Raw genomic sequence first — 115,343 nt, forward strand, 5'->3', positions numbered from 1 at the left:
TAGATTTCCATGCATTCTATTTCTTATTAACGAGTTTCAATCGTCACATCTCCCGCAGCCGTTTTACCGCTAATCTTTTTACTACCATTTCCAATTGTTACATTTTTATTTTCTTCATTAAAAATTGTTACATCTCCAGCAGCACTTTGCCCAGTAATTACCGCATCTTGTGGTTTTTCCGATAAAGTAATATCTATATCTCCCGCAGTTGAACTTGCTTCTAGATTATACTTAGAATCATGATCTTGAATATTTATTTCCCCACTTGTTGTTTTTGCGATCACTTTCCCTAATACCTTCTTAAAGTTCACCTCACCAGCTTTTGTCGATCCCTCCACATTCTTAGCCGTTACTTGTTTCAACTCTACTTCTCCAGCAAGTGTCCTAACACTTACGCTATCACTTTTCACATCACTCATTTCGATTTGTCCAGCAGATGAATTTACTTTTACATCTTGGTAAGAGCGTTCGGGCACAAGGAGAGTCAATTTAGACGTTTGAAACCTAAAATCGTAAAAAGAAAAATCAAATGAAGCACCTTTTTCTCTTTCCCCAATAATTTTTAATGTGTCACCATCTTCTGCGATACGAATCTCTTGTTTACGTACATCTCCCGATTGCTTTACATAAAAAGAAGAGTCAGGAGATTTTTGGACAATAATATCCCCGGCATCTAACTTAACTTCTATATTTTTTAATGTTTCGTTTTTAATTACATTTTCTTTATCGCCTTTTTCAGCAGTTTGTACTGCTTTTTCATATGTTTGGGAAATTCCTATTACTCCAATAATGATACAAGCGATAGCGATTAAAAATAGTTTTTTCATCATTTACTCTCCTTTTATCATTTTGAAGTTCCATATTACATATCGTACACACAATCTCTTAAACCACTTTGTACTATAAAAAGCGATAATACATAAAAATAAACCTACCCCAACAAACGTTATACTAACGAAAAGATCCAACCATATAAAAGTACCCATAAATACTTTTCCAATAACGAAAAATGGTGTTACTACACTAGCAATACCACCGATCCAAAAAGAAAATATAAAAGCAATAATTGCGACTAACGGGCCTAACACAATAATAAAATTAAACAAACTAAGTCCAATCGCTGCCATAACAGCTCTTGTCACATTTGAAGTCGATGGATTTTTTTTCATTTCATCGAAGCGATACATCGCAAGTAATTCTTTCGCGATTACTTTCGGAGAACCAAGGCCCTGTATTATTTCCGATTCAGTTTTCCCCTCTTCTAGTCCAAACTGAAAGTGCTCTTCATAATCCAATAAAATATCTTGCCTCTCTTCCTCTGGTAACTTTCTAAGATAACTTGATAATTCTTTAAGAAACCCTTCTTTACTCATCCCATTCCACCCCTTCAACAATTTCTTGTACCCCTTTCGCAAAATCACGCCATTCTGTTACTAACAAATGAAATTGCGTCTCCCCTTGCTCTGTTAATTGATAATATTTACGAGGTGGCCCTTCCGTAGATTCCTTTAAATACGTTTGAAAATACCCTTCTTTCGTCAAACGACGTAATAAAGGGTATACTGACCCTTCCGATATTAAAAATTTATTAGAAATTTGCTGAACAAGTTCATAACCGTAACTATCTTTACGTTTTACAAGTGCTAATACACAAAGTTCAAGCACACCTTTTTTAAACTGAACGTTCAAGTGCCATCCTCCTTTCCTATCTTAGTACTGTTCAATACACGGTACCTGTTTTATCCATAATATACCACTTAGTATTGTTTATTGCAAGGTACTAAACTATATTTATTCCCTAAATTTAGAAAATGAACTAACGAAATCCTGAATAAGACTGTGTTATAACTAAGCATCATTACGTTAATATCATTGAGTGATAATCTGATTCACAAGCCACAAACTTATAGCCTTGCAGATGAGGACATAAAAATCATCGCTCGCGTTGTACAGGCAGTAAAGAATTATTAAGTTATAGCACAAGTGATTTAAAAAAGATAAAATCAATTCTTTTGAAAAGATTTTCTTAGTAACATGATTCAAAATAACCAAAAACAATCCATTATCTAGTAGTTAATATATCCAATAACTTCACTAAAAAAGCCCTGATACCGTAGTATCAAGGCTTTTTTAGTTCATAAATTATATAAAACTTACGTTTATCTGATAATGTTTTTCTATGATATCACTACTTGTTATTAATTATTGGCTTTTATGTGGTTGTTTTTCATTTTGCAACCACATAAAATTGTAATAATAGGGAATTAAAAAAACCTTGATACTAGTTGTATCAAGGGTTCAAGCCTCTTAGTATAGAGACATATATTGATCGCGTTCCCATTGGTGAACTTGTGTTCTAAAGATATCCCACTCAATCTCTTTCGCTTCGATGAAGTGCTCAAGTAAGTGTTCTCCTAGTGCACCGCATACTACTTCATTAGATTGTAATGTAACTAATGCTTGCGCTAATGTTGCTGGTAAGTCAACGATACCTGCTTCTTCGCGCTCTTCTTTTGTCATTACATAGATGTTACGATCTACTGCTGCTGGTGGAGTTAATTTGTTTTTAATTCCATCAAGACCTGCAGCTAATAATGTAGCCATTACTAAATATGGGTTTGCAGCTGGGTCAACACTACGCACTTCTACGCGTGTACTAATACCACGAGATGCAGGGATACGTACTAACGGACTACGGTTTTGTGCAGACCATGCTACGTAACAAGGCGCTTCATATCCAGGTACTAGACGTTTATATGAGTTTACAGTTGGGTTTGCTATCGCTGTAAATGCTGGTGCATGTTTTAAAATACCTGCGATGAAGTGACGAGCATCATCACTTAATTGTAAGTCACCGTTTGCATCAAAGAATACGTTCTCACCATTTTTAAATAATGATAAGTTACAGTGCATACCTGAACCGTTCACACCATATAGTGGTTTTGGCATAAACGTTGCGTGTAAACCATGTTTACGAGCAATTGTTTTTACAACAAGTTTGAATGTTTGAATGTCATCACATGAGCGAATTGCATTTGCATATTTAAAGTCAATTTCGTGCTGTCCTGGAGCAACCTCATGGTGAGATGCTTCAATTTCAAATCCCATTTCTTCAAGTTCAAGAACGATATCACGACGACAGTTTTCCCCTAGATCCATCGGCGCAAGGTCGAAGTATCCACCGTTATCGTTTAGTTCTAATGTTGGATTTCCTTTTTCATCAACCTTAAATAGGAAGAATTCTGGCTCTGGTCCAAGATTGAAGTCTGAAAATCCTAAAGCTTCCATTTCTTTTAACACACGTTTTAAGTTGTTACGTGGGTCTCCATCAAATGGAGTGCCATCTGCATTGTAAATATCACAGATTAGTCGAGCTACTTTACCTTTTTCAGCTGTCCAAGGGAAAATTACCCAAGTGTCTAAATCAGGATATAAATACATATCAGACTCTTCAATACGTACGAAACCTTCAATCGAAGATCCATCAAACATCATTTTGTTATCAAGAGCTTTCGTTAATTGTCTCACTGGAATCTCTACGTTTTTAATTACCCCTAAAAGGTCCGTAAATTGTAAACGGATATACTTTACATTCTCTTCTTTCGCCAAACGGAAAATATCTTCTTTTGTGTATCTAGACATTATAAATTCCTCCTTAGTCCCTCTAATCGCCTTCAGAATCAGTTATCTTTAGTGAAAAAATCTTGAAATGTCACCTTGTCGCAATGAAGTTCGATTGAATCTACCTGTATGTTGTAGTTCATCTCGAAGTATTTTGCGAAGCTCAGTTTTTGAAATTTCTTTCGTTTCTTCTTTTACTTTCACTGCTTCTGTTTGATTTTCTTTCATTAGTAACACTTGTTTAATACCAGCCATATTCAGGCCTTGATCTAACAAATCTTTAATTTCTAACAACTTATCTACATCGTTAAATGAAAATAATCTACGATTCCCCTTTGTACGGGTTGGAGAAACAAGATTATGCTCTTCATAGTAGCGAATTTGACGTGCAGACAATTGTGTTAAATCCATAACAATACCAATAGGAAACAGCGGGGCAGAACGTCTATCTTCTTTCATTTTTCAGTTCCTCCTTCGCCTTAACTGCTTCTCATTTTATACCATGTTATGTTTAGTGTCAATAGATGTTAGCTTTTCTTACATGATTTTTTATAATTTTTTTTACGAATTTTTTCATTCTTTTTTCTAATCGCATAAATCATTACTTTTATACGAAAAAAGCTGCCAAAATCGACAGCTTCCCATTAAGAAATTATTAATAAATTCTTTTCAATCAATTCGTCAATCGCAGAACAAATCGCAATTTTAACATGCGAATACGTTAAGCCACCTTGCACATACGCAACATACGGTGGTCTAATTGGACCATCAGCAGACAATTCAATACTTGCACCTTGAATAAACGTTCCCGCCGCCATGATTACATCATCTTCATAACCTGGCATATAGTTTGCATACGGAGTAAAATGCGAATTAATTGGAGATGCATATTGAATCGCTTGGCAGAAGGCAATCATACGGTCTTTATCATCAAATTGAACCGATTGAATTAAGTCTGTTCTTGGCGCATTCCACGCTGGTGACGTGTTCATTCCTAACTTTTCTAAAAACGCAGCTGTAAAAATTGCACCTTTCAGCGCTTGTCCTGCAACATGTGGCGCTAAGAAGAACCCTTGATACATTTCTTGCAGACTGTATAAAGACGCTCCAGCTTCCGCACCAATTCCCGGAGATGTTAAACGATATGCACACGCTTCAACATACTGTTCTTTCCCGACAATATAACCGCCAGTTTTAACAATTCCGCCGCCCGGGTTTTTAATAAGTGAACCCGCCATTAAATCTGCACCAACATGACATGGCTCTTGCTCTTCAATAAACTCGCCATAACAGTTATCTACAAACACAACAACATCAGGTTTAATTTCTTTAACAAACGCGATCATCTCTTTAATTTGAGAAATAGTAAACGATGGACGAGTAGCATAACCTTTCGAACGCTGAATACCGATCATTTTCGTATTATTATGAATCGCCGCTGCAACAGCCTCAAAATCAACAAGCCCAGCACTAGTTAGCGGAACTGCATTGTAACCGATATTATATTCTTTAAATGAACCTACACCTTTCCCACGCACACCAACAATTTCCTCTAACGTATCATACGGTTTCCCAGTGATATATAATAACTCATCTCCCGGGCGTAAAATACCAAATAACGCTGTAGAGATAGCGTGAGTACCTGAAATAATTTGCGGACGAACAAGTCCAGCTTCCGCCCCAAATACATCAGCATACACTTTTTCTAACGTATCACGGCCAATATCATCATAACCATAACCTGTTGTCGGGATAAAATGCGAGTCACTAATTTTATGTTTCCGAAAACTTTCTAATACACGAAACTGATTGCTTTCAATCACTTCATCCGCACGTTTATGTACTTCTGTAATCTGACTCTCTACTTCTTTTACAATTGGAGCAATTTTTTCTCCATTTTTCAAACGATCAAACATTTTTATTTTCTCCTTCTTCCACTAAAAATCTCTTTAATTGCACATTAAGCGATGAATGAGTAAAAATATACCCTGCACAATCATATACAAATTTATCTTCTAGAAACTCCATCTTTGCTAATAGAGTTTCCGTCTTTAAAAGCGTTAACAACTTACCTTCACTCGGAGGGATTTCCACTCGATAACAATCCATTTCTTTCTTCATCTTCGTTTCTATCGCTTCTTTTATACGCAATAAATCACTTTCTTCAAAAGCACTAGTCATTAAGAAATCACTTTTCGGAAACGGAATAAAGTTTTGATGTAATTCATCTTTTTTATTATATAACGTAATAATAGGAATATGGTTAATTTCAAGTTCTGATAATAATCGTTTTACTGTTTTTTCATGCCCTATGTAGTTAGAATCCGCGGAATCAACTACATGTAAAATGACATCTGCTTCCCCCGCTTCTTCCAGTGTCGAACGAAAAGCAGCGATTAATGAAGTGGGTAAATCTTGTATAAAACCAACAGTATCAGTTAGTAATACTGTATAACCAGAAGGTAACGGCATCTTCCTCGTCGTTGGGTCTAATGTTGCAAACAGAAGGTTTTCTTCAAACGTATCAGCTTCCGTTAATCTATTAAACAGTGTCGATTTCCCTGCATTTGTATACCCTATTAACGAAACTTGAAATACTTTATTATCTTTTCTTCTCTCACGATATCTTTTTCGATGTTCCACAACAACTGCAAGTTGTTTCTTTATTTCATCAATACGGGATCGAATATGACGACGATCCGTCTCTAATTTCGTCTCACCCGGTCCTCTCGTTCCAATACCACCACCAAGACGCGATAAGGACAATCCCTGCCCCATAAGACGCGGCATTGTATATTGCAACTGAGCTAATTCTACTTGAAGCTTACCTTCCCTCGACTTCGCACGTTGCGCAAAAATATCCAGTATTAGTTGCGTTCGATCAATTACTCTCGCATTTAATACTGAGGATAAATTCCGAATTTGACTCGGCGTTAATTCATTATTAAATACAATAACATCCGGCTCTAATTCTTCAGTTAACATTGTAAGCTCTTCTAATTTCCCTTTACCTATGTAAGTTGCCGGATGAAACTTTGGTCGTTTTTGCGTTGTTGACACTAACAATTCTGCTCGTGCAGTCTTCGCTAGTGATGCAAGCTCTTTCATGGAATGCATAAATTTTTCATCATCATCTTGTGGCAATTGACAGCCTACTAATATGACTTTTTCTTTTTCTTCCATCAAATATGTTCACTCATCCTTTTCGAAATTTAAACCTTCTAATATAATAGCAGAGGAAGCACATTTCATCTAGTTAGCGGGGGAGAAAATTCATGGCATGGGAGATTTTTAGCATCATAGGCACAATCGCTTTCGCACTAAGCGGAGCCATTGTTGCAATGGAAGAGGATTATGATATTTTCGGGGTGTATATTTTAGGAATGGCAACCGCATTTGGGGGAGGTGCCCTTCGTAATTTATTAATCGGTTATCCGATTGTCGCATTTTGGCAACAAGACATGTTATTCCAAATCGCACTTTTATCAATGACTATTATTTTTCTTTTTCCAAATAAGTTAATTAGACATTGGAAAAAGTGGGAAAATATCACTGACGCTATCGGCTTATCAGCATTTGCTGTACAAGGAGCATTATATGCCCAAAAATTAAATTTACCAATTAGCGCCACAATTGTAGCAGCTGTTTTAACTGGTATCGGCGGCGGTATCATTCGCGATCTTTTAGCCCGCAGAAAACCTCTCGTTCTTCGAGCTGAAGTATATGCCTTTTGGACAATTTTAGCAGGTTTCTTAATTGGCGCTCAAATTATTGTTAGCGATTGGGCTCTTTACATTTTATTCATTTTAATTGTTTGCTTCCGCATGGTTTCTATTCATTACAAATGGCATTTACCGCACAGACGTATCGAAACGAAAGAACGTTCAATGCATAAATAGCAATCTAACCTCTTTGCATATCGTAAAGAGGTTTTTCTTTTCTAACGATTTTTTCTTTATATAATGTTTATACTAATTTTTAAAGTGAGGTGAATACAAATGACAAACCACGTTAATAAAGGAGCTCAAAAAAGCTCAGTAAATCAATTCGGGCACGATCCTAATTCAGCACACGAAAAGAGCGCTAAAATGGAACACTTCCATAAAGCACACCAAGAAAAAGCAAAAAAAGAGTAAACGAACTTATACACAAAAATCGACGCACAGTTTATGTACTGTGCGTCTCCTCTTCGAGCATCAAATCCATGCTCGATATTCCAATTAAATCATTTTTATCATAGGCATCTTCTTGCAACAACCGCATCGCCTGTGTACGAATTGATTTTTCAACAATATTCCGTACATACCGCCCATTACTAAACGATGTAATTTGCGACGAATACTTTACAGCATGTAAATGATCCCTAAATTTCCATTCAGCCTCTTTCGATAACTGATATTCACGCTCTTCATACATTCTTTTCCCAATTTCCAACAACTGATTTACCGAGTAATCCGCAAATTCAATAATAAATGGAAAACGAGATTGCAGCCCTGGATTTAATGAAAGAAAGTGATTCATCTCTCTTGAATATCCAGCTAAAATCAATACAAAACCATGTTGTTTATCTTCCATATGTTTTACAAGCGTATCAATTGCTTCTTTTCCAAAGTCCTTCTCTCCTCCTCGAGCTAAAGAATACGCCTCATCAATAAACAAAATACCTCCCATTGCTTTTTTTATTAAGTCTCTTGTTTTTTGGGCTGTATGGCCGATGTACTCTCCTACAAGATCAGCACGTTCAGCTTCAACCAAGTGGCCTTTCGATAGAATATTCATCTCAAACAGCAATTTTCCTATCATTCTAGCAACTGTTGTCTTCCCTGTACCTGGATTCCCTTTAAACAGCATATGAAGTACTTGCTTCTCTGACTTCAATCCCTTCTCTTGTCTTTTTTTATTCACATAAATCCAAGCATATATTTCTTTTATTATCTTTTTTATATCATCCATCCCAACAAGCTTCCCCATCTCTTCTTCAATTCTCTGCAGCATTTCATGTTTAATTGTAGTTTCATTTGAAATTACCGTTTTATTTTCTGCGGCTGGCAAAGAAATTTTCTTTCGATGGTTTAACACAATATTAATTTGATTATTGTTTTTCTTTCGCATCGATTGTTCCATACAATCACCTCATTTTATCCACTCACCAAATATTATTATTCCTGTCCCCCTTGTAAATGCCTATTTTCAGAAAAGTTTGCTATAATATAAGAAATAATTAAGGTGGTGGGACTATGGAGACAACGGAATTCCATGATACAATACAAGCCTTTTCTATTTTTTTATTGAATAAAGGCCGAAAACCCTCAACTATTAAACGTTATGTTTATGACGTTGAAGACTTCGGACATTGGTTAGAAAAAAACAAAAAGCTCCCTTCCAGTAATATATGGGCTACACTTTGTACAAAAGACTACGAAGATTACTTTTCCGATTTAAAAACGAATCGACATTACTCAGAAAAAACGATGCATCGTGTATTTATTGTACTAAATAGAATGCATCATTTTCTAAACATTCCTAATCCATTGAAAAATATGGAGATATCTATTCAACCAGACCGTACACTTCGTAACGAAGATTTCATTTCACCTGATGAAGAAAAAAGGTTAAAGTATATAGTCACTTCATTAGAAGGACTTTCAGAAAAACAACTTCCTGTGCGCCCCTTATTAATGGATCGCAATATTGCTATTTTAAATCTATTGATTGACTACGGTTTATCCTTACAAGAACTTACAGCATTAACAATGCATCACGTTCACTTTGAAACTAACACATTATCAATCCCAGCAACCGCAGGTGTAGAAAGAACAATTACATTAGCAAAAGAAGACAAAAAACAACTATATAATTATTACAAAAGCATCCCGGAACCAGTTCGTCCTAAATACCATAGTGATGATCCATTATTTGTCGCATTCGATTTTAACCGTGGAACATACAGGTGGGTATATGAAAATGATGCACCAAAGGCATTAACGGAAATTGCTATACAAAAAATGATTCGCCTCGAAGTGGCTAGAGCCAATTTACGTAAAGGAATTTCAGGACAACATTTTCGTAACACCTATATTTTAAACTTAATAAAAAAAGAAACTCCTGAATCAGAAATTATAAAACTCGCTGGATTCAAATCAAAAATTTCATTAAAGCGATATTATCAATACGCAGAAAATAGAAAAAACGCCTTATTGTAAGGCGTTTTTTCTATTTTTTCTTTAAACAAACGATTTTATTATGACCATTTAACTAATTTCTGCATCTACTATGATGAGTTTCGTTCACATTTTCGTGAGAAAGGAGAGATTTAATGTCTCGTTATAACGACAATCAAAACAAATTCTCCAAACCATGCTTTCCAAGTAGCGCCGGACGAATTCCAAATACTCCATCAATCCCAATTACTAAAGCTCAACTTAGAACATTTCGTGCGATTATTATTGATTTAACAAAAATAATCCCAAAACTTTTCGCAAATCCATCTCCCCAAAATATTGAAGATCTAATCGATACATTGAACCTACTGAGTAAATTTATTTGTTCACTAGACGCTACTTCCTCCCTGAAAGCACAAGGGTTAGCTATTATTAAAAACTTAATAACTATATTAAGAAATCCAACCTTTGTAGCAAGCGCTGTATTTATTGAGCTTCAAAATCTCATTAACTATTTACTATACATTACAAAATTATTCCGAATTGACCCTTGCACACTTCAAGAGCTCCTTAAATTAATAGCAGCATTACAAACTGCTCTAGTTAATTCTGCTTCGTTCATTCAAGGACCTACCGGACCTACTGGACCAGCAGGCGCTACTGGTGCCACTGGGCCTCGAGGTAACACGGGCGCTACTGGCGCTACCGGTGCCACTGGGCCTCGAGGTAACACGGGCGCTACTGGTGCCACTGGACCTCAAGGTAACACGGGCGCTACTGGACCTACCGGTGCCACTGGGCCCCGAGGTAACACAGGCGCTACTGGACCTCGAGGTAACACGGGCGCTACTGGCGCCACTGGACCTCAAGGTAACACAGGTGCTACTGGTGCCACTGGGCCTCGAGGTAACACGGGTGCTACTGGCGCTACTGGACCTCAAGGTAACACAGGTGCTACTGGTGCCACTGGACCTCGAGGTAACACGGGCGCTACTGGCGCTACTGGACCTCAAGGTAACACAGGTGCTACTGGTGCCACTGGACCTCGAGGTAACACGGGCGCTACTGGCGCTACTGGACCTCAAGGTAACACAGGTGCTACTGGTGCCACTGGACCTCGAGGTAACACGGGCGCTACTGGCGCTACTGGACCTCAAGGTAACACAGGTGCTACTGGTGCCACTGGACCTCGAGGTAACACGGGCGCTACTGGCGCTACTGGACCTCAAGGTAACACAGGTGCTACTGGTGCCACTGGACCTCAGGGTGTTCAAGGTAACACGGGCGCTACTGGCGCTACTGGACCTCAAGGTAACACAGGTGCTACTGGTGCCACTGGACCTCAGGGTGTTCAAGGTAACACAGGTGCTACCGGCGCTACTGGTGCTACTGGACCTCAAGGTAACACAGGTGCCACTGGCGCTACTGGTATAGGAGTTACCGGACCTACTGGACCTTCTGGCGGGCCTCCTGGACCTACTGGACCTCAGGGTGTTCAAGGTAACACAGGTGCTACCGGTGCTACTGGACCTCAAGGTGTTCAAGGTAACACAGGTGCTACCGGTGCTACTGGACCTCAAGGTGTTCAAGGTAACACAGGTGCTACCGGCGCTACTGGTGCTACTGGACCTCAAGGTGTTCAAGGTAACACAGGTGCTACCGGCGCTACTGGTGCTACTGGACCTCAAGGTGTTCAAGGTAACACAGGTGCTACCGGCGCTACTGGTGCTACTGGACCTCAAGGTGTTCAAGGTAACACAGGTGCTACCGGCGCTACTGGTGCTACTGGACCTCAAGGTGTTCAAGGTAACACAGGTGCTACTGGTGCTACTGGTGCCACTGGACCTCAGGGTGTTCAAGGTAACACAGGTGCTACCGGCGCTACTGGACCTCAGGGTGTTCAAGGTAACACGGGTGCTACCGGCGCTACTGGCGCTACTGGACCTCAAGGTGTTCAAGGTAACACAGGTGCTACCGGTGCTACTGGACCTCAAGGTGTTCAAGGTAACACAGGTGCTACCGGTGCTACTGGACCTCAAGGTGTTCAAGGTAACACAGGTGCTACTGGTGCTACTGGTGCTACTGGTGCCACTGGACCTCAGGGTGTTCAAGGTAACACAGGTGCTACCGGCGCTACTGGACCTCAGGGTGTTCAAGGTAACACGGGTGCTACCGGTGCTACTGGCGCTACTGGCGCTACTGGACCTCAAGGTGTTCAAGGTAACACAGGTGCTACCGGTGCTACTGGACCTCAGGGTGTTCAAGGTAACACAGGTGCTACCGGCGCTACTGGACCTCAGGGTGTTCAAGGTAACACGGGTGCTACCGGCGCTACTGGCGCTACTGGACCTCAAGGTGTTCAAGGTAACACAGGTGCTACCGGTGCTACTGGACCTCAGGGTGTTCAAGGTAACACAGGTGCTACCGGCGCTACTGGCGCTACTGGACCTCAAGGTGTTCAAGGTAACACAGGTGCTACCGGTGCTACTGGACCTCAGGGTGTTCAAGGTAACACAGGTGCTACCGGCGCTACTGGTGCTACTGGACCTCAGGGTGTTCAAGGTAACACAGGTGCTACCGGCGCTACTGGACCTCAAGGTAACACGGGTGCCACTGGCGCTACTGGACCTCAAGGTAACACGGGTGCCACTGGCGCTACTGGACCTCAAGGTAACACGGGTGCCACTGGCGCTACTGGACCTCAAGGTAACACGGGTGCCACTGGCGCTACTGGACCTCAAGGTAACACGGGTGCCACTGGCGCTACTGGACCTCAAGGTAACACGGGTGCCACTGGCGCTACTGGACCTCAAGGTAACACGGGTGCCACTGGCGCTACTGGACCTCAAGGTAACACGGGTGCCACTGGCGCTACTGGTATAGGAGTTACCGGACCTACTGGACCTTCTGGCGGGCCTCCTGGACCTACTGGACCTCAAGGTAACACAGGTGCTACTGGTGCTACTGGACCTCAAGGTGTTCAAGGTAACACAGGTGCTACTGGTGCCACTGGACCTCAGGGTGTTCAAGGTAACACAGGTGCTACCGGCGCTACTGGACCTCAGGGTGTTCAAGGTAACACAGGTGCTACCGGCGTTACCGGTGCCACTGGACCTCAAGGTGTTCAAGGTAACACAGGCGCTACTGGACCTCAGGGTGTTCAAGGTAACACGGGTGCTACCGGCGCTACTGGCATAGGAGTTACTGGACCTACTGGGCCAACTGGACCTAGCTTCCCTATAGCAACAATTGTTGTAACAAACAATATTCAGCAAACAGTACTGCAATTTAATAACTTTATTTTTAGTACTGCAATTAACGTAAACAATATTATCTTCAACGGCACAGATACAGTTACTATTATTAACGGTGGTATTTATGTAATTAGCGTATCCATTTCTACAACTGCGCCAGGATGCGCTCCACTCGGAGTAGGAATTTCAATTAATGGAGCAGTCGCAACTGATAATTTCTCTTCAAATTTAATAGGCGACTCACTTTCATTTACTACAATAGAAACATTAGCAGCTGGTGCAAGAATCTCTGTCCAATCTACTCTTAATGAGATTACGATCCCTGCGACAGGAAATACTAACATCCGCCTTACTGTATTTAGAATCGCTTAAATTTCACTATATATTGTTTATGACAAATAAAAAAAGAGCGAGGAAACTCGCTCTTTTTTGTTATGTACAATAATTCATTACTATTCTAATTCAATTGAAACATTTTTTTGTGGTACAAATGTAGAAATTGCATGTTTATAAATAAGCTGTTGCTTACCTTCTGTTTCCAGCAGGACTGTAAAATTATCAAATCCTTTAATTAGTCCACGAAGCTGGAAACCATTTAATAAGTACAGCGTAACAAACGTATTTTCTTTACGGAGTTGATTTAAAAACTGATCTTGAATATTGATTGATTGCTTCATGTCGAATCCTCCTCTTTTTCTCTACTTACTATTATTCGACTTTACTTGTAACTTTCCTTCTATGTATCGTAAAATTTCTGACGTTTTTTCACCGTTTGTAACATCAAACCACGTGACATCCATTTTATTACGGAACCACGTTAATTGACGCTTTGCATAACGACGCGAATTCGTCTTTAATTGTGATACCGCATCTTCTAAAGAGACTCGATTCTCAAAATAATCATAGATTTCTTTATATCCAATCGCTTGAATAGATTGACAATCTCGTATCCCTCTATTATACAGCCCTTCTACTTCCTCTAATAGGCCTTGTTCCATCATCAAATCCACTCGTAAGTTAATGCGATCGTATAGCATTTCTCGATCCATTGTCAAGCCAATTAATGAAACATCATAGAGTAACTCTTTTTCTTGTTTCTCAATTTGTTCACTCATTTTTTCACCCGACGTGTGGAAAATTTCTAACGCCCGAATGACACGTCGTACATTATTTGCATGAATACGCTCCGCACTTTCTGGATCTACTTCTTGCAATTTTTTATGTACATATTCCACACCGCGTTCTAAAGCTAACTTTTCCATTTGCTCTCGGTATATCACATCACCAGCATCATCTGTAAACTGATAATCGAATAAAACAGATTGTATATAAAGACCGGTCCCACCAACTATAATTGGTAATTTACCACGTTCTGTAATTTCTCGAATATGCTTGCGAACACGTTCTTGAAATTCCGCGACAGAAAATGAATCTTCCGGATTTTTTATATCGATCATATAATGTGGAATTCCGTCCATCTCTGCTTTTGTTACCTTTGCAGTTCCAATATCCATCGTTCGATAGATCTGCATGGAATCACCACTAATAATTTCACCGTTCAACGCTTTGGCAAGATCGATACTTAACTTCGTCTTTCCAACAGCAGTTGGTCCAATGATGACAGCAACTTTTTCACGTTGCACTTCTCCCATATCATTCAACTCTCTTTATGTAATATACTCCATCTATTGATTATACCCAATCTTACCAATTTTAACGGCATGATTGCAAGTTCTTTCATTTCGGTACATGAAATTATACAGAAAAAAGAACATAGTTTGTCCAATTCTGCATATACATGATAAAAATAGTTTCGAGAGGATGAGTTAACTATGAAACAATCCACCATCAATTTTTCATCTTTGACAAAAGACCTCATTTTAGCCACTTCTACAAAAGAACAAAATTGTTCACAAGAGGAATTATACTTCGCCCTAAATTGTTTACTACGAGCTTTTCATTCTACTCTCCATGAAACAACATTACATCCAGAAAATAAAAATACAGAATATATACAAACGCAATTTTGCAGTGCATATAAAATTATTACAGGTAAAACTATTTATCCATTTCAATAATCCATAAAAAGCGGCTGCTTACATAGTTTCAAGCAACCGCTTTTTATATTAATATCGATAACCTATTGTATAACTTTCACTTTTACAGATTTGCGCCCCCAGCTATTAGCACTACCATCTGAACCGACTAATACATCAATACGATTTCCTTTAATCGCACCACCGGTGTCTCCAGCAATCGCTTCTCCATATCCTTCTACCCATACTTTTGATCCAAGCGGAATTACTTTCGGATCAACAGCAATTACTTTCATATTTGGATTTGCTGTTAAATCATGCCCCATTGCAGTTAATACACGACCACCATACGAACCATTCTCACTCGGATCTGCTGTATATGCCGTCGCTTCTACTGTAATTTCACGACCACCAGTAGGCGCACTTGTTTCAGTAGATTTTGCAACTGGTTTTGCAGCCGGTTTTTCTTTTACCACAGGTTTACTTGATTCTACATTCTTAATAGAATCGTTACTCTTAACAGACTCTTTATTCTTAACTACTGTATTATTTTTAACTGGCGTATTTGTTCTAGCTGGCGCTTCTTCTTGAGCTACAACCTCTTTCTTTTCGATTACAGGTGCTGTTCCTGTTAAAAATGGCACGTGAACATATCCAACTTTTCCATTGTAGTCGAATTGTAACCATTCATTTTGAACTTGATTCGTCGTTTCAATCACATCATTTTTATTAAGTTTACCTAAAATTTCAGAATCAGTATTCGCTCCAGCACGAACATTTAATACGCCCGCCGTTACATAATATGTGCTCTTTGTAAAATCGGCACTTACAAACGCTTCCTTACCGTTCAACTTAATTTTTGTCCATCCATTTTCTGTATTTATAACATCTAGTGTATTCCCACTGAACACTTTACCTACAAGCTTTGACTCTACATTTGGGTTTTCTCTAACATTTAATATGTCTGTTGTTACAATTGTTTCCGCTTTAGCAGAACCCGCAAAAATCCCAAGACCAAAAACTGCTGCTGTTGCTATACCTAATAATTTTTTCATGAATAGCCTCCATTTGCTTTGTTTTCGTATTTTCATTATAGCAACAGTTTTTTAGAATTTTTAGAAATCACACAATTACAAAGCATTCGTAATATACGATTAACGAGTTGTAACATAAATTTCCATATTAATAAAATGTATTTCTCATACAATCTCCAGTGGTTTTCATATATTTTTCATATAAGAGCACAAGAACTTTTTTCCAGAAAAAATTACAGTGTTACTTTTTTGTTACAAAAAATTCACAATTCGTTACATCTTTTACCAAAAAACATCAATATTCAATTGTTAACCTATTTTTTTGTAATAAAAAGAGAGCAGCTACTAAAAACTGCTCTCTTTTTATTTGTTATTGAACTTTCTTTTTCCAAACACCTAGCATAACAGCCGAGACAATTGTTCCAATTAATATAGAGAAAATATATAGTAACGGTTTATTTACTAACGCTATTACAAATAATCCACCATGCGGTGCCGGTAATGTAATTTGGAATAACATAGATAACGCACCTGCAATACTTGAACCAACAACACAACTTACGATTACTCGAACCGGATCTGCAGCTGCAAACGGAATCGCACCTTCTGTAATGAACGACGCTCCCATAATATAATTTGTTAAACCAGATTTACGTTCCGCTTCTGTAAACTTTGATTTAAAGAATGTAGTTGCGAATGCAATCGCAAGTGGTGGTACCATCCCACCAGCCATAACTGCTGAGTGCACTCCAAAATTCTGCGCTTCTATTGCAGCAATACCAAACGTAAATGCCGCTTTATTAATTGGCCCCCCCATATCAATTGCCATCATACCACCTAAAATAAGACCTAGTAATATAGCATTCGTACCGTTTAAACCATTTAACCACCCTGTCAACATTTCATTTAATGCTACTACAGGCGGAATTACTACTTTTTGCATTACAACTCCTGTAATCAATAATCCAAAGACTGGATATAACAATACAGGTTTAATTCCTTCTAATTGTACTGGTAGTCCTGAAAATAATCTTTTCAACCCTAAAACAACATATCCAGCTAAGAAACCAGCAATTAATCCACCTAAAAATCCAGCATTCGCATTCGCCGCTAAAAATCCACCTACAACACCAGGCATAAAACCAGGACGATCAGCAATAGAACTTGCAATAAATCCAGCTAAAATTGGTACAAGGAATAAAAACGCACCTGTTTTTCCTCCACCAATTGACATGAACAATTCAGCTAAAGGACCTTCCGCCTTTATACCACCAAACGAAAACGCTAGCGCTATTAAAATCCCGCCACCAACAACGAATGGAAGCATATTACTTACACCGCTCATTAAATGCTTATAAATTCCTAATCCTTTTTCTCCCTCAATACTTTCTGATTTCCCGTCCTCTTTTACACCTTTAAAGATTGGTGCATCTTGTTTGACAGCTCGCTTAAGCAGATTTTCCGTTTTTCGAATCCCATCAGCAACTGGCACTTGAATGACATGTTTACCAGCAAAACGATTCATTTCTACTTGTTTATCCGCCGCAACAATAATAGCTGTTGCACGTCCAATATCCTCTTTCGTTAAACCGTTTTTAATACCTGTTGATCCGTTTGTTTCAACTTTAATCGCTATTCCTAACTCTGTCGCTTTTGCTTTTAAGCTATCCGCTGCCATATATGTGTGAGCGATTCCAGTTGGACAAGCTGTAACAGCAAGTACGTACGGTTCATTTCCTTCTGGTTTTGCGACTTCAATCTCTTCTTCTTTTTCATTCTCTTTTTCATCAAATAGTTGAAGAAGCTCACTTTCATCCTTTGCTTCTAATAGTTGCTTGCGAAATCCTTCATCCATTAATAATGTCGATAAACGAGACAACGTTTCTAAATGAGTATTATTCGCTCCTTCACTTGCAGCAATCATAAAGAATAAGTGTGCTGGCTGTCCGTCAAGCGACTCATAATTGATACCGCTTACACTTCTACCAAAACAAATCGATGGTTGTTTAACAGCCTTTGTCTTCGCATGAGGTATTGCAATACCTTCCCCTATTCCAGTCGTACTTTGGGCCTCCCGCTTTAAAATAGCTTCTTTAAATTCCGTTTTACTATTTAAACGATTTGCCCCGTTTAATTTCTCAACTAATTCATCTATGACAGCTTCTTTATTTGAAGCTGTCAAATCCATAATGACTGTATCCCTTTTTAATAGTTCTGTAATTTTCATATGTTGCTTCCCCCTATCGCTTAGCTACAATTACTTGCGACAATAATTCTTCTACTTTTTCCTTCTTACATAAATCAGCTGAAAATGCTGTTGCACTCCCTGTTGCAACGCCGTATTGAAATGCCTTTTCAATATCTTTTGTCTGTTCATATTTGCCTACAAACCCTGCAACAAGAGAATCCCCGGCCCCAACTGAATTAATTACAACACCTTTTGGAACAGTCGCTTCATATATACCTTCTGCCGTAAATAATAAAGCTCCCTCTCCAGCCATCGATACGATAACGTGTTTTACACCTTGTTCAATTAATTTTCTTCCATAAGGTAAAACGTCCTCTACTGTTGAAAGCTCCACTCCAAACAACTCACCAAGTTCATGGTGGTTTGGCTTAATTAAAAATGGCTTATTTTTAATTACATGTTGCAGTGCACTTCCACTTGCATCTACTACTACACGAATACCTTTTTCAGCTCCAAACGCAGCAATTGATTCGTAAAAGGTACTTGGAATAGAAACTGGTACACTCCCAGCAAGTACAACACAATCTCCAGGTTGCATACTCTCAATTTTTTTCATTAACTGTTCGAACTGCTCTTTTGTTACAATAGGACCTTGGCCATTTAATTCTGTTTCTTCTTCCCCTTTTATTTTCACATTAATGCGAGTATCTTCATCTACTTGGACGAAGTTTGTTGTTACACCTTCCGTCTGTAATACCTCTTTAATAAATTGACCAGTAAATCCACCAGTAAATCCAAGTGCTATATTTTTAACACCTAAACGCTGAAGAACACGAGAAACATTAATTCCTTTTCCTCCAGGAAACTTCATATCTTTTTCCGCTCGATTTATTGTTCCTAAATCAAAGGAAGAAACTTGCACTACATAATCAATAGATGGGTTTAAAGTAACTGTATAGATCATTGTTTATCAGCCTCAATTACATTGGTTTGTTGTTTATATTTTTCTAAATCAATTTCTAAATGGTTTGTAATAATATTTGCATCTTCAACATTTGCAATTTTCGCAAACGCAACTTCTGAAAACTTACTTTCATCAATTAAGAAATATCCTTCGTTTGCTAATGTTAATGCCATTTGTTTTAAGAGCGCTTCTTCTGGATCTGGCGTTGTAAAGCCAAGCTGTTCATGTACACCATTTGCACCTAAAAAACATTTATCAAAACGATACTTCTGCATACTTTCCTGTGCCATAGCACCGATTAAAGCTTTCGTCCTACTCTTCATCATTCCGCCTAGTAAATACGCACGAATATTATTTTCAACTAAAGCTTCAATATGCATAAGTCCATTCGTAACGACAGTAACATCTTTATTTATTAAAAATGGAATCATTTCAAATGTTGTACTTCCTGCATCTAAATAAATACAATCACCTTGTTCAATAACGCTAGCCGCATACTTAGCAATTTGTTGTTTTATTTGAATGTTTTTGGATGATTTTTCGACCATCGTTGGTTCTTGCCCTTTTCCTGTTAAAACAGCGGCACCACCATGAACTCTTTTTAATAACCTTTGCTTTTCCAATTGTGCTAAATCACGGCGAATTGTCGACTCAGAGCTTTCTGTTCTTTCAACTAATTGCTGTAATTTTACAACTTTCTGTTCTTTTACAAGTTGCAATATCATTTGATGACGTTCAGGAGTTAACATTTTATTCACCTCTTCTTTGATTACAGTATAATGAAAACGGTCACAAAAATCAACCATAAACAATCAAAAATAATCAAAAACATCCACAAACATTTATAAACAGCAAAAAAAGAAACCTATTCGATCAAACAATCAAATAGATTTCTTTTCTAAATTCACTTATAAAGAAGCTTTATATATACTTAAAACATCATCTTTATTTAATTTTTTAAAGTTACCAAATTCACCATACGCCATCGCTTTATCCGCCATTAAATCAATTTCATTTTCTCCAATAGCGTAATCAGATAATGTTACTGGCGCCTCAATTGAAGTCCAAAATTGACGTAACGCCTGAATTCCTTCTAACGCAATTTCTCGATCAGTCTTTCCATCTGTTTCTACATTGAATACTCGAATAGCAAACTGTTTAAAACGACTTACATTTCCCTCTACAACATGCTTCATCCAGTTCGGGAATAAAATCGCAAGGCCACCCCCGTGTGGTATATCATGAACAGCAGAAACTGCATGCTCAATATTATGAGTCGCCCAATCTCCTTTTACTCCCATTGCTAAAATGCCGTTTAACGCCATAGTACCACAATATAAAATAGTTTCTCTATGCTCATAATTTTCTAAATCACTTAAAAGCTTAGGAGCTGTCTCAATTACTGTTTTTAAAACAGCTTCACAATAACGATCTTGTAGTTCTGTATTCGTTCCATGATGGAAATATTGTTCTAATACGTGCGACATAATATCTACCATACCGTAAATTGTTTGATCTTTCGGTACAGAAGTAGTATGAACTGGATCTAAAATCGAAAACTGCGGGAAAGTAACCGGGCTACCCCATCCATACTTTTCATTCGTTTCCCAGTTTGTAATTACCGAGCCTGCATTCATTTCAGATCCTGTTGCTGCAAGAGTAAGTACAGTACCAAATGGTAATGCCTCATTAGCAAATGTTTTTTTCGTTACAATATCCCATACATCTCCATCGTACTTACTACCAGCTGCAATTGCCTTCGTACAGTCGATTACACTTCCTCCACCAACTGCTAAAATAAATTCAACACCATTCTCTTTACAAATTTGAATCCCTTTCTTTACAGTTGATACACGTGGATTCGGTTCAACACCTGTTAATTCAAATACTTCTGCATTAATATCCTTTAAAATAGAAATTACATTATCATAAATACCGTTTCTTTTAATGCTGCCTCCCCCGTATACGAGAAGAACTTTTTTACCGAACTGTGGAATTTCAGTTTTTAACTGTTCTAATTGACCTTTACCGAAAATAAGTTTCGTTGGATTACGAAATACAAAATTTTGCATATTTCTTTACCATCCCTTCTATATGAAAAGCAACTATACTTTTGTATACCATATTTTTTTCATTTCACAAAAATATTTGCTTAATAAAAAAATCCCAGCCTACAGGCTGAGATTTTTTTATTGGTAATAAGGTGAGATCATTAAGTAAACAATAACACCAGATAAACTTACATATAACCAAATCGGCATCGTCCAACGTACAATTTTACGGTGACGTGTTAATTGATTTGTAAAACCAAATACAAGCGCAAACAATGCAAGTGGTACGATAATTGCTGCTAGGATAATATGTGTAATTAAAATGATGAAATACACATATTTAATGAATCCTTCTCCGCCAAAATGTGTTGCCGGTGCTAAGTAATGATACGATAAATACGACACACAAAATAGTAAAGTTGTCGTAAATGCTGCAAGGATAAAACCACGATGCATTTTCACATTCTTTTTAATGATAGAGAATAACGCTGCTAATAAAAATACGAACGTAAAGCTATTAAAAATCGCGTTTAACATTGGTAAAATCGTTACATCAAAATGTACTTCTCCTTCATAGCCAACAGGTCCAAAGAACAAAAATAAAATAATCGCATTTACAATTACAGAAAGCGTTATCACAATAGGAGCATAGCTTTTCTGATTTGTTGATTGATCCACCAAAATGGTCACTCCCTCTTCCTTCAAGTATGTATACATAACCTCACTATTTTAACATATTATTCACAGTGTAAATGTGACAATAGTTTGACACAGCAAGACCAGACAAAGAAAAAAATCCTTCTTAATAAAACTTCTTAAGAAGGATTTTATCGCTTTATTATTCAAATAGCAATGCGATTAGTTTTTGTTAAAAAATGTATCGCTATATGCTTGAAAAATTTCAGACACTTGATATCCCATTAATGAAATTGCTGTTAATGAAAAGAAACCAATCATAAGAAATCGAAACCACATATAAATCTCCTCCTTGTATTTAGCTTAAAAAACGTTAGCTACCTTACAAGTTGCGTGGCACTCTTCATCATCACTTTCCTTTTTCCTTACAATTGCTGTAATAAATCGAATCATAAAGAAAACTACAAAAGGAAATTGTTCGTAATTCACATTGGCATAGTTTAGCAACGGCTCGCGCTGCACATCGAACGGAGATGAGAAGGAATAGAACATACCTTGCTCTTCCATATATACAATTACAATTTTCATGCAAAATACGATTCCTAGAAACGAAACAATATCTTGCCATTCTGTCGTATATAACAGGTTATACAGCTCTAATACGTACTCTTCCATCATCATCCCCCCTTCCTTTTTTACCATTTTGCTCGCCTTCGTATAAAAAGTCAAGAAAAAAGTTTATATTCACTATGACAATAGTAATTACTTGTTTCTATGATTATATATGATTCTTTTATAGCAATGATTGGGTGTAACTCTCTTCGAAAATAAGAAAATTAGAATCGAACAGATTCCTCATTCTTACTTTTAGGATGCAAAACTGTGCTATTTTTATTTCTATTAAAAATAAAATAAGAAAGTATGATAAGAACAGTAACAAACATTGTTAAAAATGCTTGTGAACGTAAAGTATCAATTGCGAACATCGCAACTAAAACTGCTATAATAGCAGCAATTGTAACATACGTTACATACGGAAAAAGCCACATTTTCACTTTCAAATTTTGTTGTTCTACTTTCCCCATTTTTTTACGCATCTTTAAATGCGAAACTGCAATAACGAGATAAACTAGTAACGCAATCCCGCCAGATGCATTCACTAAAAACAAAAAGACTTTATCTGGAGAAATGTAACTAAACACAACTCCAATATAAGCGAAGAAAGTTCCAAATAAAACCGCTCGAACGGGAACACCACTACTGTTCAATTTTAAAAATGACTTTGGAGCATCTCCTCTTTCTGCCATTGAAAAAAGCATTCTTGAATTTGTATATAAGCCTGAATTTAAGCAAGAAAGTACAGCTGTTAAAACGATAAAATTCATAATTTGTGCTGCCGCTGGTATTCCTATATGTTCAAGTACAGCTACAAATGGACTTTTTAATATGTTTGCTGAATTCCATGGCAGTAGCGTAACAACTACTGCTATAGACCCAATAAAAAATACAAGAATACGCCAAATCACACTGTTTGTTGCTGTTTTTACTGCTTTTACAGGTTCTGCAGATTCACCTGCGGCTACTGCTACAATCTCTGATCCCATAAATGAAAATATAACAACAGTAATTCCAAGCAGGACCGAACTTATACCGTTTGGCATAAATCCACCTTGTCCAATTAAATTCGAAGTGCCGGGTGCTTCTGTTCCTGGAACAAATCCTAAAATAACAGCAAGACCTAGACAAAGGAACAAAACAATACTTATTACTTTAATAAAAGAAAACCAATATTCAAACTCTCCAAATGATTTCACCGAAAAAACGTTCGTCAGCGTTAATAAAATTGTTAATATTAAACTTAATAACCAAAGCGGTATTTGTGGAATCCAATATTGGATAATACCAGCACCTGCTGTGGCTTCTATTGCAATAACAATTACCCAAAAAAACCAGTATAACCAGCCTATTGTATAACCCGCCCAAGGACCAATCGCTTCTCTTGCATACGTTGCAAATGAACCACTTGTCGGATTAACAGCTGCCATTTCTCCTAGCATTCTCATGACGAAAATGACTAGAAGTCCTGCTAATGCATATGAAACGATAGAACCTGGTCCTGCCGAATGTACAACTGCACCACTTCCAACAAACAAACCAGCCCCTATTACGCCGCCAATTGAAATCATTGTAATGTGGCGTATTTTGAGGTCTTTCTTTAGATTTTTATCCAAATCTTGTACATCCCCTTCCAAACTAAATTTTGAAACTTATGTAAGAGTACTGTGCGAAAGATTTTGTTCTATACGTTAAAATATATCAAAATATTCTGAATTTAACAATTACAATTCAACCTTCTTCAAAAATTATTACATTAGGTTTAATACTTTCCCATACACAATTGTTGAGAAAATTATAGTCCCCTTACAAAAGAAAGAATTTTCAGATATTATTAAATAAACAAGATTATACATCTAGACAACTTTTTGTATAGGAGTGTTGATATGTTAAACAAGTTCAAATTTTTTTGTTGCATTTTAGTAATGTTCTTACTTCTACCGCTATCCCCTTTCCAAGCACAAGCAGCAAACAATTTAGGTTCAAAATTACTCGTTGGATATTGGCATAACTTTGATAACGGTACTGGCATTATTAAATTAAAAGACGTTTCACCAAAATGGGATGTAATCAATGTATCTTTTGGTGAAACTGGTGGTGATCGTTCCACTGTTGAATTTTCTCCTGTGTATGGTACAGATGCAGACTTCAAATCAGATATTTCTTATTTAAAAAGTAAAGGAAAGAAAGTAGTTCTTTCAATAGGTGGACAAAATGGAGTCGTTTTACTTCCTGACAATGCCGCTAAGGATCGTTTTATTAATTCCATACAGTCTCTAATCGATAAATACGGTTTTGATGGAATAGATATTGACCTTGAATCAGGTATTTACTTAAACGGAAATGATACTAATTTCAAAAATCCAACTACTCCCCAAATCGTAAATCTTATATCAGCTATTCGAACAATCTCAGATCATTATGGTCCAGATTTTCTATTAAGCATGGCTCCTGAAACAGCTTATGTTCAAGGCGGTTATAGCGCATATGGAAACATATGGGGTGCATATTTACCAATTATTTACGGAGTGAAAGATAAACTAACATACATTCATGTTCAACACTACAACGCTGGTAGCGGGATTGGAATGGACGGTAATAACTACAATCAAGGTACTGCAGACTACGAGGTCGCTATGGCAGATATGCTCTTACATGGTTTTCCTGTAGGTGGTAATGCAAATAACATTTTCCCAGCTCTTCGTTCAGATCAAGTCATGATTGGGCTTCCAGCAGCACCAGCGGCAGCTCCAAGTGGTGGATACATTTCGCCAACTGAAATGAAAAAAGCTTTAAATTATATCATTAAAGGAGTTCCGTTCGGAGGAAAGTATAAACTTTCTAACCAGAGTGGCTATCCTGCATTCCGCGGCCTAATGTCTTGGTCTATTAATTGGGATGCAAAAAACAACTTCGAATTCTCAAATAACTATAGAACATATTTTGATGGTCTTTCCTTGCAAAAATAACAAAGTAAAACTATAATTAGCCCCCATCAATCGGACATTTATGGGCAATCAATGCAGGATAAAAACAGCAATAGGACCCTTTATAGGTCCTATTGTTGTTTTTTATTTATGAAAATTACTTTGTCACATCTAAAGTTTTAAGAAACTGTTTTCCATCGCCCAACATCGCACGTTCCTCCGAATCATATTGTTAAATATTCTAGTCACTCTTTTGCTTCAACACAAAAACTGAAAGTTCAGGTACACTACAAAATCTAACAGGCATCCTAGTAGTCCCAATACCACGATTTACATATAAATATAACTGCTTACTCTTCCCCTCCACTTCATACATACCTTCAACATAACTCTCAGCTAGTTTGGTAGTAATTAACGGACCTACAAAAGGGATTTGGACTTGTCCTCCGTGACTATGTCCTGACAGTTGAAGATCAACTGGGTAACGATTGATTTTGGTTACAACATCCGGCTCATGTACTAATAACATGTTGAAATCATTTTGTTTCAAGTTTTTTAAAGTTGAATCTATTTTCGGCTTCCCTAATAGAAAATCATCCAAACCTGATATTGTAATATATTTGCCGTTTTCCACTTTAATTTTCTGCACTTCATTTACTAATACAGAAAAACCAGCTTCCTCCATATATTTTTTGTAAAATAAACTACCGCCCCCGCCCCTATCATGATTCCCAAACACAGCATATTTCCCTAAGGGAGCATAAATTTTCTGCAAAATAGCCTTCGCTCCCTCTCTTTCTGCACTATAAGAACCAAATTTATCTATTAAATCTCCGGTAAAAACTACTATATCTGGATGTAATTCATTCATCTTCTCCACCAAATGTTCAAGTTGCTTCAATGTAAACTCTGGCCCTAAATGTACATCTGAAAACTGTAATATTTTTTTATTATTAAATTCTTTAGGAATTGCAGAAGCTTCTATTTCATTCCATGTAACTGTTACTAGTTTTCGTTCTATTTCTGTCGCATAATAATACAAACTTACTAGTATCATTAATATACTTATAAAACTAATAATAAATATCTTTACGATTGATTTTTTTCGTTCTTTTTTTACATGATTCGTATTCATGTTTTCACCTCTAGAAACACTTTAAATCCTTATTGTTACATTAATGTGACAACATGAACAATGTTATTAATATGTAATTTCCTCCCTATTCACTTTGACAATTTTATACAGAAGTCATACCATATTTTTATAATACATATATTTTCGAATCTTTTTCTATTCATTCCATCATTTTATTACGGAGGGGTTATTCATGTCTGTATTTACACCAGAAGAAATTACGGAACTTGCTGCGGATTCCGGAAGGAAAAAAGCTCATTTATCATTACTCCCTATGCTAATTCTCGGTTTTTTTGGCGGTGCTTTTATCGCATTAGGGTATTTACTCGATATTCATGTTATTGGAACAATGCCAAAATATTGGGGATCATTTACTAGTTTTCTAGGCGCTGCTGTATTCCCTATCGGTCTTATTCTCGTTATTCTTGCAGGCGGTGAACTAGTAACTGGTAACATGATGACAGTTTCTATGGCTTGGCTTCAAAAGAAAATTACTTTATTTCATTTCATACGAAATTTAGTTATTGTTACGTTTAGCAATTTCATAGGGGCTGTATTTGTAGCCTACTTTTTTGGCCATATCGTTGGCTTAACTGAAGGAGCTTTTTTAGCGAAAACTATTTCTATCGCTCAAGCGAAACTACAAGATACACCATTGCAAGCATTTATTTCTGCAATCGGATGTAATTGGCTCGTTTGTTTAGCTGTTTGGCTCAGTATGGGAAGTAAAGAATTTATCGGAAAGATTATCGGTATTTGGTTCCCAGTTATGACTTTTGTTACGATTGGATTTCAACACGTTGTAGCAAATATGTTTGTCATCCCAGCCGCAATTTTTGCCGGTCATTTCACTTGGGCTGAATATTTTCCAAACTTTATTTTTGTTTTCTTTGGAAATTTAGTAGGAGGTATGTTATTTGTAGCACTACCTTACTTCATATCTTATAATAAGAAACTATCTTCTTATCAAGAGAAGACTGAAATGAAGAACAAATCTCTGTCGGCTTAAATAGAATGTCTATAAAGAACCCTAAAAATATTACAAATTTCATTTTTTTTGCGAATATATGTACGTACACTTGTTCTCGAATGTTTTATACGTTATAATAACAACTTAAATAGCATTATTTACATATGAGGTGAAAAACATGAACAAAACAGAATTAATTAAAAACGTAGCACAAAATGCTGAGATTTCTCAAAAAGAAGCTACTGTAGTTGTACAAACTGTAGTAGAATCAATCACTAACACTTTAGCTGCTGGTGAAAAAGTACAACTTATCGGATTCGGTACATTCGAAGTTCGCGAAAGAGCTGCTCGTACAGGCCGTAACCCACAAACTGGTGAAGAAATGCAAATCGCAGCTTCTAAAGTACCTGCTTTCAAAGCTGGTAAAGAACTAAAAGAAGCTGTAAAATAATGAAAAATATCCTTCTCATTTATGAGAAGGATATTTTTTCATAACATAATTAATAAAAATCTGACCATTATGCTGTTTCTTTTGTTCTTTTATGCAAATAAAATCTTTACTTTCAAAAAAAGGTTTTGCGGTAATGCTCGCCTCTGTATATATCTCCCTATGTCCCAAGTTCACTGCTTCTTTTTCTAACTTCTGTAGTATGTATGAAGCGACTCTTTTCCCTTGATAATCTTTATGCGTAAATAAACGATCTACGTAACGATCATCGTTATAATCCCCAAACCCCACAATCATACCTTTATGATCCGCTACATAGCTAATATTCTTTTCTAAAGACTGTAACCAATTTTCTCTATCTAGTCGCTCCGGTGCCCACGCCTGTAGCTGTAACTCATTATAATCTTTTGCATTAACCGTATGAACTGTTTCATAGAACAATTGTAATACTTGATCTAAATCTTTTTTCTGGAATGTTCTAATTATAATATCTTTTAACATATATAAGTCTCCTTACCAAACTACCTCTTAACTTTTCTACTACATACGATTCTATATTTCTGCTTTATTATATCGTTTTAATTTCTATACGAACAAAAAAACAATACTTATTCAAGTATTGTTTTTTAATTCTATTCAATTACTTAATGTAGCTTTTTAAGGTTTTAATTTAACTCTTTGTAATCGTAATGCATTTAATACAACAGATACAGAACTAAATGCCATCGCTGCTCCAGCAACCCAAGGGGCTAAGAAACCTAATGCCGCAATTGGAATTCCTAACGCGTTATAAGCTAATGCCCAGAATAAATTTTGTTTAATATTTCTTATCGTCATTTTACTCATAAATATCGCATCAGCAATACTATTTAAGTCACCGCGGATTAACGTTATATCCGCTGCTTCCATCGCTACATCCGTTCCCGTTCCAATTGCCATACCAATGTTCGCTGTAGCAAGAGCAGGAGCATCATTTATCCCGTCTCCAACCATCGCTACTTTCTTACCATTTGCTTGCAGTTTTTTCACTTCTTCTGCTTTTCCTTCTGGCAATACTTCTGCAATTACGTGATCAATACCAACTTGCTTTGCAATTGCCTGAGCAGTTTGTGTATTATCTCCTGTAATCATCACAACGTCTAGCCCCATTTTTTTCAGTCTTGCGATAGCTGCTTTTGAAGTATCTTTCACAGTATCTGCAACGGCAACTATACCAGCATATTCTTTATCGATTGCAATAAGCATTGCTGTTTTTCCTTCTCGTTCTAGCGCTTCCATTGATTTAGAAACTTCTTCAATATCAATATTGAATTTCTTCATTAATCGACGTGTACCAATTAATAAGTGTTTTCCTTCTACAACTGATTCGATACCAAATCCCGGAATCGCTTCAAACGTTTCTGAACTCGGGATATCAATTTTCTTTTCTTTAATTCCTTCTACAATCGCTTCTGCAAGCGGATGTTCAGAATTTCTTTCTGCTGCCCCTACTAATCTAAGCAGTTCATTTTCATTGAATCCATCTGCTACAATTACATCTGTTAATACCGGCTTCCCATTTGTCACTGTACCCGTTTTATCTAGAATAACCGTATCTAATCGGTGCGTTGCTTCTAAATGCTCTCCACCTTTAAATAAAATACCATACTCAGCCGATCTTCCTGATCCTGCCATAATAGATGTAGGCGTTGCAAGACCTAATGCACATGGACAAGCAATAACAAGCACTGCTATCATTTTCTCAAGTGCTCCGCCAAAATCACCAGGTGTAACAAATATCATCCATACTGCAAATGTGATAATCGCAATCACAACTACAACCGGTACGAAAATACCTGAAATTTGATCTGCTACCCTTTGAATAGGAGCTTTTGAACCTTGTGCCTCTTCTACTACTTTAATAATTTGAGCTAATGCAGTATCTCTTCCTACCTTAGTTGCTTTCACTTTTAAAAATCCATTTTTATTTATTGTCGAACCTATTACTACATCCCCAATTGACTTATCAACAGGAATACTTTCACCCGTTAACATCGATTCATCAATTGCTGACTTTCCTTCTACAATCTCACCATCTACTGGTATTTTTTCACCAGGCTTTACATAGACGATATCACCAGCTACTACTTCTTCAATCAAAATTTTTATTTCTGTTCCATCTCGCACAACTGTAGCTGTCTTCGCTTGTAAACCCATCAATTTTTTAATTGCTTCTGATGAGCGCCCTTTTGCTTTCGCTTCAAATAATTTACCTAAAATAATTAATGTAATAAGTACCGCACTCGTTTCAAAATATAAATCTGTCATATGTTCCGAAGAACCAATAGATTGAATACTTAAATATACACTATAGAAGTACGCGGCCGACGTTCCAAGCGCCACGAGAACATCCATATTAGCACTTTTATTGCGTAACGCTTTATAAGCCCCAACATAAAACTGTCCACCAATGATAAATTGAACAGGAGTTGCAAGTGCTAGTTGCACCCAAGGGTTCATTAACATATCCGGTAAATAAATAAATGACGTAAATGAGAAATGACTAACCATTGCCCACAATAATGGGAAAGATAAAATAAACGAAATAATAAACTTCTTCTTTTGTCTTTCAATTTCTTGTAATCGATGATCAGTTGATGCATCTTGATCATCTGGTTTCACTTCTAATTTATATCCTAGCTTCGTAATCGCGCTCTTCATTTCATTTACATTAACTTCATCAGGGTTAAAGTCTACTGTGGCTGATTCTAAAGCAAAATTTACTGTCGCCTTGTTCACACCATCTAACTTATTTAAACGCTTTTCAACTCTATTTGCACATGCTGCACATGTCATTCCTGAAATAGTAAATTCAGCTTTATCACTTACAATTCCATATCCTAATGATTCAACTTTTTCTTTAAATTGTTGCGGATTTGTTTTAGTTGGATCGTACATTATTTTTGTTTTTTCAAGCGCAAAATTTACATTTGCCTCATGAACACCTTCTACTTTTTTTAGACCTTTTTCAATTCTATTTGCACATGCCGCACATGTCATTCCTGATATTTGAAGATTGGCCTCTTTTTTTTCATTCATGTCTCTCACCTCTATATACCCTTATGAGGTATAATGATTAGCAAAATAAATCGTACTTCATTTAAAGTACGATTTATTTCCATATCTAAAAATAATTATTGAACATCGTATCCTTGATCTTCGATTACAGCAACGATATCTTTTAATGTTACAGCAGACGAGTCGATAGTAACTTCAACAGTTCCTTCTGCTAATTGAACCTTCACTTGTTCAACACCGTTTAGCTCTTTCACACTGCTCTCGATAGCATTTACACAATGTCCACAAGACATACCTTCAACCTGTAATGTTAACTGTTCCATTTAAAATCCTCCTCTTGTTTATTCATTGTTTGTTAATCACAATTACATCTTACCATACCCCCCTAAGGTAATCAATGGTTTTGTATCATGATTTTTCAATTATTTTCTAAAAGTTTATTTTACACACACTTTTTCACTACAATACACCCAAATCCAATATGAGGGTAAACAAAAAAACAAGCCAGTTAAATACTAGCTTGTTTTTACGCTTTTGAAAAACGTTCAAATACTGTCATTAATTCTTCAATTGCTTCGTCACCATTTCCATTTTTAATAGCTCCTGAAACACAATGACTCGTATGATTTTTGAGAACGCCCATTCCTACTTTTTTCATCGCTGCATTAATCGCTGAAATTTGCACTAAAATATCTACGCAATAACGATCATTTTCAATCATGTTTTGAATACCGCGGACCTGTCCTTCAATTCTCTTTAATCTATTTATAATCTGTTCTTTTTCTTTTTCTGATCTATGTGTTACTGCTTCATGCTCTTTATGATCCATATTATCACCTTCTTAAAGTTTCTCTTCATCCAATAAAACAATTGTTTTTTATGAGTATATCAATTATAGCATTAAATATCTACGCATGATACCCCATAAGAGTATATTTACACTTTATGATTATTCTTAACAACGCATTAGCTTCTTAATCTCAATTTTCAGTATACCCTTTCCTTTTTGTCAAAAAATCATTATATCTCTCATCAAAATTCAATAAAGTGAAACAAGAATAAGCGGGGATTACCCGCCCCCGCTTATTCTTCATCTATAATGTTTTAATTTAAATTTTCAGATATTTAACCTGAGAATTTTTTCTTTCCATATATAATTATTGCTGATCACATACTTTTGTATCATTCACTACTGAAGTTCCTTCAACGGTTACCGTATGAAAACAGTCATTTACTCGAACTATCACAACATTATCTTGCCGATCAATGATATGATATTCATTAAAATTTTTATTTAGAGCACTGCGAATTTGTTCTCCTTCATAAATTGGAATGCCATGTGATAGAACCCAAATAAGTCCAGCGATAGCAAGAATAGTTTTCATACGATCTACCTCCTTGGGAATATAGTGAACTTTTCATCCATACTTTTTCAGCTCTACAAATCATGATCGGAATAAACCAAGCCTTTTTGGAAATAAGTTCATTTCGTCTATTTTATGTTTATGCTAATTGTGACCGTTTTGTGACAACTTTTTGTCTCTTTAGACGAAAAGTTGAAACAAAACTTTCGAAAAGGACAATTCTACACATTAAAAAAGGTTATGGAATGTTTCATCCATAACCTTTTTTCCTATACGTAACTAATAAACCTCAATCCTTTACTTAAAGACGTCGGCACAACAGATGCATGATTCTCCCCTTCAGCTTCATAAAACTTAAATTTAAGTTTATCGTGGTTTACTTGGAGAAGGCGCTCTGATAATTCATTTGCACCTACAACCATATGCTCTCGTTCAAGTGATCCAACTGTAAGGAACACTCCTGTTTCAAACTTAGCATTGTTTAATTCATGTATAAGGTTCTCTTCTTTTTCAAGAACGGATTTATTATTCCACCATATAGATGGACTACTAATAAAATAATTTTGAAAAGCGTTTAAGTTTGTAAATAGTATATGCAAAGCAAATAGTCCACCTAAAGAATGTCCAAATAACGTTTGCTTACTTTTATCAATCTCAAAATTCTTTTCAATTTGTGGTTTCAGTTCTTCTTCAATAAAAGTAAAGAAATTATGTGCTCCTCCTGTTTTAGGCCACGGTTTACCGTCTGGTTTTAAAGGGGCATCTTTTGAAATTACGCTAGGCGTAAAATCATAGCACCTTTCTTCCCCTGAAAATGCGCCTTCAATCGGATAACCCACTCCAACTATAACAGCTGGTGAAACACCAGTTTTTTCCGCTCTTACTGATTGTATTTTAACTGCTTCATGAAATGTTTGAAAAAAGGCATTGCCATCTAATACGTAAATAACGGGATATCCTGAATCCGGTGCTGGTTGCCTCGGCTTTGAAATATGAATTTGATATTCCTTACCTTCTAATTTTGAATACATTTTCCACTGCTCTGTATTAGATGTTATAATCTGCTGTTTTTCAATTGTAGTATTCACCCTATCCCCCCCTTTTAACTTGTTACATATATTTCGATTTTTTCTTCTTGAGATACAACGCTATCATAACCGAAACAAACAGGAGCCCCATTATGCGGATCAATCATGACACGCGCATCAATATGAAATACTTCTTTTAACACTTCATTTGTAATGATTTCTTCTGGGCTACCAGTTGTAACAATTTCGCCTTCCTTCATTGCAATAATTTCATCTGAAAACCTTGATGCATGGTTAATATCATGTAATACCATAACAACCGTACAATTATGTTCTTTATTTAACTTCTCCACAATTTGTAATACATCTAATTGATGAGACATATCAAGGTATGTAGTTGGCTCATCTAATAGCAACACTTCTGTCTCTTGTGCTAATGCCATCGCTAGCCATACCTTTTGTCTTTGACCACCTGATAAATTTGCAATTTGTCTCGTTCGAAATTCAGAAGTTTTCGTTATATCTAATGCCCAATCAATCATTTCTTTATCTTTTGTCGTTAACTTATTTACGTTATTTCGATGTGGATAGCGTCCATAAGAAATTAATTCTTCCACTTTAAGCTCACCTGGTGCAATTGGAGTTTGCGGGAGTAAAGCTAACTGCTTCGCAATTTCTTTCGTTGGAATTGTATGTAAATCCTGTCCTTGCAAATATACTTTACCGCTTTTTTGTTTTAAAATTCTTCCCATTGTTTTTAACAATGTCGATTTACCGCAACCGTTTGGACCTATAATTGTCGTTACTTTTCCTTCTTGTATTTCCACATTTAAATCGCGAAACACTGTAAGCTTTTCATAACTTGTTTCTAAATTTTTTGCACTTAAAATACTCACTTTTATTCCTCCTCTTACGCTTTCGCCTTATAAAGTAAATATAAGAAATACGGTACACCGACAATAGAAATAACGATTCCAACTGGTAGCTCTACAGGTGTAAAAACTGTTTTCGCAATAAAGTCTGAAGCAATTACAAGAAACATTCCGATTACGCCGCACGTAGGAATTATATACTTATGTTGAATACCGACAAGCCTTTTCGCTATATGCGGTGCCATTAAGCCAATAAAACCGATACTCCCTGAAACAGCAACACATGCGCTCACAAGCCCGATACTACTTAATAGTAAAATCGATTTCTCTCTTTCTACTGAAACACCTAAACTTGTAATACTCGTTTCTTCCAATTGAAATAAATCTAATAAATAAGCTTTCTTTTGTATAAGCGGAATTAAGATAATAAGCCATGGTAACATAGCCACAATATACTTCCAGTTTGCACTATATATGCTTCCAGACACCCACACTGCGGCCATTTCAAAATCAGTTGACTTCATTTTGAGTGATAAGTACATAGAAAAGGCTCCAAATCCTGATCCAATTGCAATCCCTGTTAATAAAAGTCGCTGCGAATCTAATTTACCGTTTTTCCAAGAAAACAGATAAATGATGATAGCTGCACCTAATCCGCCTACTAAACCAAACATTGGCATCATCATAATAGAAACCCAGTCTGTGCTTTTTAATTGCCCTTGAAAGAAAAACATAAAAATGACAATCGCTGTTCCTGCTCCGGCATTTACGCCTAAAATACCTGGGTCCGCCAACCCATTTCTCGTAATCCCTTGAATAACAGCACCCGCAACACCAAGGCCTAATCCTACTAATCCAGCAATTACGATGCGCGGAAGGCGAAACTCAAAAATAACTAAATCATGTTCTGGTACTGGATCAATTCTAAACAGTGTTTTAAATATATCTGTAATCGTAATGTCGAACGTACCATTTGTTAAACTAATATAAATAGCACATAGTATTAAAAATATAATAATCCCCATCGTCATTCCGAAACGTTGACTTGAACTTTTAAGCATGTCTCTCTCCTCCTCTAGTACGGATTAAATAAAGGAAGAAAGGAATTCCAATTAAAGAGGTAACGACTCCAATAGGTGTTTCAAATGGATAGTTTACAAATCTACTCAAAACGTCACATAACGCTAAGAAAACGCCACCAATAACACCTGCACATGGCAAAATCCACTTATAATCTACCCCAATTATAAAGCGCGTAATGTGCGGAATAATTAAACCTACAAAACCAACTTTCCCCACTAAAGCAACTGCTGTTCCTGTTAAGAAAATTACCGATAAAATTGCCATCGCTTTAACTAGTTTTGTACGTTGCCCTAAATTAATAGAAACCTCTTCGCCTAATGAAAGAATGGTAATAGATTTTGATATTAACAATGCTAAAATTATTCCAATTATCCCAAACGGTATCGTGATTTTAATGATATTAAGATCTACTTGATCTAACTTTGCATTAAACCAAAAACTAACATTTTGAGAAATTTGGAAATACGAAGCCATTGCAGCCGATACACTACTTAAAAATGTTCCAATAACTGTTCCTATAATCGCTAACCTAACTGGTGATAAGCCATTTTGAAGGAGCGAACCAAAACCAAACACGATACCGGCTCCTAGTGCAGAACCAATCATTGAACATACAACCATACCAATTGATGACATTCCCGGAAGAAAAATCATGCTAAGTGTAATAACAAAGGCAGCGCCATCCGTCACACCCATAATAGAAGGGGATGCAAGATAGTTTCTTGTCATCCCCTGCATAAGTGCTCCTGATATGGCTAGAAATGCTCCGACTAAAAGAGCTGCAACTACCCTTGGTAAACGTGAAGTAATAATAATATTATGATTTACATCGCTTGAATCAAAATGAAATAATGCGTTCCACACTGTTTCAGCGTCAATACTTTTTGCCCCATACAAAATCGAAAGTATAATTGTAAATAAGATGAGTATGGGTGCTATACATAATATAGTTACTGGTACTGCATTTGTTTTCTGCATATCATTCAACGCACCTTACTTATTGTATTATTTAGATAAATTTTTCACGGCTTCTTTTAAGAATGCTGTTTTACTCCAAGCTGTACCACCTTGTGCCATTGGATCTACAACATTTACAAATACTTTCTTTTCCTTCGCAGCATTCATACTTTGCCAAATTGGATTACTTTCAATTTCTTCTAACACTTTCGGGTTTTTATTTTCACTTGCCTCATATTGTAAGAAAATATAATCTGGGTTAAGTTCAGCAAGTTTTTCAAATGAAATTTTCTCTTGTGCTTTTACAGTTTTCAATTGTTCTGGAGCAGTTAGTCCAAGATCTTTATAAATTACAGGATTGAAGTATACTCCTTCTGGATATAGGAATAATTCGTTTGCTCTTAGTCTTATGACAAGTACTTTTTTATCTTTTAACTTATCTCCTAGTTTTGCTTTTGCTTTTTCAGCGTCCGAATTGTAATCCTTAATAATTTTTTCGGCTTTATCTTTTTTACCAGTTAATTCTCCCATTAACTTTAAGTTATCTTCCCAATTTGTTGAAACGTGTGATACCGGGAATGTAGGAGCTACTTTCGTAAACTTTTCAGCTGTTTCTGCTGGGAATTTCGTACTCGATGTAATAACATCTGGTTTTAATTGTAGTAATGTTTCGAAATTGGGTTGCATTTTCTCACCAACAGATTTAGCACCTTCTAACTCTTTTTCAAGATATTTTGGTAATTTACCACCTACAGTAATGGCACCAACTGGTTTAATTCCAAGTACTGCCGCATCTTCCATTGACTCTAAACTAGCTGTCGCAATTTTATCTACTTTTGCTGGCACTGTATACTCTTTACCTAAATATGTGATTTTTCGTTTTTCATCTTTTTTCGTTTCCGTAGCTTTTGTCTGTTGTTTTTGCTCGCCTGAAGTTTTATCCGCACTATTACATGCCGCTAAACCTACACTTAAAACTGTAACCATCCCTAAAGTAAATAATTTCTTGTTCATCTTTATATGTCTCCTCTCGAATTTTCAAACTATATTCTCAATAAAATTTAACTATATGAACCTTGTCCCATATATATATTTCATTAGATTAATAATTTTATCCAGAACTCATTCCCGTTCACTTCCCCTAGACTATAATTCTTTTACGCCTTCATCACTTGATAATCATTTTCACTGATAATGATTATCGTTACTAAGTATATATTTAATATGAAATTATTTCAAGAATGATTTGAAAAATTTTAACAAACTGAATTAAAAAAAGAAGTATCTCCCTAATATTAGGGAGATACTTCTTTTTTTTAGAAATTTATATGTAATTCAACTGGACAATGGTCTGACCCCATTACTTCACTATTAATTTTCGCTTCTGTTATTTGGTCTTTCATTCTTTCCGAAACAACAAAATAATCTAAACGCCATCCGATATTTTTCGCTCTCGCGCCCATACGATACGACCACCACGAGTATGCACCTTCTTGATTAGGATAAAGGTAACGATATGTATCAATAAATCCTTCTTCTAAAATACATGAAAATTTCTCTCGTTCCTCATCAGAGAATCCAGGATTTTCACGATTACTTTTCGGATTTTTCAAATCGATTTCTTTATGAGCAACATTTAAGTCTCCACAAAAAATAACTGGTTTCTTCTCATCTAATCGTTTGATATAGGACCTGAAATCATCTTCCCATTTCATTCTGTAATCTAATCGTTCTAATCCACGTTTTGAATTTGGTGTATATAACGTTATCATGTAAAAATCTTCGAATTCTAAAGTAATAAGTCGCCCTTCTTGATCATGCTCTTCAATGCCTAAACCATATGTAACTGAAAGCGGTTCTTTTTTCGAAAAAATAGCAGTTCCTGAATATCCTTTTTTCACAGCATAATTCCAGTATGTATAATATCCCTCTAAATTTAAATCAATTTGCCCTTCTTGTAATTTAATCTCTTGTAGACAAAATATGTCAGCACTTGATTCCTCAAGATATTCCAAAAATCCACCTTTTGCGATAACAGCTCGCAAACCATTTACATTCCATGAAATTAACTTCATTTATAGTCCTCCTCTTGATGTTTATTTCCAAATTTCATGCTATCACAAAATAGAAAACAATCATATTTTCACCTTTGTAATCTTGCTCTTACATTTATGAATACATACATACGCACTTTATTCAGGTTATACTAATTTCAGAGGTGATGTTCTATGCACAATGAAGGAGTTACATTAACAAATGAGTATTGGCAAGCAATTATTCATAATGATTCTTCCTATGATAGCAAATTCTTTTATGCTGTGAAATCAACTGGAATCTTTTGCAGACCATCATGCAAATCAAGAATACCGAATAGAAACAATGTACGAATTTTTCATCATGCAGAGCAAGCATTAAGTGAGAACTTTCGCCCGTGCAAACGTTGTAAGCCAAATGGGATCACTTTACCTAATGAAGAGTGGGTAGAACAAATTAAAGACTATATCGAAAAGCATTATGACGAATCCTTAACTCTCGACATGCTTGCGGAAATGTGTCACGGTAGCCCTTTTCATTTACAACGTACTTTCAAAAGAATAATAGGGTTAACTCCTATAGAATATATACAACAATTCAGGGTTCTTAAAGCAACCGAATACCTTTTACACACAAATCAATCTATTAAAGAAATTAGTACTGCTGTCGGGATAGAAAACCCAGAGTATTTCGCAACTTTATTTAAAAAGAAAACCGGATTTACTCCTACTGAATATCGAAAAAAGAACGAAATGAAAGAGGGATACGATAATGAATTCCTACAAAAATAATTATATATATTGGACGCTACTTACACATAAAAATTGGCGATTTCATATTGCTGCAACTGAAAACGGACTATGTTTCATTGGATCACAAGACGAAAACTTTGAAGAATTAAATATATGGGCTAGAAAAAAACTGCCCCAACATATATTGACCCATAGTCCAGATTACTTGCAAATATATACGCAAGAAGTTATCGAGTATTTAGAAAACAAGCGAGAAACTTTTACATTTCCTATCGATGCTTATGGAACTAATTTTCAATTATCTGTTTGGAATACGGTACGTGAAATTCCTTATGGAAAGACATATTCTTATACAGAAATTGCTGAAAGAATTCAAAAACCTAAAGCTGTGCGCGCCGTTGCTTCTGCTATTGCTGCTAACCCTCTTCTTATCACCATTCCTTGTCACCGCGTTATTGGGAAGAATGGGAAACTAACCGGATTTAGGGGTGGATTAGAAATGAAGAAAAAATTGCTTACATTAGAAAAGTTGCAGGTGGAATTCATATGACAGCAGAATATAATAGCGTATTATCTATAGCAGTTCCAAAAGAATTTTGTTTCCAAGAAAATTTACGTTATCTATCACGCTCTAACAATGAATGTATGTTCCATATTGAAGATAACAAAATTTATAAAGTTATCCCTGTTCAAGATGTAAATCCTTTAGTTGAAATTAGTGTGAATACAGATGGGAATATTCAAATACGTTGTTTAGAAGAACCATATACATCTGAAAAATCGATACGTGAAGCTGTAGTTAACTATGTAAAAGAATGGTTTGATTTAACTACTGATTTAGCCCCATTTTATACATTAGCTAAACATGATTTACTCCTTCAAGGACCAATTGAACAATATTATGGCCTTCGTACTTTAGGCATTCCAGACTTATTTGAGGCACTTTCCTGGGGAATTATCGGTCAACAAATTAACCTAACATATGCTTATACACTAAAAAGGAGATTAGTTGAGCAATTTGGAAGTTATGTAGAATGGGACGGTAGAAAACATTGGATATTCCCATCACCTGAAACAATTGCAAATCTACATGTAGAAAATCTTCAACAATTAAAAATGACGACTAGAAAATGTGAATATTTAATCGGTATTGCGAAGCTTATTACAGAGAGAAAATTATCAAAAGAGGATTTACTGCAAACACAAGATGTAAAGGTTGCTGAGAAACAATTAACTGCTATCCATGGTATAGGACCATGGACTGCCAACTATGTTTTAATGCGTTGTTTAAGATTTCCTTCGGCTTTTCCAATTGATGATGTTGGTCTGCATAATGCAATTAAATTTATAACAGGTTCCGAAAATAAACCGACAAAAAATGAAATAAAAGATTTCGCGGCAAACTGGGCTAATTGGGAGTCTTATGCGACTTTTTATTTGTGGCGAGTACTATATTAAAAGAACCAAGTAGCACATTCGTACTACTTGGTTCTTTTTTAAGCTTGCTCCTCAAAACGTCTTGCAATTTCCACAATAACTTGAACGGCTTTTTCCATAGTATCTACCGAAACATACTCAAATTTACCGTGATAGTTTTCACCACCAGTGAAAATATTCGGCGTCGGTAATCCCATATATGATAATTGTGATCCATCTGTGCCTCCGCGAATCGGATGAATATTTGGTTCAATGTCTAAACTTTTCATTGCTTCATATGCAATATCAACAATTTCTCTTACCGGTTCAATTTTTTCAAGCATGTTATAGTATTGATCATTCATTTCTAAAACGACTGCATCTTCGCCATATTTTTCTTGCATAGTCTTCACAATATTTTTAACGTTATTTTTACGTGCCTCAAAATTTTCACGATCAAAGTCTCGAATAATATAATATGCTTTACTTTGCTCAACATCACCATTTAAAGAAAGTAAATGATAGAATCCTTCATAGCCTTCTGTATATTCTGGCGCATCTTCTACTGGTAAATACCCATTAAACTCCATAGCAAGTTTAGTAGCATTGCGCATTTTATTTTTTGCTGTTCCAGGATGTGTATTCGTTCCGTTAAACGTTAACTTAGCACCTGCAGCATTAAAACTTTCATACTCTAAACCACCTAATGGACCTCCATCCATCGTATAAGCGAATGATGCACCAAACGCTTCTACATCAAAATGCGCTGGCCCACGACCAATTTCTTCATCCGGTGTAAATGCTACTCTTATTTTCCCGTGCTTAATTTGTGGATTATGTATTAAATGGTTCATTGCAACCATAATTTCTGTAAGACCAGCTTTATCATCTGCTCCTAGAAGTGTTGTACCATCAGTTGTAATAATGGTATGTCCTTTATATGATGGTAATTCCGGGAACTGCTCTGGTGTTAACACAATATTTAGCTCTTCATTTAACGTAATTGCATTACCATCAAAATTTTCATGAATTTGTGGTTTGACGTTTTTCCCTGTAAAGTCTGTTGCCGTATCTAAATGGGCTAAAAATCCGATTACAGGAACATCCTTGTCCGTATTAGCTGGAAGTGTTGCCATTACATAGCCATTATCATCCATCGTTACTTCTGTTAAACCAATTTCTTTTAGCTCTTCCACTAATAACTTACCAAACTCAATTTGTCCTGGTGTTGTTGGTACTGTATGACTTTCTTCATTTGATTGCGTATCAATTTTTACATATCTCGTAAATCTTTCAATAAGTTCTTGTTTCAAGTTCATTCACTCCCTTTTATGTTCCTCCCTCCATTATAATCCTTAAAACGAAATATTTTAACTTTTTTGACTGTGAAGATGTATATTTCATTTACATTGTTAACACTTTTACATAACAAAAAGAAAATTAGTGAACATATTTAAAGTACAGCTTAATACAAATAAATTCACCCTATTTACGACTCTCATCGCAAATAGGGTGTTTCTGTTTTTATCTCGCAATTTAAGAATATATACTACTCATTTACAATAAAAGTATATACATCATCATAAATACAGCCATTTACTTTAATCACATACTTCCCAGGTTTATTAAAACTAATTGTGTATTTATTTAACTGAATTGCTTCTTTATCTCCAGAAAGAATATCAATGCTTCTGCCACTTAATACATACAATTCATTTAGATTCATCGTTACATCAATTGTATTGAAATTTTCTACTTTCACTTGCTGTGCTTCCGCAACGCTTACACTTGGTTCTAAAAACAGTAATCCACTTAATCCAATCGTCCCCGCTAAAGCAACTCCCGCAAACTTTTTAATCTGTTTCATTACAATGACCTCCTTATAGATTTTACGTAAAGGCAATGTCCTCCCTTACACCACAAAGCCTATATGTAATGAAATGAAAAGTAAACGGGGACTGTAAGACAAAATTCTACATCTTTTTCTCCTATTGAATATAAATCCAACGTTTGGAATTTTGACACATTTAAAATTGTTTCCCTAAACCAATTTCTCCATAATTTATTCAAAGACTGAATAATTACTTATTTATTTAACATTCTAACAATAGTTGATAAAGATGCTTTCTATTCAAAAAAAGACTTTGCTATAAAAGTAACTTTTACAACAAAATCCATGCAACTAATTTTATTCAGCTTTCCATAATCTCTCTACATTCATTAATTGTTCTTCTTTAAATTCCATCTTATATATATCCGGTTTTGACGTATTCATTAAAAATTCAAAACCATATTGTTTATCAAAATAGTTCATCATTAATGTCATGACAAGCCCATGTGTACCAATTACAATTTTGCATCCTCGAAAATCCATTAAGATTTCTTTTAATACTTTCACTACTCTTCTCTGGCAATCTGCATATGACTCTCCTTCCGTTCGTGCAAAGTCCGGATTAGAGAACATCTTCTGTACAAGTGGATACACCTCTTTGTCTGATATAACCTGATCCTCACTTGAAAACATACACTCTTTAAGATTTTCATATACTACTATTTCTTTTTCATGGAAATTAGCTGACTCCTCTATCGTTAGCATAGCCCGATTATAAGGACTGGAAATAAAAGTATCAATCCTCTCCGCTTTTAATATGTCAGTTACTCTACGGGCATCCATATGTCCCCTCTCAGTTAATCCACGCATTCTTTCATTTCCTTCTAGTTTTGGTGATTCACCATGTCTAACCATATAAATATATGTGCTCATAATTTCTCCTTAAAATTTTTTATAAAGTGAAACTTTAATCAGCCCTCACTAATCGGGCTGCCCGGCAAATAGCGAGATAAGTTAATAAATCACGTTCATTTATCCCATTTCAACACTTAGGGGTAATACTAAAATACTTTATAAACTGTGCTGATTTGTTCGTCTAATCCATTCTCCTACTAAACTCTCAAATAATTCAGGCTGCTCAATTTGCAAATTATGCCCTGCCATATCTAACACTGCTAATGTTGCCCTTGGATATTCTTCAATAATTTCTATAATATTTTGATAACCTACTGATATATCTTGTCTTCCAGTCAGTAAAAGAACGGGATTTTCATATCTTTCATGCTGAAAATCCATAGTAAGAGAGTAATTCTTTTGCAACCTTTCAATAAATTCATAATTAGCAACATCTAACCCAGGCTTAATTTCTTCTTTAAATCGCTTATATGTATATTCATTTGCTATTACAGCTAACTCACAAAACTCCTCTCTTTCTGTGGAAGTGAGCGTATTTAAAAATTCCTCATCTTGTACAATTACCTGTTTATCTGGAAGAATCCTTTTTTCTGGCTCCGCTACAACAACAGGACATACTAATAGTAATCCGCTAACTCTCTCAAACATCTTTGCAAGTATACCTTTGGCTAAATAGCCTCCATATGATTCTCCTACCAATAAAAATTTTTCAGTAGAAATGATTTCCTCAATAAATGTGATAAGCACTTCTACTATACGATCTGAACTATTTATCCAATTTGGAGCATTCGATTTTCCCATTCCAGGTAAATCAATATATATTCGCTTATAACCTTCATATTTCTGAAATACTGATTCCATACATTTCATCATTAACCTATGGTCAGGGGCGCAGCCATGTATGATAATGACCGGTTTACCCTCTCCCACAATTTCATAGTATATTTCTGCATCTTTAATTCGATATATCATAAAAAAGCCTCCCTATTTAGTGGCAATACTATTCCACTCTGTAAGAATACACGTTCTTATTTTATATCTTTTCTCAACATTTTCACAAATATTAATCTTCAGATTAAAAATAAAAAGCTCACCAAAAAAAGATACTCATCATTTTATATGCAATTTTGCATCTCCACTTACAAATCACTAAAAAAACTTTACAATTCAAAGGATGACTAAATATACAATTTCTATTTAAAGTCTTGATACAGTCTATACTATCAACCGCAATATTTTTTCAACCTTAAGAATACTTACACTCTTTAACACTTTCCTTATAAACATGATTTTTATAAGGAAATCTGATACAATTCTTAAATAATATTATTATGTATAGATATAACGAACATAGTGCATAATTAAAGAAGGTGATTTCATTGAAATTAAATAAAAATTTACAATTATGTATATTAATCGGAACATTAATATGCTATTCAATCTATTTTATGTTTTTCTATCTGTTCCCTACTCATTTTTCAAATTCAGATGTACGCTTCGCTTCACTTGTCGTTGAAGCCATTACATTTGTATCACTGATTTACTCTATATATTCTAAAAAAGTCAGTTCAAATCCGTTTTGGATATGTATTACAATAGCAATTGGTAGTTTTTTATTAGGGAAAATAGTATATACATATCAAGATAGCTTCTTCGAAATTCCAATACATCGTTTTACGGTTTCTGATGTATTTTACATGTTTTTTCTATTTTTCTGTCTTATCGCTTTCTGCTATAAAATCTTAAAGGAATGCAATAAATGGGAAAAAGCGTTCTTTATTTGTGATATATGCATAGTGCTTACTTCCATATTTACATTAGAATGGTATTTATTTAATCAACCAAATTTAAATATATTCGCTCTTTCACTAGGAGATGTTTTCCTTTCATTTTTATACCCAATTGCAGATTTATTATTTCTACTGCTAGGTGTTAGTCTCTTTTTCCGTCCAACAATTTTTAATTCCAAACGGAAAATTTATATCTTTATTTTTGTATTAATAAGTTCTGCAACTTTTAACTATATTTATTTTTACTTAAATAACCACTTATCAACTGAAACGATAATATTATTACGTCTTTTATATAGAATACCTATATTACTTATTGCAATAGCTGGCTCTATTTCAGAAGATCATAATAGCCATAGAAATTATTTCCTTGTAAACCCTATAATAGGAAAAAAAGCTTTAGTTGTATTTCCCTATCTTGCTGTTGCAATACTAATCGGGTTTACATTAAAAGAACAAACATCATCTTCAACTCTCATTACAGGAAATTGTATTACTTTTATTTTCGTACTCATTCGTCATTCTATCGTACGTATGCAAAACAATTCCTTAACAAAACGTTTGCAGGCATTTAATGCCCAACTAGAAGAAAAAGTTACTTTACGGACTTCTGATTTAGTTCATAAATCAGAGGCTCTTTCTCAAAAACAGCAAAAGTTTAAATCATTATATGAATATCATCCTGACCCTATTTTCACCATTGATTTAAATGGAATATTCTTAAATGTAAATAAGGCTGGGAGTGTACTACTTGGAGCACCAACAGATGAGTTACTCGGTGAAACTTGTTTTTCGATTATTTTAGATGAAGATAAGCATAAGCTAGCATTGGCGTTAGAGAAAGTGAAACAACAAGAATCGGCATCCTTACAACTTAGTTCTCAATATAAAGATGGCTTTACTTATTTTTTATACGTTACAATCATTCCTATTATAATAGACGGACAAATTTCAGGAAGCTATATTATGGTGAAAGATATTACTGCACTAAAAAAACAGCAAGAAGAAATAAAATATTTAGCATTCCATGACACTGTAACGAAAATTGGTAACCGTGCCTTTTTCCATAAGAAATTAAAGAGAGTTATAAAAAATGCTGAAATAACAGAAAGCGAGTTTGCATTATTATATTTAGATTTAGATCGCTTTAAAGCAATTAACGATACACTTGGACATTCATCAGGAGACTACATATTAGAAGAAGTAGCAAAGCGCTTCCAATCATGTCTTCCATCACATACTCATCTTTCAAGAATCGGTGGCGATGAATTTACAATCATAATTGAAAACTATACTGACGAAGATTACTTATTCCAATTATGTAACCAATTATTTAAATGCATGAAAAAGTCATTTATCATACATGAGCATAAATTAACTTTATCACTGAGTATCGGCATCGCTATTTATCCACATTCCGGAATCGATACCGCTACACTTCTGAAAAACGCTAATGTTGCAATGTATGATGCAAAAGCAAAAGAACTTAACTCTGTATCTATTTATGACGATGTAATCGCTAAAAAAATTGAAAGACGATTGCGATTAGAAAAAGATTTACCAAACGCACTACAAAATGAAGAATTGTTCCTTTTGTATCAACCTCAAGTTGATAGTGAATCTAATAAAATTATCGGTGCAGAAGCTTTAATTAGGTGGAATCATCCTGAATTAGGTATTATTTCTCCATACGAGTTTATTCCGATTGCAGAAGAAACACTACAAATTATTTCAATAGGTAAATGGACATTAGAGCAGGCTTGTAAACAAATGAAACGTTGGCACGCACTCGGATATTCACATTTAAAAATAGGTGTAAATTTATCTGCTAAGGAATTTGAACAAGAGGATTTTGTAAAATCTATTTCTTCTACTCTAACAAATACAGGTTTACCAGCAAGCTCTCTTGATCTTGAATTAACAGAGCGAATTGCAATGATGGATGAGCGAGAAACATTGATAAAACTGCGTACACTAAAAAGTTTAGGGATTCACATTTCTATCGACGATTTTGGTACAGGTTATTCTTCGCTAGCCTACTTACCTTTGTATCCAATTGATACGTTAAAAATCCCGAGAGAATTTATTACAATGTCTGAAACATGTGATGATGGAATGGAAATTATTAAAACGATCATCACATTAGCAAATACATTAGGAATGTCTGTCATTGCTGAAGGTGTAGAAACGAAAGAGCACGTAAATTTCCTTCAAAAAAATAAATGTCAGTTTATTCAAGGTTATTATTACAGTAAACCTATTCATATTCATGCATTTACTGAGCTATTAGAAAACGGCATTCACCCATAGTACATAACTAATTAGAACAAATATAGCAAAAAGGAAAGAAGATACCTTCTTTCCTTTTGTTTTTCTATTTACATTTCTATTACTTCACCACTTCATTTATTATATCTATTATTTGATGAATTCCCTCATCATTTGTTTTCTTATATCCATTCATGTTTTGAATATATTTCTCCTTATTTGTATACAACTTATTTACTGCATGTATAAATGTATTCGTACTTACTCTGTCTTGGAGTATAACTTCAGCATATCCTTGCCGTGAAAAATATTCAGCATTTAAAACTTGATCTCCCCTACTGGAACTGTTAGTTAACGGGATAAGCAACATCGGTTTCTTCAAAAATAACAATTCAGAAATAGCAGTAGAACCCGCTCTGGAAACTACAACACTTGCCATATTTAGTATATGCGGCAACTCGTCGCCTATATATTCAAATTGCATATACCCCTCCATGCCAATAGATGGGTCTACCTTTCCTTTACCACATATATGAATAATATTAAAGTTTAATAGTATTGTATCTAAACATTCCCTTACCATATCATTTATCCACTTAGCACCTTGACTCCCACCCATAATTAATAATACTGGTTTATCTTGCTGAAATTCACAATATCTTCTTCCTCGTAATACGTTACCCTTCTCAATTTCTTCCCTTACAATTGGTCCTACATAAACCTTCTTCTCATTACTTACATTTTCTCCTGTCTGAGGAAATGTTGTGCATAGCTTTGTAGCAAAAGGTAATGCTATTTTATTGGCAAGCCCTAATGTGCTATCTGGTTCACGTATAATTATAGGCACACGATTTAACCATGCTCCTATAGCTACAGGAACTGAAACAAATCCTCCTGCTGAAAAGATAACGTCAGGCTTTGTTTTCTTAATTAAATTATAACTTTGTAAACAACCGCGTATAATTTTAAAAGGATCTTTAAAATTCTCCCAATCCCAATATCTCCTAAGCTTTCCCGTTGAAACACTATTGTATTTAACATTTTGCACTAATGATTTTTCAATTCCATTTTTGGATCCAATATACTCGACTCTCCAGCCTTTCTCTATAAATTTAGGAATTAATACAATATTAATCATAACGTGTCCGGCTGTACCGCCCCCAGTAAAAAGAATCGTTTTGCTCATAACTTATACCCACCTTTATTATTAAAAATCTAGCTTTCTCTTTACCTTTTAAATGTAAATAAACTTATTATTTTTTATATAAATCTTTAACTCCACCTCTATATCTTGTAAAAGATCGTTAATGAGTTCATAAAAATCATTTCCATACTCACTACACTCGTATTGAGCAAAGATTTGAATCACATATCTAGTCTCCGTCTCTAATGCTGACTTTATTCGATTAACCCTTTTTTCTTCTACATACGCTTGATATTTATGTATTGCCTCATAAATAAGCAATACATGCGCTTCTTCATCTCTCCAGTCCAGCGTATCAACAATTGAAAGAAATAGCGTATTTTGATTATCTATTACTTCATAACCATTCATATATTTCTTACACCCTTTTTTGTTTTTCATTGCACGCAGATGTCACTACACTTCGCATACTCAAGTACATCTTTTAATGATTGATGAAATTCAATTTCTGGGATCCAACCTAAATTTTTTATTTCCTCTGTTGCTAAACTCTCATTTGAGTCGCTCCCACTTTTCTCTGTTTCCTCTATAAAAAAATTTAGCTGTGTTAATTCTTTATATTGTTCTAGTACATCTAATAAAGATCGTTTTACTCCTGATCCGATATTATATTGTTTTCCATTTATTCCATCTCGTAATAACACATGATACGCTTTGACCGCATCACGTACATCTAGAAAATCTCTACTATCTTTCAAACTGTTTACTTCGATAATAGCCTTACTTCTACCTGATTCTATATCTATTATTTTCTTTGCGAGAATCGAACAAATACCATTCGATACCCCTGGACCAATTAAGTTTGAGGGCTTTGCAATGATAATATTTGAATCCATTAATCCTCCCCAAGCCTCTGCAATAATGACTTGCATCGTTTTACTTAAACTATATGGATTTGAAATTTTCATTTCGTTCATACTATCTGCTTGCAAAGCAGATCCTATAACTAATGTTCTACAATGCGAGGCTTCTTGCTTAATTGCTTCTAATAAATATAACGTTCCTATTACATTAATCTCTATATACTCAAGAGCAGCTGTCCAAGATTCTATAACCGAATTCCTTCCCGCTAAATGCAATACGTAGTCTGGCTTTATTTGTTTCATTACCTTCATTACTTCGCTCTTATTAGTTAAATTACACGTAATACCATTTCTAATTTTTTCTCTATGTGCACGATTTTGAAACATAGGAATTACATGAAAGCCCTGCTCTAAAAAATAGTGGCAAGCATGGCGGCCTGTGAAACCATTTGCACCAGTTATTAAAAGGCTCGCATTTTTTTTCATCGCAAAAACCCTCCTTTTAATAGCATTTGTTTCACCTCATGTTTTGCAAGTAAATCTTGTTGAGAACTAAAACTCTTCACATCCACTAGCGGATAGCTAGAATAATATTCTTGAAGTCCTTCGATAGGAATCGTCGGTAGTACCACAAAATAATTTTGATCAAAACTTATACTTGTTTTACTCTCTACCTCAGATAGAAGCATTTCACTTAATTTTTCACCCGGTCTTATCCCTACCTCTTTCACCTTAATATTTTCTTTTTTTGAATCTTCAATTAATATTTCCGCTAAATCTGTTATTTTACATGCCGGCATTTTCATAACAAAGATTTCCCCGCCTCTACCTTGAGATACGGCTTTAAATAACAATCCAACAGCATCTTCAACTGTTAAGAAAAATCTAGTCATATTCGCATCGGTAATCCCTACTTCTGAAGATCTTTTAATTTGTTGTTTAAAAAGCGGTACTACACTTCCACTCGTTCCTAAAACATTTCCACCACGAACACAAATGAATTTTGTTTTCTTCGTTTGTATATTCGCATGAACCATTAATTTTTCACCAATTGCTTTTGTCATCCCATACGTATTTGATGGATCAGCTGCTTTATCCGTTGAAACATATATAACTTTTTCAACTTGCATCTGTGTAGAGGCTTCAATTACATTTTGCGTACCATGTATGTTAGTTTTTATAGCTTCATAAGGATAATACTCACATACTGGAACGTGTTTTAAAGCTGCAAGATGGAATACATAATGTACACCTTGGCATGCATAGACTAGTTGATCTTTATCACGAATATCTCCAATAATAAATTTTAGCCTATGATCATTTATAAACTGTTGCTGCATTTCAAACTGAACCGTTTCATTTCTTGAAAAAACTCTAATTTCTTTCGGTGATTTTTCTAATAGTTGTTTTATAAGTTCATGCCCCCACGAACCTGTACCACCAGTAATTAAAATTATTTTATTTAACATTCCTTTTCCTCCTACGAAACATCTCAATTTAAATAATATTTATTGAATTATTTTCAATTGATTCAAATCATAATCGTCGTTTGTTACATTTAATTGACAAAATAAAAAAACAGAAACTATTAAACTTAGTTTCTGTTTTTCATTTCACCTCACAACAGTAAGATTTTCCATACTGTTTGCATGATAAATAAATTCCTTGTAAAAAAACACCGCTCATTTATTTCTTATACTCGTAATAAAATAAATAGAATGATTCATAGCCAATAATCATGTTTAAATTTATGAAAAAGGGAGGTAACGGAATGGACCGAAGCAATTCAAATCATACATATAACGGACCTTCCAAAGCACTGCCTCTCTCCCTATTCGACGTAAAAAATGAATTAAAACAAAAAAGCAAGCTTATTCCTTCTGACACCATGTATAAATTAACGAAAGAAGAACAACTCATCATCAACAAAATTAAAATACAAACAGAACAACTAAATAAAAATAATGTTACAAGAACACGCGCATACTACCAATTTTACATTCAATATCCAGAAATACATTGGGCACTGCTTGGACATATGGTATCACGTAACGGCGGTTGGAATATGACTGATTTAAAGGGGGATTTATATACGAGAATTTTATCAGAGAAAGATCAATTCATATTTTTTTCTTTTTTAGAAAAAGGGAATTGGCTTATTTTCCAAGATGTATACCCTCAATTTTTACTTTACGAACAAAGTGTAAAGAGATCACAAAAGTTATTTCACCTTCTCCCTCACCTAAATGTTTCTACATTTATGGAAACGATGTGGCACCATTTTTGGAAAACAGGTAACAAAAAAACTTTAGCGATTGCCACTATTATTAATGAACAAAACTACTTAGAAAAAAGAGTGATTCAAAATGTACAATTTAAAAAGACTGTACTAAATAGTATTGGATTTAAACTCTTTGATTTCTTTCAGTTTAATCATATTCTTTTCCCATTCTACGAAAATGATAAGAAACAAAAAGTATTACTATTTGGTGATACAATGAAACATTTCACTTCCTTACATGAACGGATATTAATTGGAAAAAGATTGTACTCATTATTATTTCGAGATACACATGTTTTATCTCAAATAATAAGCTGGGCTCAACACCATCCACATACAGGATCAAGGAAAGATTACTGGCCCCATTTATTTTCAAGTGTAAATGAATCTTTTTCCCGTGAGTTTTATAAGCGCCGAATAAAGAAATGCCAGTTACGAAATGGCGCTTATCGCATATACAGCCCTGCACTCATCTATGCATGGCGAGATATGAAGCATGAAGAAGTTGACAGTGAAGATTGGTTTACCGATTGGCAAGTTGTAAATTACTTAGTTGATAAGGAGGAAAATATAAATGGACAAATTACAGAAGACTACTGCAAAACACTCGAAAAAATTGAACTCGCCATTCTCGCAAAGAAAAATGTCCTCCTCCGAGAAGAAGAATGAGTTTCTAGCATTAGTAGTTACAATCTTTCTCTCTTCTATTATTGGAACTTGCTTAGATGCCTTTTTTGTTCATAAACAAATATATTCCTTTCCGGCTAGGCCCTTCTCATCCACATTTTCGGTTAATATAGCTTTTACATTGTTCGTACTGCCGATTTTAACAGTTATCTTTATACACATTTCAAAAAAATTATCTAAAGTTTCTAGAATTTTATTTATTATTTCAATCGGTATTTGTGCTAGCCTTTTTGAACAGATTGCTGAAAGTTTAGGTTTATTTGTACATAGCGCGAATTGGAACCATACATATTCTTTATTTGGTTATATGATTTTTCATTCTTTTATTTGGAACGTATATAATTGGATAAAAAAATAAAGAGACCATTATAGGTCCCTTCTTAAGCATACTCTTCCGTTATTGCTAATGGTGCCAATGTTTGAAGGCTTTTAGAGCGTAAACGATAGGCAACGACTTTCTTCTTATATTGCTTAATGACATCAACATGTTCTTCATAGCTATATAGCGAAAATCTAATCTCTTTATTCCCTTTCTTCGTATCAATGACTATGGGTGTCCCTTCTCCGTGCGGCGGGAAATAATGTTTATCTAAAAACAAAGCCTCATTAAATTCATGAATAACTTGTAGTTTCATTTCTCCCTCTATATTTTTTCCATCTATCGATATAGAAGTATTTTCCGCCTCAAGCTTTTGATGCAATTCAAATTTACTAATAATTGATTCCACAACAGAAGTGGGCATGCTAGAAACTAATACTTTAATAGCTCCAAAAACAAATAATGTAACTATAAACCATGTTGTCATTGTTATCATCTCCATTACATTTAAAAAATAAATTTCGTTCCATACGGTATTAGTATACTAATGAGTATTCCAGTTACAATCATCGTTACCGAACCGATTGTCGCCTCTTTCTCGCCTTCCTTCACGAGACGGCTCACACCGATAATATGTGATGCACAGCCCATTCCAACTCCTTTTCCAATCGTACTTGTTATACTGAAAAACTTAAGTACTGTTGGTCCGATAATAGCGCCTGTTATTCCTGCAACAACTACAAAACTAGAAGTCATAGATGGAATACCACCAATTTGATCCGCTAATGATAGGGCAATAGGCATCGTTGCTAACTGTGGTAAAGTAGTTAATATAAGTTCCTTATCTATATTTAAAATTCCGCCAATCACTACATTCATACTCGTTACAGCCACTATACCTATCACTACTCCAATAAGTATCGATAAAAAATTTTTCATAAGTATCTTTCGCTCTTTAAATAGAGGTATGGCTAATGCTACAATTGCAGGGCTCAATAAGCTTGAAAGAATGTCTCCTCCATTTTCCCTATACTCATGATGAGAAATACCAAAAATGAAAAATAAACAAATCATAATTGCCGTAACTGTTAACACCGGTAACGTAAATGCAAACGTAAATTTTTTATATAGCTTTGTCGCCAAGAAATAAATTGCTACAGTAATAATAATTAAGACCATTTGAATCGTGCACCTTGTCGATTTTATTTTTTTGTTGTTATTAATAATTGACTTATATACCCTGAAACAATCAAAGTTACTACAGTACTTGCAACTACTAAAAGGAATATAATACTCTCCTTACTGAAAAGAAAAGACCCGTATTCCATGAGCCCTGTTGTCGAAGGGATTAAAAATAACGGTAAAAATACGATTAACTTTTCCGCACCTAACTCAAACCATTTTAACGGTAAAACGCGAGTGGAAAGGAGCAGGAACAGTATTAACATCCCTATTAAACTTCCTGGCATTGATAGATGGAATACTCCTTGAATCCACGTACCCACTAGGCTAAATACATATAGCACGCCTACTTGAAGTAAAAGCGTCACGTACTTCATTTCTTTCCCTCATTTCACTATCACACATCCATATTATGAAATCTCATTTAGCGTGTCGGCAAACCGTTTAATTCCAAGTTGAATTTGTTCTATATTCGCTCTACCAAACGTAAATCGTATATATTCATTTTTCGAACCTAAAACACTGCCCGGAACAAATGCGACACCATTCTGTATAGATTCACCTAATAAGTGATATTCATCAAACTTTCCTTTCACTTTACACCATACATGTATTCCACCCTCTGGCACGAAACATTCAACTCGGTCTCCCAATGTTCCTTCAAGCTCTGCAATTAATACATCTCTTCTTTGCTTCAATTGTCCACGAAGTATCGTAATATGTTTATGGAAATCCTTTGATTCTAAAAATTGATTTGCTACCCACTGCGTAAATACACTATGGCCAAAATCAACTTGTTGCTTTGCATCTGCTAAACGCTCAATTACACGTGTAGGACCAATTATCCATCCAATACGTAATCCTGATGCAACAATTTTTGATAATGAACTTATATAAAGAACATTTCCATTTTGGTCCATTGATTTTAATGTCGGGTTCACTTCTCCATTAAAAGAGATTAAACTATACGGATCATCTTCTACAATTGGTATACCGAACTCAGAAGACAGTTCTAAAATTTTTTTACGTCTCGCTAATGAAAGCACAGTCCCCGTCGGATTCTGATAATCTGGATTCAAAAACACCATACGAATGCGATGCTTTTTGTGCAAATCGATTAAGTCATCTGGATTCATTCCATGCTCATCAACAGGTAAATGAAATATGTTCAAACCGGCCGATTTAAACATTGGAAGCGAAAAACAATACGAAGGATCTTCAATCGCGATCGCATCACCAGGTTTTAATAAACATTGAACGATAAGATTAAGCGCCTGTTGTGCTCCTGACGTAATAAGAATAGAGCTTGAATCTGCTTCAATTTGTTTATATTGCTGAACATGTGCTGCAATTGTTTTTCTCAACATCTCATTTCCAAGTGGATGATCATAACCGAGGTTTTCCATAAATGTTTTCTCCGACAAAATTGTTCGAAATCTATCACTTGGAATTAATTCTGGTGACAGTTCACCGCTTGCTAAATTAATTAAATCATCTTTTTGTGTTTCCGTTCGAATTTGTTGAACGAGTGGTACGTTAGGTAAGAACGATCCATCCTCCACGTACCTACCCCAGTTCGGTATTCGTTTATGTGAGACACCCCATATGTCTGTATTGACCCGTGTTCCGCTTCCCTTTTGCCGTTCTACTACTCCAAGTGATTTTAATTCTTCATACGCAGCTACTATTGTACTCCGGTTCACCTGTAATTCCTTTGCTAACATACGCTCAGAAGGTAACTTACTATCAGAAGGAAATTCACCTGAAGAAATGCCTCTTTCAATATAATCCGCAATTTGTTTATATACAGGTGTCTTATCTGCACGATTTGGTTTCCATTCCATCTAGTTTCCTCCTTTCAAAACGAACTATCCTCATTTTTTACTAACAGTATTCACCGTAAAAATAGTATTAATTAGTCACATTTTCTTATCCGTAAATGGATATATCCAAAATGGTTCTCTTTCTGATTACTCAATAGCTTCTGAAATTCCAACTTCATACTCTCATTTCAGTTCTTTTACAAACTATTAAATCATTACCGCGTACCATGTTACCCCGGCCAGTAGAACAAAAAGAAGAAGAATATAGATTGCAGATAAGTTTTTCACATTTCTTTTTGTAGACTTACCGTAATTCTCCTCCACGTTTCTTGCAACTAGTACAGTCCCAAATAGCGATACAATTACAATAATAACGACTAGTGAAATTGCAAAATTCATTGTCTTTTCACCTCTCTAAGACCCATCTATTTTAATTAAAGAACTTACATAAAAACCTTCCTCTTTAAAACGTTGATAACATACTACCTTTCTTCTCTTATCATAATAGATGTTTGCAAAAAGCGGACCAACCACTTTCATGTTTTTTTGCTCATCCACTTAAAAAATAAAAAGCAACTGATCACTTAGGACCAGTTGCTTTTTTCAAACGATAATTTTTCATTTAAAATTAATTCGATTTAAAAGTTTCGCCTTTTCATAATGAAACATCGACTGAGATAACTCAAAAATTGTTCCATTTACAAGATACACTGTATTTTCAATAAGAAGCGCCGGATCACCTTCATTTAATTCTAAAAGCTGTGCATTTTCTTTATTTACTTTTTCACAACTAATAACTTTATCAGCAAAACCAATATTTAATCGTAAATCTTCAATGAAATAACTGTATACAGAGCTTAATGCTATTTCTTCGTTCAAATATGGAATAATATCCTTTTTGAAATAACTTACTTCAATAGAGAATGGTTTAGCATCTACAATTCTTAAGCGCTTCAAAAAATACAACCTAGTTCCAGCTTCGCATTGCATCCGCTTTGCTATCTCTTCGTCCGCATCTATTACTTCCAGCTCTAACACTTTCGTTTCAATATTTTGTGAAACAAGATTTTTCGTTAATCCACGTAAACTTCCTAAATTAATGTAATCTGTTACAGAAGTTTCGCGTAAAAACATGCCACTACCTTGCACTTGAAAAATATAACCTCTATTCACAAGCTGACTAATTACTTTACGTATCGTATTACGGCTTACTTCAAATCGATTCATCAACGCTTCTTCTGTAGGTAGTTTTTTCGTTTCATTAAAAAGCCCATCTCGAATGTTTTGCTCTAACACATCTGCAATTTGTTTATACTTTGCACTCATACACTTTCTCCTAAAATACGCTTTTATCTGTTATAACTCTTCCCCTCTCGTTTCGATCACACGTTTATACCAATGAAACGAAAGTTTCTTCTTACGTTTTAAGTTATCATTATGATCGACAAAAATAAAGCCATATTGCTTTTTATATCCATTTAACCAACTTAAAAGATCAATCACTGACCATGCATAATAACCTTTTAAGTTAATTCCCTCTTCAATTGCACGCTTCATTACTTTTAAATGCGCTTCAATAAATTTAATTCTCGGAACATCTACAATTTCTCCGTCAATGATTGGATCTTCATCACCAAGTCCATTTTCCGTTACATACATCTTTATGTCACCGTAACGCGCTTTCAACATATGCAATCCCTCTAAGAAACCTTCGGGAGATATTTCCCATCCCCATTTTGTATATGTTTTATCATCCATTTTAACTGTTCGATAAAAACCATCAAAAGAAGGGTTACCTGGAGCAAGCGTTGAGTTTTCTCGAGAATGTTCCTCACTCTTTATATCCATATCGTATCTTTCTACTCGTATTGGTTGATAATAATTCAAGCCAATAAAATCATTTTCTTCTGCATTTTGTTTAATGATTTCTAATTCTTCAACCGTCCAATTAGGAGTCCATCCTTTTTCCTTTAATTGTTGTACAACATAAGACGGATACTCGCCTTTTAAAATTGGATCATAATACCAATACGTTTCATATTCATTCGCATGATTTGCTGCTTGTATATTTTCTTTTTGATCATCCACACTATAAGCTGGTAAGAAAACATGTGTAATCCCAATCTCACCATATTGTTTCAGCTGCTTGTACACCGCAACTGTTTTCGCGTGTGCATAAAATACATAATGAGTCGCTTGAAAATACTTTGGAACATCATTTTGTATTCCTGGTGGATGTGCACCTTTTAAATAACCTAATCCACAAAACATTACGGTCTCATTAAAAGTAATCCAATGCTTAACTCTGTCACCAAATGCCTTAAAACAAGTTTCTGCATATTTTACGAAAGCCTCTGCTGTTCTTTTATTCGTCCATCCACCATCTTTTTCTAACGGTAATGGTAAATCCCAATGATATAAAGTGACAAACGGCACAATCCCGTATTTTAAACATTCATCAATTAAGTTGTTATAAAATTCAATCCCTTTTTCATTTACCTTTCCATCTCCAGTCGGCAATATTCTCGCCCAAGAAATAGAAAAACGATACGATTCTAATCCCATCTCAGCCATTAAGCGAACATCTTCCTTATATCGATGATAATGATCAACAGCTACATCACCATTTGTTCCATTGTATGTTTTGCCAGGAATTTTTGAAAACTCGTCCCAATTCGTAACACCTTTTCCATCTTCATTCCATGCACCTTCTACTTGATAAGAAGCTGAAGCAGCTCCGAATAAAAAATCATGTGGAAACTTCATAGTATATACCTCCATTTCATTACAACAAATCAAATTCAATCATACATATAAAATTTATAGGTACAAATTTTATATGTATGATTATATCTTATGTTTTTATTTTTTTCTATTATAAAAGTACAATTTATATTGTTGGTTATTGGAAAAGAAATAAGAAGCGATATATTTTATCGCTTCTCACTCTCATCATCTTTATTCTTTTATTAATGACTTATTCGCTCTTATAACTTCTTGATACAATAATGGTGACCACTTTTCATTTATGTAGTCTTGAATTACCCAGCCTACTCTCGCAGGATTCTTTTGTTTTATATGGTTTGCAATTTCAGGATTTATATAAGAGGCATAGTAATATGGACTATTCCATGCTGTACCACCAGAAGACAAGCTTGTAAAATTTATATATAGATGATTTAAATCCTCGCTATTGTTCATCGTTTCATTCATTGTATCTTTAATAGATTTTACTTTCTCATCATAACTCACTTTATATTTATCTTGTACTGTTACATTTACATTTTGATTTACAGTTGTGGTAAACGTCTCATTATCTGGCCAATAAAAATTATTATATCCTCCAGATTCATTACTACCACTATATCTTTTTAGTAGTACAATTTTCCCACGAGCATCTCCAAGTTTTATATTTCCTTCTGTTTTTAAAAAGATAGGATCAACAAAATAATTTTTTTCAAACGTACTACTAAATGAATCTTCTGCCCCTTTCATATCCTCATACTCTTTTTTTAAAGACATAATAATCGTTTCACTCGGGTTATCTCTTAAAAATTGTTTCGCTTCGTTTATGAATTCATGCAGTGTTACATAAAGATATAATGGCCCATGATGAAGAACTATCGTATTATCATCTGTTAAACGTCCTCTTATATCAAAAATGCGAGCTCCATGGTCCATTTGATAGCGAAAATCATATTCTTGCGTCATTCCCCATACTTGCTTAATCGGATTTTGCAACTTGAACGTCCCACTATCGTGTGTTCCTGGAATTGAAATTCGTGCTAACGGGATATTATCAGGTATAGGTTGCATCCATTTCGACCAATTTTCAAGCTCATTAACAGAGCTAGCTGCAACTACTTGCTTATCATGTAAAGCAAATACAAATGTGATAAATATTGTACTACATATGAATAATTTCAAAATTAACTTCTTATTGCTCATTATTATCCCTCTCTTTTTCTGTTTTTATATCAAACTTATTGAATATAATATAAGCTAGTTCAGAAAAAATAAATAACATTTCATCAATATGAAATATTGCATAGAAGTAAAGTTAAAAAATCATTCACATATACTAAATTAGAAAAATTTAAAGGAACTTCATCTGAAGTTCCTTTTACTTATTTTATGTTCAATACGTATGAACCATCTGTATTCTCATATTTATAGACGTATAAATAATATTTACCTGGCTTTGCATTATAAGTTCCTTTAACTACATTGCCTTCATTTTCACCATATGCTACATAGTTATTTAAATCTGATTCATGATGAAGTACCCATGTCATTCCGATATTTTGTTCATTTAGTAGAGAAATATTAATATTTTCCGGCGAGTCAATTTGGAAAGTAAATACATCTACTCTATCACTATTATGTAGCATTCCTTTCACCGGTGTATGAAAGTTAACTTTATTTGCCTGTCTAGGCTCATTATTTGGTTCATTTTCTGTTACTTGTAATTCATTCCCACCGTTTGGTTTTCTTTGTTCATAGCCTAAGTTTAATAGTATAGACTTCAAATCTGGTAAAACACCAATTTTATCTGCATATGGATCTTTAGATTTTGTTCCTGTGCTCTGGTTGCTTAATATTGCTCTTAGTTCACTAGGTCTATATGGTTGTCCTAAATTTTCTTTAGCAATGCTTTGTACTAAAGTCGCTGCCCCAGCAATAATTGGCGAGGCACTAGATGTTCCGCTAAAGCTTGAAGTATATAGATTTACAGCACTTCTACTTTGTTCAGCTGTAGTTGTATCTACATTTTCTCCCCATCCGTACACATCAATACGGCTTCCATAATTCGAAAACCACATACGTTCATGAGGGAAAGATGAAGAGCCAGCGCCTACCATAATTGCACCCGAATCTTTAAAATCTTTACTATTACGCTTTAAGACTTGCTTACCTTTTCTATCTTTGAACTGGTCTAAATCATTCCACCCATTTGCTCCAGCCTCTATAATTACAATCCCTTTATCTGTACCAGCACGAATTGCATCAAAAATATCTGGTTGTACTTCAACAGGTAAATATTTATCACCATATCCATCAAAGGATGCTTGCGCCTCTAATAATAAAACATCCCCAGCTTCTAACTGATTTACAGCGCTTAATATTGCATCAGCCGTATTATACTGTCCGTTATCTCTTATTTGAGAGATAACCTTTGCTTTCGCTTTTGGCGCAATCCCAATATTCCCGACTTCATTGTCCTCAGAGGATACAATTCCTAGTACAGACGTCCCATGACCGACATGCTGATCTATATTTCTTCCAGACATTAATTCAATATTTTGATGTAATAAATCCTCATGATTTAATAGCCATCCGTATTCCATATCAACAAAAGTAATACCATTTCCATTACCGCCTTGAATTCCCCAGGCGAAAGGCGCATTAATACCGTATGGGGCTGCTTCAAGATAACCTTGTTTTTTAAATCTAGGATTGTTATTAGGATTAAGAGCTACACTTGATGATTGCACTTCAGGTGGCATTATTTTCTCTTGTTTCTTCATATACGCATCTTCTATTAAAGAAGATGCCTTTAACTTATCTACTATTTCTTCTTCATACCCACTATTTTGATTTTGAAGAATATAGTAGTTTAATAGACTTGTAGATACATGATTAGGTGCTTTCACTTCAAGGTTTTGTATTTGTTCCGGGCTTACAGATGTGAATAAACGAGTAAATGTTACATCTGGATATTCTGTCAAAAGATCTTTTATTATTTTATCATTCGTTTGAGATTGTATTTGTTTTTCAATACCATCTTCATATGGCAAATCCAAATCCGCTTTAAATTTTACAATGATTTGCTTATCTGTTTCTTGTTCTATCCCTAATTTACTCTGCTGTTCTATAGAATCAGCATATACACTATTGATAGTGCCTCCTGTTCCTAAAAGTGTTGTAATGATTACAGTTGACGCACACATTTTTTGAAATATTTTCATTACATCAATCCTCCTATTAATAATTATTAATCATTATATTAATCTATAATGATTAATTCTATAACGTATTCCCTTTCTACTAAATAGATTATAGTAATCAGAAATATGAACTTCAATGTATTTTCATATGCAATATTTCATATTCTGACTCTACACTAAACGAATATGAAACTTATAGTGATTATTTATTTTATATGTGCTAATATACTTACATTAATATATTACGCATATACACATTTAAAACTACATTACTTAATCGTTTCACCTTAATTTTTTCTTAGGAGGATTTACAATGAAATTACTAAAAATAAAACATATAATTCCTTTATCTGCGGCCGCAATTACATTCGTATGTAGTCAAAGTACAGCTGAAGCTTCTACCATTCATACAGTAAAAAAGAACGATACACTTTGGGGCATTAGTAAACAATACGGAGTTTCAATACAATCCATTAAACAGGCTAATAATAAAGGAAACGATAAAACCTTTATTGGCGAACAGTTACATATTCCAGGGTCCGTGAAATCAAATGAAATCACTGTTCCTCAAAATGCCAAGCCTGCGAACATTTCTGAACAAATTATTTATCAAGTACAACCGGGAGATTCATTAGAAACGATAGCAAAGCGTTACAATGTCACTGTCCAATCTATAAAACAAATGAACAATACAGTCGGAAACAAGCTTTATACAGGACAACATTTAAAAATCAACTCAAGTATTTCACAAAAAGAAAAAGACTTAATGGCACGCTTAGTTACCGCTGAAGCAGGTGGCGAATCCTATAAAGGAAAAGTAGCAGTAGCCAAAGTTATACTAAATCGTGTAAATGCAAAAGGTTTTCCAAATACAATAACAGGCGTTATTTATGAACCTATTAAATACGGATATGCATTTACTCCTGTTACAGATGGAAGAATTAATCAACCTGCAAGTGCAGAAGCAAAAATGGCTGTAGAAGAGGCTATCTCCACAAATGGAGTAGATTCAGACTGGATTTATTTCTACAATCCAAAAACATCAACGGACAAGTGGATTACGACACGTCAAACAGTAGCAGTAATTGGTAATCATGTGTTTGCTAAATAAGATTTAAAATCATTAACAGACCTCTTCACTTAAAAGGTCTGTTTTTTTCTATGTAAGATGTTATTAATCATATGACATAGTTATTTTTTAAACTGTTTCTTCTTTCAAATAAAAATTTTTGTATTTACTCCACCACTCGTAGAAATTAATAAAGCATCAAGTTCAAAAACTCCCACTTTATTAATAAAAGCTATTTCTTAACTTCATAAAATTGTTATACACTAGAAAAATAAAAAACAAACTATTCGTTAGCAGGTGGAAGAATATGTATGATGTTACGATTATCGGCGCTGGAGTAAGTAGCATTTTTATGGCTTATTCACTAGCTAAAAGTAACAAAAAAGTTTTAATTCTTGATAAAGGTAAAGCGCTAGAAGATCGCCATTGTCCTTTAGACGAAGGAAAAGTGTGTAATTGTACTACATGTGATAAATATTTCGGGTTTGGTGGTTTAGGCAAATCTGAAGGGAAATTTAATTATACAAACGGATTTGGCGGAGAACTTGAGAAAAAAGTCGGTAAAGAGGTTTTTTTACAACTCATGGCTGAAGTAGATGAAATTCTATGTCAGTTTGGTGGAAGTTCGGTTTCAAAATATTCTACTGAAAATTCAAGTCTCACTAAGAGAGCTGAAGCGTGTGGTTTACAAATGCTAACAACAGAAGTAAGACATCTTGGTACTACACTTTCCAGTAACATTTTTCAGCAGCTCTATGAATTTTTACTGACGAAAATAAAGATCCAATTTCATATAGATGTACAACATATTCTGAAACAGGAAGATCATTTTACAATAGATACAAATCAAGGAACAGTTCAAACTAAGCAACTAGTATTTGCAACTGGGCGCTCTGGGGCCGATTGGTTAAAAGAAATGTGCAGTTCCCTAAATATTTCTCAGGAGCAAACACGTGTAGATTTAGGAATTAGAGTAGAAATGAAAGAACATCAATTACGTTCTATATTAAAAGATACTTTTGAAACAAAACTTTCTTATCAAGGTGAGCATTTCACAGCAACTACTTACTGTATGAATCCAAAAGGACGCATCATTCGAAAGTACGAAGAAGGTTTAGTTATGCCTGACGGTCAAAATTTTCGAGAGCAAGGAACTGGCACTTCTAATTTAAATTTCACTTTATTTATTCCTAGCTATTTTCCAACTCTCAAAGAAGCAAATGTATACGCAGGTTCAATTATTAAAGGCATTAACCAAGGACGAGATCGGATTGTTATACAGCGCTTAGAGGACTTACTAAAGAAACAACCTACGGCGGAAAACAGCATGGAACATAGCCGTATACAGCCTACACTACAGGGGGATTATGGAGATTTGAATCAAGAAATTCCTCAATTATATATTGAAGGGCTCAAAGAATTTTTATTACGTTTAGAACAATTTATACAAGAACCTATTGATCAACATACTTTACTATATGGAATTGATGGAAAGTTCTATGCTCCTACGATAAAAATTAATAATCATTTTGAAACTAGTATACATGGGCTATTTTTAATTGGAGATTGTTCAGGCGTTACGCATTCATTATCTCAAGCAGCTGCAAGTGGTCTGTATGTTGGAAAGTACTTATCTGACATTTAATTTCTATCATTAAAATGTCAGTCAAATATTTTCAATTTCAAAACACTTTACTTACATATAGTAAAATTATATTAATAAACCCCCTATCCTTCCCTGCTAATAATTAACCGACAAAAAATCGGGATTTTACAAAATACATATGTAATATAACTGTATATTTAAAACGATTGACATTCAATTCTAATAAATTGAATGTCAACAGTTTTAAAAGTCTCTATCCATTTTCACTTTTATTTGTTCGATATTTTGTAACATCATCATAGTGTTTAATATGGTAGGATGTCTATAAGTCAATTTCACTACAACTATGACTTGTTCTGCCCGTTTCTCAAAAAGAGTTATATTTATGCTACTACGCTTTAAAAATCCCTATTATATATATATGAATACTTCAAATTATTCCCTTTAGAAAACAAAGTCTAAATGGTTCATTACACTCTAATAGTTATAAAAATATAATATATAACTTTAGTTAAATAAATTATATAAAGAAGGTGTAAAAATGAAGAACAAAATAAATTTACAAATGCAAAATATAAGTTTTGTTATAATAATGGCTTTAGCGGTATGGTTAAAAACATATCTTATTACGCGATTCAGTTTTGATTTAAAAATCGAGTCTTCAACGCAAGAGCTCATTTTGTTTATTAGCCCTCTAGCCGCATCATTAGCATTTGTTGGATTAGCATTATTTGCAACTGGTGAAAAGCGAAATTATATAGCGCTCTGTATTAATTTCTTATTAACAATCGTGCTTGTTGGAAATGTAATGTTCTATGATTTTTATAGTGATTTCGTTACATTACCAGTACTTGGACAAACCTCAAACTTCGGCCAATTAGGCGGCAGTATTATAGAAATATTAAACTACAAAATTATACTCGCATTCGTAGACATTGTTTTCTTCTTTATTTTATTAAAAAAGAAATCATTGGTCTTTAAAACAGAACGTGTAACTCATTCTACGCGCTTGTTATACTTTCTTTTAACGATTGGTGTATTCTTTGCGAATCTACATCTTGCAGAAAAAGAGCGCCCTGAATTATTAACAAGATCATTCGACCGAGTCATGCTTGTCAAAAATTTAGGCTTATATACTCACCAAGTATATGACTTAACACTGCAAGTAAAAGCTGGGTCACAAAAAGCACTTGCTGATAGTAGTAAATTACAAGAAACTGAAAACTACGTAAAAGCAAATCAAAGCGAGCCAAACCCTAATATGTTTGGTGCAGCGAAAGGAAAAAACGTAATTGTCGTCACTCTTGAATCCTTGCAGACCTTCTTAATAGGCGCATCAGTGAACGGGCAAAAAGTTACACCATTCCTAAATGAATTCATAAATGAAAGTTATTACTTTGATAACTTTTTCCATCAAACTGGTCAAGGGAAAACATCTGATTCTGAATTTCTAATCGATACGTCGTTGTATCCATTAAATCGAGGAGCTGTATTCTTTACACACGGTAACAATGATTATACTGCAACTCCAGAAATTTTACGTCAGCAAGGTTATTTCACTTCTGTATTTCATGCGAATAACGCAACATTTTGGAATCGTAATATCATGTACTCTGCTCTTGGTTATGATCGTTACTATAATGAGCTTGATTACAAAATTACACCAGAAACAAATTTAAATTGGGGATTAAAAGATATCGAATACTTTGATCAATCAGTAGATATATTAAAAACTGTTAATCAACCATTCTATGCTCGTTTCCTTACTTTAACAAACCATTATCCATTTACGTATGATGAAGATACAAAATTCATTGAACCATACAACTCTGGTAATGGCGTATTTGATCGTTACATCGTAACAGCACGTTACTTAGACGAATCAATTAAAAAATTTATTGAACGTCTAAAGGCCGAGGGGCTTTACGATGATTCTATTATTGTGTTATACGGTGATCATTATGGTATTTCCGAAAAACATAATCGTGCAATGGCACAGTTTTTAGAAAAAGATCAAATAACAGAATTTGATACTTTAAATTTACAACGTACACCTTTATATATTCATATTCCTGGACAAACAGAAGGTCAAACTATTTCAAAGCCTACTGGACAAATCGATATGAAACCTACTATTCTAAATTTATTAGGTGTTGATTCTACGAATGATATTCGTTTTGGCCATGATATGTTTTCAGATGAATATACTGGCTTTGTTGTTTTACGTGATGGTAGCTTCGTTACAGATAAGTATGCATACAAAAACAACACTTTCTACGACCGTATAACAGGTGAAATTGTAGATTTACCAAAAAAAGAAGCTCAAGCCCTCATTAAACGTGCCCAAAATGAATTACGAATGTCTGACAAAATTATTGAAGGCGATTTATTACGCTTCTCAGAAAGTAATAAAATTAAAACTGGCGAAGTACAAACTAAAATTAAAGAAACAGAAAAATAATCTATATATGAAAAAGGAGCAACTTATTACAGTTGCTCCCTTTTACTTTTATTCTACGCTTATTTCTAAAGCTACATCCGCAAAAGTATTATCATCACTTATATTTAAAATTACTTCACATTGACGCAATCTCAATTCAAAGAGCATGATAGAATCATGATAGATTTCAGGATTTGATTTCATCTTATGTAATATCTCTTGTTTTTCTTGTATTTCTAAATGCGTGTTTTCTACAGCTTGCTTTAAAGAGTTAAATGGATTCCTAAAGAATATATTAATATCTCGCTCTTGTGTGTTTTCAAACAGCTCAAATTGCAAGAAAAATTTCTTCATAATAGAAGCCGTTACTTCAGTATAATCTTCATTTTCTACATACTGTTTGTATTTGTTATATAGCATAGATTTATTTTTAGGAAGAACTCCAAACAATTTACCGGCACTTTTCAGTAAAAATTGTGCTGGCGTAAATCGACGTAAAATATTTACTTCATCCATTTGTATTCTAGTCGTCATCCTGTCAGTATCTCTGCGCCAGTCATCAAGCACTTTAAAGTCACATTCTAACTGTATTCTATTTTCTCCAAATAGTGAATTAAGCCCTTCACTAAGTTCTTCTAAATACGTTTGACTTTGAAGAAGCTCATTATTAGAAGTTGCAATCCAATTTTGCATAGAAAGAGCCAGATTAGGTAACACAGTTTGTTCTAAATATTTATGCACTCTTTCATTCATTGCTTTATTTAGTTCCGTATCCATGTGCCCGAAATCACTTTCTTCACTAATTAAATTAGAACAGCTCTTTAATATCTTCGGAATATTTTCAGTAAGATCATTTGTAATTTCAGTCTTCATTGAACGATATGATTGTGTAATGAAATGAATTTTTTCCCTCTCAAATGTAGTAAGGTTATTAATGCTACCGTTTAGTTTCACTAGCATATCTTCATTCCAATTAATAGCATCCACCAGATTATTTTCTTTCTCAACACGTTTATCCAAAAGATATGTAATTGTTTTTCGAATGAAAAATAATAACTTTTCAGTACGTTCTGCATCGATATTTTTATGATTAAAGTTAAAATGAATAAACTCAGTTAAATCATTTAATTGTTGACTACTTGTATATAACGAGGAATAAGGGAAAATTCTCGCATACGGGAAATATGTGTTTATTCTCGTTGCCGTATCATGTAATACCCTTTTCACTTCTGCTTCACTGTAAATGTTATCGATTTTATTTAATAAGAAATGAATTTGTAAATTTGGCGTATGTTCTTGAATACTTAATAGAATGTCACGTTCTTTATCAGTAAAAGGTGAATCCGCATTCAATACGAACAGTAATTCGTCTACAGAATTTAAATATTCGAATATCTCATCTCTAGTGTCGTTATTCCTATTAAAGCCAGGTGTCACTACAAATGTAAGTTTATTTTCATTTAAAAATCTGCATGGTAATTTAAATTCAACACACGCTCTATCTCTATATGTTTGATGGTGCTGAGACATCATATTATGGTAATCAGAGACATCTTCCGTTGTTGTAATTGCTGAGTCTGTTATAGCGTTTATTTCTATATGAGCATCATTTTTTAAAACTACTACATTTGAAATTGATTTTTCTAATATATTTTCTCCTAATATAGAGTTAATAAATGTAGTTTTTCCGTTCCCTGAAGTTCCCGTTACTAAAATACGATTTGTTCTTAAATCTGCGAGCTCGTCAACTAACCATTTAAATCGGTGACCTATTTCTATATTCTGCTTTTGTGCCCACTGTGTAATAGATTCAAAAAGGTGTAAGCTGTACTCTAAGCCATTTACATGATTAATAGAATGTGACAGTAAGTTTTCCGCATGTTCTATATTTGCTGAATCTATTTTGGAAGGGAAAATCTCATCCCATGCCAATACAGCTGCAGATGGAAATACAGCATAAGATGGATTGACTACCTTTAACCAATTTGCTAACAGATTTGGTATGATATCGTTTAATTGTCTAAGCGTATATTGACCTTGAATTAATGCAAAGTACGTTTCTTCGTAAAGAGCAGAAACTTTGTTCCATATATCGGACGAATGTATTTCAATATGTAAGAAAAATTCATTTATTGTGTTAAGCCACAATAAGTAATTTTTTTCATTTTTATAACTGTTCCAGAGTGATGAAACCATTTGCGTAAATTGTACTTGATCTACATTATTTAATGTAGCTAATGCATCATAAAAATAGTCTGGTGAAATATGTTTAGTAAACCCTTTATCGATATATCCTTTTAACACCTCAAACCAAGGATACGATTCTATGCGAATTAACTCATTCACAGCAAGCTCTACTGCACTATCAAAATCTTGCTGTTCCTCATAAAAGGAACGGGCAATTTTTGTGACATTCGGATAATCAGGATTTAAAGAAACTGCTTCTTTAATAACACCGAAAGCTGAGTCAAAATTATTTTGCTCAATATAAAGAGAAAGTAATTGTAGTCTAATTTCGGTCATCAATATTTTATTATCAGTAGTAATAGAAGTATAAATATTTTCAGCAAATGATAACTGATTCAGTTCGAAATAAGCATCCGCAATATTTTTTTGTGCCCATGGTGCTAATTCATTACTAACCTTCTCCCATTTAAAAATAGCTGCTTCAAAATCTTGATGACGATAATAAAATTCACCTTGTGCAAAACGAATATAAGACCCATCAGAAATCTCATTTTTTTCTTCGTTTACATAAGCTTGTCCAAGTACGTCAAGAGTTGGTTTTGTTTCATTCTCCATTAGGAATGTTTCATAATACATCTTTTTTATTAATTGTTTTTCTAATCTCATCTTTTCCCCCACTATATCTTGAAAATACATTTTTAAGATATGTCAATACTTTTTGTATGTATGCTTTTTATCTTAACAAAGAATATCTTTTGGAAAATTTCATTTTCCTTTCATTTTTCAAGTTAGATTGAATTTTTATGAGAAAAGTTTCAGTTTTTTTTCAATTACCTTTCAGTTATGAAACAGCATTAAATGTTCCTAATAACCTAATAACACTATAATATTCCACATTATATTATCAAGAAAACCCCATATAAACCATATTATAAAAACAATCTATATTGAATTTATATACATAATTAACTGTGCTGTCAAACAAAAAAAACAACAATAGGAGCCAACAGCTATTCATACCATTTCTTTCTCAAATTGTTTTCCTTTAAAATGTTTCAGTAGTTATGTAATTAAATTCCATTAACCTATATAAATAACTAGTCCAAAAAATATCTATATGCATATCATGTTATAGTAAAGAATTTAGGAGATCCTAAAAGGAGGCATTTTCATGTTTGAAGATAAATCTAAAATAAATTACCCATATGAATTTACTGAAACTACAACAGTTCCTCTAAAGAACCCCATTGATAAAAAATTCAAGAACGGCACAGGTACACATAACTTCCCAATTAAGAAGCACTATAAAGAGCAAGTTCTATACACTGAAAAAATTAATAATAATAAAAATAAGTAATTGTATAGATCTTTATAACAATTAGCTAAATAAGAAGCAACATTCAACCATGCATAGTTATTTAGTTAGTAATGATACAATTCATGCACATTTTAAAAAGTGCTGTATACAGCGCTTTTTTATACATAGATAAATTTAAGCTAACTCAACCAAGAAATAAACGGTAAAATTACTCCACCATATTCTCGTTTAACTATTAAATCTACATATGAAAAGGGAGCAACAGTAAATGTTGCTCCCTTTTGAAATATAATTTATTCACTCTACATAACCCTCTTAAACATCTTCTCCAACTCATAAGTAGAATGATGCACAAGAATCGGTCTTCCGTGTGGGCATGTGTATGGGTTTGTTGTTGTACGTAATTCTTCCAGTAAGGCAAATATTTGATCGTTCGTTAAATATTGATTCGCTTTAATGGATGCTTTACAGCTCATCATGATGGCTGCTTCTTCACGTAACTTTTTAATATCCACTTTTTTTAGTTTGACAACTTGCTCCATCATTTCATCGATAATTTCTGTTTCTTGTCCTTTCGGGAACCATGTTGGATGCGAGCGGACGATAAAGGATTGATGGCCGAATTGTTCTAAAAATAGCCCAACTTTTTTTAGTTCTTCTAACTGTTCTTCGACACGTAAAAATTCAGTAAGAGATAGATCAATACGGTACGGTACAAGTAACTCTTGTACTTCTTGCGCTACCCTTCCTACTTTATCACGGAAGTATTCATAATTAATACGTTCCTGCGCGGCATGCTGGTCAATCATATATAAGCCTTTATCATTTTGAGCGAAAATATATGTTCCATGCATTTGTCCAATTGGATAAAGCGGTGGTAAGTCATTCCCGTTCATTTCAATCTCTTTTATTTCCCGAACTTCTTCTTCTAATTCCTCTAGTTCAAAATCCTCTTCATTACTGTCCCACGATTTCTCTTCTTGAATTGGTTCTTCGATTATCGGTTTAGTGGATGGTTGCCAACTTTGTTCTTCTCTTATGAGCGACTGTGGTGGTTGCCATTCTTGTTTCGGCGGTTGCCACAGTTGTGGTGGTTGTTTCACAGCCTGCGGTTCTTCTTGTTTTGCATCCATGCCAGTTGGTAAAACAATGTCCGGCATAGATGGTTCTTTCGGCTTCGCATGCTCAAACTGGAACTGTTCTTGCACACTTTCGTCTTTTTCTTTTTTCTTCGTTGTTACGCCTGCATCTGGAATGAGCTGTATTTTTTTAAATGCAGCTTGCAATGTTTCTTCGATCAGCTTTAGCAATTCTTGTTCTTTACTAAAACGAACCTCTAACTTCGCTGGATGTACGTTAACGTCAACTAGCATTGGATCCATTTCAATCGATAAGAAGCCAATTGGATACCGGCCGACTGGCAGTAATGTATGGTATCCTTGCTGAATTGCTTTCATTAGTACAAAGTTTCGAACGTAACGACCATTTACGATCGTTGACATATAATTACGAGATGCTCTCGTTACTTCTGGTAATGTTACATAGCCTTTAATTGTAAAGTCTAAAGATTCAGCTTCAATTGGAACAAGCTTCTTCGCAACTTGAATACTGTAAATCGATGCAAGTACTTGTCTTACATCACCGTTACCTGATGTATGAAGCAATTTCTTTTCATTATGAAACAGTTTTAACGATACTTCTGGATGTGACATTGCAATACGATACACGATATCTGTAATATTCCCGAGCTCCGTATGAATGGTTTTCATATATTTAAGACGCGCTGGTGTATTAAAGAATAAGTTTTGTACTGTAATATCTGTTCCTTTTCGGCTCGCAGTTTTCTCTTGTTTTATAATGTCTCCACCTTTAATTATGAGGTGTGTACCAGGCGCATCACCTGTGCTAGTAATTAATTCTAATTCACTAACAGAGGCAATACTCGGCAATGCCTCACCGCGGAAACCGAGTGTTCTTATGCGAAACAGATCGTTTTCATCTTTAATTTTACTCGTCGCATGGCGTTCAAAAGCGACGATACAGTCTTCTTCTGCAATACCATCACCGTTATCAATGATACGAATTTTCGATAACCCAGCTTCTTCTAAGTGGATTTCAATAGATGTACTATTCGCATCGATAGAATTTTCCACAAGTTCTTTTACGACTGAAGCAGGGCGCTCTACTACTTCCCCTGCCGCAATTAAGTTAGAGAGTTGGTCATCGAGTTTGCGAATTTTCCCCATCTACTTACTCATCCTTTCTTTAACTTTTTCTGTAAGCGATACAATTCGTTCATCGCTTCTAAAGGTGTCATATCAAGTAAATCGATTTTTTTAATTTGCGCCAATACTGCTGTTTCTTTTTGATCTAGCAGAGGTTTGTCTTGTTTCTTCGAAGACTGTTCTCCTCCAAAGAAAGATAGTTGCGATTCTTCTTCAGTCTCTACTTTCGTTTCCTGTATTTCTGCTATTTCCTCTTTTACAACTACAGGTTCTGGAGCAGCTTCTTGTACTTTCACTTCTACTCGTTTTGGAATAATAATTTCTTCCTGTCCTTCTAGCTGTGCTAACACTTCTTTCGCGCGGGCGATTAAGCTATCTGGAAGCTCTGCAAGTTGCGCAACGTGAATTCCGTAACTTTTATCAGCTGCCCCGTCTTGAATTTTATGAAGGAATACTACTTTTCCATTCTCTTCAATTGCTGAAACGTGTACATTTTTCAGTTGATCTAAACTCTCTTCTAACACAGTCAATTCATGATAATGCGTAGAGAATAACGTTTTTGCACCAATTTGGTCATGAATATGTTCAATGATTGCTTGTGCAAGTGCCATACCATCATAGGTAGATGTACCTCGTCCAATTTCATCGAATAAAATTAAACTTCTTTCTGATGCGTTTGCAATTGCATTTTTCGCTTCTAACATTTCGACCATAAATGTACTTTGACCTGATATTAAATCATCCGCAGCACCAATTCTCGTAAAGATTTGATCAAATACAGGTAATACTGCTTCTGTTGCTGGTACGAAACAACCGATTTGCGACATAACAGTTACAAGTGCTAATTGTCTCATATACGTACTTTTACCAGACATGTTCGGCCCTGTAATTAAAAAGACATCCATATTCTCTGGCATAATACAATCATTCGGTACATACAATTTCCCGTTCAATACTTTTTCAACGACAGGATGACGACCATCTTTAATAAAGATTTCGCGCTTCGTTGTCAGTACAGGTTTTACAAACTGTTCTTCTTCACTAACTGTCGCAAAACTTTGCAGTACGTCTAATTCACTAATTACTTTCGCTAAATGTTGTAATTTCGGAATAAATACTTTTACTTCTTCACGAAGTGCTGTAAATAAATCGTATTCTAGCTGTACAATTTTTTCTTCAGCTTCTAAGATTAACGTTTCTTTTTCTTTCAGTTCATCTGTAATGAAACGTTCAGCATTAGCAAGCGTCTGTTTACGTTCATAGCGACCTTCTGGAAGTGCTGCAAGATTCGCTTTCGTTACTTCAATGTAGTAACCGAAAATACGGTTGTATCCGATTTTTAACGATTTAATTCCAGTAATATCACGTTCTCTTTTTTCAAGCTCAGCAATCCACGTTTTCCCGTTTTTACTCACGTAACGATATTGATCAAGCTTGTCATTATACCCATCTTTAATAATATCTCCATCTTTAATTGAAAGCGGTGGGTTTTCTTGAATACTTCTTCCTAGTAATTCTGTTAAGCTTTCACATGGATCTGCACCTTGAATTAATCTCGATGCATAAGCGTTATCTAACAAACTAATTGCTTCTAAAATAGCTGGCACTTGAAGTAATGAACGTCTTAATTGTAATAAGTCTCTTGCATTTACGTTACCAAATGCAACTTTTCCTGCTAAGCGTTCTAAATCATATACTTCTTTTAACTTTTCTTTTAAATCTTCACGTAAGAAGTAATCATTTACAAACGTTTCAACCATTTCTAAACGCTCTTCAATTCTTTCTTTCTGTATAAGTGGACGTTCCATCCACTGTTTTAACATACGACCACCCATAGCTGTTTTCGTCTTGTCCAATAACCATAATAGTGATCCTGTTTTTTCTTTCGTCCGAAGTGTTTCTGTCAGTTCTAAGTTTCGCTTTGAATGTACATCAATTTTCATAAATTGATTCGTATAATAAATTTCTACTGGTTGCAAATGATCTAAAGAACGTTTTTGCGTTCTTATTACATAGTTAAATAAACGTCCAACTGCTTTAATTAATTTTGCTTGTGAAACATTTTTCACAAGATGTTCTAATCCTTCCGGAATTGCCGTTGCATCTTCATACGAAATCGTCATTTTCAATGTTTCAGTTAACTTGTTTAGTTCATCTTTAGAAAATGAAGAATCAACAACAATTTCTTTCGAACCAGTTGCATACACTTCTAATAAAATATCTTCTACTGAACCAGTCAGTAACGTTACTGTATTTTGTCCAGTCGTTAAGTCGTTACAAGCTAATGCATATGATCCATCTTCAAAATGTGTTAATGCGGCTAAGAAGTTGTTTTCTTTCTCATCAATTGTACGCCCTTCCATCATCGTTCCTGGCGTAATTAATTGTACTACTTCACGACGTACTACACCTTTAGCTGTTTTCGGATCTTCTACTTGCTCACAAACAGCTACTTTATATCCTTTTTCAACAAGTTGTTCAATATAGTTTTTAGCCGCATGATATGGTACACCGCACATTGGTATACGTTCACTACTACCACCATCTCGGCTCGTTAATGTAATTTCAAGTTCATGGGCTGCTTTAACAGCATCCTCAAAGAACATTTCATAAAAATCGCCTAAGCGAAAAAATAAAAAGGCATCTTGATAATCTGCCTTAACCTTTAAATATTGCTGTATCATAGGCGTATATTGAGTCATACTTTTCCTCCATAATTCTTACATGATAATCTATTTTCATATATGTCGCATTTCACGGACACTCTTATCTCCTATTTCAGGAGTCTTTCTTCATTATAACATATTTCATAAAGAATCATGTTCATTCAGCGCCACTTATGTAAAGTAAAAAGCTAGGAAGAACTTCTCCCTAGCTTTCTATTACTCTTCTTCTGCATCAACGATAAAGTTCGGATCTAATTCTTCAAATTCATCATCAGCAATTTGGAAATCATCATCTGATTCTACGCAGCCTTCAGGATTTACACTTACACAAATTTTCGTTTCTCCAACTACTTCTGTTACAAATTCACGTTCTACAGTTACAACAATTTTATTACCATTTGGTGATACAAGTGCTTCTAAACAATTTGGCGGCTGAATAACACGAGCAATAATTTCTAAATCGTCACCAGAAAAGTTTTTATCACGATAACCAATACTTACTTCGTCCGTGTAGTTCACACGTTCTGTTACAACTTCAGTCTTTGTATTTCCATCAAATGAATACCAAGTGTTCACATCATAGAAACCTTCAATTTCCACATGTTTTCCATTCTTTCTTGCTTCGTACGAGTGGTTAATTACCCAGCACCCTAAAATACTTGTTGGCTCATTATTCGATTCACATGTATGCGTTGACTTTGTATACTTACGTCCTTTTCCAACCACTGCTTTTGTAATAATCTCTCTAAATTCGGACATTCGTAACCCTCCTCAATCACTATTCACTTAATCATATGCGTGACAATAGCGGAATGTGTCATTCTTTTTTTTGAGAAGACCTTACGTTTAATCCACAAAAAAAGAGATGTCAATATGACATCTCTTTAACAACCACAATTTCCTTTTTTACTTTCTACTGCTGCGCCAGTTTCACCCTTTAGTACATCGCCACCAGTTGAAATTAATATTTCATCTGTTACGTTGTTAGAAATTGTACTAGCAACTAACTGTAATAAGTCATTTACGTATGTTTGTGAAGATTTAAATTGTTGTACGACTGGAATACTGTCTAACTTATCTTGCAATGCATCAATTTCAGCTTCTACCTTTTTTAAAGCTTCCCATTTCCCGTAATGTTGCAAGTTTACTGCTTGTTTTTGCAGTGCTTTAATTTCATCGATTGCGCGTTTTACATTTTCATTTTTATGAATTTGCGCCTCTGCTTTCTTAAAAAAATCAACTTCTTCTGTTTCAGAAATCATTTTTGCTAATTCTTTCGCTTGTTCAACAATGTCATCTTTCGAATATACTTTCATCTATTATTTCACCTCAATCGGCTCTTCAACTAATTCCCCGTTAAGAGACCAAGTTTTTGCTTCCGTTACTTTTACTTTCACAAGCTGACCAATTAAAGATTTTGAAGCGACGAAGTTTACAAGTTTATTCGTACGAGTATAACCTGCAAGTACTTCCGGATTATTTTTACTTTCCCCATCAACTAACACTTCTACAATTTGACCTTTATAACGACTATTCTTTTCAATTGCCAACGTATTTACTAGTGTATTTAAGCGTTGAAGACGTTCTTTCTTTACTTCCATCGGTACATTATCTTTCATTTTTGCAGCTGGTGTACCTTCGCGAGGAGAGTAAATGAATGTAAAGGCAGTATCAAACCCTACTTCACGATATAACGACATCGTTTCTTCAAATTGCTCATCTGTTTCATTTGGAAAACCAACGATAATATCTGTTGTTAATACTGCATCTGGAATTGCTTCTTTAATTTTTCTTACAAGTTCTAAATAATGCTCACGCGAATATTTACGTGCCATAATTTTCAGCATATCCGTACTTCCAGATTGAACTGGTAAATGGATATGTTCTACTAGGTTGCCACCTTTGCCAAGCACTTCAATTAAGTGATCATCGAAATCACGTGGATGGCTCGTTGTAAAACGAATACGGGCAATATCAACTTTACGAAGTTCGTCCATTAAATCGCCAAGACCGTATTCTATATCTTCAAAGTCTTTACCATATGCATTTACGTTTTGACCAAGTAAAGTAATTTCTTTATAACCATTTGCAGCTAAATGACGAATCTCTTGGATAATATCTTCTGGACGTCTACTTCTCTCTTTTCCGCGTGTATACGGTACAATACAATACGTACAGAATTTATCACAGCCATACATAATATTTACCCAAGCTTTAATATCACCACGACGTACTTTCGGAAGGTTTTCAATTACGTCACCTTCTTTTGACCATACTTCAACTACCGTCTCTTTCGAGAACATCGCATCTTTTAGAATGTACGGTAATCTATGAATATTATGCGTTCCAAATACCATATCTACATGCTGATTTTTTTGCATAATTTTATTTACAACAGATTCCTCTTGAGACATACAACCACATACACCAATTAAAAGGTCTGGATTTCTTCGTTTGAGTGACTTTAAATGGCCTAGCTCACCAAACACCTTATTTTCAGCATTTTCACGAATTGCACAAGTGTTTAATAAAACTACATCTGCATCCTCAGTTGAAAAAGTTGGTTCATATCCAAGTGCGGTGAAAATGCCTGCCATTACTTCCGTATCATGCTCATTCATTTGACAACCATATGTACGAATATAGAACTTTCTTCCTGTACCAAAATTGCGAAACTCTTCAGGTAAGCCAAAATCCCGTTCAATTTTAACTTCTTCTTTCCCGCGATTTTTCGCATCCTTTAAGGAAGGTGGTTGATATACACTTTCAAAGTATTTACTATAATCTTTCTCTTCTTTTTTCGTAGAGGAATTTGCTTGTTGACTTGCTAATCGTTGTTGCTCGTTCATCGGTAATCTCCTTTCACCCTTAACTATACATACTCTATAGTCCATTTTAATGCGCCTAGACTCACCTCAAAAATGGTTAGATAGCTTGAGAGATAACTTGTCCTTTGAAACTTGAGTAATCAATCTAATCATTCATAAGAATGAAGTCTTCCCCACGCAAATAGACATTCCCTTTTTATCATTTCTTGTTGTCCTACCAAAAAGCATATTGCTTTATCCCTATAAACATTACCATAGTATGATGTATTTCGCCAATTTTAACAATAAAGAGGCCCTTTATTATCTTACATTTCATAAGCAATGAACTTGCCATTTTCATACAACGATTTATATATTATTTTATCATTCTGAATTTTCTAAGTAAATAAGACTACCCTATATTTTTGTACATAAAAAAAGGTTACCAAATCGGCAACCTCCTCTTCTTACATTACATAAATTCAGCAACAAGCTCATCAAACATTTTCTGATCCATATTTAAATCAGATTTCACTAAAGGCTCTTCACTATAGCCTTTAACAAGTTCTTGATATGATGGTTGCTTAGTATTTTGATAAATTAACCCTGTTACTAAACCGTTATTTTCCATTAAAGTTTGCATAGCCATCATGCGATTAGATGGATCATATCCCTCTACTGTACTTAGTTTCGTTAAATTCTCTTTAAACCAATCGTAAGTATTTACTTTATTGTAAGTAACACATGGGCTAAATACGTTAATTAATGAAAATCCTTTATGGTTAATACCAGCTTCAATAATTTGTGTTAATTCTTTTAAATCACTCGAAAAGCTTTGCGCCACAAATGTCGCACCAGCTGTTAAGGCCATTTCCATTACATTTAGTGATGGTTCAATTGAACCTTGTGGTGTGCTTTTCGTTTTAAATCCAGCTTCACTACGTGGTGAAGTTTGCCCTTTTGTTAATCCGTAAATTTGGTTATCCATTACGATGTACGTAATGTCGATATTACGACGAATAGAATGGATTGTATGACCCATACCAATCGCAAATCCATCACCGTCACCACCTGAAGCGATAACTGTTAAATCACGATTTGCCATTTTCACACCTTGCGCAATTGGAAGGGCACGACCATGAATACTATGCACACCATATGAATTAATATAACCTGAAATACGGCCTGAACAGCCGATACCAGAAATAACAGCAAGTTCATCTGGATTTAGGCCAACGTTAGCTGCCGCACGTTGAATTGCAGCTTGCACTGAGAAGTCTCCGCAACCTGGGCACCAGTTTGGCTTTACACTGTTACGAAAGTCCTTAAATGTTGCCATTTAATACAACCCCTTTTTTGCATTCGTTGTAAATCTCTTTCGGCAAGAATGGGTTTCCATCATATTTTAAAAGACTAGAAATTTTCTCACCATTACCAAGATTCATTTTCATAATGTTAGCAAGCTGACCTGTTGCATTGTTTTCTACTACTACAACACGCTTCGCCTTTTTCACAAGTGGATCGATTTCAGCTGTTGGGAACGGGTGAATTAAACGCACATGAGCATGGTTTACTTTCATACCCTCTTGTTCTAAACGCGTCATTGCCTCTTCGATCGCACCACGAGTTGAGTTAAATCCAACAAGCAATACGTCTGCTTCTTCATGCTTAACATTTTTATAAACAGGGGTATTAAACTTCAAGTTCTCCATTTTACGGAAACGTTTGTCCATTTGATCTTTACGGTTTATTGCTGATTCCGATGGTTTTCCAGTTTCATCATGTTCTACACCTGTAACATGGTGAACACCATTTTTCATACCAGGTAAAACACGTGGTGAAACGCCGTCTTCTGTTACTTCATAACGCTTGAAGTATGCTTTATTTTCACGTTCTGGTAATTCTACTTCTAAATCAAGTTTACCACGACGAATTTCCACTTTATCTAATTTAAGTGGTTCTACTGTTTGTTTTCCTAAAGAAAGCTGTAAATCTGTTAAGAAAATAACAGGAACTTGATATTCTTCAGATAAGTTAAATGCCTCTACAATGTCATAGAAAGCTTCTTCAACTGTACTTGGCGCCATTACGATTTTTGGAATTTCACCATGCGTACCGTAAATCATCGCCATTAAGTCAGACTGTTCTTGCTTAGTTGGTAATCCTGTACTTGGGCCGCCACGTTGTGTATCAACAATTACTAATGGAGTTTCTGTAATACCTGCTAAACCGATTGCTTCCATCATTAATGAAAGACCTGGACCAGCAGATGCCGTTAATGTACGAACACCAGCATAGTTTGCACCGATTGCCATTGTACAAGCTGCGATTTCATCCTCAGTTTGGATTACTGTTCCGCCGACTTTCGGTAATTTTTTTATTAAGTATTCCATAATTTCTGATGCAGGTGTGATTGGGTATGCTGACATAAAACGAGCACCACCAGCTACCGCACCAAATGCGATTGCATCGTTCCCAATCATAAACATGCGTTTTTTACCATCAGCTTTTTCAAGCTGCATCATGTTTACTTTCTCACCTAGTAATTCTTTCATATATTGAGAGCCACGTTTAATTGCGTCCATATTCTTTTGAACGACTTGCTCTCCTTTACGACCAAAGATTTCTTCAACAACATCTAAATAAGCTGTTTCATCTAATCCTAATACTGCACTTGATGCTCCAACAGCAACCATGTTTTTCATTAATGATGTGCCTAATTCTGAAGCAATATCTGTAAACGGTATCACATATAGATTTACATCTGTATTGTCAGGTATTGTTGGATTAAATTTCGCATCCGCAACTACAATTCCACCTGGACGTAGTTCGTGGAAATTAAAATCAATTGTTTCTTGGTCAAAAGCAATTAAAATATCTAAATCATCTGAGATCGCTCGTACTTCTGTTGTACTTACACGAATTTTATTATTTGTATGGCCGCCTTTTATACGTGATGAGAAGTGGCGGTAACCGTATAGGTAATATCCTAATCGGTTTAATGCAATACAGAAGATTTCTCCTGTACTTTCAATTCCTTCACCTTGTTGGCCTCCAACTTTCCATGAAAGTTGACTAATCATCTCCTACACCCCTTTTGGCTGCATTCATTGTAGTGTATTTTTTTACAGTAATAGTTTAGCATTTTTTATGCAAATAAACTACAACGGACGCAAATTATGCCTCTTCTGATTTCCCTGAATCTTTAGTATAAAGCTATTTTGTTTTTCATTCTAGTATTAGGTCTTAAAAAAAGCAATAAAATCAAATGAATTAATTTTAATTTTTCTGAATTTTAAACCGAAACTTAAAAACTCATATGTTCTACAAAATTATCATATAAAAATCGTTCTACAGTAGATGTAGCATAGTGTTTACAAAGCTCATTCATTACATTTTCATAATCTCGATAAACTGATACATTTACAACTGTTTCTAAAATCCCATCAAAATCTGAACCAAATCCTATATTGTACTCTCCACCTAATGAACAAATATATTCGATATGTCTTACTATATCTGTTATATTTGCTTCATTTTCATTCGTTAGAAACTGCGGTACAAAAGTGACACCGATCATGCCATTTTTCTTTATAAGAGCTTTAAGTTGTTCATCGTTTAAATTACGTGGGTGCTCGCAAAGTTTCATACAATTTGAGTGGGAAGCAATAGGATTTTTTGCAATCTCTATAACATCCCAAAAACTTCTTTCATTCAGATGAGACACATCAGTCCATACATGTAGCGCATTCAGTTCTTGTACAACCTGTTTACCAAAATTCGTTAAACCCGCCCCACGTGTCTCTAGCGCACCATCAGCTAAGAGATTGGCATAATTCCATGTTAGTCCAAAAGAACGTACTCCTAGGCGATACAACAACCGTAATTTCATTGCTTCTTTTCCAATTACTTCGCATCCTTCTAGTGTTAATATCGCTCCAACCTCGTCCTGTTTTAACATGTTAATATCATCTTTTGTCTGAATAAACTTTACACCTGGTAGGGATAAAATTTCATTATAAAAAATATCTACCATTTGTAATGCTGCTTCAAATCGGTTTTCATATGCCACTGTTTCTGGTACATATATAGCAAAACATTGTATACTTCCTTTTCTTCTCTTTAACTGTTCAAATGTAATATGTAATTGTGAATCATCGTTAAAATTCCTTTTCCCTTGTGCACTCCATAACTGAAGAAGCACGTCACAATGAGCATCAAAAATTTTCATTTTCATTCCTCCATTATAAAAACAACCTGTTTGCATACTGCAAACAGGTTGTTTAAAACTTAACGAGGTTCTACAATTAATTTTATTGCTGTACGCTCTTCGCCATCAATCATAATATCTGTAAACGCTGGGATACAAATCAGGTCCAAACCACTAGGCGCTACAAATCCTCTTGCGATTGCTACTGCCTTTACCGCTTGGTTCAATGCACCTGCACCAATAGCTTGAATTTCTGCTGTTCCGCGTTCGCGAATAACACCTGCAAGTGCACCAGCTACAGAATTAGGGACCGACGTTGCTTTAACTTTTAATATTTCCATTCCGCGTTTCCTCCTCGTTTCTTTAAAAAGTATTAGCAATTATTTCACTTTAACTTATATTCACGAGGAATGGCGCGTATTCCTGCTAAAATTTCGTAATTTTTCTAAAAAATTAAAATATAATAACTTATCTAAAATTTAACGGGAATTTACTCAAAAAATGGTTGATCGTCATTAATTAAAATACGTTCAATTTTCTTTGCTTTTCCTGTATTTGGATCCACATCAATTAACACTGCACTTAATTGCGTTCTACCATTTGTTACTTCAAATCGTACTGGTAAGTTTGTTAAAAACTTCTTCAATACTGCTTCTCTATCCATACCTAATATTCCATCATACGGCCCTGTCATTCCAACATCTGTAATGTATGCCGTTCCGCTTGGTAAAATACGGTTATCTGCTGTAGGGACATGCGTATGCGTACCTACTACTGCTGTAGCACGTCCATCTACATACCAACCTAGCGCTTGTTTTTCACTTGTAGTTTCCGCATGGAAGTCAACAAAGATAATATTCGTACGTTTTTTCGCAATATTAATTAATTCATCCACTTTACGGAATGGACAATCAATCGGAGGAAGGAAAGTACGTCCTTGTAAGTTAATAACTGCAACTTCTGTTCCATTACAGTTCACAAAGATAAGTCCTTTTCCTGGAGTTCCTTCTGGGAAGTTAGCTGGTCTTGCAAGATATTTTGCATCATCGATGAATTCAAATACTTCACGATTATCCCAAGCGTGGTTTCCAAGTGTAACTGCTTGCGCCCCACATTCTAAAAAGTTTCGATATATTTTTTCTGTAATCCCACGGCCACCTGCTGCGTTTTCTCCATTAATGATTGTTACTGTAGGTGTATATTTTTTCTTTAATGCCGGTACGTATTGTTGAATCATACCTCTACCAGGAGATCCTACTACATCCCCAACAAATAATATTCTCATATGTCTTACCCTTTCTATGTACTGCATTTTTTATTGCTATAGCATCAAGTAAATTCCTTATAATATGTTTATTATAAGTTTGTTTCACTTTTATACTATATAACTAACTGTCTTTATTTTATCCAATTCCAACACAAAAAAATAAAGTGGTGTTTCACCACTTTATTTTGCGTATTCCACTGCACGTGTTTCACGAATAACAGTTACTTTAATATGTCCTGGGTAATCCAGTTCATTTTCAATACGTTTTCGGATATCACGAGCTAAACGATGAGCTTCTAAGTCATCGATTGTATCTGGTTTTACCAAAATACGAACTTCACGTCCTGCTTGAATTGCAAATGACTTTTCAACGCCTTCATAAGACTCTGAAATCTCTTCTAACTTTTCAAGACGACGAATATAGTTTTCAAGTGTTTCACTACGAGCTCCCGGTCTTGCAGCTGATAAAGCATCTGCTGCTGCAACTAAAACTGCAATGATAGAAGTTGGTTCTGTGTCACCATGGTGAGATGCGATACTGTTTATAACTACAGGATGCTCTTTATATTTCGTTGCAAGTTCAACACCAATTTCAACGTGGCTTCCTTCTACTTCATGGTCAATCGCTTTTCCGATATCATGTAATAGACCTGCACGTCTTGCTAGTTTTTCATCCTCGCCAAGCTCTGCCGCCATAAGTCCAGTTAAATATGCAACTTCCATAGAGTGTTTTAAGACGTTTTGACCATAACTTGTACGGTATTTTAAACGACCTAAAATTTTAATTAAATCTGGATGTAATCCATGAACACCCACTTCAAACGTTGTTTGCTCTCCGACTTCGCGAATATACTCGTCCACTTCACGTCTTGATTTTTCGACCATCTCTTCAATACGCGCTGGATGAATACGTCCGTCCTGTACTAGTTTATCAAGAGCGATACGAGCTGTTTCACGACGAATTGGGTCGAATCCAGAAAGGATTACTGCCTCTGGTGTATCATCGATAATTAAGTCAATACCCGTTAACGTTTCTAACGTACGAATATTACGACCTTCACGCCCGATAATACGTCCCTTCATTTCGTCATTTGGAAGATTTACAACCGAAACGGTTGTTTCAGCAACATGATCAGCTGCACATCTTTGCATTGCAAGAGATAAAATCTCTTTTGCTTTCTTATCCGCTTCTTCTTTCGCGCGAACTTCACTTTCTTTTACCATAACAGCGATTTCATGAGAAACTTCACTTTCTACTTTACCAAGAATAATTGCTTTCGCTTGTTCGCGTGTCAGATTGGAAATGCGCTCTAATTCTGTTTGTTGCTTTTGAACTAACTCTCCCACTTTGCTTTCCAACTCTTCAATCTGTTGTTGTCTCGCTACAAGAGATTCCTCTTTCTTCTCTAACTGTTGCTCGCGTTTATCGAGCGTTTCGTCTTTACGATCAAGGTTCTCTTCTTTTTGCATTAAACGATTTTCTTGTTTTTGTAATTCGCTTCTACGGTCACGAATTTCTAATTCAGCTTCTGTACGAAGTGTATGAATTTCATCCTTTGCTTCTAAAAGCGCTTCTTTCTTAAGTGCTTCAGCATCACGATTCGCTTCGTCTAAAATACGTCTCGCTTCATTAGCCGCACCATTAATCTTCGCTTCAGCAATAGACTTTCGAACAAAAAAGCCAACAACTGCACCGACTGTTGCAAGCAAAATGGAGATGAGTATCCAAACTGTACTCGTCATGATTTCACCTCCCCTTGCTATGAATGAAAAAAGACTGTCGGCATGTACATTGAATTACAACATACAGCAAAGACCGTCGTCCCGCTTTTTTAAGGGACTTTCTTCATTTCACAATTAAAATGTCATATTATTATTTCGGTAAGATTTAAACCTTACTCCGAATATTACTTCTCTTCTTGAGAAGAGTATATTGTATATAAGAAAAAATATACATTCTCATTGTATCTATCGTAATTTTCATTGTCAAGCGTTGTCTACTTTTACTTTCTTTGCCTTCAGCCTTGAATGTGACCTAAATTTTAAAAGTAAGGAGCCTACTATACTGGAAAACCTTAGTAATTCCCATTTCTTTTACTTAAAATATTTAAATATCCCTCTTTACACAACGCATTTGAAGTAAAAAAATATTTTTTATCTATAGTATTATGCTCCTTAATAGTAGATAAAAAAATAAAAGACACGAGGCCGTGTCTTTTATTTTTTTAATCAAGAAGAGTTGAATCTTCTGCGCCCTCAGCACCAGAATCTTCACTAATTCCGTGATGCTCACGAATAAAGAAAGCAATTTCTTCTCTTAAATCTGTATTTTCTTTTAAGAACTGCTTCGAATTTTCACGACCTTGTCCTAGGCGTTCTTCATTATAAGAATACCAAGCACCGCTCTTTTGAACGATATCAAGCTCAGAAGCCATATCCAAGATTTCACCTTCTCTTGAAATACCTTCTCCGTACATAATATCAACTTCAGCAACACGGAATGGTGGTGCTACTTTATTTTTCACTACTTTTACTTTTGTTTTATTACCAACGATGTCGTTACCTTGCTTTAATTGCTCCGCACGACGCACTTCAAGACGAACAGTTGAATAGAATTTCAACGCACGACCACCTGGAGTTGTTTCTGGGTTTCCGAACATAACCCCAACTTTTTCACGAATTTGGTTAATAAAGATTGCAATTGTTTTTGATTTGTTGATTGCTCCTGAAAGCTTACGAAGTGCTTGTGACATTAAACGTGCTTGTAAACCTACGTGTGAGTCACCCATGTCGCCTTCAATCTCTGCTTTCGGTACAAGAGCTGCTACAGAGTCAATTACGATAATGTCAACCGCACCACTTCGTACAAGTGCTTCCGCGATTTCTAATCCTTGCTCCCCTGTATCAGGCTGTGATAATAGTAATTCATCTATGTTAACGCCTAATTTTTGTGCATATACAGGATCCATTGCGTGCTCCGCATCGATGAATGCTGCTTGTCCACCTTGACGTTGTACTTCTGCAATTGCATGTAATGAAACTGTCGTTTTACCTGAACTTTCAGGTCCGTAAATTTCGATAATACGGCCACGTGGATATCCGCCTACCCCTAGTGCCACATCAAGTGCTAAAGAACCACTAGAAACCGTAGAAACTCTACGCTCCGCTTGTTCTCCTAATTTCATAATTGAACCTTTACCGAATTGCTTCTCTATTTGTTTTAACGCCATATCTAACGCTGCTTGACGATCACTCATTCAAAATTCCTCCTTAACTGAATTGCTAATCTTATTATACCTATTTTCAATTCAATTTGCCAACAAAAATCGAACATTTATTCGATTTTTTTATTTTCTATCAAATAATATCTAAATTTAACCGTAAAAAAACTAGAAGAAACTTATATCTCTTCTAGCTTTTTATATAAATGATAAAATCCATATTTTGCTGTTCGTTCTCTAATTTGTTGACGACTTCCGCTTAAATTAAGAGGAAAGACTACAGTTGGTTCATCCTTAATCGAAAGCCCAACAAATACTGTTCCTGGTTCTTTCTGTTCTGAAGCATCTGGCCCTGCTACCCCAGTGAAACTAATTCCAATATCCGCTTTTAGTACATCCTTAACATTTTCAGCAAGATAACGAGCACATTCTTTACTAACTGCACCATCAGTATGCAACACTTCTTCAGGCACACGTAAAACATATTGCTTCACATCATTATGATAACAAATGACACCGCCTTTAAACACAGAAGAAACACCAGCGGTTTCAGTTACTTGATTTCCAAAAAGACCACCTGTTAAACTTTCTGCACACGCTAAAGTTAACCCTTTTCTCTTCAATAACTCGATTGCCTTATAATGCAAAAATTCTTGGTCATATCCGTAGAAAAATTCTCCTACTCTTTCTAAAATCAAATCTTCCACATGTTGAATTAGTTTCTCCGCTTCGCTAACATTTTGATGCTTAGCGGTTAAACGTAATGTCACTTCTCCATCATTTGCTAACGGGGCAATTGTTGGGTTTGTTTGTCCATCAATTAAATCTTGAACTTTCACCTCTAATTGGGACTCCCCAATGCCGAAGAAACGAAGCACACGAGAATAAATGTTTTCTCCTGTTGTAAAATTACGTAAAAAAGGCTCTACGTAACTTACATACATTGGTTTCATTTCTTTTGGCGGCCCTGGTAATAAAATATAAACTTTTCCGTTCTTATTTACCCCCATACCCGGCGCCATACCGTGGTCATTTGCAAATACTGTTGCTCCATTTAAAACGAGCGCTTGCTTTTTATTATTCTCCGTAAATTCACGGCCTGTACGCTTAAAGTAATTACTTATTAAGGCTAATGCCTTTTCATCATACACAAGCTCTTCATCTAAACTAGCAGCTATCGTTTCTTTCGTTAAATCATCTTTTGTCGGTCCTAATCCACCTGTAAAAATAAGTATATCAGCACGTTCTTCCGCAGCTTCAATCGCCTTTTGCAATCGCTTATTATTATCACCAACAACAGTATGATAGTACACGTTAATTCCGATTGAAGCTAACTTTTCAGATAAAAACTGGGCATTTGTATTTGCAATTTGTCCAAGTAATAATTCAGTTCCAACCGCAATAATCTCAGCATTCATCCCAATTCCCCCATAAACTTCTATTTTGAGTTTACAAAAGCAGCTCTATTTTTCCAGAAATAATCCCATCCTGAAATAACAGTAAAGATTAATGCAATCCATATGAAGATATCCGCAACTGGAATATGGATTAAATTTAAAGGTACATCGTGTAATAAATATGCTGCAATCGCAATAATTTGTGTCCATGTCTTAATTTTTCCTAGCTGGTTTGCTGCAACTACTTCCCCTGTTCCAGCAAGTACAAGACGTAAACCAGTTACCGCAAACTCACGACTGATAATTACAATAACAATCCAAGCCGGTACATATTGCATCTCTACCAATGTAATAAGTGCTGCCGAAACAAGTAATTTATCAGCTAACGGGTCAAGAAACTTCCCTAAATTCGTTACAAGATTATATTTTCTTGCGTAATGTCCATCAATCCAATCTGTAGCTGAAGCAATGATAAAGATAAGTGCCCCCACTAAATGTTGAATCGGTAAATCAACATCACCAATTTTGTATGAACCCCAATCAAAGGGTGCTAACATAATTACCATAAAAATTGGAATTAAGAAGATTCTAGATATTGTAATTTTATTTGGTAAATTCACAGCTATTCCTCCATCATATCAAAAACATTTGTTCATCGAAAAAAAGTCATCGAAGCGATGACTGTTATTGTGCAGGTTGCTCTATCCCTTGGTTTTTTATCACCAATCTTTGGTGAAGTTCTTTTTCTGGATCCAATGGATAAGCGACCACTTGGCCATTCAGTTTAACTTCAACATTCGTTGCATTTCCAATATTAAGTCGCACTTCTTTTAATGTTGATACATCACGTTTTTCTATTTGGCCCTCTTGTACTGTAGCGTTTAGAATCACATTCCCAGCATCATCTTTAACATCTACATAACTCGCACCTTTACCCGATAATTCCAGTTCTAATGTTTTATTATTATGAATTTCCAAAGTAGATACTTTTCCAGTTGTTCCAACTACTTTCACTTCTTGCTGTCCAGTTGGTTGTGCTGGTTGCTCCTCTTTCTTTGGTTCTTCTTTCTTTGGTTCCTCTTTTTTTGGCTCTTCCGCTTTCACTTCATCTTTCTTCGTATCTAACGGAGAATCTTTCGCTTTTTGAACTTCAATTTTCTCACTTTGAGCACTCGGAACTTTTTCATCATCTTTTCCAGTTAACGCTTGAAACACAAACCAGATTACCACTCCAACTGCGATTACTAACAGCGCAACTAAGATTTTCGGCATGTGATCTGCAATTGGCCATGATGAAGATTTTTGCATTGTTTCTTGTGTTTTTTGTCCCGTTGATACTTGTGGAACTTCACGCTTTTCAGATTGTGGTATCGTACTCTGATGTTCTACGAGCAGTTCCTCTCCATTTAATCCAACCGCATCTGCGTATTGTTTAATGAATGCACGCGCATAAAAAGCTCCTGGCAATACATCATAATTGCCTTCTTCAATTGCCACTAAATGGCGTTTTTGAATTTTTGTAATCTCATGCAGCTGATCAATAGACAAGCCTTTCGCTTCTCTTGCTTCTTTCAGCTTTTGTCCCAATTCCGTCACTACTAACACCTCAATATTTCTTTAAAAGTCAAACATAGAGAAATTATTTTGCGTACCTTGCTCAATTTCATCTACTAAATTATATTGAATTTCTTCATCATAATCGTTACGCAACTCGATAATATAATCAAAATCATCCAATGTGTATTCTGACTGACTCACAAATACATCAGGATGTTCCACAACTTTCGTTGCAGGCAATCTCATAATTTCACGAACGAGCTGCCAATGTCTTTCGTTAGCACGCTTCGTTGACACAATTCCATCTAGGATGAAAATATTGTCATCGCTATACTCATCTTCAATTAATTGACTACGAACAGTTTGCTTAATAAGAGTAGATGATACAAATAACCACCTTTTATTTGCACAAACACTTGCAGCAACAATGGATTCTGTTTTTCCGACACGAGGCATTCCGCGTATCCCAATTAGTTTATGGCCTTCTTTTTTCATAATTTCTGCCATAAAGTCTACAAGTAAGCCTAATTCATCACGCACAAATCGAAATGTTTTCTTATCATCTGCATCTCGTTGTATGTACCTACCATGTCTAACCGCTAGCTTATCTCTTAGCTTGGGCGGACGATATTTCGTTACCGTTATGTTATCCATCGTATTTAAAATTGATTCAAGTCTAGAGATTTGCTCTTGATTATCACACATAAGAAGTAACCCACGTCGTGCATTATCTACACCATTAATTGTGACAATATTAATGCCGAGCATACCGATTAACGAAGAAACGTCACCAAGCAAGCCAGGTCGGTTTTTATGTATTTCATATTCAAAATACCATTCAATCATCCAAGATCACTCCCCTTGCTTACTTTACACCTACGTACTATATTATATGATTTCACCTTAATAGGGAAGCTAAATGTATAATCTACCCTGTGTAATTATTATACAAAAAAAGTAGAGAGGAGAATCTCCTCTCTACTTTTACTTATGTTGTACGAACTTAACCATTAAATTTGCAATTGTATGTTGCTCCTGTTCATCAGCAACTTTCCAAAGCTCAGCTAATAATTTCTCTTGGTCATTGCGTCCTTCTACCTCATTAGCAAGATAGTCGCCAACACGAAACGCCATATCTGATACCGCACCGCCATCTAAACCTTTGTCTTGCGCTTGCTCTAAACGTTCTCCTAAAAAGCTCTTCCACTGATCAAAATTATCTAATACTGACATAATTAAGCACCTCACTATTGAGTAATAAAATCATCCTTAATTTGTGCAACTATTCATTTTTTATGTAAGAATTTTTTAGCAGTGCCAACCGCCATTCACTCCGATAATTTGTCCAGTTATGTAAGACGCTCCTGGTGATACGAGGAATGAAACTGTTTTCGCTACTTCTTCTGGTAATCCTATTCTACCTAATGGTATATCTTCAGCAATTCCCATTTTATCTTCTTCAGAAAAAACACTTAACATTTCCGTTTCAATTGCTCCTGGTGCTACTGCATTCACACGTAATCCACTTAAAGAAACTTCTTTCGCTAAAGCTTTCACATATGAATTTTGTGCCCCTTTTACCATTGAATAAAGCACTTCACAAGAAGCCCCTATTTGTCCCCATATAGATGAAACAATTACAATATTACCACTTCTTCTCCCGATCATAGGCGGAAGTGCCATAGAAAGTAATTTATATACGTTCTTCACTTGAAGTTCTACCATATAATCCAATTCATCGTTTGTTACATCTGTTACTAGTCCAAAAATACTCTTCCCAGCTGCGTATACAATAACATCAATAGGATGTTCAATTTGTCCCCACAATTGCTCTGCTCCATCACTAGAAGCTAAATTCGCTTGAACAGGGATAACTTCTCCCCATGCCTTCTGCAATTCCAATACCTTTTCTTCACTGTTATTGTAATGAACATAAACTGTATATCCATCTTGAATTAATTGTTTCGAAATAGCAGAGCCAATTCCTCCGCTCCCTCCAGTTACTAACGCATACTTTTTCATAAAGTCCCTCTCTTATCTCTACAAGTTCAATTTTCACATAACTAAATAATACCCTCATCTTACAATTTTTCAATGATAAGATGAGGGTATCTTTTTAATTTTATTTTTTCGGTAACACCTGACAAATACTCATTTTGTCTTCTGATAACAATAATTTCGCTACTTCTTGTAAGTCTTGAACGGTTAGTCCTTCTAATACAGTCAATGCGTCAAATAGGCTAGATTCATTAAACGCGTATCGTGTAAATTGATTTGCAATATATTCTGGTGAATTCAACGAGCGTAAAAAACCACCAATTTTCTTTTTCTTCACTCGTTCTAATGCCGCCGCATCTAATTGATCATAATCTGTTTTTAATAAAATATCTTTTAAACGATTTGCCAATTCATCAGGTTGTTTCGTATCACCGCCAACCATTGCAAAACCGAAGTTATTTTCTTCTGTATAGTCATACGAGAATGAATCATCAATAAGCCCTTCATTATATAAAGTTTCGTAATGAACAGAACTTTTCCCAAATAAATAATCTAAGAGTAACGTAAGCGCAATTTCTTGTTTTAAAAGCGCTTGCCCCTTTTCCTTTAAATTAGTCGCTTTAATACCAACTAAACATTTCGGTGTTTGCACAGGCATTGAAATAATTTTTTTCTTTTCATTTACCTCATTTGGTTCTTCTTCAAATGAACGCACAATTTCTGGCTGGTTTTTATAATCTTTTTTCGCTTGATTTTCACGTACTAAATCCATTGTTTTCTCTGGATCAATTGCACCCACAACAAATAATAACATATTGCTCGGATGATAAAATGTTTCATAACATTCATACAATAAATCTTTCGTAATTTTACTAATAGATTCGATTGTCCCTGCAATATCAATTTTAATTGGGTGTTTTACAAACAAGCTATCAATTAACCCGAAGTACAAACGCCAATCTGGGTTATCTTGATACATTTGAATTTCTTGCCCAATTATCCCCTTCTCTTTTTCAACCGTTTTTTCAGAGAAATAAGGCTCTTGCACGAAGTTTAGCAATGTATTTAAATTTTGTTCTACGTTTGAAGTACATGAAAAAAGGTAAGCTGTTCGTGTAAAGGATGTAAAAGCATTTGCCGATGCTCCTTGTTTACTAAACAATTGGAAAGCATCGTGATCTTCTTTTTCAAATAATTTATGCTCAAGAAAATGTGCAATTCCATCAGGCACACGAATCATTTCTTCTTTCCCTAATGGTACAAATGTATTATCTACAGAACCATATTTCGTCGTAAACGTCGCAAATGTTTTATTAAATCCTTGTTTCGGTAAAACATATACATCTAATCCATTAGGAAGTTTTTCATAATAGAGTGTTTCTTTTAATTGCTCATAAACAATTTTCTCCATTTACTCTCCCTCCGTTCCTTGTAAAAAGTAAATTGTATCTAGTTCAATATTTTTAGCAACTTTTACAATTTCTTCTTTCGTCACACTTTCTATACCTGTAAGCCATTCTTCAACTGGACGTGTACGATCTGAAATAATACCATGATATAGCATTTCTACAAAGCCACGTGGTGTATCAATTGCCTCTAATATTTGATTTTGGATGACACTTTTTGTTTGATGTATTTCTTCTTCAGAAAACTCTCCGTTTTGCATCGCAAGCATTTGTTCTTTAATAATCTCAACTGCTTTTTCATAATTTTTCGCTTCGATTCCTGACATAACAAATAATAAACCTTTATGACTTTCAAAGCGCGATGCTGCATAGTACGCTAAACTATTTTTTTCACGCACATTTACGAATAACTTCGAATGAGAAAAGCCACCAAACAATCCATTGAACAATTGCAATGCAAAATAATCTTCATCTTTATATGTGACAAATGTACGATAACCGATGTGTAATTTACTTTGTTTTAATTCTTGTTTTTCAACAACTTCTTTTTCTTCATTATTTCGTCTATGAAGGAGTACATTTCTTTCTCTCACTGGACGAGTTGAAATAGAAAAATACTTACTTACAAGATCAACGGCGTTTTCTGAAATATCACCAATAATATATAGATCCATTTCATCTTCCGCTAACACCTTTTGATAATATTGATACAAACTTTCATTTGTAATAGACATAACACTCTCTTTTTTTCCATTTGCACTTAAACGATACGGTTCTACTTTGCACATTTCTTCAATTAAACGCTCGTTTGCATAACGCATTTTATCATCATAAGTAGCTTCAATTCTCTGTAACAGTGCTCTTTTTTCACTTTCTACGATAGAAGATAGGAAACCGTTCCCCTCCGTTGCTGGATGTAACACAATATCTGACAACATAGAAAGCGCTTTTTCAAATAACGGTGGTGCATCATGTAAATAAACTTCATTTGCAATGTCTACATAAATGGAGATAATATGGTCTTCCCCTTTTTTACTTACATCTACCGCTAAAGAAGATCCGTATAATTCTTCTAAATATTGACGAAGACGAATTACAGAAGGTAATTTTTCTGTCGCACTTTGCAATACGTATGGCAATAGGGCACGCTCTGTCACCGTCTCCTCATTTAAAGGCGCTTTAAAACGAAATACAAAGGTATTCGTTTTATATTTATCAGTCGGAATAATATGTACGCGCAAACCACCTAACTCATGTAGTTGTTGTTCCATTAGTTTCATTTATAGCCCTCCTTTACGTATATAGGAATATTCCTCTTCAATATACAGTTTTTAGAAATAAAAAATCAACTTTTCTCCCTTATTATGCTTACATATGATTCTTTCTAAAAACTTTAATATGTAAGGAACATAGTAAAATTCCGTATTAAATATATTCTATGTAAAAAAGCCCACACTAATGTGCGAGCTTTTTTATACTTATAAAATACTTATCGTTTTCCTTTTTCATAAGGAGTTCCTAAAGCTTTGGGAGCTTCAGAACGACCTACAAAACCGACAAGCGCTAATATTGTGAATATATATGGTAATATCGTTAATAAAACACTTGGAATTTGATCTAATACAGGGATTGTTCCGCCCGTTACACTTAGAGATTGCGCAAAACCAAAGAATAGAGCTGCACCTAGTGCGCCTAGTGGATTCCACTTTCCAAAAATCATAGCAGCTAAAGCTAAGAAACCTTGTCCTGTAATAGTTGCCCCTGAGAAGTTATTAGAAATTGACATTGCAAAAATCGCTCCACCAATTCCAGCAAACACTCCTGAAATACAGACTCCAATATAGCGCATTTTATATACGTTAATCCCCATCGTATCCGCTGCCATTGGGTGTTCACCAACAGCACGTAGACGAAGACCGAACGGTGTTTTATAAATAACATACCAAACAACGAATGCTAAAATAATGGCAATATATGACGTTATTGGTACGTTCGAGAAAAATATTTTCCCTAAAACCGGAATATCCGAAAGGCCTGGAATATCAATCTTTTCAATACGATACTGAATAAAGTCAGTCTGCCCTTTATCAAAAATCTTCTTAATTGCAAATACTGTTAAACCAAGAGATAAGAAGTTAATGGCTACACCACTTACAACTTGATCTGCTCGGAATGTAATAGAAGCTACCGCATGAAGTAATGCAAATAACCCACTACCAATTGCCGCAAATAGTAACGCAATCCACGGAGTCATCGTTCCCCAAGTATCACCCATTAATAAGTTTGTAACGACTCCAATAAATGCACCAAATAGCATTAGTCCTTCTAATCCGATGTTTACAACACCCGATCGTTCACTAAATACACCACCTAGTGCTGTGAAAATGATAGGTGCCGATGTATATAACGTACCCGTCACAAGAATGGCTAATATATCTAAAAAGCTCATTTATTTCCCCTCCTTGCTCATGCGTGTAAGCGCCCATCTTAACACATAACTACATGCAACAAAGAAGATGATACATGCAATAATTACATTAATAAGCTCTGACGGTACATCTGCCTCAAAGTTCATTTGAGGGGAAGCACTTTTCAAACCACCAAATAATAAAGCTGAAAGGATTATACCAAACGGATTATTCCCTCCAAGTAATGCTACGGCAATCCCATCAAATCCTACTCCTGTAAACGAAGACATCGCTGTCATACTCTGGAATGTCCCTAATCCTTCCATCGCTCCACCAATCCCCGCAAATGCACCAGCAATTGTCATGGAGAATACTACATTACGAGAAACTTTCATACCTGCATATTGAGAAGCATGCTGATTAAATCCTACTGACTTTAATTCGTAACCTAAAGTTGTTCGATCTAATAAGAACCACATTAAAATAGCGATTAAAATTGCTACAATAATTCCCCAGTGTAGACGTGAACCATCAGTAATAGAAGCAAGCCAGTCTGAAGATAGTGACGCACTCTCTTTAATATCATACGTTTTGTCATTACCCGCATGTAAGAAACGCTTAATGATGTCATACGTTACATACAAAGCGATATAGTTCATCATAATAGTTACAATAACTTCATTCACTTGAAACTTCCCTTTTAAATATCCCGGAATGAAGCCCCAAATTCCGCCCACCAATGCTGCAAATAAAATAGATAATGGAATATGAAGGAAAGCTGGTAGTGAGACTGCATAACCGAACCAAACCGCTGCAAGCCAACCAACTAACAATTGACCCTCTACCCCGATATTAAATAAACCTGTACGAAATGCAAACGCCACCGATAAGCCAGCAAGAATAAGCGGTATCATTGTACGAAGCGTTTCACCAATCGCACTTGCGCTGCCGAACATTCCTGTCCAAAGTGCACTATAACCAACAATTGGATCATAGCCACTAACTAGCATTACAATCGCTCCTACAAGTAAGCCGAAAATAACGGATAGTACTGGGACTAAAATATTTATCGTTCGTTCTGTTAAAAGCTTTTTAGCCATTTGTACCCACCTGCTCCTTCTTTGTTCCTCCAGCCATTAACAATCCAAGCTGTTGTTCATTCGTTTCTTTCGCATCAACTATTGCTACAATTTCCCCTTCATAAATAACAGCAATTCGATCGCTAACATTTAAGATTTCATCTAACTCTAATGATAAAAGTAATACACCTTTTCCTTTATCCCTTTGCTCTATTAATCTCTTATGAATAAATTCAATTGCTCCTACATCTAAACCACGTGTTGGCTGTGCCGCAATTAATAAATCTGGATTTCGGTCTACTTCACGTGCAATAATTGCTTTTTGTTGATTCCCCCCAGATAGAGCGCGTGCTAACGTTTGCTCACTAGGTGTACGCACATCAAACTGTTCAATAAGAGCCTTTGCTTTTTCTGTAATTTTGCTGAAATTTAAAATCCCTTTCTTTGAAAATGGATTTTTATAATACGTTTGCAGAACTATATTATCTCTAACAGAAAAATCAAGAACGAGTCCGTGTTTATGACGATCTTCTGGAATATGACCAATTCCTTCTTCTGTTATTCTTCTAACAGGCCAATTTGTTATTTCTTTTCCTTTAATTGCAATAGAACCTGACTCAACTTTTCGTAAACCAGTAATTGCTTCTATTAATTCACTTTGTCCGTTTCCATCAATCCCTGCAATCCCAACAATTTCCCCCGCACGAACAGTTAAGTCAAGGCCTTTTACAGCAGGTAGTTGACGTGCATCGTGAACAACAAGGTTTGCAATTGAAAGTACCTCTTCTTTTGGCTTCGCGTCTATTTTTTCTGTTTTAAAATTCACTTGACGTCCGACCATTAATTCTGCAAGTTTATTTTCATCCGTATTTGCAACGTCAACCGTTCCAATCCCTTTTCCTTTACGAATAATCGTACAACGATCGCAAACTTCCATAATTTCTTTCAACTTATGTGTAATAAGAACAATAGATTTTCCTTCTTGCACAAGCTTTTTCATAATTTGAATTAGCTCATGAATTTCTTGCGGTGTTAACACAGCTGTTGGTTCATCAAATATTAAAATTTCTGCACCGCGGTAAAGAGTTTTCAAAATCTCAACACGCTGCTGCATACCAACTGAAATATCCTGTATTTTCGCATATGGATCTACAGATAAACCGTATTGTTCAGACAGTTTTTGAATTTCTTTAGCAGCTTCCTCAACAGCAATTTTCCCTTTTTTCTTCGGTTCATTTCCGAGAATAATATTCTCTGTAACTGTAAAATTATGAACAAGCATAAAGTGTTGATGGACCATTCCAATACCAAGGTCATTTGCTATATTCGGATTTGTGATTTTTACAGGTTTACCTTTAATTTTAATTTCACCCTGCTCTGGTTGGTACAAACCAAATAGTACATTCATCAATGTGGATTTCCCTGCACCATTTTCTCCAAGTAAAGCATGTATCTCACCCTGCTTTACTTGCAGCGTAATATCATCATTCGCTACAATGCCTGGGAATACTTTCGTAATGTTATTCATCTCAATTACGTATTCCATTGTGTTCCTCCTTTTAACAGGGAACATTCCCTATTACACTATTAACTTATTAAGCAATTCGGAAGTTTTATACATACAAAGGTTAGTTCTATGAACTAACCTTTGCTATTTCTCTATTTATTTTTTAGAGAAGCTTCATATTCTTTATACTCTTTATCTGTAGCTGGCACTTTAATTTCACCGGCTGTAATTTTCTTTTCAAGCTCTTCTACTTTTGTTAAAATTTCAGGGTTAACTTTTTTCACGTTATCAGTTGTTTTTGAAATACCAATACCGTCATCTTTTAAGCCAAACTCTTCAATTTTCCCGCCTTTTAAATTCCCATCTTTTGCTTCTTTAGCTACTTTTTCTACTGCTACATCAACACGTTTAATCATTGAAGTTAATGTTACATTTTCAGGCATACCTTCTTGATGTTGGTCACGGTCAACACCGATTACCCAAACATTTTCACCTTTTTTCTTACGGTTTTTCGCTTCTGTGAACACACCGTTACCTGTACCACCAGCAGCATGATAAATTACGTCTACGCCTTGACCATACATTGCTGAAGCAAGAACTGTACCTTTTTCAGGCTTATCGAATGCTTCTGCATATTCAGATACGATTTCAATGTTTGGATTTACTGCCTTTGCACCAGCTTTAAATCCATTTTCAAATTTACTAATTAAATCACTTTTCATTCCACCAACAAATCCTACTTTATTCGATTTTGTTGACATAGCTGCTACCGCACCTACAAGGAATGATCCTTCATGATCTTTAAACGTAATACTCGTTACGTTCGGTGCATCTACAACAGTATCTACGATTGCAAATTGTTGTTTTGAAGATTCTTTTGCTACTTCTTTAATTGCACCTTCTAATTTATAACCAATTCCGAATGTTAAATCATATTTATCTTTTGAGAATTTTTTTAAATTCGGAATATAATCAGCTTCTTTTTCAGACTGAAGGTAACGATAATTTGTCTTTTCTTTTAAACCATTATCTTTACCAAACTTTTGTAACCCTTCCCAAGAAGATTGGTTAAATGACTTATCATCAACGCCCCCAACATCCGTTACGAGACCAACCTTGAAGTCTTTATTGTCTTTCGTGTCTTTCTTGTCACTGCTCGCCTTATCCGAGTTACCACATGCACCTAAAACTGTACTTGCTGCTAAAGTTAATGATAATAAAAGGCCTGCTTTTTTCTTCATACTAGAAACCCCTCCAAAAATGATATATATTTATTTATTCTTACGCTGCTGTTCCTTACTTCTTGCTGTCACCTCCCTAAAAAGGAATTTACCTACATACGCTTTCTTAATACGTGGAAGCTAAATTTATCAGCTCTAAAGTAATTGATAGAATATAAGATTGGCTCATCATTTTGATCATAGTGCATTTGTTTTAATACAAGCAGTGCTGTTTCAGGCTCACATTCTAAAATTGGTGAGATTTTAGGGTGATAGCCAATTGGCTCAATGTGAGCAACCGCATATGTTATGCGCTTATGCGTGTTATTATGTATCACCGTTAATAATGATTCCTCATTGTAACCCGATAAGTCTGGCAATATTTCTTTTGCAAGTTTATCGATACAATACACAACAGGTTCCCCATCTGCTGTACGCACGCGTTCAATCATCACTGCATTAAAACCATCTTCACTATTAAACTTCTCTTTTTCCTCTTCTGTTAAAGTTGTAGTAGATGATGATAAAAAGATTGTTCCTGGTGTTTTCCCCACACTAGAAATCATATCTGTAATACTAGAAAGTTGTTCTATTCCAGAAGAAAATAATGGCTTTGCATTTACAAATGTCCCTACACCATGTCTACGAATGACAACATTTTCTTCTTCTAAAATACGCAACGCTTCCCTTAAAGTCGCTCTACTTACGCCAAGTTCTTTCGCTAAATCAAACTCTGATGGTAACTTTTGTCGTTCTTTATAAGCTCCATCTTTAATTTTTTCTTTGATGTGATCAATCACCCGTAGATATAGGTGACGACTATCAGATTTTACTGACATAAGACTCCCCCGCATTTCAATTATTCGACCTCTGATGTAAGACTTCTTTTCTCTTTTTTCAACTTACAACATAGTACAAATGACTAAACACCAAAATAAGTGTAATTGTCGAATAAATAATAATAATTTTTTAAAATAAAATTTTCACTCTTTATTGCATAAAAAAAACTTTGCACCATAAACATTCCTCATTTCGAGAAAAAGTTCGGCACAAAGATCCTTTACATCCTTTGTTACACACTTTTCCCCTCATAGTCTAGCAATTCATGGTTGCCAGGTAGAAACTTATGGACCTTATCTCCAAGATTATATGAGGCAGTGATTCTTTTCGAAGTAATCTTACCACTTGCTCTCATACGTGTCAACAAAATCTAACATTTTTCTGCATTAAATATCGAACATTTACATAAAACATACTCAAAGTATTCGTATTCTAAAGGGCACCCCTAAATGTAAGCCCTTTCTTTATCGCTGAGTATAGTATATAACAAAAACACTATATAAAAAAGCCTAATTGTAAAAACAATTAGGCTTTTTTTAAGAACTTTTTTCTTGTACATCATTAATGAGTACTTCTCTCGGTTTACTCCCTTCATACGGACCTACTACACCATTCATTTCCATTGCATCAATTAGGCGAGCAGCTCGCGTATAACCTACTCTAAACCTACGTTGTAACATAGAAACAGATGCTGTTTGCATTTCCACTACAAGTTGAACCGCTTCATCATATAATTCATCTTCTACTTCCTGCTTCGTATCAGGAACATCTTGCGGAATCATATCTTCTTGATATTGTGCTTTTTGCTGTCCAATAACATATTCTACAACTCTCTCAACTTCATCATCTGATAAAAATGCGCCTTGTACACGTACAGGTTTCGATGCACCAATTGGTATAAACAGCATGTCTCCACGACCTAGTAGCTTCTCTGCACCACCACCGTCAAGAATTGTACGAGAATCTGTTTGAGAAGATACAGCGAATGCAATACGTGATGGAATATTTGCTTTAATAACACCCGTAATAACGTCAACTGACGGACGTTGCGTTGCAATAATTAAATGAATACCAGCAGCACGAGCCATTTGCGCTAGACGCATAATCGCATCCTCTACATCAGACGAAGCAACCATCATTAAATCTGCTAACTCGTCCACAATTACTACAATATAAGGTAATTCGGGTTGTTTCGCTTCTGATTGACTATTATGCTCTTTTATATAATCGTTGTATCCTTCAATGTTACGTGTACCACTATGAGCAAACAATTCATAACGACGTTCCATTTCACTCACAACTTTTTTCAATGCTTGCGATGCTTTTTTCGGATCAGTTACAACTGGCGTTAACAAATGAGGCACACCGTTATATACATTTAGCTCTACCATTTTCGGGTCAATCATCATTAATTTTACTTCATGTGGTTTTGCACGCATTAAAATACTAACAATAATACCGTTAATACATACACTTTTCCCGCTACCTGTCGCACCAGCTACGAGTAAATGAGGCATTTTATTTAGCCGGGCTAATACAGCTTCACCTGTAATATCTCGGCCAAGACCAATTAACAACTTCTCTTCCGGATGATTATTAGCCTTAGAGTCAAGAACTTCCCTCAGCGTTACCATCGAAACTTCTGAGTTTGGAACTTCGATCCCTACAGCTGATTTCCCGGGAATTGGCGCTTCAATACGAATGTCCTTTGCAGCTAAAGCAAGGGCTAAATCATCACTTAAACTGACAATTTTGCTTACCTTTACCCCCATATCAGGATACACTTCATATTTTGTAACTGCAGGACCTCTATGCACTTTTGTTACTTTCGCTTTCACTCCGAAACTTTGGAATGTACGTTCTAATTTACGAGCATTCTCATAAATTTCCGCATTTTCATTTGTAACTTGCTTATTCTTTGGAAATTTTAATATATCAAGTGAAGGAAGCTTGTAATCTTTATTTTCTACATTTGAAAATTGCATAGGAGGTGCTTGCGCTTCACTCTCTAACGATTCAACAATTTTTTCTCCACGCTTTTTCTTTGGTTCTTCAATTGGCGGAGTCTCTTCAATAAACGGTGAAGTGATCAACTCTTCTTGCTCTACTTCGATTCGTTTATCCTCTTCTTCATTTACAGGATAATTCTCAGTGAAATTCGAAATAATCGGAGGATCAATTGAGATTTCTTCCATCGGCTCAATAATTTCTTCTTGTTCTGCAGCACGTTTGCTTCTTGTGCTTCTTGTTGTTTTTTTCTTTTCTGTTTGTTCAGCCGTTCTTTTGGCTCTCCAATCTTTATAATCCCCTTGCATCACTTGAAACTGACTTCTAAGAATTCTACCAACTGGAGCTAACACTTCTCCAATATGCTTATTTGTTATACAAAGTATACCGAGAATAACTAGAATAATACCAATGATATAAGCTCCTACTTCGTCAAATAAGAAGTAACATGTTGCGAACATAAGCGCACCAAACATACCACCACCTAAATGAACGCTATCTGGCCCCTTTTTCATTTCAAGAAAGAAGTTATCTTTCGTACTCACAATAACAGAAGTATTTTGCACTGCTCCATCTTTTGTAAGAAGGTTAAATAATGTAATATGACTAAACATTAATATCGCCAATACAATTAAATAAAATCCAATTAATCGTTTATTTAAAAGGTTCGGCCATCCGCGTTTTATAACAAAGGAAACCGATAAAGCTATTACACCTAACACACCAATTATGTACCACTCACCAAAGAAGAAGCGAAAAAATAACACAAACGATTTCCCTACAACGCCTAGCTGTAAAATCGTAATGATTGAAAGTGCAAAAAGAGTTAAACCGACGATTTCATAATACAAAGTTGGCTTTATCGTACGTCTTGCCTTTGCCTTCGTCCCTCTTTGCTTTTGTTTTGCCATTTCTTCACCTCGTGTTCTACATATAAGTAAAGCTCCCTTCAAAACGCTCTATTTATATGTCTGTTTTCTCTATTTTTCTGGTCTTTATATCTTCTATTTTTACACTTCTTGTAAAATGCTAAATAAACAGAAGAAAGCAGCCTACTCATGGCTGCTCAACCGTCTTGTTTTTTATATTATACCATAGCTTCTAAACAAAATCCTTCTTTTTGCTAAAAGGTTATTTTCTGACCGGGCTCAAACTCTAAATAGTGAAGTGGGTCCGTACTTAGCACACGTACAATAGAATAACATCCATGTTCCTCTTCAGAAACCATTAATTCCACACCATTTATATTTACAACTTTTTGACTTTCACATTGTGAATAATCGACCGGATACACAAGTTGCTCTGGCATAATTGTATATAAAATCATTGTAGCATTGTCCCTTCTGTACTATCTTCCGCACGAACATCTATTAATTCGTTTAATTTTCGAATCGCATTTCCAATACCGCCGACATCATCTATAAGACCGTACTTTACTGCATCCCCACCAATTACATTCGTCCCAATATCTCGCGTTAAATTTCCTTTCGCAAACATAAGCTCTTTAAAACGATCTTCTGTTACTTTCGAGTGCTTCGTCACAAAACGAATGACTCTTTCTTGCATCTTATCCAAATACTCAAATGTTTGTGGCACACCTATGACAAGACCTGTTAAACGAATTGGATGAATTGTCATCGTCGCAGTTTCCGCAATAAACGAATAGTCAGTAGAAACAGCAATCGGTACACCGATGGAATGTCCCCCACCTAAAACTAGAGATACTGTTGGTTTTGAAAGTGAAGCTACCATTTCAGAAATTGCTAGCCCAGCTTCAACGTCACCTCCAACTGTATTTAATATTAAAAGCAAACCTTCAATTTTCGGATTTTGTTCAATCGCAACAATTTGCGGAATGATATGCTCATATTTTGTTGTTTTATTTTGCGGTGGTAATTGAACATGACCTTCCACTTGTCCGATAATCGTTAAACAATGAATACGTGATTCATTCATCTGTGGTACATTTGTCTGTCCAAGCTGTTGAATTTTTTCAACTATTGAAGCCTCTTTTCCAGCTTCTTTTGGCTCAGCTTCTTTTTCTTCATTTGTATATCGATCACGTTCTGTCATTTCGCATCCCCTTTCACTCGTATATAACTATTATTTCTTAAGTTATAAATTTCATTCGATAGGGTTAAAAAGAAAAAAGATCACCCATAAGGGTGATCTTTTTATACTTCCATAATAATCGGTAAAATCATAGGTTTTCTCTTTGTCTCTTCGTACAAGAACTGTCCTAATAATTCACGAATATTTTGTTTTAACATTGACCATTCAATTGAATATTCTTTAATTGACTGCTCAACAATCATACGTACAATCTCTGTAGATCGTTCAATTAACGCTTCTGATTCACGAACATATACGAAACCACGTGAAATGATTTCTGGGCCAGAGATAATTTTCTTTTCATCTTTACCAAGCGTTACAACAACTACTAGTATTCCATCTTGAGATAACATCTTTCTATCTCGAAGAACGATATTACCAACGTCACCTACACCTAATCCATCAATTAAAACATTACCAGCTTGTACTTTACCGACTAAGTTTGCTTCATCGTCACCAAAAGCAATTACATCGCCTTTTTCTACGATAAAGATATTTTCTCTTGTAATACCTACATCTTCAGCTAAATATGCATGTGCTTTTTGCATACGGAACTCACCATGTACGGGTACAAAGTACTTTGGTTTCATTAAATTTAACATTAATTTTAATTCTTCTTGGCTACCGTGACCTGACACGTGAACTTTTCGTTCGCCGTAATAAACAACTTCAGCTCCAGCTCTAAATAACAAATCAATAATTTTTGATACAGATATTTCATTACCCGGAATTGGCGAAGCAGCAATGATAACAGTATCACCTTTACGAATTGAAATTTGTTTATGCGCTTGTTTTGCCATTCTAGATAGAGCAGCCATCGGTTCACCTTGACTACCTGTCGTTAAAATAGCTACCTTTTTCTCTGGGAAGTTGTCTACTTCTTGTAATGAAATAACCATACCTTCTGGAACATCTAAATAACCAAGACGTCTTGCAATGTCTACTACTTTCACCATACTACGTCCTACTACTGCTACTTTTCGCCCTGTTTCAGCAGCTGCATCAAATACTTGTTGAATACGATGTACATTCGATGCAAATGAAGCAACGATAATGCGACCTTCTGCGCCGTAGAACACTTTAGAGATTTCTACACCAACTTCTTTTTCTGAACCTGTATAGCCTGGGCGCTCTGCGTTTGTACTATCAGATAACAAGCAAAGTACGCCTTCATTTCCGATTTGTGCCATTTTACCAAGGTCTGCTCCACTATTTCCAATTGGAGTTTGATCGAATTTAAAGTCTCCCGTATATACGACTGCACCTTTTGATGTATGGAAACAAACGCCAACAGAATCCGGAATACTATGTGTCGTTCCGAAGAATGACACCGTTGTAGTGTTAAATTCTACTGTTGAATTTGAATCGATTGTTTTTAGGTCTACACGGCCTAACATGCCCGCTTCACCAAGTTTTTCTTGTATAAGTCCTACTGTTAATTTCGTTGCATAGACTGGAATAGATAATTTACGAAGTACATACACAATTCCACCAATATGATCTTCATGACCGTGAGTAATAAATAAACCTTTTACTCGCTCTTGATTTTCCACTAAATATGTAATATCAGGAATAACGATATCAATTCCAAACATTTCATCTCCCGGGAACATTAACCCTGCATCTACGATAAAGATTTCAGAATCAATTTCAACACAGTACATGTTTTTCCCGATTTCACCTACTCCACCAAGAGCAAATACTTTAACAGACTCATTCTCTTTTCTCTTCATGTTGTTGCCTGGTTTAAAAATCTTGCAAACACTGATTTCACTAAAATTGCAGAGACACCAGGGGAAACTCTACAACCACCATATTTTCACCGTCCAAGACGAATGTCCTTACCGTTATGCGATATCATGTCCTTGTTTATTTTTTAAACCAGGTTTCACCTCTCTTTCATTATATAAATCAAATATCTTATTCGATATGATATGAAAATTTAATTAAATTATAATTTTTCCCAATTTTGCTAAGCATACCCGTACTAAGCTACTTAGCCATATTATACCTGATACAAGAAATAGAACACAAGTTAAATCGTGCGAAAGAAAGAGGAAAAGAACGGAATGACAACAAAAGTATCGAACGTATTTCCTTTATATTTACTCCGATTTTATACTCCATATTATTTTGAAGAACTAGCCATACATACGCTAAATTCATTTCATAATAGGGAGTTTCAAGATTTATTTTTCTAGAATCCAACAAAAACACTTACAAAATGGAGTTTTTTTATGAATTACGTCACATTTGAGGGGATTTCTCTAAAAACAGACACCGTAGTTTATTACGTTTATGCCATAATATCTATCATTTTTTGACTCAGTTAAAGGGATACGATTATTTTCTTATACACATAATGAAGAAGCGATTAATATTCTTATAAGAACACATATAAGTAAGAAAAAGAGGAAAAGATTTGCATATAATAAAAAATGACCTAGTTCTACACTAGGTCATTTTTTATTAACGAGGGATAGATTGCATTACAGATTGTAACGTTACTCTTTCTTCTTCTGTTAATGGAAGAAGTGGTAAACGTACAGAACCTACATCTAATCCAACCATTTGTAACGCTGTTTTTACTGGAGTTGGACTTGGCGCCATAAATAATGAATCAGTTACTCTTACAAGTAATTGATGTAATTTTTGTGCCTTCTTAAATTCTCCTGCTTGAAATGCTGTAATCATTTCTTGCATTTCGTTTCCGATAACATGAGAGGCTACCGAAACGATACCTTTCGCTCCAACTGCCATAGCTGGTAACGTTAAACCGTCATCACCGCTGTATACCGCAAAGTCGTCCGCTGTTTTTTCAATGATTTCTGTCATTGTTAACACATCGCCGCCGGCATCTTTAATAGCAACAATGTTTTCTATTTCTGATAAACGAACAACTGTATCAACGGAGATTTGTACAATAGATCGTCCTGGAACGTTATATAGCATAACCGGAAGCGGCGTGCTTTCAGCAATTGCTTTAAAATGCTGATACATTCCTTCTTGACTCGGTTTGTTATAATACGGTGCTACTAGCATTACTGCATCCACACCAACTTCTGTTGCCTTTTTAGTTAAGTCAATAGAAGCATGCGTATTATTGCTACCTGTTCCAGCGATTACGGGCACTCTTTTATCGACAACAGATACGACATGGCGATATAACGCTACTTTCTCTTCTGAAGTTAATGTAGGAGATTCTCCTGTCGTTCCTCCTACCACGATTGCTGTTGTACCGTTATCAATTAAATAATTTACCAATTTCGTTGTCTTTGCAAAATCGATATTCCCGTTTATATCAAACGGTGTTACCATCGCGGTTGCAATTGTCCCAAAATCTATCATGGTCTCACTCCTTATTGTTCCAGTTGCTTTTCTTTTGAAAGCTCAAACGCACTATGTAATGCATTTACAGCCTCCACTAAATCAGTTTCTTTTACAAGAACCCAAATTGTTGTATGACTATCTGCCGATTGCAGGATTTGAATACCTTTTTCCGCTAAAGCTGTAACGATTTTCGCAGTAACCCCTGGGTATCCTGCCATTCCAGCCCCAACGATAGATACTTTCGCACAATGTTCTGTCACAATTGGCTCATATCCAAGGTTCTGTAATAATTTAACTGCATGACTTGATACATTATCACTCACTGTATATGCTACGCCAGTAGGTGAAATATTAATTAAATCAACACTTATTCTTTCGTTCGCCATCTCTTTAAACACATGTTGTTGCAAATCATATGCCGTTTCTTTTGCAAGCACTTTAATTTGCGTTACGTTTGATACGTGGGCAATGCCTGTAACAGGACGTTCTTCTACATCACGACCTCTTGTAGCACCGTCATATGCTGAAATAAGCGTACCTTCACTATCAGAATACGTAGAACGTACACGAAGTGGCACTTTTGCATGCATCGCAATTTCAACTGCACGTGGATGAACGACTTTCGCACCTTGATAAGCCATGTTACAAATTTCGTTATACGTTACAGTTTGAAGATGACGTGCATCTTTTACAATACGAGGATCCGCAGTCATAACACCTTCTACATCAGTGAATATATCGATGTATTCAGCATGAAGTGCAACACCTAATGCTGAAGCTGAAGTATCACTACCTCCGCGTCCAAGTGTTGTCGTATCACCTTTTTTCGTTTGTCCCTGGAATCCTGTAACGACGATTACATCTACATTTTCTAACTCTTCATGTATACGATCGCAATTCATTTCAATAATCTTTGCATTCGTAAAGTCATCATTCGTTACAAAACCAGCTTGTGCACCATTTAATGCTGCTGCTTTTATACCGTTCTCATTCAACATATTAGAGAAAACAATTGCAGAGATTAACTCTCCACACGATAATAATAAATCTTGCTCACGCTTAGAAATAGTAGATTCCTCTTGATTTACAAGACTTAATAACGTATCCGTTGCATATGGTTCACCTTTACGGCCCATAGCAGATACGACAGTAACTACTTTATAACCAGCAGCTAATGATTTTTTTATATGATGAAGCGCATGCTTACGTCCATTGTCATCACGTACTGATGTGCCACCAAATTTTTGAACAATTATTTTCATATTTTGCACCTTCTCTTAGCCGTTTACACTAATTGTAATTTTACTAAGCGCTCTGCAATTTGAACAGAATTCCATGCAGCGCCTTTTAATAAGTTATCAGATACGACCCAAAGATGGAATCCTTTATCGTTATTTAAATCTTTACGGATTCTTCCAACGAATACTTCGTTTTTACCTACTGCAGTAGCTGGCATTGGATATAACTGCTCTTCTGGATTATCTTGTAGAACAATACCTTCCGCATTTGCAAGTAAGCTCTTTAATTCTGCTACTGTTACGCCTTCTTTTTCTACTTCGATGTAAACAGACTCAGAGTGTCCTGATACAACTGGTAAACGTACACATGTTGCCGCTACTTCTAATTCAGGCATATGCATAATTTTTTTCGTTTCGTTAATCATTTTCATTTCTTCAAACGTAAATCCATTATCTTGGAATTTATCAATCTGTGGAATCGCATTAAAAGCAATTGGGAAATGCTTCTTATCACCTGATACAGGAAGAACATTTGCCTTAACTTCTTCGCCATTTAAGATTGCTTGTGATTGTTCATGCAGTTCTTCAATAGCTGCCGCACCAGCACCTGATACAGCTTGATATGTGGAAACGATTACTCGTTTTAAACCATATTGCTGACGAACTGGCTCAAGAGCTACTACCATTTGAATTGTAGAACAGTTTGGATTTGCAATAATACCATTATGTTCTTTTAAGTCGTTTTCATTTACTTCAGGTACAACAAGTGGCACGTTTTCTGTCATACGGAATGCACTTGTATTATCAACAACAATCGCACCGCGTTTTGCTGCTTCTGGCGCTAATTGTTTCGATACAGATCCACCAGCACTAAATAGTGCAATATCTACTCCTTCAAAGCTTTCAGGAGTTGCCTCTTGAACTGTAAATTCTTCGCCTTTAAATACAAGTTTCTTACCTGCAGATCGTTTAGATGAAAGTAACGTTAATTTCCCGATTGGAAATTCTCGTTTCTCTAAAGTATTTAACATTTGTTCACCAACTGCGCCGGTTGCTCCAACTACAGCGACATGAAAAGTTTTTTGCTTTTCCATCACTATGCCCCTTTCTAGATACCAATCCTTCTATAACTTAGAATCAGAAGGAGTATACAATACCCCTTCTAATCTTAATAACGTTAATTTTATCATATTCTACAGTAAGAATGATGGTTTCATCAAAAATTGTCCGTTTTTTTTCGTTTTTTAATTCATATATCTGAATTTTTCTACGACCACCGGTTGCAATTGCTTCCCTTGCAGCGCTTCTAATACTGTATCTTCCAGTAACTCCATACGAGCTACCATTGAGTTCGGTTTTTTCTCTGGCGCATCTTGACCGAATGGGACGAAGTAGATGTTTTTTGTTGCCATTAGGCGCATGAGGTTGACACCAACAGGGTGATAACAAAACAAGGACTTTTTTATTTCTTCTATTATATATAGAAATCATGTTTTGTTAAATTGTTATAATTTTATATGGAAGAAAAATTTTCTAAGCATAAAGTATTCATTTTATTATTTCATAAACAATCCCTACATCTTTGTTTTTTGATATAATAATACAATTATTAACATTAACTAGGAGGAACATTCTTTGAAAAAATTAATTATTGCAGGACTATCAATAGGACTTTTAGCTGGATGTGGTTCTACAGATAGCAAGAGTGAAGCTAAAGACTATACAGCACAAAGTAGCACATCAGAAACTAATAATAAAAAAACAAGTAAGCATCCTTTCCCTAAAGATGCCACACCAGTTGGAGAAGGAAAGATAAAAGTTAGTACACCAGCAGGAAACTCTGAAAACGGAAATGCTCCAGTTTTATTTGCAAATAATAATGATTTAATGCTGCATCTTGGTATAGATTATGCTAACTTCCAAGGAGACAAACAAACATTTGTTTATGTTGATAAGATTTTCAAAGAAACATTACAAGTCGCAGAGCTAACTCAAACGTCAATTATTTTAAGTGAAGATACCTTAAAACCAGGGGTACATACAGTTACAGCAGTTCAATTTGAAAATGATGATCCAAAAGGTAAAGTATTAAATTTTATTGAAGCTAAATACGAAGTTAAAGAAAAGAAATAATACATACTTAATATATATTTTCTTTTAGAGGGCATCTTTATGAAAGTTGTACTCTCTATATTTAAAACTTTTCGTTTAGTAGGTTTAATTATAAAGCCAGTACTTAAAGCATTATTTAAAAGTAAATTTTAAATATCATAAAAATTAAGATCCCCTTCTGCATATGAGTGCATCAGGGGATCTTTTCAAATTATTCTATTCGTTCTACAGACAGTACTCATAGATAAATAAGAAACGGTGTATATTTACACTAACATTTATAAAGATGAAAATCAATATATAATTATCTACATATAGAACCAGATAATAATTTTTATTCATAAAACTATTCTTTTGTAAAATATCAACACCAATTTATTACTTTCCTATTAGTGTTTTACCTCTACGTTATACTAAATTACCTATTGAAAACTATAACAACCACACAGGTTATAAAATATATTTTCCCAAAGAAAATTTATCCATTTATTGTTATAATTATATCCGTGATATTTTTCTAGAGGGGGTTCCTTTAAAAAACAATAGAATAATGGAAATCCATACTAGGCACTCCTCTTCTTTAATACGTTCATAGAAATATAGAAAGGGTTTATATGATGGGACAATTTCAAAGTAATTTTCAATCAGCACAACAAATCGCTACGCAAATGAGGTCAGCTTCTGATACCATACAAAGTGCAACAAACCGCTCTATAAAAAAAGCGACGCGTACTACACTTTCTGTTAATTCAAAAGCACAAGAAGCAAACCAACAAGCTTTAGATTTGACGAAACAATTTTCCGCAGCCTTTCAACAAGCGGTCGATAATATTCATTTGGTAGCCAAAGAGTTTGAGAGAATGGATCACGAGCTTCACAACAATTTCCGCTAATATGACCACCTTCGTAAAGATAAAGCGGTAGGAGGAAAAAAGATGGACCAAAATATCGAAAACCAAATTAAACAGTTAAATCAAAAGTTACGAAGTGTATTTGAAGAACAGGACCGAAATCAATCCGCGATTCGAACTCAAGAACAAGCCGAAGCTGATTTTCACGAATTGAAAAGACGGAGCAATCACTTATTTAACCGCATTTTAGAAACTTGGCACAACGATAGGGAATTATCTCATTTTTTTATGAATATCCGTCAAGAAGCACAACACATTGAGCGAAAACTTACATTCGAATTAGAAGACCAAAAAGAAACATTACTTAAAGAAAGACGAGACCTTAGTGATTTAGAAAACGACCTATCCTACCAGCAACAACAATTAGCAAGGGAGGTCAATGCATGAGTTTAAATATGTATTTGGGAGAAGTACAAAGCCAAACTCAAAGCATGAATGCTGTATGTACGGCTACCATACAAGGTATGGAACAAGCCATTCAGTCGATTGACGCTTTTGCAATTGATACTGTTCTACAAGGACAAACATATAGCAGTGCAAAATCATTTTTTGTACAAACTTTTCGTCCTTTAGCACAAGGAATCATTTACTTATGTGAAGAATTAATCCGTCAAAATACTGCCTTTCCAAACGATTTTCAATCGCAAGTAGCTTCAACAGATGTAATCGAACAAGAAATATTAGAACAAATTCGAGAAATTGACCGAGTGAAAGCAAGTATGGAAGCCATTACTCAAACTATGCCAATACCAGGCATGGACGCTATGGCGAATCTTTTTACTGTCATGAGACATAAACTTCAAGAAAAGTTAAATCATCTATATGAATTTAATCAAACATCCAGTAATAACTACAGCACAGCCCTTCAACTAGCATCTAGTATTGCTACTGGTCTTGCCGAAGTTCAAAGTGGAAAAGGATTTAATCCTGCAAGTGGCACGTTTAGTACACAAGGCTTGAATATGGAGTGGACGAATTCTATCCAAGCGATTACAGAAGAAAAAAAACATCATTCTGAAGAAACCAGTATTATAGAAGAATCGTTGTTCGATAAACTTAAAGATACTGTTGAAAATAACGTAGAAGCGATGGATCATTTGTACGAAAAACTTATTCGCCAGATAGAAAACACTCCTATTATCGGGCAATATCATAACTACAAAAAAGGGCAAAATGAAGCGGTGTTAGATGAACTTAAAGGAATTTTAAACACAATTTTACATCCAATAGATAGTGTTGAGGGCGCTGTGTATGCCCTTTCTCACATCGACGAAACATTTGCTGCTGTAGAACAAGCTATTTCTGATTCCTGGGATCAAGATGTTGTAAATGGAGATTGGAATAGTAGAGCTAAATGGGTTGGAAATGTAGAGATGCAAGTTAAATTGGCAATTGCCGAATTCTTTGTAGGAACAAAAGGTGTAGATAAAATTTCAAATTTAGGTAAAGTATCAAAGGTAGGCAAAACCTCAAAACTTAGTGAAAGTGTAAACTTTATACAAGGTATTAAAAACGTAATAAATTTCGATAAGTTTAAGCAAAGTGTCGACATGCTGAATAATATTCTAATGCCAAAAAATCAATTTGCTCTTGCCGATACCAATGCACTTAATCTAAGATCTTTTGATTACACTACTTTTAATAAAGCCAAAGATACTTTTTTATTCTTCGATAAATTTAAGTCTCACCCTAATTCCATTTATAAAAACAATGGTTCTGTTGAACATATATTTCATGGAAACGTGAATAGCCGAGGACAAGCTGGTGGATTTCATCATGAAAGCATGCCATCTAAAGGGAAAATTCGCTCGATTACAGAAGAACCAAACGAACATGGGGTATACAAGGCTGAAGTTGAGGTTAATGGAATTCCTAAAGAGTTTGAATCCTCATTTTTCCCAAAAGATTGGAATAGAGTAGAAGTTTTACAGGCAGTTAAAGAAGCCTATAATAATAAGGAATATACTGGACGAGGTAATAGATACATTGGTAGAACGTCACATGGTATAGATATTATGATGTTCATTGATTCAAGGAATCGTGTTATTTCGGCCTTTCCATTACGTTAACCATTGAGAGGATGATCTTTAATATATGAAATACACATATGAATTTTTTCAAGGACCTTTTAATCTTTTGATGATTAAACTTCCTGAAAATATATCGTTGGTAGGGGAATTTTTAGAAAATGATATTCAAAATAGTGACGGTGTGTTTTGGCTATCTCGTATAAATAAAGTATTGGACTGCGAAGTTGATTTTCTAGAAGTAGGTGGAAATAGTTGTGATTTAGAAATACGTAATGACTTCACAAAAATTACCCATCGTTATATAGAAGATGAAAACTACTCTTGCAACATCGAAACCGATGAACTAAAAGAATTAATTTTAGTATGGGTTAAAGAAAAAGATAAACATAAAAAATAAGTGCGAATATTTTGGGAGCAGATGTTCAAAAAGATAAAACTTTCATATTTAATAAGTATGATGAAGATGAAAGTGAAATCCCTCTTGAAATAGAAACTATTACATTACGAAATCTAATAGATATTTGGTTAAATGAGCATACAAAATTGACAACCGAAAAAATAACGAGTAAATAATGTTACATACAGTACGAAAAAGGCCGCCCGTAATAGGCGGCCTTTTTCGTTAAATTAACGCACATTCACATACGTATCACTAGCCGTAATATAGAAAACTTGCCAGTGACTATTATGCACTTTATATTGATACGAACCATTCACACTTATCTTCGCATCAATCGTAAATCCTAATCCTACATCTACAGAACCAGCCACGTCTCTCATGCCAAGATGGGGCATCTAGGATCGTTCTTTATCACTTTATTATAATACCTTGCGATGTAAAAGATTCTTGTATCTCCTTAGAATCTACATCTTTAGCATATACTGACACATTATAACTACCATTTTTATTCGGCGTATACTTAAATTCATTTGTTTTACTATAATTTTGGGCAATTCTCCAGTTGCCATCTTCTTTTACCCAAAATTGATATACTGGTTGACTACTTCCTGTTGCTTTGGCTGTAAAAGTTATTGCCTGACCTGATTTTGGTGCTTCTATATCTCTACTCAACTCTACAGCTGTGACTTTTTCTGAAGTTTTTATTGTAAAATCATTCACTTTTATTGCTTCTTGATTCGTTTTTGCATCCGCATCTTTAGCATATACCGACACATTATAACTACCGTTTTTATTCGGCGTATACTTAAATTCATTTGTTTTACTATAATTTTGGGCAATTCTCCAGTTACCATCTTCTTTTACCCAAAATTGATATACTGGTTGACTACTTCCTGTTGCTTTGGCTGTAAAAGTTATTGCCTGACCTATTTTTGGTATTTCTATGTCTCTATTCAACTCTACAGCTGTGACTTTTTCTGAAGTTTTTATTGTAAAATCATTCACTTTTATTGCTTCTTGATTCGTTTTTGCATCCGCATCTTTAGCATATACCGACACATTATAACTGCCGTTTTTACTCGGCTTATATTTAAATACATTTGTTTTACTATAATTTTGGG

General features: G+C 35.1%; 104 protein-coding genes, 4 pseudogenes and 1 riboswitch (1 of these 109 cut by a window edge). Of the genes and pseudogenes, 25 read left to right on the plus strand and 83 right to left on the minus strand.

Annotation, left to right across the window (positions count from 1 at the left end; translation table 11 throughout):
- Positions 1-26: 26 nt before the first annotated feature.
- The 3 genes from GD442_RS17525 to GD442_RS17535 are packed head-to-tail and all read right to left on the minus strand — an operon-like array spanning position 27 to position 1,689.
- Positions 27-830: a DUF4097 family beta strand repeat-containing protein gene (locus GD442_RS17525; protein ID WP_000976236.1), complete on the minus strand. Its 804-nt coding sequence runs from the start codon at positions 828-830 to the stop codon at positions 27-29.
- Complete coding sequence (locus GD442_RS17530; protein ID WP_000031382.1) at positions 831-1,373, minus strand: DUF1700 domain-containing protein; 543 nt, start codon at positions 1,371-1,373, stop codon at positions 831-833.
- Positions 1,366-1,689 carry a PadR family transcriptional regulator gene (locus tag GD442_RS17535; protein WP_001102629.1) on the minus strand — a complete coding sequence of 108 codons (324 nt, stop codon included), beginning with the start codon at positions 1,687-1,689 and terminating at the stop codon, positions 1,366-1,368. The genes GD442_RS17530 and GD442_RS17535 overlap by 8 nt, the downstream gene beginning before the upstream one ends.
- A gap of 162 nt (positions 1,690-1,851) precedes the next feature.
- Between GD442_RS17535 and GD442_RS28415 the strand changes: the two are divergent.
- Positions 1,852-1,971 (plus strand): annotated as a pseudogene (locus GD442_RS28415) (LexA family protein); the annotation flags it as partial.
- Between the two features lie 336 nt (positions 1,972-2,307).
- On the opposite strand, the gene glnA reads toward GD442_RS28415, so the two are convergent.
- The 4 genes from glnA to hflX form a co-directional block, all read right to left on the minus strand.
- On the minus strand, positions 2,308-3,642 hold the full coding sequence (glnA, locus tag GD442_RS17540) for a type I glutamate--ammonia ligase (RefSeq protein ID WP_000092763.1): 1,335 nt from the start codon (positions 3,640-3,642) through the stop codon (positions 2,308-2,310).
- Positions 3,643-3,690: 48 nt separating this feature from the next.
- On the minus strand, positions 3,691-4,080 hold the full coding sequence (gene glnR, locus GD442_RS17545) for a transcriptional repressor GlnR (protein ID WP_000656783.1): 390 nt from the start codon (positions 4,078-4,080) through the stop codon (positions 3,691-3,693).
- A 185-nt stretch (positions 4,081-4,265) separates the two neighbouring features.
- Positions 4,266-5,537 (minus strand): methionine gamma-lyase family protein, encoded by a 1,272-nt coding sequence (locus GD442_RS17550; protein WP_000460304.1) that lies wholly within the window; start codon positions 5,535-5,537, stop codon positions 4,266-4,268.
- On the minus strand, positions 5,530-6,804 hold the full coding sequence (gene hflX / locus GD442_RS17555) for a GTPase HflX (RefSeq protein WP_000391408.1): 1,275 nt from the start codon (positions 6,802-6,804) through the stop codon (positions 5,530-5,532). Before hflX ends, GD442_RS17550 begins: the two co-directional genes overlap by 8 nt.
- A 92-nt stretch (positions 6,805-6,896) precedes the next feature.
- Between hflX and GD442_RS17560 the strand changes: the two genes are divergently transcribed.
- Together GD442_RS17560 and GD442_RS27825 are read left to right on the plus strand one after the other, a co-directional pair.
- Positions 6,897-7,520, plus strand: a complete 624-nt coding sequence (locus GD442_RS17560) for a trimeric intracellular cation channel family protein (RefSeq protein WP_000312267.1) — start codon at positions 6,897-6,899, stop codon at positions 7,518-7,520.
- Positions 7,521-7,619: 99 nt separating this feature from the next.
- Positions 7,620-7,757 (plus strand): hypothetical protein, encoded by a 138-nt coding sequence (locus tag GD442_RS27825; protein ID WP_000181500.1) that lies wholly within the window; start codon positions 7,620-7,622, stop codon positions 7,755-7,757.
- Between the two features lie 31 nt (positions 7,758-7,788).
- Here GD442_RS27825 and spoVK read toward each other — a convergent pair whose 3' ends face one another.
- Positions 7,789-8,745: a stage V sporulation protein K gene (spoVK, locus tag GD442_RS17565; RefSeq protein ID WP_000438178.1), complete on the minus strand. Its 957-nt coding sequence runs from the start codon at positions 8,743-8,745 to the stop codon at positions 7,789-7,791.
- Positions 8,746-8,858: 113 nt separating this feature from the next.
- Here spoVK and GD442_RS17570 point away from each other — a divergent pair, with 113 nt between their 5' ends.
- Entirely contained in the window at positions 8,859-9,824 is a 966-nt protein-coding gene (locus GD442_RS17570; protein WP_000450326.1) for a tyrosine-type recombinase/integrase, read from the plus strand.
- A gap of 113 nt (positions 9,825-9,937) precedes the next feature.
- On the plus strand, positions 9,938-13,408 hold the full coding sequence (locus GD442_RS17575) for a Gly-Xaa-Xaa repeat protein (RefSeq protein ID WP_159365135.1): 3,471 nt from the start codon (positions 9,938-9,940) through the stop codon (positions 13,406-13,408).
- Between the two features lie 80 nt (positions 13,409-13,488).
- On the opposite strand, the gene hfq is transcribed toward GD442_RS17575, so the two are convergent.
- Together hfq and miaA are read right to left on the minus strand one after the other, a co-directional pair.
- Positions 13,489-13,713 (minus strand): RNA chaperone Hfq, encoded by a 225-nt coding sequence (gene hfq, locus GD442_RS17580; protein ID WP_000813896.1) that lies wholly within the window; start codon positions 13,711-13,713, stop codon positions 13,489-13,491.
- A gap of 21 nt (positions 13,714-13,734) precedes the next feature.
- Complete coding sequence (miaA, locus tag GD442_RS17585; protein ID WP_000504928.1) at positions 13,735-14,688, minus strand: tRNA (adenosine(37)-N6)-dimethylallyltransferase MiaA; 954 nt, start codon at positions 14,686-14,688, stop codon at positions 13,735-13,737.
- Between the two features lie 180 nt (positions 14,689-14,868).
- Here miaA and GD442_RS17590 point away from each other — a divergent pair, with 180 nt between their 5' ends.
- The gene (locus GD442_RS17590) at positions 14,869-15,114 is read left to right on the plus strand and encodes a hypothetical protein (protein WP_000814429.1); all 246 of its coding nucleotides are present in this window, start codon (positions 14,869-14,871) and stop codon (positions 15,112-15,114) included.
- Positions 15,115-15,176: 62 nt separating this feature from the next.
- On the opposite strand, the gene entD is transcribed toward GD442_RS17590, so the two are convergent.
- The 8 genes from entD to gabP all read right to left on the minus strand — a co-directional run bounded on the left by entD (position 15,177) and on the right by gabP (position 24,176).
- Complete coding sequence (entD, locus tag GD442_RS17595; RefSeq protein WP_000734605.1) at positions 15,177-16,127, minus strand: cell wall-binding protein EntD; 951 nt, start codon at positions 16,125-16,127, stop codon at positions 15,177-15,179.
- A gap of 349 nt (positions 16,128-16,476) precedes the next feature.
- Positions 16,477-18,333 carry a PTS fructose transporter subunit IIABC gene (locus tag GD442_RS17600; RefSeq protein ID WP_000704607.1) on the minus strand — a complete coding sequence of 619 codons (1,857 nt, stop codon included), beginning with the start codon at positions 18,331-18,333 and terminating at the stop codon, positions 16,477-16,479.
- A 13-nt stretch (positions 18,334-18,346) separates the two neighbouring features.
- Entirely contained in the window at positions 18,347-19,258 is a 912-nt protein-coding gene (gene pfkB / locus GD442_RS17605; protein WP_000640859.1) for a 1-phosphofructokinase, read from the minus strand.
- Entirely contained in the window at positions 19,255-20,007 is a 753-nt protein-coding gene (locus GD442_RS17610; RefSeq protein ID WP_000957279.1) for a DeoR/GlpR family DNA-binding transcription regulator, read from the minus strand. Before GD442_RS17610 ends, pfkB begins: the two co-directional genes overlap by 4 nt.
- 159 nt (positions 20,008-20,166) lie before the next feature.
- Positions 20,167-21,330, minus strand: a complete 1,164-nt coding sequence (locus tag GD442_RS17615; protein WP_001179093.1) for an iron-containing alcohol dehydrogenase — start codon at positions 21,328-21,330, stop codon at positions 20,167-20,169.
- Positions 21,331-21,447: 117 nt separating this feature from the next.
- Positions 21,448-21,990 (minus strand): DUF420 domain-containing protein, encoded by a 543-nt coding sequence (locus GD442_RS17620; protein ID WP_000228315.1) that lies wholly within the window; start codon positions 21,988-21,990, stop codon positions 21,448-21,450.
- Between the two features lie 318 nt (positions 21,991-22,308).
- Entirely contained in the window at positions 22,309-22,647 is a 339-nt protein-coding gene (locus GD442_RS17625; RefSeq protein WP_002041693.1) for a hypothetical protein, read from the minus strand.
- Positions 22,648-22,781: 134 nt separating this feature from the next.
- The gene (gene gabP, locus GD442_RS17630) at positions 22,782-24,176 is read right to left on the minus strand and encodes a GABA permease (protein ID WP_000360112.1); all 1,395 of its coding nucleotides are present in this window, start codon (positions 24,174-24,176) and stop codon (positions 22,782-22,784) included.
- A 270-nt stretch (positions 24,177-24,446) separates the two neighbouring features.
- On the opposite strand from gabP, the gene GD442_RS17635 reads away from it, so the two are divergent.
- Positions 24,447-25,529, plus strand: coding sequence for a chitinase (locus tag GD442_RS17635; RefSeq protein WP_000932434.1), 1,083 nt, complete (start codon positions 24,447-24,449; stop codon positions 25,527-25,529).
- A 199-nt stretch (positions 25,530-25,728) separates the two neighbouring features.
- Here GD442_RS17635 and GD442_RS17640 read toward each other — a convergent pair whose 3' ends face one another.
- Positions 25,729-26,622 carry a metallophosphoesterase gene (locus GD442_RS17640; protein WP_001095336.1) on the minus strand — a complete coding sequence of 298 codons (894 nt, stop codon included), beginning with the start codon at positions 26,620-26,622 and terminating at the stop codon, positions 25,729-25,731.
- 193 nt (positions 26,623-26,815) lie between these two features.
- On the opposite strand from GD442_RS17640, the gene GD442_RS17645 reads away from it, so the two are divergent.
- Complete coding sequence (locus GD442_RS17645; RefSeq protein ID WP_000110517.1) at positions 26,816-27,631, plus strand: formate/nitrite transporter family protein; 816 nt, start codon at positions 26,816-26,818, stop codon at positions 27,629-27,631.
- Between the two features lie 139 nt (positions 27,632-27,770).
- On the plus strand, positions 27,771-28,043 hold the full coding sequence (locus tag GD442_RS17650) for an HU family DNA-binding protein (protein ID WP_001043904.1): 273 nt from the start codon (positions 27,771-27,773) through the stop codon (positions 28,041-28,043).
- 15 nt (positions 28,044-28,058) lie between these two features.
- Here the strand turns inward: GD442_RS17650 and GD442_RS17655 are convergent, their stop codons facing one another.
- From GD442_RS17655 to GD442_RS17705, 11 genes are all read right to left on the minus strand, one after another.
- Positions 28,059-28,541, minus strand: a complete 483-nt coding sequence (locus GD442_RS17655; RefSeq protein ID WP_000910167.1) for a GNAT family N-acetyltransferase — start codon at positions 28,539-28,541, stop codon at positions 28,059-28,061.
- 156 nt (positions 28,542-28,697) lie between these two features.
- The gene (locus GD442_RS17660; RefSeq protein WP_001003175.1) at positions 28,698-31,118 is read right to left on the minus strand and encodes a heavy metal translocating P-type ATPase; all 2,421 of its coding nucleotides are present in this window, start codon (positions 31,116-31,118) and stop codon (positions 28,698-28,700) included.
- 95 nt (positions 31,119-31,213) lie between these two features.
- A complete protein-coding gene (copZ, locus tag GD442_RS17665) occupies positions 31,214-31,420 on the minus strand; it encodes a copper chaperone CopZ (RefSeq protein ID WP_000436973.1) in 207 nt (68 codons plus the stop codon).
- A gap of 203 nt (positions 31,421-31,623) precedes the next feature.
- Entirely contained in the window at positions 31,624-31,926 is a 303-nt protein-coding gene (locus GD442_RS17670; RefSeq protein ID WP_000349637.1) for a metal-sensing transcriptional repressor, read from the minus strand.
- Positions 31,927-32,254: 328 nt separating this feature from the next.
- A complete protein-coding gene (locus GD442_RS17675; RefSeq protein WP_000849100.1) occupies positions 32,255-32,482 on the minus strand; it encodes a hypothetical protein in 228 nt (75 codons plus the stop codon).
- Between the two features lie 248 nt (positions 32,483-32,730).
- On the minus strand, positions 32,731-33,549 hold the full coding sequence (locus tag GD442_RS17680) for an alpha/beta hydrolase (RefSeq protein ID WP_001098322.1): 819 nt from the start codon (positions 33,547-33,549) through the stop codon (positions 32,731-32,733).
- A gap of 14 nt (positions 33,550-33,563) precedes the next feature.
- Entirely contained in the window at positions 33,564-34,385 is an 822-nt protein-coding gene (locus tag GD442_RS17685) for an ABC transporter ATP-binding protein (protein ID WP_000025765.1), read from the minus strand.
- A gap of 14 nt (positions 34,386-34,399) precedes the next feature.
- Entirely contained in the window at positions 34,400-35,422 is a 1,023-nt protein-coding gene (locus GD442_RS17690) for a FecCD family ABC transporter permease (RefSeq protein ID WP_000920438.1), read from the minus strand.
- Positions 35,415-36,422, minus strand: coding sequence for a FecCD family ABC transporter permease (locus GD442_RS17695; protein ID WP_001173041.1), 1,008 nt, complete (start codon positions 36,420-36,422; stop codon positions 35,415-35,417). Before GD442_RS17695 ends, GD442_RS17690 begins: the two co-directional genes overlap by 8 nt.
- A gap of 27 nt (positions 36,423-36,449) precedes the next feature.
- Positions 36,450-37,415: an iron-hydroxamate ABC transporter substrate-binding protein gene (locus GD442_RS17700; protein ID WP_001035506.1), complete on the minus strand. Its 966-nt coding sequence runs from the start codon at positions 37,413-37,415 to the stop codon at positions 36,450-36,452.
- Positions 37,416-37,717: 302 nt separating this feature from the next.
- Positions 37,718-38,476: an exodeoxyribonuclease III gene (locus tag GD442_RS17705; protein ID WP_000767620.1), complete on the minus strand. Its 759-nt coding sequence runs from the start codon at positions 38,474-38,476 to the stop codon at positions 37,718-37,720.
- Between the two features lie 153 nt (positions 38,477-38,629).
- Between GD442_RS17705 and GD442_RS17710 the strand changes: the two genes are divergently transcribed.
- The 3 genes from GD442_RS17710 to GD442_RS17720 are packed head-to-tail and all read left to right on the plus strand — an operon-like array spanning position 38,630 to position 40,645.
- Positions 38,630-39,226, plus strand: a complete 597-nt coding sequence (locus GD442_RS17710; RefSeq protein WP_000551322.1) for a bifunctional transcriptional activator/DNA repair enzyme AdaA — start codon at positions 38,630-38,632, stop codon at positions 39,224-39,226.
- Complete coding sequence (locus GD442_RS17715) at positions 39,207-39,737, plus strand: methylated-DNA--[protein]-cysteine S-methyltransferase (protein ID WP_001089840.1); 531 nt, start codon at positions 39,207-39,209, stop codon at positions 39,735-39,737. The genes GD442_RS17710 and GD442_RS17715 overlap by 20 nt, the downstream gene beginning before the upstream one ends.
- Positions 39,734-40,645, plus strand: coding sequence for a DNA glycosylase (locus tag GD442_RS17720; RefSeq protein WP_000123521.1), 912 nt, complete (start codon positions 39,734-39,736; stop codon positions 40,643-40,645). Before GD442_RS17715 ends, GD442_RS17720 begins: the two co-directional genes overlap by 4 nt.
- A gap of 38 nt (positions 40,646-40,683) precedes the next feature.
- Here GD442_RS17720 and pepT read toward each other — a convergent pair whose 3' ends face one another.
- From pepT to GD442_RS17740, 4 genes are all read right to left on the minus strand, one after another.
- On the minus strand, positions 40,684-41,916 hold the full coding sequence (gene pepT / locus GD442_RS17725) for a peptidase T (protein ID WP_033666620.1): 1,233 nt from the start codon (positions 41,914-41,916) through the stop codon (positions 40,684-40,686).
- Positions 41,917-42,152: 236 nt separating this feature from the next.
- Positions 42,153-42,470, minus strand: coding sequence for a hypothetical protein (locus GD442_RS17730; protein ID WP_000809495.1), 318 nt, complete (start codon positions 42,468-42,470; stop codon positions 42,153-42,155).
- A 321-nt stretch (positions 42,471-42,791) separates the two neighbouring features.
- A complete protein-coding gene (locus GD442_RS17735) occupies positions 42,792-43,367 on the minus strand; it encodes a histidine phosphatase family protein (protein WP_000109179.1) in 576 nt (191 codons plus the stop codon).
- A gap of 138 nt (positions 43,368-43,505) precedes the next feature.
- Entirely contained in the window at positions 43,506-44,321 is an 816-nt protein-coding gene (locus GD442_RS17740) for an alpha/beta fold hydrolase (protein WP_000640335.1), read from the minus strand.
- A gap of 407 nt (positions 44,322-44,728) precedes the next feature.
- Between GD442_RS17740 and GD442_RS17745 the strand changes: the two genes are divergently transcribed.
- On the plus strand, positions 44,729-47,449 hold the full coding sequence (locus GD442_RS17745; RefSeq protein WP_000773561.1) for a sensor domain-containing protein: 2,721 nt from the start codon (positions 44,729-44,731) through the stop codon (positions 47,447-47,449).
- A 79-nt stretch (positions 47,450-47,528) separates the two neighbouring features.
- Here the strand turns inward: GD442_RS17745 and GD442_RS17750 are convergent, their stop codons facing one another.
- Genes GD442_RS17750 through GD442_RS17765 form a run of 4 tightly spaced genes read right to left on the minus strand, consistent with a single transcriptional unit; the run spans position 47,529 to position 50,883 of the window.
- The gene (locus GD442_RS17750) at positions 47,529-48,593 is read right to left on the minus strand and encodes an undecaprenyldiphospho-muramoylpentapeptide beta-N-acetylglucosaminyltransferase (protein ID WP_000047562.1); all 1,065 of its coding nucleotides are present in this window, start codon (positions 48,591-48,593) and stop codon (positions 47,529-47,531) included.
- Positions 48,594-48,641: 48 nt separating this feature from the next.
- Positions 48,642-48,992 carry a DUF6572 domain-containing protein gene (locus tag GD442_RS17755; protein ID WP_002164458.1) on the minus strand — a complete coding sequence of 117 codons (351 nt, stop codon included), beginning with the start codon at positions 48,990-48,992 and terminating at the stop codon, positions 48,642-48,644.
- Positions 48,989-49,900, minus strand: coding sequence for an SDR family oxidoreductase (locus GD442_RS17760; RefSeq protein ID WP_000739078.1), 912 nt, complete (start codon positions 49,898-49,900; stop codon positions 48,989-48,991). Before GD442_RS17760 ends, GD442_RS17755 begins: the two co-directional genes overlap by 4 nt.
- The gene (locus tag GD442_RS17765) at positions 49,897-50,883 is read right to left on the minus strand and encodes a UDP-N-acetylglucosamine 4,6-dehydratase family protein (protein ID WP_000932613.1); all 987 of its coding nucleotides are present in this window, start codon (positions 50,881-50,883) and stop codon (positions 49,897-49,899) included. Before GD442_RS17765 ends, GD442_RS17760 begins: the two co-directional genes overlap by 4 nt.
- A 302-nt stretch (positions 50,884-51,185) precedes the next feature.
- Between GD442_RS17765 and GD442_RS17770 the strand changes: the two genes are divergently transcribed.
- Both GD442_RS17770 and GD442_RS17775 read left to right on the plus strand, forming a co-directional pair.
- Positions 51,186-52,364, plus strand: coding sequence for a DUF2515 domain-containing protein (locus GD442_RS17770; protein ID WP_000376159.1), 1,179 nt, complete (start codon positions 51,186-51,188; stop codon positions 52,362-52,364).
- On the plus strand, positions 52,339-52,740 hold the full coding sequence (locus tag GD442_RS17775) for a CBO0543 family protein (RefSeq protein WP_033683151.1): 402 nt from the start codon (positions 52,339-52,341) through the stop codon (positions 52,738-52,740). The genes GD442_RS17770 and GD442_RS17775 overlap by 26 nt, the downstream gene beginning before the upstream one ends.
- Positions 52,741-52,762: 22 nt before the next feature.
- On the opposite strand, the gene GD442_RS17780 is transcribed toward GD442_RS17775, so the two are convergent.
- The 9 genes from GD442_RS17780 to GD442_RS17820 form a co-directional block, all read right to left on the minus strand.
- A complete protein-coding gene (locus GD442_RS17780) occupies positions 52,763-53,188 on the minus strand; it encodes a YfmQ family protein (RefSeq protein WP_000214634.1) in 426 nt (141 codons plus the stop codon).
- A gap of 20 nt (positions 53,189-53,208) precedes the next feature.
- The gene (locus GD442_RS17785; RefSeq protein WP_000242939.1) at positions 53,209-53,880 is read right to left on the minus strand and encodes an LrgB family protein; all 672 of its coding nucleotides are present in this window, start codon (positions 53,878-53,880) and stop codon (positions 53,209-53,211) included.
- A 23-nt stretch (positions 53,881-53,903) separates the two neighbouring features.
- Positions 53,904-54,260, minus strand: a complete 357-nt coding sequence (locus tag GD442_RS17790) for a CidA/LrgA family holin-like protein (protein WP_000878488.1) — start codon at positions 54,258-54,260, stop codon at positions 53,904-53,906.
- 33 nt (positions 54,261-54,293) lie between these two features.
- Positions 54,294-55,727 carry a MocR-like pyridoxine biosynthesis transcription factor PdxR gene (pdxR, locus tag GD442_RS17795; protein ID WP_000454965.1) on the minus strand — a complete coding sequence of 478 codons (1,434 nt, stop codon included), beginning with the start codon at positions 55,725-55,727 and terminating at the stop codon, positions 54,294-54,296.
- 186 nt (positions 55,728-55,913) lie between these two features.
- Complete coding sequence (locus tag GD442_RS17800; protein ID WP_001008261.1) at positions 55,914-56,105, minus strand: hypothetical protein; 192 nt, start codon at positions 56,103-56,105, stop codon at positions 55,914-55,916.
- A 219-nt stretch (positions 56,106-56,324) separates the two neighbouring features.
- Complete coding sequence (locus GD442_RS17805) at positions 56,325-57,032, minus strand: GntR family transcriptional regulator (RefSeq protein ID WP_001274912.1); 708 nt, start codon at positions 57,030-57,032, stop codon at positions 56,325-56,327.
- A gap of 30 nt (positions 57,033-57,062) precedes the next feature.
- Positions 57,063-58,472 carry a glycoside hydrolase family 1 protein gene (locus GD442_RS17810; RefSeq protein WP_000671628.1) on the minus strand — a complete coding sequence of 470 codons (1,410 nt, stop codon included), beginning with the start codon at positions 58,470-58,472 and terminating at the stop codon, positions 57,063-57,065.
- A 192-nt stretch (positions 58,473-58,664) separates the two neighbouring features.
- Entirely contained in the window at positions 58,665-59,654 is a 990-nt protein-coding gene (gene plcA, locus GD442_RS17815) for a phosphatidylinositol diacylglycerol-lyase (RefSeq protein WP_000066288.1), read from the minus strand.
- A 179-nt stretch (positions 59,655-59,833) separates the two neighbouring features.
- Entirely contained in the window at positions 59,834-61,675 is a 1,842-nt protein-coding gene (locus GD442_RS17820) for a S8 family peptidase (protein WP_086407673.1), read from the minus strand.
- A gap of 292 nt (positions 61,676-61,967) precedes the next feature.
- On the opposite strand from GD442_RS17820, the gene GD442_RS17825 reads away from it, so the two are divergent.
- From GD442_RS17825 to GD442_RS17835, 3 genes are all read left to right on the plus strand, one after another.
- Positions 61,968-62,765, plus strand: a complete 798-nt coding sequence (locus GD442_RS17825) for a cell wall hydrolase (RefSeq protein WP_000771005.1) — start codon at positions 61,968-61,970, stop codon at positions 62,763-62,765.
- Between the two features lie 265 nt (positions 62,766-63,030).
- Positions 63,031-64,368: an NAD(P)/FAD-dependent oxidoreductase gene (locus GD442_RS17830; protein WP_000272406.1), complete on the plus strand. Its 1,338-nt coding sequence runs from the start codon at positions 63,031-63,033 to the stop codon at positions 64,366-64,368.
- Positions 64,369-64,870: 502 nt separating this feature from the next.
- On the plus strand, positions 64,871-66,790 hold the full coding sequence (locus GD442_RS17835; RefSeq protein ID WP_086407674.1) for an LTA synthase family protein: 1,920 nt from the start codon (positions 64,871-64,873) through the stop codon (positions 66,788-66,790).
- 48 nt (positions 66,791-66,838) lie between these two features.
- Here the strand turns inward: GD442_RS17835 and GD442_RS17840 are convergent, their stop codons facing one another.
- The gene (locus GD442_RS17840; protein WP_001235310.1) at positions 66,839-69,622 is read right to left on the minus strand and encodes a dynamin family protein; all 2,784 of its coding nucleotides are present in this window, start codon (positions 69,620-69,622) and stop codon (positions 66,839-66,841) included.
- A 505-nt stretch (positions 69,623-70,127) separates the two neighbouring features.
- Here GD442_RS17840 and GD442_RS17845 point away from each other — a divergent pair.
- Entirely contained in the window at positions 70,128-70,313 is a 186-nt protein-coding gene (locus tag GD442_RS17845) for a hypothetical protein (RefSeq protein ID WP_000461138.1), read from the plus strand.
- 263 nt (positions 70,314-70,576) lie between these two features.
- Here the strand turns inward: GD442_RS17845 and mutL are convergent, their stop codons facing one another.
- The 33 genes and pseudogenes from mutL to spoVFB form a co-directional block, all read right to left on the minus strand.
- The gene (mutL, locus tag GD442_RS17850) at positions 70,577-72,520 is read right to left on the minus strand and encodes a DNA mismatch repair endonuclease MutL (protein ID WP_000516465.1); all 1,944 of its coding nucleotides are present in this window, start codon (positions 72,518-72,520) and stop codon (positions 70,577-70,579) included.
- Positions 72,521-72,528: 8 nt separating this feature from the next.
- Positions 72,529-75,201 (minus strand): DNA mismatch repair protein MutS, encoded by a 2,673-nt coding sequence (gene mutS, locus GD442_RS17855; protein ID WP_000196026.1) that lies wholly within the window; start codon positions 75,199-75,201, stop codon positions 72,529-72,531.
- Between the two features lie 180 nt (positions 75,202-75,381).
- Positions 75,382-75,924, minus strand: coding sequence for an outer spore coat protein CotE (gene cotE, locus GD442_RS17860; protein ID WP_001288799.1), 543 nt, complete (start codon positions 75,922-75,924; stop codon positions 75,382-75,384).
- A gap of 125 nt (positions 75,925-76,049) precedes the next feature.
- Positions 76,050-76,481 (minus strand): YlbF/YmcA family competence regulator, encoded by a 432-nt coding sequence (locus GD442_RS17865; protein WP_000870461.1) that lies wholly within the window; start codon positions 76,479-76,481, stop codon positions 76,050-76,052.
- A 3-nt stretch (positions 76,482-76,484) separates the two neighbouring features.
- Entirely contained in the window at positions 76,485-78,014 is a 1,530-nt protein-coding gene (gene miaB, locus GD442_RS17870) for a tRNA (N6-isopentenyl adenosine(37)-C2)-methylthiotransferase MiaB (RefSeq protein WP_086407675.1), read from the minus strand.
- A gap of 430 nt (positions 78,015-78,444) precedes the next feature.
- A complete protein-coding gene (locus tag GD442_RS17875; RefSeq protein WP_000190155.1) occupies positions 78,445-79,311 on the minus strand; it encodes a 2-oxoacid:ferredoxin oxidoreductase subunit beta in 867 nt (288 codons plus the stop codon).
- Entirely contained in the window at positions 79,298-81,055 is a 1,758-nt protein-coding gene (locus GD442_RS17880) for a 2-oxoacid:acceptor oxidoreductase subunit alpha (protein WP_000625418.1), read from the minus strand. Before GD442_RS17880 ends, GD442_RS17875 begins: the two co-directional genes overlap by 14 nt.
- Positions 81,056-81,279: 224 nt before the next feature.
- Positions 81,280-82,203 (minus strand): dipeptidase, encoded by a 924-nt coding sequence (locus tag GD442_RS17885; RefSeq protein ID WP_000688048.1) that lies wholly within the window; start codon positions 82,201-82,203, stop codon positions 81,280-81,282.
- Between the two features lie 59 nt (positions 82,204-82,262).
- Positions 82,263-82,523 (minus strand): stage V sporulation protein SpoVS, encoded by a 261-nt coding sequence (gene spoVS, locus GD442_RS17890; protein ID WP_000404341.1) that lies wholly within the window; start codon positions 82,521-82,523, stop codon positions 82,263-82,265.
- A 149-nt stretch (positions 82,524-82,672) separates the two neighbouring features.
- The gene (locus GD442_RS17895; RefSeq protein WP_001221095.1) at positions 82,673-83,467 is read right to left on the minus strand and encodes a TIGR00282 family metallophosphoesterase; all 795 of its coding nucleotides are present in this window, start codon (positions 83,465-83,467) and stop codon (positions 82,673-82,675) included.
- 162 nt (positions 83,468-83,629) lie between these two features.
- Entirely contained in the window at positions 83,630-85,192 is a 1,563-nt protein-coding gene (rny, locus tag GD442_RS17900; RefSeq protein ID WP_000204911.1) for a ribonuclease Y, read from the minus strand.
- Positions 85,193-85,674: 482 nt separating this feature from the next.
- Entirely contained in the window at positions 85,675-86,706 is a 1,032-nt protein-coding gene (gene recA / locus GD442_RS17905) for a recombinase RecA (protein WP_001283860.1), read from the minus strand.
- A gap of 143 nt (positions 86,707-86,849) precedes the next feature.
- Positions 86,850-88,088 (minus strand): competence/damage-inducible protein CinA, encoded by a 1,239-nt coding sequence (gene cinA / locus GD442_RS17910; RefSeq protein WP_000990692.1) that lies wholly within the window; start codon positions 88,086-88,088, stop codon positions 86,850-86,852.
- 20 nt (positions 88,089-88,108) lie between these two features.
- Positions 88,109-88,687 carry a CDP-diacylglycerol--glycerol-3-phosphate 3-phosphatidyltransferase gene (pgsA, locus tag GD442_RS17915; RefSeq protein WP_001052967.1) on the minus strand — a complete coding sequence of 193 codons (579 nt, stop codon included), beginning with the start codon at positions 88,685-88,687 and terminating at the stop codon, positions 88,109-88,111.
- 64 nt (positions 88,688-88,751) lie between these two features.
- A complete protein-coding gene (locus GD442_RS17920) occupies positions 88,752-89,663 on the minus strand; it encodes a helix-turn-helix domain-containing protein (RefSeq protein WP_000137461.1) in 912 nt (303 codons plus the stop codon).
- A gap of 21 nt (positions 89,664-89,684) precedes the next feature.
- Positions 89,685-90,470, minus strand: coding sequence for a DUF3388 domain-containing protein (locus GD442_RS17925; protein ID WP_000574107.1), 786 nt, complete (start codon positions 90,468-90,470; stop codon positions 89,685-89,687).
- 138 nt (positions 90,471-90,608) lie between these two features.
- Positions 90,609-90,857 carry a DUF3243 domain-containing protein gene (locus GD442_RS17930; RefSeq protein ID WP_000114450.1) on the minus strand — a complete coding sequence of 83 codons (249 nt, stop codon included), beginning with the start codon at positions 90,855-90,857 and terminating at the stop codon, positions 90,609-90,611.
- 75 nt (positions 90,858-90,932) lie between these two features.
- A complete protein-coding gene (gene ymfI / locus GD442_RS17935; RefSeq protein WP_000759604.1) occupies positions 90,933-91,646 on the minus strand; it encodes an elongation factor P 5-aminopentanone reductase in 714 nt (237 codons plus the stop codon).
- A 100-nt stretch (positions 91,647-91,746) separates the two neighbouring features.
- On the minus strand, positions 91,747-93,033 hold the full coding sequence (gene yfmH, locus GD442_RS17940; RefSeq protein WP_000411976.1) for an EF-P 5-aminopentanol modification-associated protein YfmH: 1,287 nt from the start codon (positions 93,031-93,033) through the stop codon (positions 91,747-91,749).
- The gene (gene yfmF / locus GD442_RS17945) at positions 93,034-94,308 is read right to left on the minus strand and encodes an EF-P 5-aminopentanol modification-associated protein YfmF (RefSeq protein WP_000772418.1); all 1,275 of its coding nucleotides are present in this window, start codon (positions 94,306-94,308) and stop codon (positions 93,034-93,036) included. It lies immediately after the preceding gene.
- A 209-nt stretch (positions 94,309-94,517) separates the two neighbouring features.
- On the minus strand, positions 94,518-95,477 hold the full coding sequence (locus tag GD442_RS17950) for an ABC transporter permease (protein WP_000008856.1): 960 nt from the start codon (positions 95,475-95,477) through the stop codon (positions 94,518-94,520).
- The gene (locus tag GD442_RS17955) at positions 95,478-96,536 is read right to left on the minus strand and encodes an ABC transporter permease (protein ID WP_001085254.1); all 1,059 of its coding nucleotides are present in this window, start codon (positions 96,534-96,536) and stop codon (positions 95,478-95,480) included. It abuts the gene before it with no gap.
- A complete protein-coding gene (locus GD442_RS17960; protein WP_000456914.1) occupies positions 96,529-98,061 on the minus strand; it encodes an ABC transporter ATP-binding protein in 1,533 nt (510 codons plus the stop codon). The genes GD442_RS17955 and GD442_RS17960 overlap by 8 nt, the downstream gene beginning before the upstream one ends.
- A 113-nt stretch (positions 98,062-98,174) precedes the next feature.
- Complete coding sequence (locus GD442_RS17965; protein ID WP_000725772.1) at positions 98,175-99,263, minus strand: BMP family lipoprotein; 1,089 nt, start codon at positions 99,261-99,263, stop codon at positions 98,175-98,177.
- Positions 99,264-99,355: 92 nt separating this feature from the next.
- Positions 99,356-100,081, minus strand: coding sequence for a GntR family transcriptional regulator (locus tag GD442_RS17970; protein WP_000114182.1), 726 nt, complete (start codon positions 100,079-100,081; stop codon positions 99,356-99,358).
- Between the two features lie 232 nt (positions 100,082-100,313).
- Positions 100,314-100,415: riboswitch (purine riboswitch) on the minus strand.
- A gap of 203 nt (positions 100,416-100,618) precedes the next feature.
- Positions 100,619-103,000, minus strand: coding sequence for a DNA translocase FtsK (locus GD442_RS17975; protein WP_001118782.1), 2,382 nt, complete (start codon positions 102,998-103,000; stop codon positions 100,619-100,621).
- A 212-nt stretch (positions 103,001-103,212) separates the two neighbouring features.
- Positions 103,213-103,416 (minus strand): YlzJ-like family protein, encoded by a 204-nt coding sequence (locus GD442_RS17980; RefSeq protein ID WP_000605036.1) that lies wholly within the window; start codon positions 103,414-103,416, stop codon positions 103,213-103,215.
- Positions 103,413-104,162 (minus strand): translocation-enhancing protein TepA, encoded by a 750-nt coding sequence (gene tepA, locus GD442_RS17985; protein WP_000139806.1) that lies wholly within the window; start codon positions 104,160-104,162, stop codon positions 103,413-103,415. The genes GD442_RS17980 and tepA overlap by 4 nt, the downstream gene beginning before the upstream one ends.
- Before the next feature lie 101 nt (positions 104,163-104,263).
- Complete coding sequence (locus GD442_RS17990) at positions 104,264-105,934, minus strand: ribonuclease J (RefSeq protein ID WP_000823096.1); 1,671 nt, start codon at positions 105,932-105,934, stop codon at positions 104,264-104,266.
- A 736-nt stretch (positions 105,935-106,670) separates the two neighbouring features.
- Positions 106,671-107,549 carry a 4-hydroxy-tetrahydrodipicolinate synthase gene (gene dapA / locus GD442_RS17995; protein ID WP_000564763.1) on the minus strand — a complete coding sequence of 293 codons (879 nt, stop codon included), beginning with the start codon at positions 107,547-107,549 and terminating at the stop codon, positions 106,671-106,673.
- An 11-nt stretch (positions 107,550-107,560) separates the two neighbouring features.
- Entirely contained in the window at positions 107,561-108,793 is a 1,233-nt protein-coding gene (gene dapG / locus GD442_RS18000) for an aspartate kinase (protein WP_086400998.1), read from the minus strand.
- A gap of 23 nt (positions 108,794-108,816) precedes the next feature.
- Complete coding sequence (gene asd / locus GD442_RS18005; protein WP_000414846.1) at positions 108,817-109,863, minus strand: aspartate-semialdehyde dehydrogenase; 1,047 nt, start codon at positions 109,861-109,863, stop codon at positions 108,817-108,819.
- A 150-nt stretch (positions 109,864-110,013) separates the two neighbouring features.
- Positions 110,014-110,202: pseudogene (gene spoVFB / locus GD442_RS18010) on the minus strand (dipicolinate synthase subunit B); the annotation flags it as partial.
- Between the two features lie 202 nt (positions 110,203-110,404).
- On the opposite strand from spoVFB, the gene GD442_RS18015 reads away from it, so the two are divergent.
- The 6 genes and pseudogenes from GD442_RS18015 to GD442_RS18040 form a co-directional block, all read left to right on the plus strand.
- Positions 110,405-110,902, plus strand: coding sequence for a hypothetical protein (locus GD442_RS18015; protein ID WP_086407678.1), 498 nt, complete (start codon positions 110,405-110,407; stop codon positions 110,900-110,902).
- Between the two features lie 596 nt (positions 110,903-111,498).
- Positions 111,499-111,774: a TIGR04197 family type VII secretion effector gene (locus GD442_RS18020; RefSeq protein WP_140348535.1), complete on the plus strand. Its 276-nt coding sequence runs from the start codon at positions 111,499-111,501 to the stop codon at positions 111,772-111,774.
- Between the two features lie 42 nt (positions 111,775-111,816).
- Positions 111,817-112,179 carry a DUF3958 family protein gene (locus GD442_RS18025; RefSeq protein WP_086407680.1) on the plus strand — a complete coding sequence of 121 codons (363 nt, stop codon included), beginning with the start codon at positions 111,817-111,819 and terminating at the stop codon, positions 112,177-112,179.
- Positions 112,176-113,861: an EndoU domain-containing protein gene (locus GD442_RS18030; RefSeq protein ID WP_086407681.1), complete on the plus strand. Its 1,686-nt coding sequence runs from the start codon at positions 112,176-112,178 to the stop codon at positions 113,859-113,861. The genes GD442_RS18025 and GD442_RS18030 overlap by 4 nt, the downstream gene beginning before the upstream one ends.
- 25 nt (positions 113,862-113,886) lie before the next feature.
- The gene (locus GD442_RS18035) at positions 113,887-114,219 is read left to right on the plus strand and encodes a hypothetical protein (RefSeq protein ID WP_086407682.1); all 333 of its coding nucleotides are present in this window, start codon (positions 113,887-113,889) and stop codon (positions 114,217-114,219) included.
- A pseudogene (locus GD442_RS18040) lies at positions 114,213-114,395 on the plus strand (hypothetical protein); the annotation flags it as partial. The gene GD442_RS18035 and the pseudogene GD442_RS18040, both read left to right, overlap by 7 nt.
- A 54-nt stretch (positions 114,396-114,449) precedes the next feature.
- On the opposite strand, the pseudogene GD442_RS18045 reads toward GD442_RS18040, so the two are convergent.
- A pseudogene (locus tag GD442_RS18045) lies at positions 114,450-114,618 on the minus strand (N-acetylmuramoyl-L-alanine amidase); the annotation flags it as partial.
- A gap of 15 nt (positions 114,619-114,633) precedes the next feature.
- Positions 114,634-115,343: the final stretch of a triple tyrosine motif-containing protein gene (locus tag GD442_RS18050; RefSeq protein WP_159365136.1), read on the minus strand. It continues 1,555 nt past the right edge of the window; 710 of the gene's 2,265 nt are visible here — the last part of the coding sequence; its start codon lies beyond the right edge, outside the window; it ends in the stop codon at positions 114,634-114,636.

This window comes from Bacillus sp. A260, from assembly GCF_009861435.1.
Taxonomy (GTDB): Bacteria; Bacillota; Bacilli; order Bacillales; family Bacillaceae_G; genus Bacillus_A; species Bacillus_A cereus.

Coding starts and splice junctions, on each gene's coding strand:
- GD442_RS17525 (WP_000976236.1), bottom strand. CDS start 830: ATGATGAAAAAACTATTTTTAATCGCTATCGCTTGTATCATTATTGGA.
- GD442_RS17530 (WP_000031382.1), bottom strand. CDS start 1,373: ATGAGTAAAGAAGGGTTTCTTAAAGAATTATCAAGTTATCTTAGAAAG.
- glnA (WP_000092763.1), bottom strand. CDS start 3,642: ATGTCTAGATACACAAAAGAAGATATTTTCCGTTTGGCGAAAGAAGAG.
- glnR (WP_000656783.1), bottom strand. CDS start 4,080: ATGAAAGAAGATAGACGTTCTGCCCCGCTGTTTCCTATTGGTATTGTT.
- GD442_RS17550 (WP_000460304.1), bottom strand. CDS start 5,537: ATGTTTGATCGTTTGAAAAATGGAGAAAAAATTGCTCCAATTGTAAAA.
- hflX (WP_000391408.1), bottom strand. CDS start 6,804: ATGGAAGAAAAAGAAAAAGTCATATTAGTAGGCTGTCAATTGCCACAA.
- GD442_RS17560 (WP_000312267.1), top strand. CDS start 6,897: ATGGCATGGGAGATTTTTAGCATCATAGGCACAATCGCTTTCGCACTA.
- GD442_RS27825 (WP_000181500.1), top strand. CDS start 7,620: ATGACAAACCACGTTAATAAAGGAGCTCAAAAAAGCTCAGTAAATCAA.
- spoVK (WP_000438178.1), bottom strand. CDS start 8,745: ATGGAACAATCGATGCGAAAGAAAAACAATAATCAAATTAATATTGTG.
- GD442_RS17570 (WP_000450326.1), top strand. CDS start 8,859: ATGGAGACAACGGAATTCCATGATACAATACAAGCCTTTTCTATTTTT.
- GD442_RS17575 (WP_159365135.1), top strand. CDS start 9,938: ATGTCTCGTTATAACGACAATCAAAACAAATTCTCCAAACCATGCTTT.
- hfq (WP_000813896.1), bottom strand. CDS start 13,713: ATGAAGCAATCAATCAATATTCAAGATCAGTTTTTAAATCAACTCCGT.
- miaA (WP_000504928.1), bottom strand. CDS start 14,688: ATGGGAGAAGTGCAACGTGAAAAAGTTGCTGTCATCATTGGACCAACT.
- GD442_RS17590 (WP_000814429.1), top strand. CDS start 14,869: ATGAAACAATCCACCATCAATTTTTCATCTTTGACAAAAGACCTCATT.
- entD (WP_000734605.1), bottom strand. CDS start 16,127: ATGAAAAAATTATTAGGTATAGCAACAGCAGCAGTTTTTGGTCTTGGG.
- GD442_RS17600 (WP_000704607.1), bottom strand. CDS start 18,333: ATGAAAATTACAGAACTATTAAAAAGGGATACAGTCATTATGGATTTG.
- pfkB (WP_000640859.1), bottom strand. CDS start 19,258: ATGATCTATACAGTTACTTTAAACCCATCTATTGATTATGTAGTGCAA.
- GD442_RS17610 (WP_000957279.1), bottom strand. CDS start 20,007: ATGTTAACTCCTGAACGTCATCAAATGATATTGCAACTTGTAAAAGAA.
- GD442_RS17615 (WP_001179093.1), bottom strand. CDS start 21,330: ATGCAAAATTTTGTATTTCGTAATCCAACGAAACTTATTTTCGGTAAA.
- GD442_RS17625 (WP_002041693.1), bottom strand. CDS start 22,647: ATGGTAAAAAAGGAAGGGGGGATGATGATGGAAGAGTACGTATTAGAG.
- GD442_RS17635 (WP_000932434.1), top strand. CDS start 24,447: ATGTTAAACAAGTTCAAATTTTTTTGTTGCATTTTAGTAATGTTCTTA.
- GD442_RS17640 (WP_001095336.1), bottom strand. CDS start 26,622: ATGAATACGAATCATGTAAAAAAAGAACGAAAAAAATCAATCGTAAAG.
- GD442_RS17645 (WP_000110517.1), top strand. CDS start 26,816: ATGTCTGTATTTACACCAGAAGAAATTACGGAACTTGCTGCGGATTCC.
- GD442_RS17650 (WP_001043904.1), top strand. CDS start 27,771: ATGAACAAAACAGAATTAATTAAAAACGTAGCACAAAATGCTGAGATT.
- GD442_RS17655 (WP_000910167.1), bottom strand. CDS start 28,541: ATGTTAAAAGATATTATAATTAGAACATTCCAGAAAAAAGATTTAGAT.
- GD442_RS17660 (WP_001003175.1), bottom strand. CDS start 31,118: ATGAATGAAAAAAAAGAGGCCAATCTTCAAATATCAGGAATGACATGT.
- copZ (WP_000436973.1), bottom strand. CDS start 31,420: ATGGAACAGTTAACATTACAGGTTGAAGGTATGTCTTGTGGACATTGT.
- GD442_RS17670 (WP_000349637.1), bottom strand. CDS start 31,926: ATGGATCATAAAGAGCATGAAGCAGTAACACATAGATCAGAAAAAGAA.
- GD442_RS17675 (WP_000849100.1), bottom strand. CDS start 32,482: ATGAAAACTATTCTTGCTATCGCTGGACTTATTTGGGTTCTATCACAT.
- GD442_RS17690 (WP_000920438.1), bottom strand. CDS start 35,422: ATGCTTAAAAGTTCAAGTCAACGTTTCGGAATGACGATGGGGATTATT.
- GD442_RS17695 (WP_001173041.1), bottom strand. CDS start 36,422: ATGCAGAAAACAAATGCAGTACCAGTAACTATATTATGTATAGCACCC.
- GD442_RS17700 (WP_001035506.1), bottom strand. CDS start 37,415: ATGAACAAGAAATTATTTACTTTAGGGATGGTTACAGTTTTAAGTGTA.
- GD442_RS17705 (WP_000767620.1), bottom strand. CDS start 38,476: ATGAAGTTAATTTCATGGAATGTAAATGGTTTGCGAGCTGTTATCGCA.
- GD442_RS17710 (WP_000551322.1), top strand. CDS start 38,630: ATGCACAATGAAGGAGTTACATTAACAAATGAGTATTGGCAAGCAATT.
- GD442_RS17715 (WP_001089840.1), top strand. CDS start 39,207: ATGAATTCCTACAAAAATAATTATATATATTGGACGCTACTTACACAT.
- GD442_RS17720 (WP_000123521.1), top strand. CDS start 39,734: ATGACAGCAGAATATAATAGCGTATTATCTATAGCAGTTCCAAAAGAA.
- GD442_RS17730 (WP_000809495.1), bottom strand. CDS start 42,470: ATGAAACAGATTAAAAAGTTTGCGGGAGTTGCTTTAGCGGGGACGATT.
- GD442_RS17735 (WP_000109179.1), bottom strand. CDS start 43,367: ATGAGCACATATATTTATATGGTTAGACATGGTGAATCACCAAAACTA.
- GD442_RS17740 (WP_000640335.1), bottom strand. CDS start 44,321: ATGATATATCGAATTAAAGATGCAGAAATATACTATGAAATTGTGGGA.
- GD442_RS17750 (WP_000047562.1), bottom strand. CDS start 48,593: ATGAGCAAAACGATTCTTTTTACTGGGGGCGGTACAGCCGGACACGTT.
- GD442_RS17755 (WP_002164458.1), bottom strand. CDS start 48,992: ATGAAAAACAAAAAAGGGTGTAAGAAATATATGAATGGTTATGAAGTA.
- GD442_RS17760 (WP_000739078.1), bottom strand. CDS start 49,900: ATGAAAAAAAATGCGAGCCTTTTAATAACTGGTGCAAATGGTTTCACA.
- GD442_RS17765 (WP_000932613.1), bottom strand. CDS start 50,883: ATGTTAAATAAAATAATTTTAATTACTGGTGGTACAGGTTCGTGGGGG.
- GD442_RS17770 (WP_000376159.1), top strand. CDS start 51,186: ATGGACCGAAGCAATTCAAATCATACATATAACGGACCTTCCAAAGCA.
- GD442_RS17775 (WP_033683151.1), top strand. CDS start 52,339: ATGTCCTCCTCCGAGAAGAAGAATGAGTTTCTAGCATTAGTAGTTACA.
- GD442_RS17780 (WP_000214634.1), bottom strand. CDS start 53,188: ATGACAACATGGTTTATAGTTACATTATTTGTTTTTGGAGCTATTAAA.
- GD442_RS17785 (WP_000242939.1), bottom strand. CDS start 53,880: ATGGTCTTAATTATTATTACTGTAGCAATTTATTTCTTGGCGACAAAG.
- GD442_RS17790 (WP_000878488.1), bottom strand. CDS start 54,260: ATGAAGTACGTGACGCTTTTACTTCAAGTAGGCGTGCTATATGTATTT.
- pdxR (WP_000454965.1), bottom strand. CDS start 55,727: ATGGAATGGAAACCAAATCGTGCAGATAAGACACCTGTATATAAACAA.
- GD442_RS17800 (WP_001008261.1), bottom strand. CDS start 56,105: ATGAATTTTGCAATTTCACTAGTCGTTATTATTGTAATTGTATCGCTA.
- GD442_RS17805 (WP_001274912.1), bottom strand. CDS start 57,032: ATGAGTGCAAAGTATAAACAAATTGCAGATGTGTTAGAGCAAAACATT.
- GD442_RS17810 (WP_000671628.1), bottom strand. CDS start 58,472: ATGAAGTTTCCACATGATTTTTTATTCGGAGCTGCTTCAGCTTCTTAT.
- plcA (WP_000066288.1), bottom strand. CDS start 59,654: ATGAGCAATAAGAAGTTAATTTTGAAATTATTCATATGTAGTACAATA.
- GD442_RS17820 (WP_086407673.1), bottom strand. CDS start 61,675: ATGAAAATATTTCAAAAAATGTGTGCGTCAACTGTAATCATTACAACA.
- GD442_RS17825 (WP_000771005.1), top strand. CDS start 61,968: ATGAAATTACTAAAAATAAAACATATAATTCCTTTATCTGCGGCCGCA.
- GD442_RS17830 (WP_000272406.1), top strand. CDS start 63,031: ATGTATGATGTTACGATTATCGGCGCTGGAGTAAGTAGCATTTTTATG.
- GD442_RS17835 (WP_086407674.1), top strand. CDS start 64,871: ATGAAGAACAAAATAAATTTACAAATGCAAAATATAAGTTTTGTTATA.
- GD442_RS17840 (WP_001235310.1), bottom strand. CDS start 69,622: ATGAGATTAGAAAAACAATTAATAAAAAAGATGTATTATGAAACATTC.
- GD442_RS17845 (WP_000461138.1), top strand. CDS start 70,128: ATGTTTGAAGATAAATCTAAAATAAATTACCCATATGAATTTACTGAA.
- mutL (WP_000516465.1), bottom strand. CDS start 72,520: ATGGGGAAAATTCGCAAACTCGATGACCAACTCTCTAACTTAATTGCG.
- mutS (WP_000196026.1), bottom strand. CDS start 75,201: ATGACTCAATATACGCCTATGATACAGCAATATTTAAAGGTTAAGGCA.
- cotE (WP_001288799.1), bottom strand. CDS start 75,924: ATGTCCGAATTTAGAGAGATTATTACAAAAGCAGTGGTTGGAAAAGGA.
- GD442_RS17865 (WP_000870461.1), bottom strand. CDS start 76,481: ATGAAAGTATATTCGAAAGATGACATTGTTGAACAAGCGAAAGAATTA.
- miaB (WP_086407675.1), bottom strand. CDS start 78,014: ATGAACGAGCAACAACGATTAGCAAGTCAACAAGCAAATTCCTCTACG.
- GD442_RS17875 (WP_000190155.1), bottom strand. CDS start 79,311: ATGGCAACATTTAAGGACTTTCGTAACAGTGTAAAGCCAAACTGGTGC.
- GD442_RS17880 (WP_000625418.1), bottom strand. CDS start 81,055: ATGATTAGTCAACTTTCATGGAAAGTTGGAGGCCAACAAGGTGAAGGA.
- GD442_RS17885 (WP_000688048.1), bottom strand. CDS start 82,203: ATGAAAATTTTTGATGCTCATTGTGACGTGCTTCTTCAGTTATGGAGT.
- spoVS (WP_000404341.1), bottom strand. CDS start 82,523: ATGGAAATATTAAAAGTTAAAGCAACGTCGGTCCCTAATTCTGTAGCT.
- GD442_RS17895 (WP_001221095.1), bottom strand. CDS start 83,467: ATGAGAATATTATTTGTTGGGGATGTAGTAGGATCTCCTGGTAGAGGT.
- rny (WP_000204911.1), bottom strand. CDS start 85,192: ATGACGAGTACAGTTTGGATACTCATCTCCATTTTGCTTGCAACAGTC.
- recA (WP_001283860.1), bottom strand. CDS start 86,706: ATGAGTGATCGTCAAGCAGCGTTAGATATGGCGTTAAAACAAATAGAG.
- cinA (WP_000990692.1), bottom strand. CDS start 88,088: ATGAATGCTGAGATTATTGCGGTTGGAACTGAATTATTACTTGGACAA.
- GD442_RS17925 (WP_000574107.1), bottom strand. CDS start 90,470: ATGATTGAATGGTATTTTGAATATGAAATACATAAAAACCGACCTGGC.
- GD442_RS17930 (WP_000114450.1), bottom strand. CDS start 90,857: ATGTCAGTATTAGATAATTTTGATCAGTGGAAGAGCTTTTTAGGAGAA.
- ymfI (WP_000759604.1), bottom strand. CDS start 91,646: ATGAAAAAGTATGCGTTAGTAACTGGAGGGAGCGGAGGAATTGGCTCT.
- yfmH (WP_000411976.1), bottom strand. CDS start 93,033: ATGGAGAAAATTGTTTATGAGCAATTAAAAGAAACACTCTATTATGAA.
- yfmF (WP_000772418.1), bottom strand. CDS start 94,308: ATGAAACTAATGGAACAACAACTACATGAGTTAGGTGGTTTGCGCGTA.
- GD442_RS17950 (WP_000008856.1), bottom strand. CDS start 95,477: ATGAGCTTTTTAGATATATTAGCCATTCTTGTGACGGGTACGTTATAT.
- GD442_RS17955 (WP_001085254.1), bottom strand. CDS start 96,536: ATGGCTAAAAAGCTTTTAACAGAACGAACGATAAATATTTTAGTCCCA.
- GD442_RS17960 (WP_000456914.1), bottom strand. CDS start 98,061: ATGGAATACGTAATTGAGATGAATAACATTACGAAAGTATTCCCAGGC.
- GD442_RS17965 (WP_000725772.1), bottom strand. CDS start 99,263: ATGAAGAAAAAAGCAGGCCTTTTATTATCATTAACTTTAGCAGCAAGT.
- GD442_RS17970 (WP_000114182.1), bottom strand. CDS start 100,081: ATGTCAGTAAAATCTGATAGTCGTCACCTATATCTACGGGTGATTGAT.
- GD442_RS17975 (WP_001118782.1), bottom strand. CDS start 103,000: ATGGCAAAACAAAAGCAAAGAGGGACGAAGGCAAAGGCAAGACGTACG.
- GD442_RS17980 (WP_000605036.1), bottom strand. CDS start 103,416: ATGATTTTATATACAATTATGCCAGAGCAACTTGTGTATCCGGTCGAT.
- tepA (WP_000139806.1), bottom strand. CDS start 104,162: ATGACAGAACGTGATCGATATACAAATGAAGAAAAAGAAGCTGAGCCA.
- GD442_RS17990 (WP_000823096.1), bottom strand. CDS start 105,934: ATGAAGAGAAAAGAGAATGAGTCTGTTAAAGTATTTGCTCTTGGTGGA.
- dapA (WP_000564763.1), bottom strand. CDS start 107,549: ATGATAGATTTTGGGACAATTGCAACCGCGATGGTAACACCGTTTGAT.
- dapG (WP_086400998.1), bottom strand. CDS start 108,793: ATGAAAATAATTGTTCAAAAATTTGGTGGCACATCAGTACGTGATGAC.
- asd (WP_000414846.1), bottom strand. CDS start 109,863: ATGGAAAAGCAAAAAACTTTTCATGTCGCTGTAGTTGGAGCAACCGGC.
- GD442_RS18020 (WP_140348535.1), top strand. CDS start 111,499: ATGGGACAATTTCAAAGTAATTTTCAATCAGCACAACAAATCGCTACG.
- GD442_RS18025 (WP_086407680.1), top strand. CDS start 111,817: ATGGACCAAAATATCGAAAACCAAATTAAACAGTTAAATCAAAAGTTA.
- GD442_RS18030 (WP_086407681.1), top strand. CDS start 112,176: ATGAGTTTAAATATGTATTTGGGAGAAGTACAAAGCCAAACTCAAAGC.
- GD442_RS18035 (WP_086407682.1), top strand. CDS start 113,887: ATGAAATACACATATGAATTTTTTCAAGGACCTTTTAATCTTTTGATG.